At 41.9% G+C, this 89,321-nt stretch carries 73 protein-coding genes (1 of these 73 only partly in view); 32 read left to right on the top strand and 41 right to left on the bottom strand.

Annotated features, from left to right (window positions below; all coding sequences use genetic code 11):
- Both panB and H6G96_RS23010 read right to left on the bottom strand, forming a co-directional pair.
- On the bottom strand, nt 1-250 hold the start of the coding sequence (gene panB / locus H6G96_RS23005; RefSeq protein ID WP_190913735.1) for a 3-methyl-2-oxobutanoate hydroxymethyltransferase. It extends 521 nt beyond the left edge of the window; only the first 250 of its 771 coding nucleotides appear in the window; the start codon lies at nt 248-250; its stop codon lies off the left edge, out of view.
- A 107-nt stretch (nt 251-357) separates the two neighbouring features.
- The gene (locus H6G96_RS23010; RefSeq protein WP_190913737.1) at nt 358-1,434 is read right to left on the bottom strand and encodes a two-component regulator propeller domain-containing protein; all 1,077 of its coding nucleotides are present in this window, start codon (nt 1,432-1,434) and stop codon (nt 358-360) included.
- A gap of 858 nt (nt 1,435-2,292) precedes the next feature.
- On the opposite strand from H6G96_RS23010, the gene H6G96_RS23015 reads away from it, so the two are divergent.
- From H6G96_RS23015 to H6G96_RS23045, 7 genes are all read left to right on the top strand, one after another.
- Nucleotides 2,293-3,723, top strand: coding sequence for a form I ribulose bisphosphate carboxylase large subunit (locus H6G96_RS23015; protein WP_069072882.1), 1,431 nt, complete (start codon nt 2,293-2,295; stop codon nt 3,721-3,723).
- Nucleotides 3,724-3,823: 100 nt separating this feature from the next.
- Nucleotides 3,824-4,231, top strand: a complete 408-nt coding sequence (locus H6G96_RS23020; protein ID WP_190913739.1) for a chaperonin family protein RbcX — start codon at nt 3,824-3,826, stop codon at nt 4,229-4,231.
- A 45-nt stretch (nt 4,232-4,276) separates the two neighbouring features.
- Nucleotides 4,277-4,606 (top strand): ribulose bisphosphate carboxylase small subunit, encoded by a 330-nt coding sequence (locus H6G96_RS23025; protein WP_069072884.1) that lies wholly within the window; start codon nt 4,277-4,279, stop codon nt 4,604-4,606.
- Between the two features lie 213 nt (nt 4,607-4,819).
- Entirely contained in the window at nt 4,820-5,446 is a 627-nt protein-coding gene (locus H6G96_RS23030) for a GDSL-type esterase/lipase family protein (RefSeq protein ID WP_190913741.1), read from the top strand.
- Between the two features lie 60 nt (nt 5,447-5,506).
- A complete protein-coding gene (locus H6G96_RS23035; protein ID WP_190913743.1) occupies nt 5,507-5,731 on the top strand; it encodes a DUF2281 domain-containing protein in 225 nt (74 codons plus the stop codon).
- Between the two features lie 91 nt (nt 5,732-5,822).
- Nucleotides 5,823-6,038 carry a type II toxin-antitoxin system VapC family toxin gene (locus H6G96_RS23040; RefSeq protein WP_347242273.1) on the top strand — a complete coding sequence of 72 codons (216 nt, stop codon included), beginning with the start codon at nt 5,823-5,825 and terminating at the stop codon, nt 6,036-6,038.
- Between the two features lie 90 nt (nt 6,039-6,128).
- Nucleotides 6,129-7,403 carry a ribulose bisphosphate carboxylase small subunit gene (locus H6G96_RS23045; RefSeq protein WP_190913745.1) on the top strand — a complete coding sequence of 425 codons (1,275 nt, stop codon included), beginning with the start codon at nt 6,129-6,131 and terminating at the stop codon, nt 7,401-7,403.
- 117 nt (nt 7,404-7,520) lie between these two features.
- On the opposite strand, the gene H6G96_RS23050 is transcribed toward H6G96_RS23045, so the two are convergent.
- Together H6G96_RS23050 and H6G96_RS23055 are read right to left on the bottom strand one after the other, a co-directional pair.
- Nucleotides 7,521-8,273 carry a hypothetical protein gene (locus H6G96_RS23050; protein ID WP_190913747.1) on the bottom strand — a complete coding sequence of 251 codons (753 nt, stop codon included), beginning with the start codon at nt 8,271-8,273 and terminating at the stop codon, nt 7,521-7,523.
- Between the two features lie 391 nt (nt 8,274-8,664).
- Entirely contained in the window at nt 8,665-9,030 is a 366-nt protein-coding gene (locus H6G96_RS23055; RefSeq protein ID WP_190913749.1) for a hypothetical protein, read from the bottom strand.
- 1,393 nt (nt 9,031-10,423) lie between these two features.
- Between H6G96_RS23055 and H6G96_RS23060 the strand changes: the two genes are divergently transcribed.
- The 3 genes from H6G96_RS23060 (at nt 10,424) to H6G96_RS23070 (ending at nt 12,897) form a co-directional block, all read left to right on the top strand.
- Nucleotides 10,424-10,648 carry a hypothetical protein gene (locus H6G96_RS23060; protein WP_190913751.1) on the top strand — a complete coding sequence of 75 codons (225 nt, stop codon included), beginning with the start codon at nt 10,424-10,426 and terminating at the stop codon, nt 10,646-10,648.
- 741 nt (nt 10,649-11,389) lie between these two features.
- The gene (locus tag H6G96_RS23065; protein ID WP_190913753.1) at nt 11,390-11,593 is read left to right on the top strand and encodes a bacteriocin; all 204 of its coding nucleotides are present in this window, start codon (nt 11,390-11,392) and stop codon (nt 11,591-11,593) included.
- A gap of 716 nt (nt 11,594-12,309) precedes the next feature.
- Nucleotides 12,310-12,897: a DUF3105 domain-containing protein gene (locus H6G96_RS23070; protein ID WP_190913755.1), complete on the top strand. Its 588-nt coding sequence runs from the start codon at nt 12,310-12,312 to the stop codon at nt 12,895-12,897.
- Nucleotides 12,898-13,056: 159 nt separating this feature from the next.
- On the opposite strand, the gene H6G96_RS23075 is transcribed toward H6G96_RS23070, so the two are convergent.
- The 7 genes from H6G96_RS23075 to H6G96_RS23105 all read right to left on the bottom strand — a co-directional run bounded on the left by H6G96_RS23075 (nt 13,057) and on the right by H6G96_RS23105 (nt 20,607).
- Nucleotides 13,057-13,440 (bottom strand): DUF2358 domain-containing protein, encoded by a 384-nt coding sequence (locus H6G96_RS23075; RefSeq protein ID WP_190913758.1) that lies wholly within the window; start codon nt 13,438-13,440, stop codon nt 13,057-13,059.
- A 74-nt stretch (nt 13,441-13,514) separates the two neighbouring features.
- Complete coding sequence (locus H6G96_RS23080) at nt 13,515-14,099, bottom strand: hypothetical protein (RefSeq protein ID WP_190913762.1); 585 nt, start codon at nt 14,097-14,099, stop codon at nt 13,515-13,517.
- A gap of 287 nt (nt 14,100-14,386) precedes the next feature.
- The gene (locus tag H6G96_RS23085) at nt 14,387-15,061 is read right to left on the bottom strand and encodes a HupE/UreJ family protein (RefSeq protein ID WP_190913765.1); all 675 of its coding nucleotides are present in this window, start codon (nt 15,059-15,061) and stop codon (nt 14,387-14,389) included.
- Between the two features lie 232 nt (nt 15,062-15,293).
- Complete coding sequence (locus H6G96_RS23090; protein ID WP_190913767.1) at nt 15,294-16,094, bottom strand: SGNH/GDSL hydrolase family protein; 801 nt, start codon at nt 16,092-16,094, stop codon at nt 15,294-15,296.
- 186 nt (nt 16,095-16,280) lie between these two features.
- Nucleotides 16,281-17,591, bottom strand: a complete 1,311-nt coding sequence (locus tag H6G96_RS23095; RefSeq protein ID WP_190913770.1) for an ATP-binding protein — start codon at nt 17,589-17,591, stop codon at nt 16,281-16,283.
- Between the two features lie 180 nt (nt 17,592-17,771).
- Nucleotides 17,772-19,523 carry an ABC transporter ATP-binding protein gene (locus H6G96_RS23100; RefSeq protein ID WP_190913773.1) on the bottom strand — a complete coding sequence of 584 codons (1,752 nt, stop codon included), beginning with the start codon at nt 19,521-19,523 and terminating at the stop codon, nt 17,772-17,774.
- Nucleotides 19,524-19,953: 430 nt separating this feature from the next.
- Entirely contained in the window at nt 19,954-20,607 is a 654-nt protein-coding gene (locus tag H6G96_RS23105; RefSeq protein WP_190913776.1) for a hypothetical protein, read from the bottom strand.
- Nucleotides 20,608-21,020: 413 nt separating this feature from the next.
- Here H6G96_RS23105 and galE point away from each other — a divergent pair, with 413 nt between their 5' ends.
- Nucleotides 21,021-22,019: a UDP-glucose 4-epimerase GalE gene (gene galE / locus H6G96_RS23110; protein ID WP_190913778.1), complete on the top strand. Its 999-nt coding sequence runs from the start codon at nt 21,021-21,023 to the stop codon at nt 22,017-22,019.
- A 159-nt stretch (nt 22,020-22,178) separates the two neighbouring features.
- On the opposite strand, the gene H6G96_RS23115 is transcribed toward galE, so the two are convergent.
- Together H6G96_RS23115 and H6G96_RS23120 are read right to left on the bottom strand one after the other, a co-directional pair.
- The gene (locus H6G96_RS23115; protein WP_199339710.1) at nt 22,179-22,874 is read right to left on the bottom strand and encodes a hypothetical protein; all 696 of its coding nucleotides are present in this window, start codon (nt 22,872-22,874) and stop codon (nt 22,179-22,181) included.
- On the bottom strand, nt 22,849-24,120 hold the full coding sequence (locus H6G96_RS23120) for a sulfite exporter TauE/SafE family protein (protein WP_190913781.1): 1,272 nt from the start codon (nt 24,118-24,120) through the stop codon (nt 22,849-22,851). The genes H6G96_RS23115 and H6G96_RS23120 overlap by 26 nt, the downstream gene beginning before the upstream one ends.
- Nucleotides 24,121-24,368: 248 nt before the next feature.
- On the opposite strand from H6G96_RS23120, the gene H6G96_RS23125 reads away from it, so the two are divergent.
- The 3 genes from H6G96_RS23125 to H6G96_RS23135 all read left to right on the top strand — a co-directional run bounded on the left by H6G96_RS23125 (nt 24,369) and on the right by H6G96_RS23135 (nt 28,130).
- On the top strand, nt 24,369-25,589 hold the full coding sequence (locus H6G96_RS23125) for a hypothetical protein (protein WP_190913784.1): 1,221 nt from the start codon (nt 24,369-24,371) through the stop codon (nt 25,587-25,589).
- Nucleotides 25,590-25,676: 87 nt separating this feature from the next.
- Nucleotides 25,677-26,834: a hypothetical protein gene (locus tag H6G96_RS23130; protein ID WP_190913786.1), complete on the top strand. Its 1,158-nt coding sequence runs from the start codon at nt 25,677-25,679 to the stop codon at nt 26,832-26,834.
- A gap of 240 nt (nt 26,835-27,074) precedes the next feature.
- Nucleotides 27,075-28,130 (top strand): M28 family peptidase, encoded by a 1,056-nt coding sequence (locus H6G96_RS23135; RefSeq protein WP_190913789.1) that lies wholly within the window; start codon nt 27,075-27,077, stop codon nt 28,128-28,130.
- Between the two features lie 36 nt (nt 28,131-28,166).
- Here H6G96_RS23135 and H6G96_RS23140 read toward each other — a convergent pair whose 3' ends face one another.
- Nucleotides 28,167-28,622 (bottom strand): hypothetical protein, encoded by a 456-nt coding sequence (locus H6G96_RS23140; protein WP_190913891.1) that lies wholly within the window; start codon nt 28,620-28,622, stop codon nt 28,167-28,169.
- Nucleotides 28,623-29,156: 534 nt separating this feature from the next.
- Between H6G96_RS23140 and H6G96_RS23145 the strand changes: the two genes are divergently transcribed.
- From H6G96_RS23145 to H6G96_RS23155, 3 genes are all read left to right on the top strand, one after another.
- Nucleotides 29,157-30,818 (top strand): alpha/beta hydrolase, encoded by a 1,662-nt coding sequence (locus tag H6G96_RS23145; RefSeq protein WP_190913792.1) that lies wholly within the window; start codon nt 29,157-29,159, stop codon nt 30,816-30,818.
- 909 nt (nt 30,819-31,727) lie between these two features.
- A complete protein-coding gene (locus H6G96_RS23150) occupies nt 31,728-32,396 on the top strand; it encodes a DUF6875 domain-containing protein (RefSeq protein ID WP_190913794.1) in 669 nt (222 codons plus the stop codon).
- Between the two features lie 418 nt (nt 32,397-32,814).
- Complete coding sequence (locus H6G96_RS23155) at nt 32,815-33,279, top strand: CYTH domain-containing protein (protein WP_190913797.1); 465 nt, start codon at nt 32,815-32,817, stop codon at nt 33,277-33,279.
- A gap of 82 nt (nt 33,280-33,361) precedes the next feature.
- Here the strand turns inward: H6G96_RS23155 and H6G96_RS23160 are convergent, their stop codons facing one another.
- Complete coding sequence (locus H6G96_RS23160; RefSeq protein ID WP_190913799.1) at nt 33,362-33,853, bottom strand: helix-turn-helix domain-containing protein; 492 nt, start codon at nt 33,851-33,853, stop codon at nt 33,362-33,364.
- A 208-nt stretch (nt 33,854-34,061) separates the two neighbouring features.
- Between H6G96_RS23160 and H6G96_RS23165 the strand changes: the two genes are divergently transcribed.
- The 4 genes from H6G96_RS23165 (at nt 34,062) to H6G96_RS23180 (ending at nt 43,843) form a co-directional block, all read left to right on the top strand.
- On the top strand, nt 34,062-36,278 hold the full coding sequence (locus H6G96_RS23165; protein WP_190913802.1) for a peptidase domain-containing ABC transporter: 2,217 nt from the start codon (nt 34,062-34,064) through the stop codon (nt 36,276-36,278).
- 6 nt (nt 36,279-36,284) lie between these two features.
- On the top strand, nt 36,285-37,688 hold the full coding sequence (locus H6G96_RS23170) for an HlyD family efflux transporter periplasmic adaptor subunit (RefSeq protein ID WP_190913804.1): 1,404 nt from the start codon (nt 36,285-36,287) through the stop codon (nt 37,686-37,688).
- Nucleotides 37,689-37,795: 107 nt separating this feature from the next.
- A complete protein-coding gene (locus H6G96_RS23175) occupies nt 37,796-41,203 on the top strand; it encodes a filamentous hemagglutinin N-terminal domain-containing protein (protein ID WP_242063376.1) in 3,408 nt (1,135 codons plus the stop codon).
- A 54-nt stretch (nt 41,204-41,257) separates the two neighbouring features.
- Nucleotides 41,258-43,843, top strand: a complete 2,586-nt coding sequence (locus tag H6G96_RS23180) for a CHAT domain-containing protein (RefSeq protein WP_190913807.1) — start codon at nt 41,258-41,260, stop codon at nt 43,841-43,843.
- 49 nt (nt 43,844-43,892) lie between these two features.
- On the opposite strand, the gene H6G96_RS23185 is transcribed toward H6G96_RS23180, so the two are convergent.
- Nucleotides 43,893-44,075, bottom strand: a complete 183-nt coding sequence (locus H6G96_RS23185) for a hypothetical protein (protein ID WP_190913810.1) — start codon at nt 44,073-44,075, stop codon at nt 43,893-43,895.
- Nucleotides 44,076-44,231: 156 nt separating this feature from the next.
- Here H6G96_RS23185 and H6G96_RS23190 point away from each other — a divergent pair, with 156 nt between their 5' ends.
- The gene (locus H6G96_RS23190) at nt 44,232-48,248 is read left to right on the top strand and encodes a filamentous hemagglutinin N-terminal domain-containing protein (RefSeq protein ID WP_190913813.1); all 4,017 of its coding nucleotides are present in this window, start codon (nt 44,232-44,234) and stop codon (nt 48,246-48,248) included.
- Nucleotides 48,249-48,368: 120 nt separating this feature from the next.
- On the top strand, nt 48,369-48,986 hold the full coding sequence (locus H6G96_RS23195) for a Uma2 family endonuclease (protein WP_190913816.1): 618 nt from the start codon (nt 48,369-48,371) through the stop codon (nt 48,984-48,986).
- Nucleotides 48,987-49,060: 74 nt separating this feature from the next.
- On the opposite strand, the gene H6G96_RS23200 is transcribed toward H6G96_RS23195, so the two are convergent.
- Nucleotides 49,061-49,198, bottom strand: a complete 138-nt coding sequence (locus H6G96_RS23200) for a hypothetical protein (RefSeq protein ID WP_190913818.1) — start codon at nt 49,196-49,198, stop codon at nt 49,061-49,063.
- 200 nt (nt 49,199-49,398) lie between these two features.
- Between H6G96_RS23200 and H6G96_RS23205 the strand changes: the two genes are divergently transcribed.
- A complete protein-coding gene (locus H6G96_RS23205) occupies nt 49,399-49,773 on the top strand; it encodes a hypothetical protein (RefSeq protein ID WP_190913820.1) in 375 nt (124 codons plus the stop codon).
- A 149-nt stretch (nt 49,774-49,922) separates the two neighbouring features.
- Here the strand turns inward: H6G96_RS23205 and H6G96_RS23210 are convergent, their stop codons facing one another.
- Genes H6G96_RS23210 through H6G96_RS23225 form a run of 4 tightly spaced genes read right to left on the bottom strand, consistent with a single transcriptional unit; the run spans nt 49,923 to nt 54,737 of the window.
- Entirely contained in the window at nt 49,923-50,693 is a 771-nt protein-coding gene (locus H6G96_RS23210; protein WP_190913823.1) for a DUF928 domain-containing protein, read from the bottom strand.
- A 27-nt stretch (nt 50,694-50,720) separates the two neighbouring features.
- Nucleotides 50,721-53,057: a CHASE2 domain-containing protein gene (locus H6G96_RS23215; protein WP_190913825.1), complete on the bottom strand. Its 2,337-nt coding sequence runs from the start codon at nt 53,055-53,057 to the stop codon at nt 50,721-50,723.
- 26 nt (nt 53,058-53,083) lie between these two features.
- Nucleotides 53,084-54,058: a DUF1822 family protein gene (locus tag H6G96_RS23220; RefSeq protein WP_190913828.1), complete on the bottom strand. Its 975-nt coding sequence runs from the start codon at nt 54,056-54,058 to the stop codon at nt 53,084-53,086.
- Between the two features lie 34 nt (nt 54,059-54,092).
- Nucleotides 54,093-54,737, bottom strand: coding sequence for a sigma-70 family RNA polymerase sigma factor (locus H6G96_RS23225; protein WP_190913830.1), 645 nt, complete (start codon nt 54,735-54,737; stop codon nt 54,093-54,095).
- 391 nt (nt 54,738-55,128) lie between these two features.
- Here H6G96_RS23225 and H6G96_RS23230 point away from each other — a divergent pair, with 391 nt between their 5' ends.
- The 3 genes from H6G96_RS23230 to H6G96_RS23240 all read left to right on the top strand — a co-directional run bounded on the left by H6G96_RS23230 (nt 55,129) and on the right by H6G96_RS23240 (nt 59,947).
- Nucleotides 55,129-56,097: a DUF1822 family protein gene (locus H6G96_RS23230; protein ID WP_190913833.1), complete on the top strand. Its 969-nt coding sequence runs from the start codon at nt 55,129-55,131 to the stop codon at nt 56,095-56,097.
- A 182-nt stretch (nt 56,098-56,279) separates the two neighbouring features.
- Entirely contained in the window at nt 56,280-58,613 is a 2,334-nt protein-coding gene (locus tag H6G96_RS23235; protein WP_190913835.1) for a CHASE2 domain-containing protein, read from the top strand.
- Between the two features lie 494 nt (nt 58,614-59,107).
- Complete coding sequence (locus H6G96_RS23240) at nt 59,108-59,947, top strand: DUF928 domain-containing protein (RefSeq protein ID WP_190913838.1); 840 nt, start codon at nt 59,108-59,110, stop codon at nt 59,945-59,947.
- Between the two features lie 11 nt (nt 59,948-59,958).
- Here the strand turns inward: H6G96_RS23240 and H6G96_RS23245 are convergent, their stop codons facing one another.
- Together H6G96_RS23245 and H6G96_RS23250 are read right to left on the bottom strand one after the other, a co-directional pair.
- Complete coding sequence (locus H6G96_RS23245) at nt 59,959-61,110, bottom strand: AI-2E family transporter (RefSeq protein WP_190913840.1); 1,152 nt, start codon at nt 61,108-61,110, stop codon at nt 59,959-59,961.
- Nucleotides 61,111-61,201: 91 nt separating this feature from the next.
- Entirely contained in the window at nt 61,202-61,393 is a 192-nt protein-coding gene (locus tag H6G96_RS23250; protein ID WP_190913843.1) for a hypothetical protein, read from the bottom strand.
- 241 nt (nt 61,394-61,634) lie between these two features.
- On the opposite strand from H6G96_RS23250, the gene H6G96_RS23255 reads away from it, so the two are divergent.
- Together H6G96_RS23255 and ftsH are read left to right on the top strand one after the other, a co-directional pair.
- On the top strand, nt 61,635-62,303 hold the full coding sequence (locus H6G96_RS23255; RefSeq protein ID WP_190913845.1) for a DUF1614 domain-containing protein: 669 nt from the start codon (nt 61,635-61,637) through the stop codon (nt 62,301-62,303).
- Nucleotides 62,304-62,419: 116 nt separating this feature from the next.
- Entirely contained in the window at nt 62,420-64,354 is a 1,935-nt protein-coding gene (gene ftsH, locus H6G96_RS23260) for an ATP-dependent zinc metalloprotease FtsH (protein WP_190913847.1), read from the top strand.
- Nucleotides 64,355-64,408: 54 nt separating this feature from the next.
- Here the strand turns inward: ftsH and H6G96_RS23265 are convergent, their stop codons facing one another.
- The 3 genes from H6G96_RS23265 to H6G96_RS23275 form a co-directional block, all read right to left on the bottom strand.
- A complete protein-coding gene (locus H6G96_RS23265; protein WP_190913849.1) occupies nt 64,409-64,969 on the bottom strand; it encodes a Uma2 family endonuclease in 561 nt (186 codons plus the stop codon).
- A 102-nt stretch (nt 64,970-65,071) separates the two neighbouring features.
- A complete protein-coding gene (locus H6G96_RS23270) occupies nt 65,072-65,632 on the bottom strand; it encodes a Uma2 family endonuclease (protein ID WP_190913851.1) in 561 nt (186 codons plus the stop codon).
- 139 nt (nt 65,633-65,771) lie between these two features.
- The gene (locus H6G96_RS23275; protein WP_190913853.1) at nt 65,772-69,242 is read right to left on the bottom strand and encodes a pentapeptide repeat-containing protein; all 3,471 of its coding nucleotides are present in this window, start codon (nt 69,240-69,242) and stop codon (nt 65,772-65,774) included.
- Nucleotides 69,243-69,622: 380 nt separating this feature from the next.
- Between H6G96_RS23275 and H6G96_RS23280 the strand changes: the two genes are divergently transcribed.
- Nucleotides 69,623-69,916 carry a hypothetical protein gene (locus tag H6G96_RS23280; RefSeq protein ID WP_190913855.1) on the top strand — a complete coding sequence of 98 codons (294 nt, stop codon included), beginning with the start codon at nt 69,623-69,625 and terminating at the stop codon, nt 69,914-69,916.
- Here H6G96_RS23280 and H6G96_RS23285 read toward each other — a convergent pair.
- Together H6G96_RS23285 and H6G96_RS23290 are read right to left on the bottom strand one after the other, a co-directional pair.
- The gene (locus H6G96_RS23285; protein ID WP_190913857.1) at nt 69,894-71,660 is read right to left on the bottom strand and encodes a WD40 repeat domain-containing protein; all 1,767 of its coding nucleotides are present in this window, start codon (nt 71,658-71,660) and stop codon (nt 69,894-69,896) included. The two genes, H6G96_RS23280 and H6G96_RS23285, sit on opposite strands and share 23 nt — an antisense overlap.
- A 411-nt stretch (nt 71,661-72,071) precedes the next feature.
- Nucleotides 72,072-72,467, bottom strand: coding sequence for a hypothetical protein (locus H6G96_RS23290; RefSeq protein ID WP_190730696.1), 396 nt, complete (start codon nt 72,465-72,467; stop codon nt 72,072-72,074).
- Nucleotides 72,468-72,772: 305 nt separating this feature from the next.
- Between H6G96_RS23290 and H6G96_RS23295 the strand changes: the two genes are divergently transcribed.
- A complete protein-coding gene (locus H6G96_RS23295) occupies nt 72,773-73,753 on the top strand; it encodes a dienelactone hydrolase (protein ID WP_190913859.1) in 981 nt (326 codons plus the stop codon).
- Between the two features lie 11 nt (nt 73,754-73,764).
- Nucleotides 73,765-74,442 (top strand): SDR family oxidoreductase, encoded by a 678-nt coding sequence (locus tag H6G96_RS23300; RefSeq protein ID WP_190913861.1) that lies wholly within the window; start codon nt 73,765-73,767, stop codon nt 74,440-74,442.
- A gap of 1 nt (nt 74,443) precedes the next feature.
- Here H6G96_RS23300 and H6G96_RS23305 read toward each other — a convergent pair whose 3' ends face one another.
- The 13 genes from H6G96_RS23305 to H6G96_RS23365 all read right to left on the bottom strand — a co-directional run bounded on the left by H6G96_RS23305 (nt 74,444) and on the right by H6G96_RS23365 (nt 88,795).
- The gene (locus H6G96_RS23305) at nt 74,444-75,496 is read right to left on the bottom strand and encodes an aromatic ring-hydroxylating dioxygenase subunit alpha (RefSeq protein WP_190913863.1); all 1,053 of its coding nucleotides are present in this window, start codon (nt 75,494-75,496) and stop codon (nt 74,444-74,446) included.
- Between the two features lie 183 nt (nt 75,497-75,679).
- Nucleotides 75,680-76,117, bottom strand: coding sequence for a secondary thiamine-phosphate synthase enzyme YjbQ (locus H6G96_RS23310; RefSeq protein WP_190913865.1), 438 nt, complete (start codon nt 76,115-76,117; stop codon nt 75,680-75,682).
- A 113-nt stretch (nt 76,118-76,230) separates the two neighbouring features.
- Entirely contained in the window at nt 76,231-77,397 is a 1,167-nt protein-coding gene (locus H6G96_RS23315) for a pyridoxal phosphate-dependent aminotransferase (RefSeq protein WP_190913867.1), read from the bottom strand.
- Nucleotides 77,398-77,669: 272 nt separating this feature from the next.
- Nucleotides 77,670-77,888 (bottom strand): hypothetical protein, encoded by a 219-nt coding sequence (locus H6G96_RS23320; RefSeq protein WP_190913869.1) that lies wholly within the window; start codon nt 77,886-77,888, stop codon nt 77,670-77,672.
- A gap of 171 nt (nt 77,889-78,059) precedes the next feature.
- A complete protein-coding gene (locus H6G96_RS23325; RefSeq protein WP_190913871.1) occupies nt 78,060-79,082 on the bottom strand; it encodes a tetratricopeptide repeat protein in 1,023 nt (340 codons plus the stop codon).
- Between the two features lie 314 nt (nt 79,083-79,396).
- On the bottom strand, nt 79,397-79,984 hold the full coding sequence (locus H6G96_RS23330) for a GNAT family N-acetyltransferase (protein ID WP_242063377.1): 588 nt from the start codon (nt 79,982-79,984) through the stop codon (nt 79,397-79,399).
- A 9-nt stretch (nt 79,985-79,993) separates the two neighbouring features.
- Nucleotides 79,994-81,397: a M36 family metallopeptidase gene (locus H6G96_RS23335; RefSeq protein WP_190913873.1), complete on the bottom strand. Its 1,404-nt coding sequence runs from the start codon at nt 81,395-81,397 to the stop codon at nt 79,994-79,996.
- 9 nt (nt 81,398-81,406) lie between these two features.
- Nucleotides 81,407-82,930 (bottom strand): iron uptake porin, encoded by a 1,524-nt coding sequence (locus H6G96_RS23340; RefSeq protein ID WP_190913875.1) that lies wholly within the window; start codon nt 82,928-82,930, stop codon nt 81,407-81,409.
- Nucleotides 82,930-83,502, bottom strand: a complete 573-nt coding sequence (locus H6G96_RS23345; RefSeq protein ID WP_242063378.1) for a hypothetical protein — start codon at nt 83,500-83,502, stop codon at nt 82,930-82,932. The genes H6G96_RS23340 and H6G96_RS23345 overlap by 1 nt, the downstream gene beginning before the upstream one ends.
- Nucleotides 83,503-83,533: 31 nt before the next feature.
- Nucleotides 83,534-85,252, bottom strand: a complete 1,719-nt coding sequence (locus H6G96_RS23350; RefSeq protein WP_190913878.1) for an ABC transporter ATP-binding protein — start codon at nt 85,250-85,252, stop codon at nt 83,534-83,536.
- A gap of 13 nt (nt 85,253-85,265) precedes the next feature.
- Entirely contained in the window at nt 85,266-86,372 is a 1,107-nt protein-coding gene (locus tag H6G96_RS23355) for a molybdopterin-guanine dinucleotide biosynthesis protein MobB (RefSeq protein WP_190913880.1), read from the bottom strand.
- A 310-nt stretch (nt 86,373-86,682) separates the two neighbouring features.
- Nucleotides 86,683-87,351, bottom strand: a complete 669-nt coding sequence (locus H6G96_RS23360; protein ID WP_190913882.1) for a response regulator transcription factor — start codon at nt 87,349-87,351, stop codon at nt 86,683-86,685.
- Nucleotides 87,329-88,795 carry a HAMP domain-containing sensor histidine kinase gene (locus H6G96_RS23365; RefSeq protein WP_347242274.1) on the bottom strand — a complete coding sequence of 489 codons (1,467 nt, stop codon included), beginning with the start codon at nt 88,793-88,795 and terminating at the stop codon, nt 87,329-87,331. Before H6G96_RS23365 ends, H6G96_RS23360 begins: the two co-directional genes overlap by 23 nt.
- Nucleotides 88,796-89,321: the final 526 nt, after the last annotated feature.

Consider the following 89,321-nt stretch of genomic DNA (forward strand, 5'->3'; position numbering starts at 1 on the left):
GTAAATCTACCACAACTAATGCGCGTTTAACCCCACGGCGCACAGATTTGGCGTGGTAGATCATTTCATCTAAAGTTATGGGTAGTGTTGTTTCATACCCTAGAACTACTGCCATAGAGTCGCCTACAAGGATTAAGTCTACACCAGCTGCATCGATGAGTTGGGCGATCGCATAATCCCAGGCGGTCAACGCCACAATTGAACGTCCCTGTTGTTTCCATTGAATTAATTGCTGGGTAGTGATTGCCATTTTTCTAGGTGGGGAGTTAGGAGTTAGGAGTTAAGAGTGAGGAGTGAGGAGTTTTGAATTTAAAAAATTCTTTAATTTATAACTTCTAACTCCTAACTCCTAACTTTTCATTTAACGGCGCGACTGAAAGCAATATGGGGTTTTGCACTGTCGGTTTTGGGCATTAACCAAGCTAAACCTTCACTAGTGCCAATCCATAATTTATTGGCGATGTCAGGTGCAAGGGCAAGAACCCGACTAGAAGGAAGTCCAGCAACTTCTGCATCTAACACAGCTCCTGTATTTGGATTTAATCGTAACAAACCATTGTTAGTCCCGACCCAGACACTACCATCTTTAGCAAAACGTACTGCCGTTACGTCACGCCCACGCAGGCGAGTTACAGAACGCAACACTGCACCAGTTTTTGGATTAATAACTAGTAAATTATTTGGCATTCCTGCCCAAATTAATCCTTCTGGACTGATAGCTAAAGCTTGGACAGTCGTCCCTGGTAAATCGGCTATCCGCTTCATAATCGCAGCACTAGCAGTATTTACCCGCACCAATCCATCAAGAGTGCCAACCCACAGTTGACCTTCAGCATCTAAAGTCAGGGTGTTGGCGCTGACACCAGGCAGATTTTTTAATGTTGTCATAATTAGGCCTTGGTCGGGACTAATTAGGGCTAAACCGCTATCGGTTCCAGTCCACAAATAACCCCGTTTGTCAACTAACAATGACAACACCCGTTTAGAAGGCAAAAATAAATTCTGCGCGGTGATTTCGCTAGTACGGGGGTCTACTCGGAACAGTCCATCATAACTTCCTACCCACAAACGTCCTACTTTGTCTTGGGCTAAAGCACCAATAGCAACATTCGGTAAACTAACACGAGAAATAATCTTGCCGGTTTTAGGATCAATCCGCGATAGTCCCCGCCAAGAACCTACCCAAAGATTGCCGGTAACATCTCCCAGTAAGTTACCGACACGATAATCAGTTTTTGGCGAATTTTCTTGCACTCCTCGCTCGTCAGGCAAAGGTTCTACTCGCGGTGGCGGTGCAGAAGGTGGGTAAGCAGGAGTTAGATCAGATGAATTAATATCAGGGGTTTTTTGTGCCCATCCTATACTTGGCAAAGCTATCAACCCCAGCAAGATAGAAGTAGTCAATAAACTAGTACGCTTGCAAAACAATACCACGGTGACATTTCCTTAGGAGACAGTACCCATAGCCATTACCTAAACTGGCTTTGGGTTAGTTCCAGTGTTCCCCTAGTCAGGATTTTTTAAACGTCATCTGGAATTTTCCTAAAATTTTATAGGGATTGGGCATTGGGCATTAGGGAAATAATTCTTAATAACTCTTAATTCCTAACTCCTCACCCCCCACTCCCCACTCCCAAAAGCTTCTTTACAGTTATTGATGACACCTTGTAAAGTATCTGTAACAAAATGTTAAATATTTATGTAATAACAAAATTAAATATATAAGTTAAAAACTTTCAAAGAATAACTTATCGAATTATTGATATATTGTGGAATAAGTTACAAATTACGTGGTGTGCAATTTTTTATCTTTACGCTCACGACTCTGCTAAATCTCTGTCAAGTAAATTCTTTTCTGGTATCTTTTCCATCAACGGAGAAGATATAAGGAGTGTAGAGGCGGGAATGTGTGCCAGCCAGCCCAATCCCCTGAATACCCCGGTTTGTAGGGAAATTATCTAAAATCAAGCCGCAAAAGCGGAAGTTTTGGTGAAATTGAGAAGGTTTAGTTAGGTGCGAAGAAGAGGTAAAAAAGAATTTTGATTCGTAAGAAGAGGGAACAGTAGAAGCGCTAGGTCGTGTACCCCTAGAAGGGGATAACACTGGTGAGGAGGGCTACCACCGCTACCAAAGTGCAGCCGCAAAAAAACTGCTACCCTTTGCCAAAAACAACCCTTAACAAAAATTTTTACCGTTCTTTTCCCCGATGAAGGGGGAAAAAATCGGGTGAGGGGAAGTTGCACAAAACGTGATTTGATAATTAACAAGAGTGATTTCAGGGAAGGATAAAATATGTCTTACGCTCAAACGAAGACTCAGAGTAAGTCTGGGTATCAAGCCGGGGTTAAAGATTACAGACTAACTTATTACACACCCGATTACACACCAAAAGATACCGATCTTCTAGCTGCGTTCCGCATGACACCCCAGCCTGGTGTTCCTCCCGAAGAAGCAGGTGCGGCTGTAGCGGCTGAGTCTTCCACAGGTACTTGGACAACTGTGTGGACAGACTTGCTCACCGACCTTGATCGCTACAAAGGTCGTTGCTACGATATCGAACCAGTTCCCGGTGAAGACAACCAGTACATCTGCTACGTTGCCTATCCTTTGGACTTGTTTGAAGAAGGTTCTGTAACCAACGTATTGACCTCAATTGTAGGTAACGTATTTGGTTTCAAAGCTCTGCGGGCATTGCGTCTAGAAGATATTCGCTTTCCAGTAGCTTACATCAAGACCTTCCAAGGGCCTCCTCACGGTATCCAAGTTGAGCGCGACAAGTTAAACAAATACGGTCGTCCTTTGCTGGGTTGTACCATTAAGCCCAAATTGGGTCTTTCTGCTAAGAACTACGGACGCGCTGTATACGAGTGCTTACGCGGTGGTTTGGACTTCACCAAAGACGACGAAAACATCAACTCCGCACCATTCCAAAGATGGCGCGATCGCTTCTTGTTCGTAGCTGAAGCTATCAACAAAGCTCAAGCAGAAACCGGTGAAATTAAAGGTCACTACCTAAACGTTACCGCTCCTACCTGTGAAGAAATGCTGAAGCGGGCTGAGTACGCTAAAGAACTCAAAATGCCCATCATCATGCATGACTACCTAACCGCAGGTTTCACCGCCAACACCACATTGGCTCGTTGGTGCCGTGATAACGGTATCTTGCTGCACATTCACCGTGCTATGCACGCTGTAATCGACCGTCAAAAGAACCACGGTATCCACTTCCGTGTATTGGCTAAAGCTCTACGTTTGTCTGGTGGTGACCACATCCACACCGGCACCGTAGTTGGTAAGTTGGAAGGTGAGCGCGGCATCACAATGGGCTTCGTTGACCTGTTGCGTGAAAACTACATTGAGCAAGACAAGTCTCGTGGTATTTACTTTACCCAAGACTGGGCTTCTCTACCTGGTGTAATGGCAGTTGCTTCTGGTGGTATCCACGTATGGCACATGCCTGCGCTAGTAGAAATCTTTGGTGATGACTCCGTACTACAATTCGGTGGTGGTACTCTGGGACATCCTTGGGGTAACGCTCCTGGTGCAACCGCTAACCGTGTCGCCTTGGAAGCCGTTGTTCAAGCTCGTAACGAAGGCCGGAACTTGGCTCGCGAAGGTAACGATATCATCCGCGAAGCTGCCAAGTGGTCTCCTGAACTAGCTGTTGCTTGCGAACTGTGGAAAGAAATCAAGTTCGAGTTTGAAGCAATGGATACCGTCTGATCTGAGTTAACGGTTAAGAGTTAAGAGTTAAGAGTTGAGATTTGCATTAATTCATAACTCTTAACTTATAACTCATAACTCTTCAGGGCTGGGGTCAAGCATGAATCTTAAGCAAATTGCGAAGGACACAGCCAAAACTCTCCAAAGCTATCTGACTTATCAGGCTCTAAGGACAGTATTGGCACAGCTAGGCGAAACGAATCCTCCATTAGAACTTTGGCTGCATAACTTTTCTGCTGGCAAAATTCAGAATGGTGAATCATACATTGAGCAACTGTTGCGAGAGAAACCAGATTTGGCTTTGCGAATCATGACTGTCAGAGAACACATTGCGGAAGAAATCATTGAATTTTTACCGGAAATGGTTCGCACTGGCATTCAGCAATCCAACATGGAACAGCGTCGCCAGCATTTAGAACGCATTACACGAATAGACACATCTAGCCCCAGTCTGCAACCAGAACAGCAAACAACTTCAGATCCGAATTTGGATAACTTATCTAATTAGTTCGGTCAACCTAGTAGTCAAAATCGCAACCCATTATCAAAAGCTATGCAAACTTTACCAAAAGAGCGTCGTTACGAAACCCTTTCTTATCTGCCACCCCTGTCTGACGCTCAAATTGCCAAACAAGTGCAGTACATCTTGAATCAAGGTTACATTCCAGCGATCGAGTTCAACGAAACTTCTGAGCCAACAGAATTATATTGGACAATGTGGAAGCTACCTTTGTTCGGTGCTAAATCCACTCAAGAAGTATTGAGCGAAGTTCAAGGATGCCGTTCTCAATTTAACAACAGCTATATCCGTGTTGTGGGTTTTGACAACATCAAGCAGTGCCAAGTTCTCAGCTTTTTGGTTCACAAACCCAACAGATACTAAAGCTAGCAAGCTTTAAATAGTTAGTTAGTTTATCCCCATAGGAGAGGTAGAATTATCTGCCTCTCCTATTTACTAGATTTTTTTTTGAAACGCAGAGGGACGCATTCGCATTAGCGTTCGCGCAGCGTCTCGCAGAGAAGGAAAACGCAGAGCAACGCAGAGAATAACTTGGTGTTTCTTTGCGTAAACCTCTGCTTTTTTTAAATATAATAAATGGAATTACAGCATCTGGCGGAAATAAGAATTTGCTTTGTTGGTGACTCTTTTGTTAACGGCACTGGCGACTCAGAATGTCTTGGTTGGACAGGGAGAGTATGTGCAAATGCTAATAAAAAAGGTTATGACATTACTTACTATAATTTAGGGATTAGGCGTGACACGAGTACTGATATAGCAAAGCGTTGGTTACAGGAAGTATCGCTTCGTTTACCCAAAGAATATGATGGCAGAGTTGTGTTTTCTTTTGGATTGAATGACACAACAGTGGAAAATGGTAAAACTCGCATAGATTTGGTAGATTCTATCAGAAATGCGCGTGAAATTTTAATTAAAGCCAAATCGATGTATCCTGTTTTGATGATTGGACTAGCACCATATGAAGAACGAGAAGATCCAGGAAGAAAGCAGAGAATTACTAATTTATCTAAACAATATGCTTCAATTTGTGAAGAATTAAATGTACCTTATTTAAACGTTTTTCCGATATTAGAAAAATCAAACATCTGGATTAATGAAGCAAGAGCTAATGATGGTGTTCATCCAAGAGCAGGCGGTTATGCAGAATTTGCCCAAATCGTGGAAAATTGGGACGCTTGGTTAAATTGGTTTACTTTAACTTAATTGATAATTCAAAGTTAGGATAGTGGTAGCACCTAATTTTTATATTCAAAGGTGGTAACTATGCAGCAAATTACTCTAGCTGAAGCATCTCAACATTTACCTGACTTAATTGAAGCAGCACTCAGTAGTGAAGAAATTATTATTATCAAAGATAATCAACCTTTGGTGAAGTTAACTCCTATCTCGCCAGTTCAACACCGTCCTAAGTATGGTAGTGCCAAGGGACTTATAACAATATCTGATGACTTTGATGAACCACTAGAAGATTTTAAGGAATATATGTAATGAGGCAGCTACTGGACACTCATATTTTTATTTGGTTTGTGATGGGTGATCCAAGAATATCAAGCACAGCATTGGTAAACTCAACTTTGGTTTGACTTTTGAAGAGTTTATCGAACAGCAAATAATTAGTAATGGTATTGAATTACTGCCAATTACCGTAGATCATATTACTGTTGTTGCCACACTACCTTTACATCACCGTGACCCATTTGACCAAATTTTAATTGCACAAGCACTCGCAGAAAATATATCTATACTGAGTGCTGATAAAATTTTTGATGCATATTCAATAAGACGTTTATGGTAGGTAGCGTTGCTTTTCTACCAAAAGATAAATAAACAGTCATCACCAAAAAAACTTAACATTACTTTAAGCAGTGCTAGGCAAAATAATTTTATGGGTTACTACATCGCTCCCCGCTTTCTGGACAAACTGGCTGTTCACATCACCAAAAACTTTCTAAAGCTTCCTGGTGTGCGAGTCCCCGTGATTTTAGGTATTCACGGACGCAAAGGTGAAGGCAAAACATTTCAATGTCAATTAGTCTTCGAGAAAATGGGTATCGAAGTGACTAATATCTCTGGCGGCGAATTGGAAAGTCCAGACGCAGGAGATCCGGCGCGGTTGATTCGGCTGCGCTATCGAGAAACAGCAGAACTAATCAAAGTACGCGGCAAAATGTGTGTACTGATGATTAATGATTTAGATGCGGGCGCTGGACGCTTTGATGAAGGCACTCAATATACTGTAAATACGCAGTTGGTGAATGCCACACTGATGAATATTGCCGATAATCCCACAGATGTGCAGTTGCCTGGAAGCTATGATTCCACCCCTTTACATCGTGTACCGATTATTGTCACAGGTAATGATTTTTCCACTCTCTATGCACCGTTAATTCGGGATGGACGGATGGAGAAATTCTACTGGGAACCAAACCGAGACGATAAGGTGGGAATTGTCAAAGGGATTTTTGAACCAGATGGGCTGTCACAAAAGGAAGTTGAACAGCTAGTTGATACATTTGTCAACCAGTCCATTGACTTTTTTAGCGCTTTGCGATCGCGCATTTATGACGAACAAATCCGCAACTACATCCATCAAGTAGGTTTTGAGCGGGTATCCTTGAACATCGTTAACAGCACTGAAGGGCCACCAGAATTTAAAAAGCCAGATTTCAGGCTGTCTCACTTAATCGAGTCTGGTAACTTCCTTGTTGGTGAACAAAAACGGGTGGAAAATTCCCATTTGGTTGATGATTACAACCGACTCAATCGAGGTAGAAATTCTCAATCTGCACCACCTGTTGCTGTAACCCCAATTAATCAGCCGTTAAGCAATGGTGCAACTCAAGAAGCAAAAACTAATGGATTCCAGAAACAGGAAGTATCAAGTCCACATTTGACTCTAGAGACACAAGAACAGATTCGGCAATTATTATCTCAAGGTTACAAAATTAGTATTGAACACGTAGATGAGCGTCGTTTCCGCACCGGTTCTTGGCAAAGTTGTGTTCATAGCCACATTGATGCCGAGTCTGATGCAATCTCAAACTTAGAGGCAACTTTGGCAGAATATAGCGGTGAGTATATCCGCTTAGTAGGTATTGATCCAAAGGCTAAACGGCGAGTTTTGGAGACAATTATTCATCGTCCGCATGGGAAAAATTAGGGATAGATAAATGAGAAAGAGCGATCGCACTAAAATTACCAAGAGCGATCGCTTTTGTCAATTCTTAAACAACTGGAAAAATATCCTTCCTCAATTGGATAGCTCAATCCTTACCCTTTAATTACAGGTAGGAGCTGAAGCCGAGTTCACCTTTGTTAAATCGTCAGTAAATACTGCTGTGTATTGATAAGGTGATGAACCAGAGCAATTCATAGGATTTGTATTAGCCGCACGGGGAGTCCACCAGGACTGTGCTTGCACAGTCAAATTTGTGCCATTCCATGATAGGTTTTGGACAAGTAGAGAGTTAGTTTTTCCATCAGTCGGCTTTTTGGAAGTTAAAAATGTTGCATAATTAACCTCGCCATTGGATGGATTGATCCGGGCTATAACTGCAACTTTTGGCCCGCCTCCGTAACCATAGCTAGTCAACCAACGCCCAGTTGCAAAGCGGCGAAAATCATTACCAGTCTGACTACCAGTGGAAGAGTAAACGCCATATAAAACATTACCCCCATCCCAATACAATCCGTAACCTCTACCATCGTCATTTGTTGTTTCGTAATCAGTTCTACACCATGATTTGATGCCACTATTAAAACGGATTGTCACAGGATTTTGGTTAGTAGATGATACTTGCTGATAACCAATGTAAATGGCTGAACTTCCATTTAATACTCTAGGCCCATTTTTAGCTTTTATTGTCGCTTCACTATCATTGCAACTGAATGTTACAGCATTACCGATAGATGAATTTACCGTTTGGGCAAACGCTGGCGGAGCTTTTTGCGTAATTAATAAATCAGCTAATAATACTACAGACAAAGAGAAACGCGCCAAATACTTCTGCAATTGGTGAGAATAAATCATGATAAAAATCTGCCGATAAATTGCCAGGGAAAACACCGTAACACTATAAACTCTAATCAAAAATTAGACAAGGAAAATCGTTGAAATTCCCAAATCACAGTACTTTAAACATCATTAGAAATGAGGCTATCTTACAAAATGCATAATTTTATATGCATGGGATTGCATGATATTGGCTGTATATAACCCTTTCTTATCAAAGAGCATCAGGAACAGAAGAAATTGCGTAGGCAAAGCCCACCAAAGGTATTGCAGTAGCCAATAACTTATGGTTTTAATGAGCAAACGCTACTTATTCATTCTCCACATCCCTTGCTAGAAGCTCTCTTCACCTTTACTTTCTGCTTCTCGCCGTGATGTAGTATATGATTTGAATATTCTCTTCTGATACTTATGCCGCACCAGATTTCAGACGGCTTAATCTGCTTTTGCGAACACGTTCGCTATCACGAATACCACCCGCCATCTCATATTCAATGCTGTTTTTGCCATACTTAAAAGCAACGCCCCTCACCATCTTATCTGTAAGATTGCTCAAGCTTTTTTCCATCTCATCAATTTTAGTTTTGGAAGAGTCAATCATAGCTAGATTGATGTTATAAGCATCAAGCATAGTGCGTAACTGCTCAATTGATTTAATCAGATTTTGCAAATCGCAATTATCGCCAAAATCCATATTTGAATCAATTGCTTTCAGTCCAGTGGATCTCAGTTCAGCTTTTTCTAAAACACGAGATGTACGTTTTGGCCTGGGCATAAATATATTCGTTAGAGAAGGTTCTAGAGATAGTTTGGCTTAGTAAAGCTGTTTTCTGGTTCAGTAAAATTCATGAATAATTTTATTTGTGATAAAACTAATACTTAAATATAAGTAATTTCTCTTAATTCCGATATTGCACTTGGTTTTTTGAACAATTGTTTTAACATTAGTGATGAATGTCGTGATGTTGATAAGTAATATTGTGATGTTAATAATGAATATCGTGATGTTGATTATGAATGTCGTGATGTTGATAAGGAATATCGTGATGTTGATTATGAATGTCGTGATGTTGATAAGGAATATCGTGATATTGATGATGAATGTCGTGATGTTGATGATGAATGTCGTGATGTAGCGGCTTGTCATCAGCAGTTCATCTGCGAGGCGCACTTTCAGGATGGAAAAAAGAAATCTAGAGTTAGAGTAAGTATTTCTGCTTAAATAAACTACGCTTGGGTTAAGACTTGATTCTTCCTAACCCTCCTTTTTACAGCAATTTTCAGGTAATTAAACCATAGTGTAGGGACGCATAGATGTCATCGGTGTCAACTTAACTTAAAATCCTGACTAGACAAAGCTTTAATAGATTCCTTCGTTTCCAACCTGAGGCTGGGAATGCCTCTTGGGGGGCTGCTGCCTTCCTTGCTAGAGGCACTGCAATGAGGGGCATTGGCTAAAAACGAGGTTTTAAAGTAATATACTATAAATTACGTATGCATATGTTATAATTATTGCATAAATTTAGGTCTTTCAGCCATGTTTAGCATCGTGCCATTGCCGTGGTGGTGTTGAAGTGGCAAGCGATTGCTTCCAATCAAGGGAATTGGACTTCTGTACTGCCAAGGGTCTAGTAAGTAAAGAATAGTTACTAATGAATACAACAGTTGATTTGAACTTGATAAATTAGTAATCAAGGCTAAATAGGTTGCCTGGCAGATTGAAAAGCCTAAAGTTCCTCGATTCCTCAGATATAGTTTAGGGTCTGTTTTCAGATACCAAACTAATTTAAATGTAGTTTGGATTGACGTAAAAAACCCCAACATTTAGGTTGTTTATTTGGGTTGCGCTTTGCTTAAATTCAACCTACAACTCAAGTTTGAAAACTCGATTCTCTTTATCTCTCAGATCGTAGTCTAGGAGAGTGTTCAGACATCCTTTTAGCTCGAATTTATCCATTTTTTGTCAACACTCTAGCTGGAAGCTTTGTAAGACAGTATTTTTACTTTTTCGTTTTCATGAAAAATCACGGAGATGGAAAAAGTTTTTGCCAAAAAGTTAGGGTTTTGTCGATACAAGAGAACCAACTTCTTAATTTTGGATAGAGTCGAGCTTAAGAAAAGTTTGATTGTCATCTATTCCAAAAATATAAGAATTAAGGAGACTTAAAATGATTGTTTCCGAATTGGATTTTGTTGATCTAACAATTTCTGAAGAATCTAATATTACAGGTGGTCAATCTAAAGATGAATACTACGTCATCTATAAAGACAAATACGCCTGTTACAGTTATTACAATGCTAAATGGGGTGGAACTTACTATAAGTGCTACCAGGATAAGTACATACCAAAGATACCAAAAAAAGAACTACAGGGGGGTACAGTACTACCTTAAGACGACAGCTAACTAAGCTTCATTGAAGGAGACAGGAGGCAGACCTACTGCCCTCTGCGTTCATTGATATGGTCTGTGGACGCGAATATATGCCCTGGCTTTTAACCTGATAATTTCAAAAACTTTGATTCGGTCATTAGGTATTGCATATTACGTATTGAGCGATCGCTCTGTGGCGACGTGATGGCATTGAGCATTAGATGCGTGTAATAGCTAGGACTGGACTGACAACTATGTTGCTCTCACGAGGGTGCGGTGCGATCGCTGTAACCGCACCCTATATCTGTGAAATCCGCGCCTAGTGCTGACCGGATACTTCTTTCAAACCTCTGCTTACTTTCCTAAATCAAAAGTCCTGTAATTTTTTTTTTAAACTTTTGTAAAAGTTGGTACTAATCTAGCAAAAATTTATAAATATGGCTTTTTAAAGTGGTAGTGCTGTGATTAAGGTATCAATCTTGATATACAACTCACAGGCATATCTTTAGTTTCGAATAGCAATATTTTGGCTAGCAAGAGGATTTATTGCGCTTTTATTTGTACGCATGAACCCTCTTATCAAAAAAATAAAAGTTTAATTAAAACATAATTCTATGATTTATGTTTTTTAAATAAGCGTTTACCTCTTTAAATCCTTGTTTTAATTCCATAGTATTGAAGTGGGATTAGATGATTTATAGCTAATCCAATTTTTTATAAAACTTTCGTAAAAACGACTAATTTAATGTTGGAGATTCCATCATGGCTAACATTAGCATTTTTGATCTAGATTCTACACTTGTTGCAAGTGATTTGACTGATAAAGAGTTGGAAAAGATTAGCGGCGGCTCTTGTACTTATGCAGGATTAAAATATGGTGCAGGAGCTAGAATTTATCAGGCTGACGGTCTTTATGAATGTAAAGATATTCGTTTTCGCCCTGATAAATGGAAAAAGGTTCAGTAAACCACAAACTTTTGAAAATCAACGTAAAAGCAAGGGTTTCAGCCATCGTAAATCAATAGTATTGACCATTGGTTTTAGAGGGATCTTAGAGCGATGTCTACGGCGGGTTACGGCTACGCTTGAAGGTAACTAGGAGTATCGTCTCAAATGCTTATTAATACGTTGTTTTTTGATAACACTCAATTCCGCTGATTATTTTGCCGTTCTGGACATACCTCATAAAAACTAACTAGGTTATGCCTTTAACAAAGTTTAACACATAACCTAGTTAAATATGATCGGTTTATACTGTCCGAATTTTATATATTGTTTTTTTAATAATAAATAGAGTAATTGGCTTGAGCAAATCTATGGTTAGCGATGCCTACGGTGGCAAGCTAAGTTTCCACTGTCGGACTTTTCATTACTTCTATTTCTTGCCCTAGCTATATTAATGAATTTCTAATAAGCTAATATCTATGATTGGTTAACTCGGTAGTTCTTTCGCTTACACCCCTACCCCTTTATATCCTTACACGCAAACTAACATAAATGTTTCACCTTATGAGCGTGGCATTTGGGTAAAACTTTAATACTTCGTAGCTGTAACGTTGAAAAAAGTCGTTAATTTATCTGAGAGTAAAGAAGAGGGTTATATGAATATCAAACTTGCTAAATCAAGTCTCTTGGTACTCTGCCTGATATGCGCTACCACCATAACTCTGCTATTTGGAAGTATGCCTGCGAACTCTCATGAATCTCCCTCACAACCTAGTAGCGCGTCAACTTCTAATTTAATAAGGAATTCTATACAAGAGTGGAAAGGTTTAATCGAACCCTTTTTAGTCCTGACACCTGAATCACCGTTGCCAGGGCTGTACCCTGGCACAATACTACCAGGAATACGTTTCCCAGATTTGGGGCAAGAACATGTGGAAGTAGGTACTTCAATCAGTTATAACTCAAATCCACCAACCTCCGGGACGCACTACCCGTACCCAGCAGCATGGGGCATATACAAAGATCCACCCGCCGATGGGTTTTTAGTACATAATTTGGAGCATGGTGGGGTGATTATTAGCTACAATCCGAAGCGAATTAAAGATCAAGAATTGTCCCAACTACGGCAGCAGGTGCGATCTTTGAGCAACTTTAACGGACGTATTATCCTAACACCACGGTTGAATCTCGACACAGCAATTGCACTCACTGCCTGGAATTACTTGCAGGAGCTTGACCGTTACAACTCTACAGCAATAAAGGTCTTTTATGATACGCATATTGCTCGCGGCCCTGAATGCCAACAAGGGCTATGTCCTACCTAATGCTTTATTGCATGAATAAGGAAATAGACAGTACGCAGCTATGCCGCAGGCTCTGCGGCATAGCTATGCTTCGGGCAAAGCCTCTCATAGAAAAAGCTTTACACTGCGCTATCAGCTTTTTCGGTCAGAATTCAGAATTCATTCTGACGACTGACGCCTCTATATCTGCTTTGATAAATGTTGCTTTACCACATCTAAGCGTGAACAATTCCAATAATCGACATGAGAGACAATCAAGCCATCAGAGTTAAGACCTAATTCACTCCAACCAGGAATAGAAATCCGTGGCTTCCAAGGAAGAGGAGTATTCCAACTGAGTGTCCACTCAGTTTTTATTGTGTCTCCTAAACGTTGAATATTATGTAAGTCCATCTTGGGATCTAAAAACCAAGTTTGGATGAAATTAATCATTTTTTTGTAACGTTTAACGCCATGAAATTTATTTAGTGGGTCTTGAAAATAAACGTCTGGGGCGTAAATGCTGTAAGTTTGATTTTCTGGGAATCTTTGATAGTCTTCTTTGAGGATTTCAATGATATCCATGTGAATAAATATATGTGTAAATTACTTTAATATGTAAACTGGGTGCGGATCACAATTCCTATTAAAAATTGAAATCAACCTTCATTCCATAATTTTTCTAACTGACGCCGCCAAGCAGCTAAAACTTCTTCTCGCGCTTCTGAGGTCTGGTTTATTTCACCCAATAATCCTTCGGCGTAAAAGCGTTCCAAGCTTTGCATAGTAGCTTGCAGAGATTGTCCTTGCTGCTTTGCTGCTTGAATAATTTGCCGGATACGACTTTCGATTAGTCGATTAAAGACATTATCTAATCCAGCCTCATGGAGAGATACAAGTCGATTAATTGCATTGGACAAATCTGCACTCACTAAACTGTCAGTGTTATGTTGAAATACTCCCCAAATTACCCCTTCATACAAAGCGTAACGTACTTCTTGAGTTTCATCAAAGTTGGCTTCTAGGAACTGTCCTAAAAATGGTTGGGCTTCTTGGATAGGCACAATAGGCAGTAAAACTCTCAGCCAAGTATTATCTTCAGAAAGCAGCACCAACAGCCGAAAAGTAGAAGTATCTATTTGCCAAGATCCAGGAGCGATCTCTACGATGGGCTGCGCCAAAGCATCAACAGCCGATGTGCCAAATAATTCTGTTAGCGTACTTGCAATTTCTTCAGGTGTCATAAGTTTTTGTTAGCTATAGCCTCTAGATTAGCGCAGAGATGCATCACCTTATACCAATTCGTAATTCTTAGTTCGTAATTCGTAATCAAGAAAGTCCTACTTAGCCTGGGTTTCAAGGTTTATATCTGTTTCATTATTTTCGTGAAATGGTATTATTCATTAAAACGCTGTGCTGCTTGCTGGACAACTTCCATCGGTAAAGATTTCAATTATTCTAAAGACGTAGTGGGGGCGCACAGCTAGGTGTACGCCCCCACAAATGAATGTATTCCACTGAATTGAAATATCTAAATTATCGAATTGCTCAAAAACACAATACCGATCGCACAGAAAGCAAAGCCAGTAATACTAATTTTCCAGGGTAAAATTCGGTTTATTTCTCCCATACCCATTGCACTACCAATTTCTCTGGCACTCATGGCAACTGTAAACAGAGTTAAGGTAATGCCTAGTATATAGGCAATTAATGGCATCGTTCCTGCCCCAATAATAGATTGAGCATCGGCGTAACCCTGAAATAAACCAGCACTAACGCCTACTAAAGCCAGTACTATAAAGTTTGGTTGATTTGGCAGCATCAGCATAGTACCAAAAACAATGGTAGAAATGGCGATGGCTATTTCTGTGCCTGGTAAATTTAGCTGAAATGAATGAATTACAATCCCCAAGATTGCTGCTAAGACAAAACATCCAGCGATCGCAGCACCACGAACAAACACAGATGAGAGTAAGCCAATAGCAATAATACCAACTAAACAATCTAACCCAATTACTGGATCTGCTAGCCCCCAAATAAAGCCTTCCCAGCAGTTAGAGATGGTATGATCAACCGATGTTCCACTCAATGAACTCAGTAAGCTAATTAAAATTAGAACTGCGATCGCTCCAATATGGCGATGCATTAACTTCAAGGTATAAAATTCCCCCCAAGCACGGGATTGTGATAATTTAGTTTTGAACATTACCATCTGCCAAATTAGTTTTTTCGGTAATTTATACTACCCATAGACACAAAAAAACTAACGTAATTACCACGTTAGATTACACTAGCTTCATCAAGTTATGTAAAGCTACAGTTATTGCAAACCTTTTCTCTGATAATAAGCTGCGTAGTCTCTCTATAAGTTGCCCGTCGCAGACATCGCCGCCAAAATACTTTATCCAACTTCTTTGAAACTATGCAAAAGGCTGTCCTTATATCTTTCTGAAGATGTCTTCAACCAAATTTTGAATTATTTCAGCATCTGTTTCACTTAAACTTTCCAATTCAACTGTGTTGCCTTCTTCTGGGGTATTAAATTGACTACTGTATATACGACGACTCAACCCTATCAAACTTCCTTTATAAAATGTTTTATAAAATACACATGCTGCTAAATATGAGCCAATAGGGCTAGGGTGGCTTTGATCTGGATTATAAAGGTTGAATTTCGGATTTGCTTCCTGAACTTTTTGCCAAACTATTCCAACAAGCGCAACTTTGGCTTTCAGTTTTTTAGCAATTGCCATGTATGAATCGGTCAATATCTGTTGCGTTTCTGGTTGATTTTGCTTTGCCCAAGTCAAGTAGAAAACTGTTTGGGAATTCACTCGTTTGATTTCGGTATCAAACAGACTAGCGTACTTGTACATTTCCTTGGGATTGGTAATCGGTAAGGTACTTTGCTCTTGGAGTACTACGTAGTCCCATTGTTTCGCTCTCAATAGCCTGAGTGCTTTACCACGTTTCCAATGGCTTTTGAGGGTAGCTCCACCGACCACAACCATTTCAGTTTCGAGCGTTCTAGTTTCTTTTGCCGACTCAGCCAACTGTTGTGTTAACCAAGGAAGATTATTGACATAGATATAGCTGTTGCCAATAAATAAAACTCTGATTGTTTGCTGTTCATTTCCTTGAAAGGAATTTGCCTCAATCGGCTTCTTTTTTAGCCAAAACAAAGCAATCATCAAAAAGAGGAATAAAGATATGTATAGTATTTCTGTGTTTATCATCATCCCTGGAATTTTGGCAGTATAACTTATTATTAGTGGACAGGCTTTTTTAAAAAATAATTCTGAGTTTTATAAATTTGTATAGGTTAAATAAAGCAAAAATTTTACCTAAATACTTCTCTGTAATTACCAAAATGGTAGTGTTTTAGATTGCTTGTTTTAAGTCTTGATGAATAAACCAAATTATCATCAAACAGATTTTATCCGAATCGGAATCTGGATGATGAACTCTGTGCCTTGAAGCGGTGTAGAAACACACTTGAGTTGACCACCATGCTTGTTGATAATTTGGTAGCTAATCGACATCCCTAGACCTGTACCTGAACCAACAGGTTTAGTTGTAAAAAATGGGTCAAAAACTTTTTGCTTTACTGCTTCTGTCATACCACAACCATTATCAGCAATCCGAATCATCACTTGATTGCTGTCTAAAACCTCAGTACGAATTCGAATCTGGGGATTATTAGCTTTAGTGATAAGTTGTTGGTTGCCAGTTATTTTGGCATTATCCACTAACAACTGACAACCAATTACTGATTCTATCAAAGTATCAATAGAATTATTCAAAATATTCATAAATACTTGATTGAGTTGCCCAGGATAGCACTCGACTTTAGGTAACTTGCCGTATTCTTTTATAATTTGAATATCTGGATAATTGATTTTGGCTTCTAAGCGATTTTGCAAAATCAAGAGAGTGCTATCAAGACCATCGTGGATATCAACTTCTTTTTTGTCTGCTTCATCTAGCCGCGAGAAGTTACGCAAGGATAACACTAGCTTGGAAATGCGCCCGGCTCCCATTTTCATGGAAGATAAGATTTTCGGTACGTCTTCTTTAATAAAATCAAGGTCAATTTCTTCAATAAAAGCTTGAATTTCTGATATTAAATGACGATCGTATTTTTGAAAAAGCGTAATTAAATTGAGTAAATTTTTAGTATATTCATCGATAATAACAATATTAGCGTCAATAAAATTCACAGGATTATTAATTTCATGGGCAATACCTCCAACTAATTGCCCTAATGAAGACATTTTTTCAGTTTGAATCAGTTGAGCTTGCGTACTTTCAAGTTCCTTTAAGGTTAGTTTCAGTTGGCAGTTAGCTGCTTCTAATTGTGCCGGACTTGGCAAAGCCAGAGCCTGGGGAATGATGGGTAACAGTGCGATCGCTGTATATAGTGAGATAATAGCCGTAATAAATTTGATGAAAGTGGACAGCCAGTAAGTTGGATGCCAAAGCGTCCATACATCCATCACATGGGTTGTGCCACAAGAGATGATAAAAGCTCCAAATAATAAAAGTATCCATTTAAAAGGGAAATCCTTTCGCTTGTGGACAAAGTAAACAAGGGCGATAGGAATAGAATAATACACCAAAGCAATTACAGAATCTGAGATGATGTTTAGCCACACTAAACTTGGTTTCCAGAGGTAACAATGTCCATGTGGAATAAATGAGCTATCAGTCAAAAAATTTTGCAAAAATTCCAGCATATATTATCAAAGGGGATGATTTGTCAAGTGTCAAATGACAAATTATACACGCTGGAGAAAAAATTGTCCTTAATATTAAATGTGGTACTAGTACAGCACGGCGTAAATAAGTAGACCATTGAAAAGTCTTAAACAGCTTATTCCATAATACTTTTGACTTTTGACTTCCGCCTTGCGATACTAGTGCAATAATTCTTCAACCTGATGCTGGCTCCACAAAGTTCTGTATAGACCCTGTTGTTGCACCAGTTCTAAGTGATTGCCTATCTGAACAATTTTTCCTTTTTCCATCACAAAAATTCGGTTAGCAGCTGCGGCCGCTGATAATTGGTGAGTAATGAAAATTACTGTTTTGCGTACACTACCACCAGAGAGATTTCTGAGGATTTGCGTGGCTGTTTGATTATCTACACTAGAGAGGGCATCATCCAAAATTAATACTGGAGCATTGACCAGCATTGCCCTAGCTAAGGCAGTACGTTGTCGTTGACCGCCAGAAAGCGTAATACCGCGTTCACCAACAAGAGTCTCATATTGCTGGGGAAAATTATTAATTTCTGATTCAATTTGGGCAAGTTTAGCAACAGATTCTATCTGCTCTTGTTCGCTAATTGGGTCACCGTAACGGATGTTATTTTTGATTGTAGTACTAAATAAAAAGCTATCTTGAGGAACGTAGGCGATCGCACCTCGCAAATCTCCCAAAGCTATCTTAGTAATATCCACCCCATCTAAAAACAATTGTTCTGATTCAATATCCAATAAGCGCGGCAAAGCATTTGCCAAAGTGGATTTTCCCGAACCAATTGCCCCAACAATGGCCACGGTTTCTCCCGGAGCAATGGTAAAGTTAACATTTTCTAGAGATGGAGCCGTGGAACCAGGGTAAGTATAGGTGAGATTTTTAGCTGTCACTTCTCCTTTAAGTTCAGCCACTGGTAGATGTATGGCATCGGCTTTATCTTGGATTTTCGGTGTAACAGAGAGAATAGATTCAAGCCGATCAATACTAACTTCACCCCGTTGGTAAGCCGTAATTGTGAATCCTAAAATGGCTGTGGGGAAAACTAGACGCTCTACATAAATTAACAATGCTAAAAAGTCGCCAACCTGAAGTGTCCCAGAGGACATCCGCGCCGCTCCTAGCCAGATGATTACCAGCGAGCTGATATTGGCTAGCCCGCCAATTAGCGGAAATAGTGTATTTCGGATTTTTGCTAGTTCCAGGTTAGCAGTCAATAGCTGCTGATTTTTCTTGGCGAAAGCTCGACGCTCATTTGCTTCTTGGGCATAGATTTTAATTAAGGCAATGCCACTGATATCCTCTTGGATGAGTTCGCTGATATCAGAGAGCTGCTCTTGGACTGCTGCTTGTTGTTTGCGTAAGCGATCGCTAAACAGACTCACTAACAAGAGCATAAAAGGATACACTGCCAGAGAGGCTAGTGTCAGATCCACACTAATCGCCAGCATTACTGGCAACGTCAAAGTGTAGGCAAACACCGTATTTGCCAAACTCAAGACTGCAAAACCTAACAATCGCTTGATATTGTCCACATCACTGGTAGCCCGATTAATCAAATCGCCAGCAGTATTACTAGCAAAATAAGCTGGCTCCAGCTTGAGTAAATGTTCAAAAATCCGTTGTTTCAGGTCAAATTCCACCTGACGCCCCACCCCAAACAGCCAAATGCGGGATGCCATCCGCATTAGCCACATTGCCGAACTGAGCAAAACAATAATTACTACGTAATGTAGTATTTCATCCCAGTTGAAGGTTGTCGACAGTTTATCAACACCACCACGAATCAACCAAGGGATATAAACGCCCAATGCATTGACAGAAAACAAAGCGAGAATCCCTAAGGATGCCTCTCGCCAATGGGGTCGTAGGTAAGCACTGAGTTTAGCGATTCGTCGAGATTTTGCCATTAAAGCAATTTTGCTACTTTATCATCCTAGATTAACTGCTAGTCGAAGCAGACAGCTATGTAGAGGGAATATCACTTGTAAATTAGCAAGAAACAATTCAGAAGTCAGGAGCCAGAATTCAGTATTTAATTCTATGGGACTGCCGTTAGCAGAGCGCTAGCTACGAACGAGCGTCACTTGTTCGCTCTTAGCTTTCTTGCAGGGTAGATGAATAAACGGGTTTAAGTCCCTCACTAAATTTTCCCACTAAATTTAAAATTTGGTGGTCTTCCCTACGGGATGCTATGCCAACAATCAGTGGCGGGTTAAATATCTCCCACTGATAGCGCAGCGTTAACTAGTCAGACGCTTCTACATCGCTAACGCAACGCTCACGAGCGTCTTGCATTCTGTATTCAGAATTCTGAATTCTGACTTCTCTTTTAGTTTTTTACCGCTGAACACGCATGAACCTATAAACTTCAGCGAGATAACTTTCCCAAGTTCTTGTTGTCAATAGTAACGTTTCCGCATTCGGTACAAAGTCTTCAAGTCTTAAACCGCGTGTGCGAATATCTTGAGGATTTCCTTGTAATAGGTAGGGAGGCACTTTCAAATTATAAGAAAGAATGCCACCCCCCGTAACATCTGAGATGTTCGCTGCGGTGGTTTGTTGCCCTAATGCCACTAGTGTCCCAGATGTTGGTGTAGCAGTTGCTACATAAGTTTCACCTGTCATTGCTAGAGGTGCCCTATAAAGGAAATAGGCGACTGCTGGTGTACTTGCTAACAGCAAAATCGTCAGTGCCCAACCTATCAAGTATCCTCCTGGTTTGTCTATTCCGCCTCCTTTGATTCTCTGAGCTGCAAAAATCATCATTAAAACAGAGGCTCCTAGAGGTCTGAGTGGAAAAGACAGCATCCTCCATAACGATGCCACAGCTGGTTCATTGGGGTTAAGAAATGATAGGGCTACGATTACCAAGATAACGACTAGGATTAATCGCCCTACAAAACTTCCAGAGGGATAAAATCGCTGGAACAGAGAATATACGATAGTGCCAATCAGCAGCCACAGCAGTACTCGGCTTAATAATAGAAACATAGATTAACTCTCAAATTTTCTGGTGCAGTGAGCCAATGTGGTGGTAAGACAGTTCTCCTTGCTTAGGATTTCCGCGCCACTTCTCTTGTTTAGAGAAAAAGTGGCTCCCCAAGAGGAACTGTCGTGCATGGTTTCCCTGCATAAAACAACTAGCGACTTCTTAGCTTTAGCGACGCTAGGAGCGTCACCCGTAAGAGTCAACCTAGAGGTTTCGGGAAATGAATTTATTTTATTGTCAAATTGTAATCGCACTGTTTGACTTAAAATACCTCAAACCTCACACCCAAAGACTACCGTCGTAGTGATTTTAGTGCAATTTTTTGCCCCTGCGTCTATTATTTATATTTTTCCAGCAGAGTAATGTAGCACCAGTAAACTAAATTAATTGAGTAATCCACTCAAAAGGAAAAACTATGTCGTCTGCAAAGCCTACCATTTTGGTAACGGGGGGAGCTGGATATATTGGTTCTCATACGGTACTTGCTTTGAAACAAGCGGGTTATAACGTTGTCATACTTGATAATCTGGTCTATGGGCATCGTGACCTAGTAGAAAAGGTTTTACAGGTAGAACTGATAGTAGGGGATACAGGCGATCGCGCGTTGCTAGATCACCTATTTAAAACCCGCGATATTGCTGCTGTAATGCACTTTTCTGCCTATGCCTACGTAGGAGAATCAGTGACTGACCCAGCTAAATACTACCGAAATAATGTTGTTGGTACTTTAACCCTGTTAGAAGCGATGCTGACGGCATCTGTAAAGAAATTTGTCTTTTCTTCTACCTGTGCTACCTACGGGGTACCAGAATTTGTACCTATTCCAGAAAACCACCCCCAAAATCCGATTAATCCCTATGGCGCTACAAAACTAATGGTAGAGCGGATTCTTTCTGATTTTGATGTTGCTTACGGTTTTAAATCAGTGCGTTTCCGCTATTTTAATGCTGCTGGTGCTAATCCCAGTGGGTTACTCGGCGAGGATCACAACCCAGAAACCCATTTGATTCCCTTGGTGTTGATGGCAGCTTTAGGCAAACGAGAATCCATCTCAATTTTCGGCACTGATTACCCTACGCCCGATGGTACTTGTATCCGTGATTATATTCACGTTAACGACTTAGCAGATGCCCATATTTTAGGATTGGAATATTTATTGAAAGGTGACGATAGCGAAGTTTTCAATTTGGGTAATGGTAGCGGCTTCTCCGTCAGAGAAGTAATTGCAGCTGCCGAACAGGTTACAGGAACTTCGATAGCAGTAGAAGAACGCGATCGCCGTCCTGGTGATCCCCCAATTCTCATTGGCAGCGGCGAGAAAGCTAGAACAATTTTAGGCTGGCAACCTCAGTATCCATCCATCAAAGATATTGTTGCTCATGCGTGGCAGTGGCATCAAAAGCGACATAAGTAAAAGTTAGGAGTTAGGAGTTAGGAGTTTGAAGTTTGAAGTTAGGAGTTAGGAGGTGTAGAAGTTAGTAAATTTTAGATTTTTCCTTCAATCCAAAATCCAAAATTGTTAAGTCTTGAATTCATAACTCTCAACTCCTCACTCCTAACTCCTAACTCCTAACTACTCCCCACTCCCTTTCATGCTTCGCAGTACGACAACTAAGATGCCGATAAATCCGAGGATTGGAAGTGCGATCGCCCAAAATGGTAATTGTTGAGATCCACCCTCTACTAAATCGCCATTGACATCTCGTAGGTTTCGTGAATTTTGTGTAGATCCGCCTGCTACAGTAACTTCAAATTTGAACTGAAATGGTTTGAATTTTGCCCCAGAGATTGGTTTACCATTTAGTTGCAACTCATAAATCCCTGGCTTGGGAAAGGTAATATCCGCACCTGGGATGCCTTGATAACGTTCAGCTGCCACAGGTTCTAACTCTGGTTCTAAAAGAGGTGGCTCTCCGGCTGCATAAGGTTGGGCATAAACAGCCAACTGACAATTACACTGTGACAGGGGAATCACCCTTCCACCTCTGCGGGTAAGCGCAAACCAAGCTTGGGCGGGTTCTCCAGCACGGGGGTTATCATTTGGTTCAATGTGGAGAGTGCCGCCAACATCTCCAGATATCTCCACTTTATGAGCTAAAGCAGGGTCAAGATTAGCTATTGGTATAACTAAAAAACTTAGGAATAATAAATACTTTATTGTTCCTTGATTCCAGAAAATGCCTTTGAGCAGGTAAGACCTTTGTTTTTGGCTTGTTGGGATGGAGCCAGAAAATAAGGATGATTTACCGCGATTTGGTTGGGGGGACATAAAACTTTTCTAAGGCTAACTTTGACCAAAAAAAGCGCGATCGCACCATCAATACAGTGAGGGTAATAATTACCATCAGTACTGCCGCTAATTTATTTCCCCAAGTTGATTGCAAGGAACCCAGGTAATGGGAACCAATTAACACAGCATGAATGGCACTCAAGAGCAAGGCTGGCACACCCAATAGATGAATCTGTCGCCAACGCTTGCCCAAAGATTTTTGCAACGATTCCCAACTCGTAAAAGCGGCGGGGGACATTAATATCAATGCTACAGCACCCGCAGCCATACCCCACTGAAATTCTGGCGGCAGGAAAGAAAAGGCGGCAAAATTCCATTGCAATGAGTGTTCTATCATGTGGACGGTGTGAACCACAGAAAGCACAAAAGATCCCACCCCCAAGGCGCGACGGTAACGCAGTGGTGAAGCCCACAAACCACTAATGGGACGCGCAATTAGCGCCAAAATTAAGCAAATTAACGCGGCGTGTCCGGTGTAATCTACCATTGTGTCACCAGTCCGCAACAAGGTGATAATGCCAATGGTGAGTGTCACCCAACCGCCTAATCGAAACAATTGATTGCGCCTGTCTTTACTTACCAATGATGTGGAAACGCCTACACCTAGCATAGTGGGCAGGGTTCCCAGTCCAAAAGCCAGCATAGTTGCCCCACCCATCCATAAATTGCCAGTTTCAGCAGCTTTAATTTGGGCAGCATACAGGAAACCACAAGGCATTAAACCCCAAGTCATCCCCAAAAGCATTGGTGTCCACCATTTGGTTTTTAAGGAAAGCTTAACCATTCCTGTGCTGAGGCGATCGTGTAAGCTACCTTGCAATAGGGGATGTAATACAGGAATGCGCGGCAGTAAATCGGGTTTTACTTGTCCTAAACCAAACCAAATCAGCATTACGCCAGTTAAAATTGCCATCCAACGCCGGAAGTCGCTACCAACACCCGCTAGCTGTCCACCTTGCAGCAATACCGAACCCAGCGCCCCAATGCCAGCGCCGACTAGAGCATAGCTCAACATCCGCCCCAGGTTTAGCAGGATATGAAATTTTAATTGCTGTTGCCAAGTGTCGGGCTTTTCTAAGGTTAATGTGCGCCCTAATGAAGCTGTATGTGGAACTTTCGGCTGATGAGATAGGGAAAACGCCACTGTTAGCGGGCCACACATCCCAAAGCAATGCCCAAAACTCCCCAGGAACCCCAGTATTGTGATCAGCAACAAATCTACCATAAAAAAAGCCCTGAGTTCTGAGTCATGAGTTCTAAGTGTCAGAATAAAGATTTTGAAGAAGTAATAATATAATTCTTTTCTTCTTTACTCAGTACTCAGCACTCCTCTAGTGGGGCACTGTAAGTGAAGTTGCGATCGCTGTCAAAAGACAAGTTGTCAAACTTGATATTCACTCTAGGAAAGAAAGCTTGCGTGTAAGTAGCTTTTTTGCTTTGTTGGATAAATGTAATGTAATCACACTAGCAAAAATGACATTTAGAGAATTAAATGACAGAAACTATTTTGAAGTAAATGCCATTCATGTGGAAATTCTGCTGCCCGACATAGTAGCACTAGCCATTCCAGAAAATAAACCTGGAGCTATTTATCATATAAAGCTAGTTGTTCAGATTACTAACAACACATTGGAGCCATTTACTATGAGTTTCGATGACACTTTCATTCCAGAAATTGTGAACTCTGACGGTCAAACATTACAGAGAATTCTCGTTATCTATGAGCAGGAACCCACAAATCAATCAAATATATCTCAGCAGCAAAACTGGAGGCTTAAATTGAGATGCTTATTTTCAAGATTAGTTAACTTTAACAGGCGAAAATATCCTATAAATGTCAATTCCTGGTTAGTCCAGCCTGGGAGTAAGAGCGCTTCTCATTTAAATGGAAGGCTGTTTTGGCAAAGTGACTTACTGATTTTAGAATTATCTACTAAAGACTTTTCTTTAGACTTTGAATACTTTAGACCTAGAACTTATTACTATTTTAATAATCTACAACCTGGAAATTATCAGCTTCGGTTCATTTATTTAAACAAATTTAGTAGTAGCTACAATGAATCAGATGCTATAGATGTCACAAATTTACCACAAATTGTATCAAGTCATCCAACAGCAGCCTTCGTTAATTTTCGCCTGATTCGACCTGTGGAACCTAACAGTAGTGCTGTAGAAGTGGCTGGTATACATTTTGAAACCTTAATGCCAGAAAGAGTATTGAGATTGCCAGAAAAAAAACGCGATATTAAGACTCGTATGCAGTTAGGGATTCGCATTACTAATAATACGCCTATGTCAGTCCGCTTTAGCTTTTTTGCTACTATAATTCCCCAACTTGTGGGAGCAGATGGTCAACTACATTTCCAAGGATATTATCAGTGTGGTACTAAAAGACGATTAGAATCAGATTTTCCATTAGTTCTACCAGGAGAAAATATTACCTTTTTTCCATACTCCTTATTATATTGGCAAAAGCGCGATCAGTTTATTCTTCGCATCGAAGCTGGAGATGGAGGTTATTGTATTTTTAAAGCTCTTCAAGCAAACGTCTATCAAATTCAGTTTACTTATAATAACAAAGATGCAATGGCAGAAATATATGACCGAGAAACTAGGAATACAAAATTAATAGAAGGTATTTGGATGGGGATAGTATCTACACCCCAAGGAGAGTTTCGTTTAGTCGAACCTTGAACTTAAACAATGTCAAAATTGCTATTCCCAGAAAGAGAAATATCATTTAAAGGTATTTAATATTTACAAGTTGAGAAAATAGTAAAAATGACAGTTTATGAATCGAATGGTACAAGCATAGAAATCGTTAATCCTAACACAATACTTTTTCCTACTAGAATATATCCCATTCCCAAAAAACAAATCGGGATTAATATTCCAATTAAATTCAGCGTGAGTATAAACCACACTAATTCAAATTATTTTTATTTGAACCACTTACAAGCTTTGATTCCAGAGCTTTTGACATCAAATGGACAGAGAATGCAGGGACATTTAGTTACAGACGATCTGGTTACTAATCAACAAATTAAACAACCAGATAGTAGTCCAAGTATACAATCGGATTGGTCGAGAATTAGACCCAAATGCCGTACAACTTTCTCTGTAACTGCAAAGCTTTTTTGGCAAGATAATTCTTTACAACTAAAAATTCCTACTATTCCCGACTATGTTCTTGATTGTTTTAAGTCTAATTACTTTTGGTACTTTGATGCACTTGAAACGAAAACTTATCAGCTTCGATTTATTTTAAATACTGATGTTAGAGATATATGTGTTTCAAATTCTAACATTAACCAAGAAGCAATTGAACGAGAAACTAGTTCAGACATATTGGCAACCCCGTGGGTAAATATTTGTCTTGTTCAACTCTTATCAACTGATAGTAATGCAATAGAAGTAGATGGAGTCCTGTTCAAAATAGATATGCCAGAGTCCGTACTGACCATCCATTCTAAATTATTTAAAGCCAAAACTGATGTAAAACTAGGTGTTTATATTACAAACAATACATCAACCACTCTTTGCTTTTACCAATTAAGCTCTATTGACGCGATTTTAATAAGCGATGATGGTAAACCAATAAATTGGTCTGGCGACCCAACTAAACTTGCTTGGAAAAACAATGAACAAAATTATCACTTGCTTCAACCAGGAGAAAAAATGTTTTTGGATTTACATGGAAAACTTTTTTGGTATTCTTCTCAACTTCAATTCGCAATTTATAGCAAAACTCGTAGCTTGAATGGAGAAAGTGGCTCTTATTATTTTCATAACCTGCAAGCTGGTGCATTATATCACCTCCAAGTCATATATCAAGTTTCTGAATTGAGAGCAAGGCGTTTAGAAGAAAAAGTATTAGAAAAAGTTTGGAGTGGGAGAATAGCTATGCCTCTTGTAGAGTTTCGTCTTATCAAGGCATGAATAAAAGTTAAACAAAATTATGTTCCTAGAGGGAATTAACGCAACAGCAACGCAGAAAATTCACTCACTCAACATATCCCGATGACCAAATTCTGACTGCGGTGGGTACTGGGAAAACAATAGCCGGATTCGCTCTATAAAAATTTAGAGAACCAAAATATTAAACCCTTCCTAGGAATCCTGAAAAGTTATGCCTGGGGATTTGCGCTACCCTAAGTCTGGAAGCCAAGGATAAATCACATGAGAAAATGGATTTGGCTGATGCTGTTGGTGCTGATGGCAGTTGCCGTGGTGGGTAGTAGGGGTAACACGTTTTTTGAACAGCGTCCGTCGCCAGCAATTGTTGAGCGCACTCCAGTGGAAACACCCCAACCACAGCCAGAATCAAAGGAAGTTGACAGTGCGCCGCAAGTGTCTACTAATAAGCTGTTAACCCATATCCAAAAGTTAAATTTTCAGCGCTACACAATAAAAGAGCGATCGCTTACTCGCACTTATATCACAACTGAACTCACAAAATTAGGCTGGAAGCCCAAATTGGAAAAGTTCTCTGAAGGTGTGAATATTTTTGCCGAACGTATAGGAACTAACAAAGCCGCTAAAGCAATTCTCGTGGGAGCGCATTACGACACTGTTGCTTTATCCCCTGGTGCTGATGATAATGCCAGTGGTGTAGCCGTAATGCTGGAAATCGCTCGGTTGCTTGGTTCCCGTCCTACACCACGAACGTTACAGCTAGCTTTTTTTGACCAAGAAGAAGCAGGACTTTTGGGTAGTCAGGCTTTCGTTAGCAAGACAGCACGCTTACAAAATTTAGGCGGAGCGATCATCATGGATATGGTAGGTTATGCATGTTACACTACCGGATGCCAAAAATACCCTGCGGGGTTGCCTGTTACCCCAATTAGCGACAAGGGCGACTTTTTGGTAGTAGTCGGTGATACAGAACATTTGCCTTTGCTGAGTGCGTTTCAAAAACCACAGATGCTCCCCTCAACCTCTCTGAATAAACAGGAATCAAATTTGCCATCCGTTTTAACACTACCAATTCCTTTTAAAGGTTTATTAACACCAGACACCTTACGCAGCGACCATGCACCATTTTGGTATCAGGGTGTGGGTGCTGTGCTGGTGACAGATACTGCAAATTTGCGTACTCCGCACTATCATCAACCTAGCGATGTTCCAGCGAATATCGAGCGATCGTTTTTCACAGGAGCAGCACAGATTGTAGTCAATGCTACTATTGACTTGTTAGAGAAAAACGAGGTTTTAGAAACTCAACCACCAAGCTGACCGAAAATTGGTCATTCGTAATTAAAGAATACCTGACTAATTCCGCGTAGCGGTGCTAGTTTTTGGTTCAGGAAAAGTCAACGTCCAATTTTTTTTATCATTGATCTGAAAGTACAAACCTTGGAGAATCAGCCGCAGAGCTGTTCGAGTTCTAATAGGCTTTTTTACCAGATAATTTCCTGGTTCAGCAAAAATACCATTAAAGTTTTGTTTATAACCAAATTGTTTTAAACAGTAACTGCCAGCACCTTTTACTGTTAATACAAAAAATGGAGCTTTTTTGTATTCGTCAGGAATCGTAAAGATTCCATATACGTTGTGACGACCACGCCACGGCTGAACAATAACTTTAGTAGCATTTACTTGAAATTTTGTAGTTTTTGATGCTAAAACAGTCTTGAAATTGCAATCAGAATCATTCACAGGCCACCACAGTGTAATAATACTCAGGGAAAGCAGCAAAATCAAGATATAGCGGAGTTTGCAATGCATAAAGCCAAGAGAAATTGTTGATGCTGCTGGTAGAATTTGATGGTTAATGATAGTGCGGCTACAGCAGTAATAACTATTCACCTGCAACACGTTATGAAGGGCAAATACAGAACATTAAGCGGTCGGTTAAACTTACTGCCAAAAAAAATTACAGTCAAGGTATTAGCCCACAAAAAGTTCAGATGGTAGATGCGTAGTTTACCGCCGCAGGCATCGCTTGCCCTAGTTTAGTAGCTCCTTTACAGTATTAAACCTAGCTGAGAAACAATCAGGCTTTTGTGACTGTTAACACTGATTTATGCTCAAATTTTTAACTGTGATGAATTCTACAATTTGTTGCTTTTGTTATGTTTTTGATGAACTTTGATCGCATCAGCAGATGCTTTGAATAGATCAGCGCGTAGACGTAGCCTGTTGTAGACATCGCGATCAAGTTCAGGAAAAAATCTACTTTTATTTATAGGCAATTAATAGGGTAGTCAAATACACAAATATTGGTTATATTCCCGTAAGTAAGGATTGGTATAAATGTTTATGGAAAGAAATTGGGGAAGTCTTAAGGCAGTCGCGGGTTTCTTTGGTGCGATTGTGCTTACACAGTTTGGGGCAAATACTTCGGCTATTGCGGCTGACACCGTTGTTGTGCGTTTGGGTTTATTTACAGAAACCATCACCCTTGCTGAGTTGCAAAAGGCTGCAAAAACTGGGGAATTGCCTGGGAGTTTGCAGCCTTACGCTAAAGGATTATCTGAACAACAACGCCGCTTCTTCTTGGGAGCGCTGGGCATGAATATACCGATGAATGTTGTTACCATTAATAGATTAGTTAATACCCAGATTGGCACAACTATTCTCAATGACTTTGCTACAGCCTTAGCCCGAGAAGACAATGCTGGGGTGCAAGCACTCAGAGCAGGGTTGGTATTAGGTTCTACTGCACCGCAGGGACTTTCTATACTGAGCTTTATCGCTGCTTATCCAAGTAAACGCCTAGAAATTAATTTGCCACAGGCTTTTATAGTTGCAGGGAGTTTTAATACAGCTTTTTGGCGTACCCAGCAATTTATGCTAGCGATCGCTCCCCAACTCGATACCATAACACCGCAGCCCGGAACACCACAGATTGCTTTCCCTTTTGATCCCAGCCAACCAGGAAACGCTGAAGTAAAAATACTCAAGTTAAGCCTGAATGACCAAAAGCGCGACCGGAAAATTCCAGTTGATGTTTACTGGTCAACTGCTGCAAATGCCAATAAACCCGTTATTGTTTTTTCTCACGGCTTCGGGTCAGTCCGCACAGACTTGCGTTACTTAGCAGAACATTTAGCATCCCACGGTTATGTAGTAGCAGCTTTAGAACATCCTGGTAGTAATGAGGCGAATACTAACTTAGCATTACAAGGTAAAACCAGAGTTGTAAAGCCTCAAGAGTTTTTGCATCGTCCTCAAGATATTAGTTTCGTTCTCGACGAATTAGAAAAGCTCAACCAAACAGCGAATAACCCGCTTGCTGGGAAACTTACAACCACAAACGCGATGGTTGTTGGCTATTCTTTTGGTGGTGGTACAGCTTTAACACTTGCTGGAGCCGAATTACAACTGGAACGACTCAAACAACGCTGCAAAAATAATTTGGCTATCTTAAGTCTGGGAGAAGGTATGCAGTGTATTGCTCAAGAACTACCAGAAAATAGCTATCAGCTGCGGGATACTAGAATCAAACAGGCGATCGCTCTCAATCCTACAACTTCTCAGATTTTTGGCGAAACTGGGTTAACTAAGGTGGAAATTCCTACCCTAGTGTTAGCAGGTTCCGCAGATAAAACCACCCCAGCTTTAACTGAACAGATTGTGGGATTTGACAAAATCCCATCCCCCAAATGGCTAGTTGGTATAGTTGGGGGTACTCATCTGAGTGTAAAAGACCCCAGCACCACTTTGGATCAGATAGGACAACCAAATACACCGATTAGCGGCGGTGAAGTTGTGGGTGAACAAGCAGCAGATGTTCGCAAGTACGTTAAAGCTATAGCTTTAGCCTTTGCTTTCCAGATGACTCCAGAAGCTAAAAACTACGCTATTTTTCTAACATCAGATTATGCCCAGTTTGCTTCGACTGCGGCATTTCCATTTCGCCTAATTACGCAGATTCCTCCTGATGCTATGAGGATAGTGAAAGAATTTGTTGAGAAGTAAACGACTTCCAATTAAAAAAATATCCAATTTTGTGACTACCTTGCTTAAGAGTAGCGGTATCTACGATGTACACACAAGTCGAAAAAACTCGATTTCTATTGTTCTCTTCTCGTTCGTATGCATAGCATAAAAATGTCTATTAGGGGCTACTACATCTCATAGATAATTAACTACAAAAGTTAGTACTGACACCGCCCCGTTTTTTCTTAAAGTTCGGATTTTTGGCGCAACCAGCCCGTTGCAGATGTCTAGTCCCTTATTAAACTGATACTAGCTGCTTTTTCAATACACTGTGCTTTATATATTTAAGTTATATCATGTCCGGTTGATTGCTTATTAAACCCGAAGAACCCCACCCCCAACCCCTCCCGAAGAGCGGGGAGGGGTGCAATGGCTATGGGAATCGTAACTAATTATGCGGACATGATATTAGATGAAGCTTAGAAAATTGGGCTGAATTTGTAATACCTTAGATAGATTAAATTATAAGAACTTGATATTAAATGTTTAGTTGATGTTAGCTCTATACTAAATTTTTACAGTAAAAATAACTATTTACACATAAACTTTATAATATTTTTATTAAAAATAATAGAAGCTTAATAGTGTAAAAAAAATAGAAGCATTTATGTATAGTACATATGCATTATATCCAAAATGTAAAAAACAGATAAGCAGCAACTTGCTTGGTGCAAAATGTTTTTGTGTATTTTATTGATGTAAAATTCTTTAAATTCGCAAAAATGTTAGAGCAATTTTCTCTGCTAAAGCTACAGATGAACCCAAAATAATAAAATTCAAAACTTGTTTTCTTTCCCTAGATAATAAAATATGTAGTTTTAGACAGATCATATAGTAAAAAAAATTTTGGATTCAGAATTAGACAATTACTCTATTTCACTCAAGCTCATGGAACTTTATACAACTCATGAAATCGAAAAACTCCAGCAAAATGAAGACCTTCCTTACTTGATTGAAATTATGGAGTGGGTAAAAAACTTTTTAGGAAGACCTCACCCTAACTTAGGAAGGCCCGGCGTAGTTTGCCCTTTTGTACCTCACTCTCTCAGGTCAAATAGTATTCGTCTGGCAGTTATTCGCACAAAAGATTTGTATCCAGAGCAATTAGAGGAAGTTGTTGGACGCTACCGAGATATCTTTCTTGAGATGGATGTTGAAGAGCAGGAATTAGCAATAAACAGAGCTTTTTTACTTATCTTCCCTGATATCCATATAGAAGATGCTTCTAAACTAGTAGATAGTGTCCAACAAAAACTTAAACCTTTATTTGTTGAATCAGGGCTGATGATAGGAGAATTTCATAAACGTAATGAAACTCCTGGTCTGCACAACCCAGACTTTCGTCCACTTCGTAGCCCTATCCCCTTGTTGGCTATTCGGTTTATGGTTGAAGCTGACCTCCCCTTTCTTCAGAGTCCGGCTGATCCATACTTACGTATTCGATATCTAGAAGCTTATCTAAAGTGTTTTGGTCATAAATTTACAGATGAAACAAAGTTTAAAAATGCTCATCAAGCATTAGCTTTAGCGAAAGAACAAACAGCTATTTTCACTTAACGCAATGTTGTAGTGGCACAGCAATGCTTGTATATCTTAACTTCAGCTAAAACTCATTTAATACTAAAGCCTAATGGTAATATAAGCGCTCATTTGAATGAGGACACAGCAATAATGCCCTGTCCTTACGAGTGAGTATGTGTATTCATCTGTTCCTTACCCATGTAGGAACCGGTATATCAGCGATCGCAATTTCAAATCCCTACTTTTATGCAATTGGTAAGCGGGTGCGTTACAATCAGGCATTGAAAGTAAAGCATTGATACTCTGTACAAGTATCCGCAGACATAGCTGTTGCCATAAAACTAGAAATTAATCAGAGTCGGTAAATATTGATAAAACTGGTAATGTGATTGAGTATGGGGTTGCTCGACTCTGGAGCGATCGCATAGAGTTGGTTTTTGAATAGGTAAGTAAAATGGCGAAAGAAATAGAGCGAAAATATTTAGTGAAAGGAGATAGCTGGAGAGGATTAGCCGAAGGTAGTGTATATCGCCAAGGATACATTGCTACACAAGATAAAGCGGCTGTACGTATACGTATAGTAGGAGAAAAAAGTTATTTGACCATTAAAGGCCCTAATATCAAATATTCCAGATTAGAGTTTGAGTATCCTATTCCTGTTAAAGATGCTCAAGAAATACTTGAGGCATTATGTGAACGTCCCTTTATAGAAAAAATCAGATATAAAATAGAGTCGGGTGGTTTGATTTGGGAGATAGATGAGTTTGATGGTGTTAATAAAGGATTAATATTAGCAGAAGTTGAACTCAGTGATGAAAATCAACAGATTGAATTACCAAGCTGGATTGGACAAGAAGTTTCTGATGACTCCAGATATTTCAACAACAATTTAGTAAAACATCCTTTTTCAGAATGGTAATCTCCGAAATATTGGTAACAACTCAATTTTATAAAAATGCCTAACGAATAGTTGCGATCGCACCATCAACGAAAATCGGCGATTAGGCGATACTAAAATCTCTTTGGTGTAAGGTTTCTTGCTTAGTTGTGTTGCCTTTTGGTCGCGTGGAAAGCCCCATCTCCTTGAGCAAACGGTTAATGTGACAACTGCTAACCTGAATTCCCAATTCTTTTGCCAAATGCTTGCTTAACCATTGTGCTGTCCAGTGTTCAAATGAATAGCCAACAAGGCGCGGACTATGGCTTACCAATTCTTTCAAGCGAGCGAGGTATTGCTCATTCACAGTTTTAGGTCGTCCCATTAAGCGATCGCTCCATTTGTGAGTTTGTCCTGTTTGTGCGATCGTAATCCAGTAGCGTGCAGTCTCTTGAGAACATCCCAAAGCTTCACAGATTTGAGCCTGAGATTCACCTGCATCGAAAAGCAGCATAATTTCAATGCGACGGCGGTATTCTGCACGTAAGTCGGTTTCTAAGCTTTTCAATAGGTATCTGCGCTGAAAGGGTGTTAAGCAAAGACCTGGATTTTCCATAACGATTCCCCCTGGTAGAACTTGCACTCTATAGCTTCAGTATCAAGGTGGGTGACTTGGAGCGTCAAAACACTTTAACTTACAAGACAAAAATACCTTTAACTTGAAAATTAAAAAACTGAGAGATGCAAGAAGCATACCTTTCCAAAAATCAACAACAGATATAGAACCAAATATGCATCCAAACCTAAATGTTTGAGCTTTAACGATGAAATATCAAAGTATCCTGCAACACAGCGAAGAAGACTGTGGTGCTGCTTGCATTGCCACTGTTGCCAAACACTACGGACGCACCTTTGCCATCAGTCGGGTGCGGGAAGCCGTCGGTACAGGGTCACGAGGAACCTCTCTGCTGGGGTTGAGCCGGGGCGCTGAAACTTTAGGATTCAATGCTCGCCAAGTCAAAGCCTCACAGCAACTGCTTGACTCTTTGCACAAAATTTCTCTACCCGCCATCATTCACTGGAAAGGCTACCACTGGGTCGTTTTATACGGGCAAAAGGGGAAAAAATATGTAATTGCTGACCCTGGTGTAGGCATCCGCTATCTTACCCGCGAGGAGTTACTAGAAGGGTGGGGTAATGGCATCATGCTGCTGCTAACGCCAGACGACAGCCGCTTTTATCAGCAATCAGATGATAAAATTGGCGGCTTTGGACGTTATCTGATGCGGGTTTTACCCTATCGCGCTATTCTCATCCAAGCGATCGCAATTAACATCGTCATCGGTCTGCTTTCCCTTGTTTCTCCTTTAATGATGCAATTGCTCACTGATGACGTACTCGTGCGGGGAGATACCCAGCTACTAACCGTCGTGGCGATTGGAGCGATCGCTATGAGTTTATTTAGCAGTGCGATCGGTTTGGTACAATCTCACTTAATTGGTCACTTTGGTCAACGCCTACAATTAGGATTGATTCTAGAATACGGACGACAACTGTTGCGTTTGCCCCTCTCGTACTTTGAAGGACGACGCAGTGGGGAAGTAGTCAGCCGGATTGCCGATGTGAATCACATCAACGAGCTAGTTTCTCAAATTGTCCTCGGTTTACCCAGCCAATTTTTTATCGCCTTGGTTTCCTTGGGCTTCATGCTCTTTTACAGTTGGGGATTGACTTTGGCTTCCCTGGCTGCCTTTATGATTGTCACCCTTGTTAACCTGCTTTTTCTCCCGGCTTTGCGCCAGAAAACCCGTCAGGCGATTGTGTTGGGTACAGAAAACCAAGGCTTTCTCGTTGAAACTTTTCGCGGTGTCCAGGTGCTAAAAACTACTCAAGCCACTCCCCAAGCTTGGCAAGAGTATCAGGCAAATTATGGTCGGCTTGCTAACTTGGGCTGGAGTACGATGAAGTTGGGGCTTTACAGTGGCACAATTACTAATATTATTTCTACTTTTACTAGTATTGCCTTACTGTGGTTAGGCTCATACTTGGTAATTAATCGCACTTTGAGCATCGGTCAGTTGCTAGCATTTACTGGTATGAGTGGCAACTTTCTCGGCTTTTTGGGTTCAGTTATCGGCTTAATTGATGAGTTTATCACAGCCCAGATTGTCATCCAACGCCTGACGGAGGTGATTGATGCTACCCCAGAAGACGACAAAGACGAGAAAAAGCCTTGGGCAGAACTTAAGGGCAATATAGATATTACTTGCACCAACCTTAATTTCCACCACGCAGGTAGAGTTGACTTGCTGCAAGATTTTTCGCTGATTATCCCTGGCGGTCAAGTCATTGGTCTAATTGGTAAATCCGGTTGTGGTAAAAGCACCTTCGCCAAACTGCTTGCTGGTTTATACGTCCTTCAATCTGGCAATATTCGCTATGGCATCTATAATCAGCAAGACCTCTCAATGGAATGTCTGCGTCAACAGGTGGTGCTAGTACCTCAAGAACCCCACTTCTGGAGTCGCTCAATTCTTGAAAATTTCCGTTTCAGCTATCCTCAAATTACCTTTGAACAAATTGTGCAAGCTTGCGAGATTGCTGGTGCAGATGAGTTTATTAGTAAACTGCCCGATAAGTATCAAACTGTTTTAGGCGAATTTGGCGCGAATCTTTCTGGTGGACAACGACAGAGATTAGCGATCGCTAGAGCTATAGTTACTGACCCGCCGATATTAATTTTAGATGAATCCACTGGCGCTCTCGACCCAGTCAGTGAAGCCCAACTGCTAGATAAACTGCTGTCCCATCGGCTGGGCAAAACCACAATTATGATTAGCCACCGCCCTAAAGTTATTGGGCGGGCTGATTGGATTGTACTGCTGGAAGAAGGGCGTTTGAAAATCCAAGGCACTCCAGAGGCTCTGCGCCATCAAGCTGGTGAGCACTTAGACTTTTTAGACGGCGTTGACCAATTTACAAATGGTTTAGTACCTAAATCTTCTAACTCTAACGGTAAATTCAGCACAATCATTAATTAAAATAGCATGATTAGCCATTCCAACTCAGATTACTTGCCCCCAATTCAAGACAACGAGTTTCTCCCGCCACTTGGTCGTTGGACTACTTGGGGCGGAGTAGTTCTTGTCTGTGCTGTGGGGTTAGGCGTTCCACTCGCCTCTGTTACCAAATATAAAGTGACAGTTAAAGGACAAGCTGTTGTCCGCCCTGCTGGTGAATTGCGGATTGTTCAAGCTGCTACCGAAGGTCAGGTGACACGGGTTTTTGTTGCAGAGAATCAAGTTGTCAAAAAAGGGGATGTCATTGCCACTATTGACAACTCAAAGCTACAAACTAAAAAGAGCCAACTCGAAAGTAACATTGGGCAAAGTCGTTTACAACTCTTTCAAATTAATGCCCAGATTAACGCCATTAATAGCCAGGTTTTAGCTGAAACTGAGCGCCTAAACCGGGTTATTGCTGCTACTGAAGCTGAATTAAGCGATCGCAGTCGGAACTATCAAGATAAACTTATTACTACCACTACTGATGTCGAAGAAGCGGATGCGAATGTCAAAGCCACGGATGCTATTCTGAAAGCAGCCCAGTCAAAGCGCAATCGCTATGAGAGTGTAGCCAAAGCCGGAGCTTTGTCTCAAGATCAATTTGAGGAGGCACAACTAGCTGTTCGCCAGCAAGAACAAGCACTCTTAGCAGCTAAAGCCAAATTGCAAAATGTCCAAACTGCCCTCAATCCTAGTAATGCACAAGTAGCGATCGCTTTTAATCGCATTGCCCAAGAAAAAGCTACCGGGAAAGCCAGCATTGCAACTTTAGATAAAGAACGCCTTGCCCTAATCCAGCAACGAATTGAAATCCAAAAACAATTAGAGCGCGACACCCGCGAACTCCAACAAATAAATATCGACCTCAGCCAGACTATAATTACTGCCACAGCAGACGGAATCGTTTCTAAATTAAACCTGCGAAACTCTGGTCAAACTGTGCCTGCTGGAGAGCAGATTGCCCAAATTGTCCCCAGTGATGCTCCCTTGGAGATTAAGGCAGCAGTAGCACTTCAGGATAAAAATAAGTTGAAACAAGGTCAAACAGTACAAATGCGAGTTTCTGCCTGTCCTTATCCAGACTACGGGACTCTCAAAGGCAAGGTTAAGACGATTTCCCCAGATGCGATGCCTGCGGCGGGCTACGCCAACGCACCTGTTGGGAATGCTGCTAATGCCAGCGCCGCAACATCTGAGAGCCAAAAAATGGCAGGCGTTGGTGGGTTCTATGGGGTAACAATTGAGCCAGAAAATCTTTCTTTGGGTAGGGAAAAACACCAATGTGCTATCCAATTGGGAATGGAGGGTACAGTCGATATTATTTCTAGAGAAGAGACTGTGATGCAATTCTTTTTGAGGAAGGCAAGGTTGATTGCAGACATTTAGCGCGATTGCAGCGTAACTATTCGTAACTATTTCTCGCATCCTACCGTGGGTTTTCTATCTATCCTTATAGGGGTTGTAGTTAACTTGCTGGCTATTGAAGGGGTGCAATGTCTAGAATGAAGCGAAGTAGGCAGCATTGGTGCTGGAAATTCGCACTGGGAAGTTGGTTGGTGATGGGTAGTGCGATCGGCGAAAGCGTATTGCAGACATTCGTTTTTCCTTTTAATTCCGCTTTTGCCCAAATTACCCCCGATAGCACTCTACCCAATAATTCGAGTGTTACAACACAAAACAACATCAGTACCATTGAAGGGGGAACCCAAGCTGGAAGCAATTTGTTCCATAGTTTTCAAGAGTTTTCCGTTCCAAGGGGCGGCACTGCTTTTTTTAATAATGCTGCGAATATTCAAAATATCATCAGTAGGGTAACGGGTGGGTCAGTTTCTGAGATTGATGGGATAATTCGCGCTAATGCTACGGCTAACCTATTTCTAATTAATCCCAACGGAATTGTATTTGGTGCAAATGCCAGCTTAAATGTTGGTGGTTCCTTTGTGGCGAGTACAGCGAACGCATTGCAATTTGGAAATATCGGATTTTTTAGCGCTACTGATCCAAATATCCCTTCACCGTTGTTGACTATTAATCCTTCAGCATTGCTGTTTAATCAGATTAATCAAAACGCAGCGATTCAAAATAACTCAGTTGCATTTGCAGGAAAAGATCCAGCAGGCTTTGATGCATTTGGTTTACGAGTACCAGATGGTAAAAATCTACTGCTGGTGGGTGGTAATGTCAGCATTGATAGGGGACGATTAAATGCTAATGGTGGACGAGTTGAGTTAGGAGGATTGGGCGAACCTGGTACTATCTTGCTGGGTGTAGATGGCGATAATCTCAGTTTGAAATTTCCTGATAATGTTGCGCGAACAGATATATCCCTCACCAATCAAGCAGGTATATATGTAACTGGGGATAGTGGGGGTAATATTGCAGTCAATGCCAGAAATCTAGAGATTTTAGGAGAAACTCTACTAACTGCTGGTATTGGGCAAGGTTTGGGTACACCTGAAACTGTTGCAGGAGATATTACGCTGAATGCTACCGGGAAAATCAAAGTTGCTGGCACTGGGAGTAGTGTTAGCAATCTGGTGGGCTTGGGGTCACTTGGCAATGGGGGTAATATTACTATTGATTCTGATTCCTTCTCGTTACAAGATGGCGCTCAAATTGCTGCCTCAACATTAGGACAAGGAAATGCAGGGAATGTCAATGTTAATGTTACTGGCGCTGTTGATATTACTGGGGAGAAAAATGGTTTAGCCAGTGGGATTAACAGCTTCGTGCAAAGGGGGGCAGTTGGCAATGGGGGTAACATTACTATCGATTCTGGATCATTATCGTTACGCGATCGCGCTCAAATTGCTGCTTCAACATTAGGACAAGGAAATGCCGGGAATGTGATAGTGCAGGCACTCGATGCTGTAACTCTAGCAGATGCTTACATCTTGGGCACAGTGGGATCAGGAGGTGTAGGTAAGGGAGGCAATATCGACATCAATGCTAGCTCCTTATCGCTAAAAGATGGCGCTCAACTGGCAACTGCTACTCTTAGAGCATCTGATACCCTGCCAGCAGGACGGGGGAATGCGGGGAATGTCAATGTGAAAGTCTTTGGAAAAGTTGACATTGCTGGGAGGAAAAACCTTTTTTTTAGTGGGATTCACACCTTGGTGCAAACGGGGACGGTTGGCAATGGAGGTAACATTACTATCGATTCTGGTTCTTTCTCGTTACGAGATGGCGCTCTACTTAATGCCTCAACACAAGGACAAGGAAATGCGGGGAATGTGACAGTGAGTGCAATCGATGCTGTTTCCCTTGCAAATGCTAATATCTTCAGCCTGGTAGATGCTGGGGGTATAGGTAAAGGTGGCAATATCGACATCAATGCTGCAAAACTATCAATTAGTGATAGCGCTAACCTGCAAACCGCTACTCTTCGTGCATCTGCTACGCAGCCGGCAGGACGGGGAGATGCAGGGAATGTCAATGTTAATGTTACAGGCATTGTTGATATTGCTGGGAAGAAAAATGGTTTTTTTAGTGGGATTGTAAGCCGCGTAGAAAGAGGCACAGTTGGCAATGGAGGTAATATTACTATCGATGCTGGTTCTTTCTCATTACAAGATGGCGCTTTTCTTTCTGCCGAAACCCTTGGACAAGGGGATGCAGGGAATGTGACAGTGCGGGCTAAAAATGCTGTTTCCCTTGCTGATACTGCTGCCATCTTCAGCACGGTGGGATCAGGAGGCGTAGGTAAGGGTGGCAATATTGACATTAATGCTGCATCTTTCTCACTAACTGATGGCGCTCAACTGCTAACTAGCACTAGTTGGGCATCTGGGAACCAGCCAGCAGGACGAGGGGATGCGGGGAATGTCAACGTGAAAGTTACTGGCGCTGTTAACATTGTTGGGGAGAAAAATGGTTTTGTTAGTGGGATTTCCAGTCGGGTGGAAGAAGGGACAGTTGGCAATGGGGGTAACATTACTATTGATTCCGGTTCTTTCTCATTACAAGATGGCGCTCTATTTAATGCCTCAACCCTTGGACAAGGCAATGCAGGTGCAATCAAAGTTAATGCTGCTGATTTTCTTACCATTTCTGGCAATAGTGCCAACTTTACCAGTGGCTTGTTCGTTAACTCCCAAAGTAAGACGGGTATTGCTGGAGATATTATCGTCACCTCACCTAGAGTTACCTTAGACAAGGGTGGTAAACTCAACGCCCAATCTGAATCAGGTAACGGTGGCGACATCAACTTACAGACTGATTTACTCCTTCTCCGTCGTGGCGCTCAAATTTCTACCACCGCAGGCACAGCCCTAACTGGTGGTAATGGTGGCAACATTAATATTGATGCCCCGTCGGGCTTCATTGTTGCTGTCCCAAGCGAAAATAGCGATATTACTGCTAATGCTTACACAGGTACAGGTGGAAGAGTAGATATTCAAGCTATTGGTATTTATGGCATTCAACGCCGCCAGCTCCCAACTTCTCTGAGTGATATCACTGCCAGTTCTGAGTTTGGCGTAGACGGCACTGTAGAACTTAACACGCCGGATATTGACCCCAACAGTAGCTTAGTCAACTTACCAACTGTACCAGTTGATACCCAAGTAGCACAGGGGTGTACCGCAGGTAGCGCTGTAGCTAAGAGCAGTTTTACAATCACTGGACGCGGCGGCTTACCACCTAATCCGGGTGAAGCCCTCAACGCTGACGCAGTGCAGGTAGATTTGGTGTCTCTCAACCCAGAAGTAGATAATACTCCAGCAGTTTCCACAAATCCCATGAACTCAACACCAACTCGCATAGTAGAAGCTGCTGGTTGGGTAATTGCTGCTAATGGCGATGTTATTCTCACTAGCTCTGCACCCACACTCACTCCTCATTCTTCCTGGCAGAGGACAGCCGATTGCCGTGTGGTTAATCAACACCAGGGAGGTTGAGCAACTTACACTGTCTATTTTTAGTAAAAACGCGGTGCGAATGGGGGCAAAAACATGGCAAGAAAAAAATCTAGATTACGGAAAATCAAACGCTTTTTAAGTGTACTGCTGCTTTTGGCTATGTTCTTAGGCGCGGGGTTATTGCCCCCTACTTTTGCACATGTAACTGCGGAAAACTCTAGTCTTCAAAAGTTGTCTTATGCCGAGAGTTTGCTGGAACAGGGCAGTAAATTTTATGAAGCTGAACGGTTTGCTGAAGCTGCTACTTCTTGGCAACAGGGTATCTCTGCATTCAAAGCTAATGAAGATGAATTGAGGCAAGCGATCGCACTGGGTAATCTCTCATTAGCTTATCAGCAATTGGGACAGTGGTCAGAGGCAGAAGGTGCGATCGCTCAAAGTCTCAACTTATTACAATCTGCTAAAAATATAGACAGCAAAGACTCCTCGCAAATTCTAGCCCAAGTCTTAGATATCAAAGGTCGCCTGCAATTGGCTCAAAGCAAAGCTGAAGATGCCTTGGATACTTGGCGAGTCTCACTTGATATTTATACCAAAAGCGGCAATGAAAGGGCGGTTCTTCAAAATCGGATTAACCAAGCGCAAGCTTTGCAAACTTTAGGATTTTATCGGCAAGCCGAGAAGACCTTAAGAGAAAGTACCCAGATTCTCCAAAGTCAACCCAACTCACCTGTTAAAGTCGCAGCTTTGCATAGTCTCGGCAATGTCGTGCAAGTTACAGGTGATTTAGAAACATCTCGGCAGATATTGCAGCAAAGTTTAGAAATAGCTTCATCGTTGCAAGATAAAGAAGCGATCGCTGATATTCTCCTCAGTCTGGGTAATACAGCCCGTGTTCAGCAAGACACGCAAACAGCGATAAAACTTTATCAGCAAACTATTAAAACTGCAAGCTCACCCACTACACGCATCCAAGCTCAAGCCAATCAACTCAGACTACTACTGGAAACTGACCAATTGTCAGCTTTCCAAACATTGTCCTCCCAAATTAAAACTCAGCTTAACGACTTACCCGTTAGTCGAACAGCAATTTCTGCCCGCATTAACTTTGCCCAAAGTCTAATGCAATTCCGAAAAAAAACCGCCGCAAACACTCCCTCATCGTTGGACATTGCCCAATTACTAGCAACTGCTATTGAGCAAGCAAAAAGTTTGCAAGATAAACGCACACAATCCTATGCTCTTGGTGTTTTAGGTCAAGTGTACGAACAAACTCAACAGTTGTCTGATGCCCAAAACCTCACCCAACAAGCCTTGCTCATCGCTCAAGCTATCGATGCTAAAGACATTGGCTATCAATGGCAATGGCAACTGGGACGTTTGCTTAAAACTAAGGGAGATATAAAAGGAGCAGTAGCAGCTTACACAGAAGCAGTTAATAACCTCCAAGCTCTCCGCAGTGATTTAGTTGCTGTCAATTCTGCCGTTAAATTTTCCTTTCGAGAGGAAGTTGAACCAGTTTATCGACAGTTGGTTGATTTACTTTTGCAATCTCAGGGTAATCAAGTTAGCTCAGAAAATCTCGCAAAAGCCAGCAATACAATCGAATTACTCCAAATAGCAGAACTAGAAAACTTCTTTCGCAACAACTGTTTGAATGCTCAAATCGTTAATCCAAAAAAAGATCCAAAAGCAGCAATTATTTATCCATTTATTTTGCCAGACCGATTAGAAGTCATCCTCCAGTTGCCTCAACAGCGTTGGTTGCACTACAGTACCCCTGTAGTTGAAAAAGAAGTGGAGACTACTTTAGCGCAACTACAGGAAAATCTACCCAAACCACACACCCTGCGACAGGTTCAATCTTTATCCCAGAAGGTTTACAAATGGCTGATTCAACCTGCTGAAGCTGCCTTAGCTGAAAATAAGACTCCTACTTTGGTGTTTGTGCTGGATGGTTGGTTGCGAAATATTCCGATGGCAGCTCTCTACGATGGCAAACAGTATCTAGTTGAGAAGTTTAACATTGCACTTACACCCAGCCTGCAACTGATTGAACCCAAAACATCAGAGAAGGAATTCAAGGCAATAGCAGCAGGATTGAGTGAAGCAAGTTCGGGATTTTCTGCACTACCCAACGTCAAACTTGAATTAGAACAAATCCGCTCTCAAGTCCCTAGCAGCATCCTTCTGAATCAAGAATTTACCAGCGAAGCTTTGCAAAACCGGATTAATTCTCTACCTTTCCCTATCGTTCATCTTGCAACTCATGGTCAGTTTAGCTCCAAGGCTGAGGAGACATTTATTGTTGCTTGGGATGAGCGTATTTATGTGGAAAAGTTAAATGACTTAGTGCGAACACTAGAGCAAAATAGACCCGAAGCAATTGAATTGCTAATTCTTAGTGCCTGTCAAACAGCTGCCGGCGACAAACAAGCTGCACTAGGAATTGCTGGTGTTGCTTTTCAGGCAGGAGCACGCAGTACGATCGCTTCTTTGTGGAACTTGGATGATGAGTCTACTGCTGTGTTGATGAGTCAATTTTACCAAGAGTTAGGCAACAAAAACCTGACTAAAGCTGAAGTACTCCGTCACGCCCAGCTAGCTCTTTTGCAAAATCCCAAATACAAACGTCCCAGGTTTTGGGCCCCCTATGTTCTTTTGGGTAATTGGCTTTGAGCCATCACCACTTCAAGTTGTGATTGGAGTTAACTTTTTGTTTATTTACTTAGGCAGATGCGATCGCATCGACTAACAATTCGATTGTTGCGGTTGACAATGCCATTGTATTGACTGACAATTCGATTGTTTCGACTAACAATGCCATTGTATTGACTAACAATTCGATTGTTTCGATTAACAATGCCATTGTATTGGCTGACAATTCGATTGTTTCGACTAACAATGCCATTGTATAAATTTATGTAAAGAAATGAGCAAGTTTTGCGTAAAACTAATGCGATCGCAACCGAGAATTATCCAGAGGTGACTGCAACCACAGTAAACCTACATTAGTGGTGTGACATAACCAAAAGTTTAGCAACTGCTGTTCGCTTAAAGGGGTGCAATGTCCAAGATAAATATTCGTTGGGACTGGTTTATCGGAATTGCAATATGTGGTTCAAGCATTTGGAGTACAAATTGCGCTTTTGCCCAAATTATCCCGGATGGCACTTTGCCTAATAACTCTACTGTCAAATTAGAAGGCAACAACAGCATCATTGAAGGAGGAACCCCAGCAGGTGGTAACTTATTCCACAGCTTTCGGGAATTTTCTGTCCCTATTAACGGCGCTGCTTTGTTTAATAATGCTGCGGATATTCAGAATATTATCAGTCGCGTAACGGGTGGGTCAGTCTCTAATATTGATGGGTTAATTTACGCTAATGGCACAGCTAATTTATTTTTAATAAATCCCAATGGAATTGTATTTGGTCAGAATGCTCAATTAAATGTTGGTGGTTCGTTTGTTGCGAGTACAGCCAATGCATTGCAATTTGGAAGTCGAGGATTTTTTAGCGCTACTGAGAAAAATATCCCCTCATCGTTGTTGACTATTAATCCTTCAGCATTGCTGTTTAATCAGATTAATCAAAATGCAGCAATTCAAAATAACTCAATTGCATTCGCAGGAACAGATCCAGCAGGCTTTAATGCATTTGGTTTACGAGTACCAAATGGTAAGAGTTTGCTGCTGGTAGGTGGTAATGTCAGCATAGATGGAGGACGATTAAATGCTAATGGTGGACGAGTTGAGTTAGGAGGATTGGCCCAAGCTGGTAGTGTAGCGCTGGGTGTAGATGGCGATAATCTCAGCTTGATATTTCCTGAGAATGTAGCGCGAGCTTCGGTATCCCTCACCAATCAAGCAGGTGTATTTGTAACTGGGGCTAGTGGCGGTAATATTGCAGTCAATGCCAGAAATCTAGAGATTTTAGGAGGAACTGTTCTAACTGCTGGTATTGGGCAAGGTTTGGGGACACCTGAAAGTCTTGCAGGAGATATTACGCTGAATGCTACCGGGCAAATTAAAGTTGCTGGTGGGAGCATAGTTCGTAATCTTGTGCGCTTAGGGTCACTTGGCAATGGGGGTAACATTACTATTGATTCTGATTCTTTCTCGTTAGGCGATCGCGCTCAACTTAGTGCCTCAACATTTGGACAAGGGAATGCAGGGAATGTGACAGTGCGGGTAAAAGATGCTGTTTCGCTTGCAGATAATGCTTACATCTTCAGCACGGTGGAAGCTGGGGGTGTTGGTAAAGGTGGCAATATCGACATTGATGCTGCAACATTATCACTTACTGATGGCGCTCAACTGGTAACTGGTAGTGTATCAGCTACCCAACCAGCAGGACGGGGGGATGCGGGGAATGTCAATGTAAAAGTCACCGGGTTGGTTGACATTGCTGGGGAGAAAAACGGTTTTACCAGTGGGATTAGCAGCGATGTGGGTACGGGGGCAGTTGGCAATGGGGGGAATATTACTATCGATTCTGGTTCTTTCTCGTTACGCGATCGCGCTCAACTTAAAGCCTCAACATTTGGACAAGGGAATGCGGGGAATGTGACAGTACGGACACGAGATGCTGTTTCTATTGCAGATAATGCTTCCATCCTCAGCACGGTGCAAGCAGGGGGTGTAGGTAAAGGTGGCAATATCGACATCAATGCTGCAACACTATCACTAATTAATGGCGCTCAACTGCAAACTGTTACTAGTGGTGCATCTGCTAACCAGCCAGCAGGACGGGGGGATGCGGGGAATGTCAATGTGAATGTTACAGGTATTGTTGATATTGTTGGGGAGAAAAATGGTTTTTTTAGTGCGATTTTCAGTACGGTGAATACGGGGGCAGTTGGTAATGGGGGTAACATTACTATCGATTCTGGTTCTTTCTCATTACGCGATCGCGCTCAACTTTCAGCCTCAACCCTTGGACAAGGCAATGCAGGGAATGTGACAGTACGGACACGAGATGCTGTAACTCTAGCAGATGCTTCCATCTTCAGCACGGTGGAAGCAGGGGGTGTAGGTAAAGGTGGCAATATCGACATCAATGCTGCAACACTATCACTAATTGATGGTGCTCAATTGCTAACTATTACTCGTGAAGCATCTGATACCCAGCCAGCAGGACGGGGGGATGCGGGGAATGTCAATGTTAATGTTACAGACGCTGTTGATATTGGTGGGAGGAAAAACGGTTCTGTTAGTGCGATTTTCAGTCGGGTGGAAATGGGGACAATTGGCAATGGTGGTAACATTACTATCAATTCTGGTTCTTTCTCATTACGCGATCGCGCTCAACTTTCAGCCTTAACCCTGGGACAAGGCAATGGTGGTAACATTACTATCGATTCTGGTTCTTTCTCGTTACGCGATCGCGCTCAACTTTCAGCCTCAACCCTTGGACAAGGCAATGCAGGGAATGTGACAGTGCGGGCACGAGATGCTGTTTCGCTTGTAGATGCTTCCATCTTCAGCACGGTGGAAGCAGGGGGTGTAGGTAAAGGTGGCAATATCGACATCAATGCTGCAACACTATCACTAATTGATGGCGCTCAACTGCTAACTATTACTCGTGAAGCATCTGCTAACCAGCCAGCAGGACGAGGGGATGCGGGGAATGTCAATGTTAATGTTACAGACGCTGTTGATATTGCTGGGGAGAAAAACGGTCTTTTTAGTGGGATTTTCAGTCGGGTGGATACGGGGACAGTTGGCAATGGGGGTAACATTACTATCGATTCTGGTTCTTTCTCATTACGCGATCGCACTCAACTTAGTGTCTCAACTGCTGGACAAGGTAATGCAGGGAATGTGACAGTGCGGGCACGAGATGCTGTTTCGCTTGCAGATAATGCTTACATCTTTAGCACGGTGAATGCTGGGGGTATAGGTAAGGGTGGCAATATCAACATCAATGCTGCAACACTATCACTAATTGATGGTGCTCAACTAATAACCGCTACTCGTGAAGCATCTGATACCCAGCCAGCAGGACAGGGGGATGCGGGGAATGTCAATGTGAATGTTACTGGCATTGTTAATATTGTTGGGGAGAAAAACGGTTTTTTTAGTGGGATTGGCAGCTTGGTGGAAACGGGGACAGTTGGCAATAGTGGTAACATTACTATCGATTCTGGTTCATTCTCGTTACAAGATGGCGCTAAACTTACTGCCGAAACCCTTGGACAAGGGAATGCAGGCGCAATCAAAGTTAATGCTGCTGATTTTTTCACCATTTCTGGCAAGAGTTCTAATAACACTGGCTTGTTCGTTAACTCCCAAAGTCCGACGGGTACTGCTGGAGATATTATCGTCACCTCACCTAGAGTTACTTTAGACAACGGTGGCACACTCAACGCCCAATCTGCATCGGGTGATGGTGGCGGCATCAACTTACAAACTGATTTACTGCTTATGCGTCGTGGCGCTCAAATTTCCACCACCGCAGGCACAGAAAAAGCTGGTGGTAATGGTGGCAATATTAATATTGATGCCCCGTCGGGCTTCATCGTTGCTGTCCCAAGCGAAAATAGCGACATCACTGCTAATGCTTACACAGGCAGTGGTGGGAGAGTAGATATTCGAGCCATTGGTATCTATGGCATTCAACGCCGCTCTAACCCAACTTTCTTTAGTGATATCACCGCTAGTTCTGAGTTTGGGGTAAACGGCACTGTAGAACTTAATACGCCGGATATTGACCCTAACAGTGGCTTAGTTAACTTGCCAACTGTACCAGTTGATACCCAAGTAGCACAGACTTGTCAAGCTGGTGGAAGTTTAGCTAAGAGCAGTTTTACAATCACTGGACGCGGTGGCTTGCCCCCTAATCCAGGCGAAGCTCTTAACGCTGATGCAGTGCAGGTAGATTTGGTGAGTCTCAATTCAAACGCTGATAACCGCAGTAGCTCATCTGTTACCAGCAAAACAAATACCCCCGCAGCAGAACCCATCATAGAAGCTACTGGTTTGACGCTAAACCAAAAAGGAGAAGTCGTCCTGACAGCAAATCTTCCCACCACTACGCCTCATACTCCTTGGTTGAAACCTGCATCTTGCAGAGCAAGTTAATATTAGAGAAATGAAGGCTGACAAGAGAAACTTAAACGCAGGGTTAGAAGAACTTCTGCGGTTATTCCGTAATCAAAAAAGTTTGTGAAGCATAGTTCCAGGCATTAAGGAAACAATATCATGTTTCAACCTTTAGTTGAGCCGATAACCTTTGAAGAGTTTATAGAGTGGAAACCAGAAAATGGCAGATATGAATTACATAAAGGAGTCATAGTTGAAATGCAACCAACAGGCGACCATGAGTTGGTCAGGGCATTTTTGATTAGAGAACTTAACTTTGAAATTCGCAGATTCAATCTAGCTTATTCAATCCCTAGCCAAGCGTTAGTTAAAGCAGTAGATAAAAAATCCGGTTATATTCCTGATGTCTTAGTATTGAACCTGACTAATTTAGCGAATGAACCATTTTGGAAAAATTCATCTACTGTTTCTCAGGCAGAATCAATTCCATTAATAGTGGAAGTGGTCAGTACCAACTGGCGTGATGACTATTTTCTCAAATTTGGTGAGTACGAAGAAATGGGGCTTTCTGAATATTGGATTGTTGACTATGCTGCTCTAGGTGGAAAGCGGTTTATTGGGAATCCTAAACAGCCGGCGGTATCAGTTTACACTCTAGTGGAAGGAGAGTATCAAATTACTCAGTTCCGAGGAAATGACCGGATTGAATCACTTACTTTTCCAGAGTTAAATTTAACTGCTGAACAAGTTTTTCAAGCCGCTTTGGGAGAAGCTTAACCAAAAACATATACTTTCAAAGGAAACTCTGCAATTTTTAGATTAACTTTTTATATAAAGCATATTGCATCAACTTACAATGCGATTGTATTGGGTGACAATGCCATTGCATCGCCTGACAATTCGATTGTTTTGACTGACAATGTGATTGTATTGGGTGACAATGCCATTGTATTGACTAACAACGTTATTGCATCGCCTAACAATGCCATTGCATCGGCTTACATAATTTACAGCAGTTTTCTATGTTTTTAGACCACACTCTTAATTCCTCTGTGCGTCTGGAGTGGCTTTACGTGAGATAAAAAAGATGTGGTACAACATTTACCCGAAAAATAGCTGTAAAAGCCTCCTGTTAGCTTTAGAGTTGTAATGGGTATATTAAATGTATACTTTATTACGGGATATATATATGGCTACCCAAGATACAACACGCCGTTTGCCTCCTCAATCAATTAGTCAAGATATTACTTCATTGCACGGTTTTCAAACCATCAGCACATACAATACAAGCCGTGCTGATGCCTCTGCTGCAAACCTACACCAAGCTTATCAAACTATGTTGAGTTTTCAACAAGCCGAAATCGAGAAACTAACTTTATACCGTGCTGCGGCTGATGCTGCGCGATTAGCAGAATGGGAATTTCACAATGCTGTATTAGCTATGAAAGAAGTTGTGCGCGGGCAATATGGGTCAGACAGCGATCAAGCTCAAGCAGTTGGACTAAAGAAAAAATCAGAGCGCAAGCGTTCTAACCGTAAAAAGTCAGTTGCGGTTGCAAGTTAACGGGACTTAACCATTGAGTAAGTGTAGAGCATCGCTAACTTTTCTCCAAAAGCGATCGCTCTTCACTGTTAATTCTGGCGTTGCATAGTTGCAAGACAACTGCCGTGCAAAGGAAACTCTATAAAATCATCCCACATTTATGCAACGCCCTAATTCTCAAGATTGCAGCACTCTACTTTTGGTTCAATTGCAAAGTCATTCAAACCCACAGCTTTCAACAGCGCCGTCCAAGAAGTATCTTGCGAATTGGTGCGACGCAATTCACTAGCAGCACTCAGCGCTTCATACCAAATACCATTAGCCGCATAAAGATTTACTTGCTGGCTTGGTGTTGCTTTTTCCAATTGAGTTTTCAAAGCAGGTTTTAGTTGCTCCCGTTTTACATAGCCTTCAACATTAGCAATAATTTGGTTATCCTTCTGACAGTAAATGTTAAGATACCATCGGTATTGCTTGCCAATCTCTAAAGGTGCTGCTTTTGATGGCAAGCGAAGGTTTACTATTCCTGGTGTCCCCGATAAAGAAGTTTTGTAAATAGTCTGATCTCCTGCTTCATCTTCTAGCACAAACTCTCCAGATGCAAAGTCGGATGAATAAGGAATATAAAATAAGAAACTAGGATGCTCTCTGATCGTTGTTCCAAACACCAATTCTGAGTTTGAATAAACAGGTACTAAAGCTGTGAGCCGTTTTTGAGAAGAAGTCAGAGGCTTATTTATATCCTGACCACAGCCACGACTACCTGCCTCTCCTCGCTTACCTGGTTCCCCGATGTCTTTTGGTGGAGGCGGTGCAGCAAAAATTAATGATGGGTTTAATTCTCCATTAGGATTTGCAGTCTGTGCTTGCACATCTATAGAGCTAAGGAATGTTAAACTAACGGCGAGGAAAATTTGAATCTTTTGCATAGGGAGTTTCATCTTTTTTTATACCTCAAGCTGTAGAAATTACTTGTCGCTGCTTTGTTGTGACAATAGGTAAATTGCCACTGTGCCGCCACTAGTTACTAAAACTAAAGCTGACGGAACTAGCGGAACCCAAATCCCTTGGTAAAAAAGAATTAAGCAAAAAACGTATAAAACTCCAAGTACACCTCCTCCTGCTAGTACTAAATATAGTCTTGAGCGATCGCTTAGTGCGATCGCCACTGATCCGGCTACGGCAAACGCACCTCCAACCACTGACCAACTCCAAACCCACAAAACTTCGCCCCAAACGGGCAAAACAGATATCAAAGATCGCCCATCCATAACCGCACTCACCAGTTGACTGACCATTTGTGCTTGCAAAACCACCCCTGGTATTTCTTCGGAAAAACCTTGCCTAGTCATATAGGGGGTAGGGCTATAATCACGAAAGCTTTGGGCAGTAGTACCAATGAGAACAATTCTGTCTTTAACTTGTTCAGGGTTGACTTTACCCCTAAGAACATCTGTGAGTGTGACTTTAGGAGCAATTTCTCCAGGAGAACCTTGGAAAGATCGGTAATTGAGCAATATTTGGTAACCGCCTGTATCCGCTTGTTGATAGCCACCCATCTGAGGCTGCAACCGCTTAAAAACAACCTTGCCTAACTGTAAATCCCCAGAATCAGTGTATTTGGCAGAAATCCCTTCTGCCTGCAAGTAGTGGAATGCCAGTTGGGCATTAAGGGCGTAGCGTGCAGTACAAGGGGAGGTTACGTCTGCTGGTTGCATTGCCAATAAATGACGACGTAGAACGCGGTCTGGATCTGGAACAATATCACTAAATCCTTGGCGTTCTAGCGGAACCCCCAAAGGAGGGGAAATTCCCGGACGGTCTTTTGTAACTTCTTGAACTTTGCAAATTGCAAAAAGCTTGTCATCTGTTTTTAACCTACTTGCCAAAGAAGCTTGGTTGCCTTGTGATGACTGATCGTGATAAATATCCAAACCAATGGCTTTGGGTTGGAACTGTGCAAGTTTTTCTAAAAGCCTAGCTAGTGCTAGCTCCGATAGCGATCCTCTTCTTTCCTTTTGTTCTGGTAACTGAAAATCTTCTTCGGTAACAGTGACTATTAACAGGCGCGGATCTTGCTTTTCTTGAGGACGCGATCGCATTAATTGATCGTAAGCTTGTAACTCCCATGTTTGCAATCTTCCCATTTGCCGGACTCCTAACACGCTGATGGTAAGCATCACGCTCATTAGCAATCCCCTGATCAGTAGGCGGCTGTTAGATTTAATTCGGGGCTTTGGCCAAGTTATCGGCGTAGCAGCAGGATTTTCACAAATCATCGGCAGCCAACTTGCCCCTGGAAATTTGTCCTCTAATCCTTGTAGTTTTTCTCTGGCAGTGCGAACTGCAACATATAAAGATGCGCCTGAAGAAAAAGCTGCCAGAAAATGCCTTAAAAATGCTTGCGCCACCAGATCAGGCACAGGTTCCCGCATGACAATGATTTGGGGAATATGTAAATCTTGTAGTTCTCGCGCTAATCCCAATCCATCACAAGAGTTGAAAATCGCCAACTGTAACCCATTGGTGACAGCATTTGCCAGGGCATATTTCAAGTCTGCAATTGTTAAACTATCTTTGTCATTGATATAGATGCGACCGGTTTCACCCTCGCTTTTACTATGACCAGCAAAAAATAAAATGTTCCAAGGTTGGTTCCACAGCTCATCGTTGATCTGATTACGTTGAGGCTGTGTCAAAAAGGTTGTGGCAGCATTGGGCAATTTTTTTAATAATTCGCAGTCTTTGTCTACATCAATACCAGATGTATTGCCCAAAATCGCCAATATTTTTATTTTATGTCTGTAGGTCGATGTCTGCGATACAGTTACTTGTTCTGACTCTGGAATACTCAAAGCTATTTCGGCTTTGAGGTAATCGTCCTCAACCAAATCCCATATATGCCAAGGAAGTTTCTGTAGCTGCATAGAGTAAGTGCGAATCAGCACTCGCACCTCATCATCGGGCTTTACGTGTATAGACAATTTTTCCCGAATCCGACAAAATGACTCTGACTTTAGCCAGTGATTTAAGTGCGATCGCAATTCACAAGCTTTATTTTGACAGTCATCACGCCGCTGGGTAATAGAACCATCGTAAATAATTGTTTTGGCTTTGATGCGGCCATTTCCTAAACTACAATAAGTTGACCGCCACTCGTCAATTGCTTTAGCTATTTCTAGATTGGGAGGTAAATAACCAAAGGTTTCTATGTTGGGGCGTTTGCCATCTTCTCCAATTTCCAGTGTCACCCGCACCCCTAACTCCAAATCGCCATCTAGCTTCAGAACAACTAACTTTCCCATTTGCAGCACCCCTATTGTTTTTCGCTTCAGATGAGAAAACTTTCTATAACGCTAATATCCCCTAATACCAATTTAATACTGAAACGTTCTCCCACATCGCCACTAAACTGCAATTGAATATTCTTGTTAGAGCTTCTAGTTTGCGCTTCCATAATAGATTTTTCCTCTGCTTCTTCAAAATCAAGCACCATCAGTTGGAGATTTGGTGGCAGATAACTTTCTTGGGATGTAGGATGCACCTCTACGATAATGTTTATTTCCTGCTCCTTCTCTTGAATGAAAGCAACTACTAGAATTACGCCTAGAATGGTTTCTGTTTTTCCTAAATCAATCAGCTTACCCCTGCTAATAAAAGAATTATTAGCTCCTCTTAGACTCCAATCTAGATTAGCTTTTTGATTATCAAAAAGAGTTTCAATTTCGTGCCAACCATCCTCAAAAATATTCTCTAACCATTGCTTTAATTGAACTAAAGTTTTATTAGAAGTGAGCGGTTGAGAAGTTAACTCAGCTTCTCTCACTTGAGTAAGTTCTTCTAAATACTCCAGTAGATTGTCTAAAGGCTGCAATTGATTAATTGGGAACAAATCAGTTTGCACCTGCCTGACAAATCCCAGCAGCGTCGCTTCTCGAAATGATTTTCTTATCTGCACAGCTACATAGCCAATTCGATTTGACTGTACTTCAGGTGGTACGTAAACCAATTGTGCATCTTCCAACACTGGGCGGCATTCTAACGATCCCAAGTTTTTTAGCGACAAATCAGCTACATCCATAAGTGTCTGCTGTACAGGGTTCCAACTCTCGCTCTTGTCTAAGTCTGTCTCAAATCCCATGTATTGTAGATAAGAGTTTACGAAAGACACAGACAAAGTATTGAGATGAACTTGTTCAGCTTTTTTTTGCGTGACTTGTTGCCTACATAACTTTTCTGCTCGATGTCTTCCATCTGGCGGTATAGGCCCTGTAAATGTTGTTAAAGTATCTGCAATTCTGTCCATATTTTTTGACCAGATGCTTAAATTTTAGGAAGTATTAAATACATAAATATTCTTGAAGTTTATCAGTAAACTTTTTCAGACATCGTTGGTAAAAACTATGTAAAGATGTGATTCCAATGCCCCATTCTGCCGAAATATCTTTCCAAGAAATTCCCAAACATCTTCTTTTAGCTATAGCTTGAAAATTTGCTTCTGGATGACCTTTTATGTGTTCTTTGCAAAAAATCAAATCCGGGTCAGATTCTATACATTCTATTATTTGTTCAGATAAAGACATAGATTTAGATTCAGGTGATGGTATATTTTCCAGATGAGAGTCTTCGAGATTTATTTCATTTGCTTTACCGATAACTTTGGGGATAGCTTCTGGAAAAAAGCGTTTACTTAATAGCATATTTACCCAGGTTATAACTTCACCGCGTTCTGGATCATACTTATTAATATTGTCATCTTGACAAAGATATAAAAATAGATTTTGTACTGCTTCATCATAAATATCTTCATAAATTAGTTGAAATTGGCCCCTATAAGGATGAACAAGCCTACCCGACTGCCAAATTGCATTCATCAGCCGTGTTAAAGCTACCCGCCGTTCTTTGGCCGCGTTTGGGTGTTGCTGGGCTTTGAGCGCTAATTCTTTAAGTTGTACATCTAGTTGTTTTCTCCAGTCGTTAGTCATAAAAGACCTCGAATTCAAACGCACCAACTTGCGAATCTGTATATATCTCATGTATGGATTGCGATTTTTACACAAACTAGCCATAATCTTTACAAAACTTTTCGCTCAGAAATTAAACAAATTGTGTGAGAAAATGTCTAAATTTTTTATACACCGAACCCTTAGAGATCCCCCCACCCTCCCCTTAAAAAGCAGGCAAAAACTCTCAAAGTCCCCTTTCTTCAGGTAAATTTAGGAGGATCTCAAAACTTAGGAGGCTAAACGAGTAGTTTGAAAATACGCCCTAACCCCTTCTGTTTCTCGAATAATCATTCTCTATTTTGTGGCATAAATTTAGTAAATGCGGGTGATATGTATATAGCAGCATTGATCGATCACTAGAAATTAACTTATGAATAACTCCACCTATCAGCTAGACGATTTCGCTTTAACATTGCCAATTTCCCAATCAGCTCGCATAACTGCCCAGCAATTTGCTAACCAGCAGCCAAATTCTGAAAAAGCAGAGCAAGTTCGGCTGAATACTCTGGCTGTATGGGTGGTAAATGACTACTTAGAAATGATGGATATTCCTACTGACCTGCAAGCTAGTGACAGCTGGAATCCCATCATGCGCCTTTGTGGGAATGTAGCTGACTTAGAGGTTCCCTCAATTGGTCGTCTGGAGTGTCGTCCTGTCCATCTGCATCAGCAGGTATGTTCCATTCCTCCAGAAACCTGGGAAGAACGAGTTGGTTATTTAGTAATTAAATTTGATGAATCACTCCAAGAAGCGAGGCTGCTTGGTTTTATCCCTAGTGTGGCAACTGAAACGCTGCCTTTAGCACAACTACAACCATTGGAAGCCTTTATCGACCACCTAGATCAACTGCGCCAATCACCAGCTAGTTCACTGGTGAATTTAAGTCAGTGGTTTGCTGGTATATTTGAAACAGGTTGGCAGACGATTGAATCCCTGTGGAATGTGCCAGAACTCAGACCAAATTATGCTTTTCGCAGTCCTGAAACTTTGCAACTAAATGCCCTTAACCAACCAGAATCAATTACTAAACGTGCAAAACTGATTGATTTGGGTATCCAAATTCTCAACCAACCCGTCATGTTGATTGTGGAAATCAGCCCAGAAAAAGATCAGCAAACCAGTATTCATCTCCAATTACATGCCACTGGGAATCAAATCTACTTACCACTAGGAGTTCATCTCACTGTTTTAGATAGTTCGGGAACAGTATTTCTAGATGCTCAATCTAGAAAACTAGACAACTACATTCAGTTGCAGTTTCGCGGCGAACCAACAGAGCAATTTAGCGTTAGGGTAGCCATAAATGATACTAGCATTACCGAGCATTTTCGGATTTAAAGCATCTAGCTATTTTCCCTTTGTGTCGGTAATTTATTAAGTGGTAATTAGTTAATTAAAAATTAAAAATTAAAGATTCAAGCCGGCTTTTGGAGATTTTGAAAAAAGTCTGTAAACGCTTGGGGAGCTTGTTATGAGACATTAGAACAGGGCATGGTTTTGCACAAGGGGATAGCACAGTCATGGGTAAGTTAGTAATTCTAAAATTCGGAGAGGGTAGTTTTGAGCAAGGGTTTGCTGTCACCCTCCAAATTGGTGAAGAACACGAGCGGGCTGCAACAGAAATTACGGGGAAGCTACCTCCATTTCCTGAAATGCCACTCTACTATAGTCATTGGCAGTCTAGTTATCGGCAGATAGGCAATCGTTATCGTCTTTATGCTGACAAAATGCAGGTGACGAATGTATCAATGGTTCAAGACTGCGAAAACGCTTCCTATATTTTGCGGGCCCGCTTTAATACCTGGCTGCGAGCAGAAGAATTTCGCCCTTTGAGGGAAAAATGGTTAGAAAGATTGTCGTCCACAGAAGAAGTGCGGGTAATTTTGCAAACAGAAAATAGCCAATTGCAGCTATTACCTTGGCATCTGTGGGATTTATTAGAACGCTACCCCAAGGCTGAAATCGCCCTTTCTTCACCATCCTACGATCGCATTCAAAAACCACGCATTTTAAATAAATTAGTCAACATTTTGGCAATTGTGGGCAATAGTCAGGGGATTGACACCCAGGCTGATCAAGCTTTACTCCAACAATGTAGTAATGCAGAGGTCACCTTTCTAGTAGAACCACAACGGAAAGAATTGACTGACCAACTTTGGGGAAAAAACTGGGATATTCTCTTTTTTGCTGGGCACAGTTCCAGTAACAAAAATGGCGAAAGCGGACGAATTTACCTGAATAAAACTGATAGCCTGACCATTGGCGAGTTAAAGTATGCTCTCAGGAGAGCCATTGAAAATGGTTTGCAACTAGCTATATTTAACTCCTGTGATGGATTGGGATTGGCGCGAGAACTGGCTGATTTGCAAATCCCTCAGATGATCATCATGCGTGAACCTGTCCCAGACCAGGTTGCCAAGGAATTCTTAAAGTATTTTCTTGAAGGTTTTGCCAGTGGTGAGTCTTTATACCAAGCGGTACGCCAAGCACGGGAACGGTTGCAAGGGCTTGAGGATCAATTTCCTTGTGCAACTTGGCTACCAATGATTTGCCAAAATCCAGCGCAGCTCCCACCCAGTTGGGATGAATTAAGGTCTACAAAAACTGAAGATATACCAAATTTAGCTGTGTCTACCAAACGCAGATTGGCAATAACTTTGTTATCCAGTTTGGCGATTACAGGCTTCGTTTGTGGGATGAGATTACTGGGATTGCTGGAAAATCCAGAAATTCAAGCATTTGACCAGATGATGCGATCGCGCCCTGCGGAGAAACTTGATCCCCGACTGTTCATAATCACAATTGACGATGAGGATCTGGCAATTCAACGAAAAAATGACGAGTCCTTGATTGGAGCTTCCATTTCTGAAAAATCTCTCAACAAACTCCTGGCAAAACTCAATCAGTATCAACCCCGGGCGATCGGTTTGGATATCTACCGGGATTTTAAGGCTAAAGAACCAGACTTAATTAATCGTCTTGAAAAAACTCAGAACTTGATTGGTGTATGTAAGGGGAGCGATGGCACAGTAAATATCCCAGGCAATCAGCCGCCGCCAGAAATCCCTAAAACAAATCTGGGATTCAGTGACTTTATTCACGATCGTGATGGAGTTATCCGTCGGCATCTCCTGTTCATGAACCAAGAGGCGACATCGTTGTGTCCTGCTTCCTTTGCATTCAGTCTACAATTGGCCTCACTCTATCTGCGCCCTTCAGGAATTGAACCAAAGTTCACCCCTCAAGGGAATTTGCAGCTGGGTAAAACTATTTTTCCCAACCTGAAATCTCGTACTGGCGGCTATCAAGGTATCGATGCGAATGGCGGTCAAATCTTGCTCAACTACCGTTCCTCAAACCAAATAGCCGAACAGGTGAAGCTAAATCAATTTTTATCTAGTCCGATTAACCCTAGTGCTATCAAAGACAAAATTGTTTTGATTGGTGTGACAGCAAAGGGTGATTCCCCAGACACGTGGCCTACACCCTATGGCGTTCCTTTAGATGAGCAAATGCCAGGAGTGTTAGTACAAGCGCATATGGTCAGCCAGATCCTTGGTGCAGTCCAAAATGGGCGGCCGTTGCTGCGGGTTTGGTCACTGTGGGCTGAGATGTCCTGGATTTGGGGATGGTCTTTGGTAGGAGGAGTCCTGGCTTGGCGAAAGCTTTCGTTGCCTTGGTTAGCATTAGCAGTCAGTATTATCTCTAGTGTTCTATATATAGTTTGCTTTAGTCTGTTAATTTCCGGTGCTTGGGTGCCTTTTGTACCTTCGGCTTTGTCGTTGGTTCTTATGGTTGGCTTGATGTCAATTTATAATTCAAAAACAAAAGTTCGGGTGGCGAGTGGGGAATAGGGCAATATGCTTGGCTTAAAAAAATTTGTCTGTTAAAGCAGGCAGGAGGAGAAGTATCTGATAGTTGTAAGCTGTTAAGCATATAAGAAAGCACATTCAGATCGCAGGGGAGCAGGGAGAGAGTTTGCAGCTTTTATTACCATAAAAATGGTTCAATTTAAATGACGATTAGCTTATTGGACAGAAGAATTTGGATGAGGGAACTCCAAAAAATAAATTATTCAATTTTTGGAATCAAAACGATTTTTTCTCCCCCTGCTCCCGGTCACTGAGCCTAGTCGTACCACTTCCCTGCGGGACGCTACGCAAACGTGGAAGCAAGCTACGCGCAGCGTCTCGCAGAGAAGTGCTGCCTCAAGAGCTTTCCCCAATTCATCCCACTGTTCTGCAACTCCAAAAATTGGAGTTCACTAAAGAATAGGAAAAGACTTTTTTATTAAATTTTTAGATAACCAGCAGATAATCCTAACAGGTTTGTATACTTAAAGGTTTTTATGAAGTCAAATTTACAACCGATAAAACTGTTTTTAGTAGCAGCTTTTAGCTGCACCAGTTTACTAGCTAGCCTGACTCCAGTACTGGCAAAACCAGCTCTTGGTTCTTCTCCTAGCGATGCCTACGGCGGGCTACGCTTACGCTCTGATGCTAAAACGACCCTTGCTCAAGCCAAAACCTTTAATCAACCTCCAATTCCAGCTGGTCGCCCTCCTGGAGGTCGGGTTCGTGGTGGAGCGAAGCGCGGGCAGGTGGCTGGATGTCCGTCTACTAAACCTGATCTGACTGCTTTAGCGCACTTTACCGAAGAAGCTAACTCAGTAATCAATGTCTGGGGACAGACAACGGTAGAACGTCCAAGTTGGTTTTTCTATGTGCCGTATACCAAAAATTCACCCTATGAAGTTGAATTTGTACTGCAAGATCAGGACGATAACGAGATTTACCGAAAAGCGATCGCTCTACCAGATAAACCAGGAGTCATCAACGTTTCTTTACCTACCACTGCTCCTGCTTTGGCACTAAACAAACAATATCGCTGGTTTTTCACCATTAACTGTGACCAGGAAAAGAATTCTCCCCCTACTTTCGTCGAAGGGGTAATACAACGAGTCGAATTGAATCCAGCCGTTCTCAAACAGCTACAAACGCCAGAACCTCTAAAACGCTATGTTATCTATGCCCAAAACGGGATATGGTACGAGGCACTGACCATACTGGCCCAACTGCGCGATAAAAATCCCAAAGATGCAGCACTGCAAGCAGAGTGGCAGAATTTGTTAGGCAGCATCCGCTTAGATGATATTGCAGGAGAACCGATTTTCTTAGAGAAACCTTAGCCTAAAAAATACTAATCTTCTTTTTGCAAGATATCATCATCAACTCGTCGCTCCCGATTAATATCGGGACTTTCTGCTGTCCAATTCTCATCTACTCCAGAGGATTTAGAAACCATTACCAACTCAGTCTCTTTTCTATGGTGATTCCCCCATTCATCCAAAACATCTTTGATCAGTACTTCTTGCAACCAAATCTTAGCGACAACAGTCAGGGGTAGCGCCAGAAATAATCCTAAAAAGCCAAAGAAAGTAACGAAAAATAGTTGGGCAATTAAGGTTACAGCTGGCAGCAACGAAACTTGCTGTGCCATTACAATTGGCGTGATGAAATTACTCTCAACCTGTTGAATAACAAAGTAGAGAATTAAGACAGCGATAACTTTCCAGGGATCATCCAATAAAGCGATCGCCATTGCTGGAATTACACTAATTGTTGGCCCCAAGTTGGGAATTAAGTTCAAAAATCCTGCCAAAATTGCTAAAGCTAGTGCTGCTTTTATACGCAAAATTGATAAGCCAATCAGACTCATCAGTGCCACAACAAACATGGCAATGAAAGCGCCTGTAATCCATCCCCCCAAAGAGACTTCGCACTTATCTAAAATCCCATCTACCCGCCGCCGATAAAATGAAGGGAAAAGCCGCACAAAGACTTTGCGGTAAGCCACGGGGTCGGCTAATATCATTCCTGTTAAAACCAAGACTAGCAAAATCTTGAGGACGGCTTCCAAAGAGCCAGATACAAAGGCGAAGGAGTTTCCTAGTAACCGATTGACGAAAGGCTGTGCTTGTTGGATAAGGCTGTTGACATCTGGGATGTAGGGAACCAGCTGGTTAGGGATACGAGTTCTCAAGGCATCAAGCCAGGTATTAAAGCGCTCAAACCCTCTAGGAACCTGATAGGTTAGTTCTTGAAACTGCTGTGCAAAAGGTGGCACAATTAGCCAGAAAAAACCCACGACACCTGCCAAAAAGATACCTATTGCCAGAAGCAGGGCGAATCCACGCTTCATGCCAAAGCTTTGGAAGCGTTTCGCTAGCCGATTTAAGGTGGTGGCTAAGACAACTGCGGCAAACATGAGCAAAAGCACTTCCCGAATTTGCCACAGGATGTATAAAGAAAGAACGATGGCGATTAAGCCGATCCATTGACCGAGGTTCACAGGCTGACTCCCAACCGTTGGCGAGATGCAATTTTCTTCTAATTCAGCTAGGTTAGCTGATTTTAGTCACTTGTGCGTAAATGCTCTGGAGTTAATTTTGTTTCTGTGCTTGGAATCGCCACAGTAGCGCGATCGCCATTATCACAATCGGCAGTAAAATTATAATCAGGGCGTTGGTTGCTGTCGCCGGAATTGATAGACTTGGCCCTGCATATTTAATCAATACCGATAACAAAGCCGAGAGTAAAAGCAGTTTCAGAACAAATCCTAGTTGATTTACCATAATAGTACGGTAATACGCATTTTCCTGTAGGGTGTCCACGAATTTAAGCTGTACTATCTAGTTTCTAGAATTGAAACTAGATAGTAAATAGATAAAAGTCCTTCTTAGTCACATTTTTGATTTCTAACTACCAGAGTTCTTAGCAACATAATCACTACTTAAGCATTTGTTGCATTAACTGATATAGGATCTCCCAATGTGTTGTTGTGCGATATGACACAATCATAAATTTACTAATCTCATGATTTACTTACCAGTTTCATTACTGCTATTTCTAGTGTTATTACTACTACTACCATTCATTTGGTTTGCTGTGGCAGTAGATGTGGTGGAAATTGCAGTAGCCAAGCTGGGATTTTCTCCAAATATCGCTTTTTTCTTGCTTGTGCTAGTAATTTTCACAAGCACTATCAATATACCCCTATACCGTCTAGTAACTAACGTTCAACTGACAGGTGACTTCGCAACGCTGTGGTTAAGGGAATTTTGGGGTATTCCTTTAAAGAGAGTCCAGCATTCTACGGTGGTAGCGGTGAATGTGGGTGGTGGCTTGATTCCGGTGGTGTTGGCACTGTACCAATTTACTCACACAAATGCTTTAGCAATCTTGCTAGTAACTGCCATTGTCAGCGTTGTTAGCTATTATGCAGCGCGGGTGATACCAGGAATAGGTATCCAAATGAATCCTTTACTGGCTCCTTTAACCGCTGCTTTATCTGCAATGTTAATCGCTGCACCTCATGCTGCTCCTGTAGCCTTTGCTGGTGGTGTACTCGGAACCTTAATTGGTGCTGATTTGTTACATCTAAAAGATATTCAATCTATGAGTGCAGGAGTACTCAGCATCGGTGGTGCTGGTGTGTTTGATGGCATTGCTTTGTGTGGTCTATTTGCTCTGTTATTGAGCTGAAAAAGAGTCATTTGTCGTTGGTTATTAGTCATTTGCAAAGAACATGGCGCAGCCATCATAACTTCTCATAAGGGAGATACTGCGCGAACAAAGACAAATTTGGAGGGTATATCAAAATGCCTGTTGAAACTAATAATAATAAACCGATAAAACCGCCCAAAGTTAGGCAGTTTGGTGGTAGGTTCTTCATTTTATTAACCCTGTTGTTACTACTGAACCTTATTCTTCCAACTTTCTTTGAGGTGCGATCGCTGCAAGTTCCCTATAGCACTTTTATAACTCAAGTAGAAGCGGGGAAAGTAGATCAAGCGATTGTGAGTAGCGATCGCATTGAATACACTATCAAAACCGAAGCTCCAGATGGCAAACCCACTGAACAAGTGTTCACAACTACACCAGTAGCCATTGATTTAGATTTGCCGAAAATTCTTCGTGAGCATAATGTCGAGTTTTCTGCACCACCACCAAACCCAAATGCCTGGTTTGCCACTTTACTTAGCTGGATTTTACCACCGTTAATTTTCTTTGGGATTTGGGGCTTGTTAATGAATCGTCAAAGTGGCCCCGCTGCGCTAACAGTAGGTAAAAGCAAAGCTAGGATCTACTCTGAAGGTAGCACTGGTGTCAAATTTAGCGATGTGGCTGGCGTAGATGAAGCGAAGGCGGAGTTAGCAGAGATTGTCGATTTTCTCAAAAACGCCACTAAATACACCACACTGGGGGCAAAGATTCCTAAAGGTGTGATGCTGGTAGGGCCTCCGGGTACTGGTAAAACATTATTAGCAAAAGCGATCGCAGGTGAAGCTGCTGTTCCTTTCTTCAGTATTTCTGGTTCGGAATTTATCGAACTATTTGTGGGTGTGGGTGCTGCACGAGTCCGTGATTTGTTTGAACAAGCCAAACAACAAGCTCCCTGTATTGTCTTTATCGACGAATTAGACGCACTGGGTAAATCTCGTGGTGGTGCTGGGCCAATTATCGGCGGTAACGATGAGCGCGAACAAACCCTCAACCAGTTACTCAGCGAGATGGATGGCTTTGATACCAACACAGGTGTAATTATCATCGCCGCTACCAACCGTCCAGAAATTCTCGACCCGGCTTTACGCCGTCCTGGTCGATTTGACCGTCAAGTTGTTGTCGATCGCCCTGATAAAATTGGTCGAGAAGCAATTCTCAAAGTCCACGCCAGAAACGTTAAATTGGCTGATGATGTTAACTTAAGCACCATTGCTATTAGGACTCCTGGTTTTGCTGGGGCAGATTTAGCTAACCTTGTGAATGAAGCCGCACTGTTAGCCGCACGGCGAAATCAGCAAGCCGTGACAATGGCAGATTTCAACGAAGCTATTGAGCGTCTGATTGCTGGCTTAGAAAAACGCTCCCGCGTGCTGAATGAAACGGAGAAAAAAACCGTAGCTTATCACGAAGTTGGTCATGCGATCATCGCTGCATTGATGCCGGGTGCTGGTAAAGTCGAAAAAATCTCGGTTGTTCCTCGTGGTGTCGGCGCTTTGGGTTACACAATTCAGATGCCGGAAGAAGACCGCTTTTTGATGTTGGAAGATGAAATTCGTGGCCGCATAGCTACCCTTTTGGGTGGACGTTCTGCCGAAGAAATCGTTTTTGGCAAAGTTTCCACGGGTGCTGCTGATGATATCCAAAAAGCTACTGAGTTGTCAGAACGCGCCATTACTGTTTACGGAATGAGCGAACGACTTGGGCCAGTGGCGTTTGAAAAGAGCCAACAGCAGTTTCTCGAAGGTTATGGCAACCCGCGTCGTGCTATCAGTCCGAAAGTAGCGGAAGAAATTGACCGCGAAGTTAAGCAGACATTAGATAATGCTCACCACATCGCCTTAAGTATTCTGCAACATAACCGTGACTTACTAGAGCAGACCGCAGAGGAACTTTTGCAACGAGAAATTCTCGAAGGCGCAGATTTGCGCGATCGCCTCGCCCAAGTTAAAGTACCGGGTGAAATGGCAGAATGGTTGCAGACGGGTAAGATATCGGAAGATAAACCACTGCTGCAAACATTGTTGGTTTAATAATTGCAGATTGAATTGAAAAGCGATCGCTCTAGAAGTAAAGCGATCGCTTTTTTACGTCAAACTCAACCAGCCAAAAACTTGTTCTACAGTTAGTTCTAATTCGATACCCTCAAGAATAGGTAATTTATCAGCACCTTCGTATAATTCCAATCGCTGTCCAGGAAAAATCCCTAGTACACTTTCGTCTTCAGGGTTGATTAACCAGCCTAATTCAGTACCATTGCGCGAATAATGCAATAATTTACTCAACACTTTTTTTAACCTTTGGTCTGGAGAAAGAATCTCAATTGCCCAGTCGGGATGAATTTCAAAGCGGTTAGCAATTCTGCCAGATGGAGTTTTAGGAATTCTATCCCAGCGAAACACAGACACATCAGGGACGATAGAAGCACCACCGAAGGTACAGCGTAGTTCTGGGAAAGCCAAAGCAATTTTTTGACTTCTAGCTATGCTGTTAATTGTTTCGCAAAGAGCAGTTTGCAGCAAGCTATGTTCACCTTGGGGCATTGGTTTTTGAATGATTTCCCCGTTGATAAAGTCTGATGCTGGTTCAGTTTCTGGTAGTTTGAGAAAGTCGTCTAAAGTTAGTTGGGGTTGAGTTGCGATCGCCATAAGTAAATAGTATGAAGGGGATAGTTTTATTATGGGCGTGCGATCACTTACTCTTAAAGCTTGCTACGCCTCGCATCCTTCGTTTGTGACAGCCGCTAGAAATTATATTTTTGAGAAGCCTACCAGGTGATTAACTTGGACTGATACATCACCAAAGGCTAGGGGGACAATAGTACCTGTGGTTAATGTCAGTTCAGTTGTGTATTGTCCATTTTGTAAGTCTCGAAATACTTGCAACTGAGAATTTTTGAGATTGACAACCCAATATTCAGCAATGCCTGCTTCTGCATAGATGTCTTTTTTATCACCTAAGTCTTTGCTCAAGGTGGACTTAGAAAATTCGATAATCCAGAATATATCTTCAGGGTAAGGGTGATGTCCTAAGTAGACCTCGCCTAAAGGTTTGACAATCGCAACATCGGGGGCGGGTTCTGAGTTGTTGGGTAGGGTGATGGGTTTGGCATCGCGGATTTTTGCGCGTTCACCTAGCAGTGTGCGGAGATAATCAGCTGCTTCGGTATTGTAGTAGGCATGGGGTTCGCGTTCTGGGGGCATAACTATGAGGTCGCCGCGCAATAGTTCAATGGGTTGGTCATCAAAAATCCCTGCTTCTATTGCTCGGTGATAGCGTTCAATTGTCCATTTATAGGTAGTTACCGTCATAGCCTTTTCTACCGTTTCGACAATAGCTTTAGTTTGATTTTAGTGCGATCGCTAAGTTACAAAGATTTTGGCAGAGAGTGCGATCGCTAACTGACAAATATTTTTCCCTTGCCACCCTAATTACGAATTACGAATTACTTTAGCCCTCAACCTCTCGCAACTCCTCCAACTCCTCTGGCGTGAGGGGATTATTTCCTAACTTGAGTGCTTCTACCCAGCGTAACCGTCGCCGCTTTACATCATTTGAGTAATCAAGTGCACCACTGTCTACAACAGCCTGAAAGTCTTCTAATGCCCCTACCAAGTCGCCTGTAAGTACTCTAGCAAGCCCCCGACTGTCTTGATAGCTTTTATTGTCAGGGTCTAAAGTAACAGCTTTTTCACCAAAGCGGAGAACAGCTTTAGCATAACCGTGTAAACAGCCAACCCAGCAGATGCTATTCCAAAATTCAGCAGAGTTACTCAAACTAGGGTCAATTATTTGGGCTTGCTTGAAAGCTTCTTGTGCTTCTTGAATTTTGCTTTCTCTCACCCAACTGATGCCCTGACTCAAAGCAACCGCAGCCGCAAAAGCTGGTTTGTTCGCCAAGCCTGGATATACACTTACTGCTTCATGCAGCCCTTTGGCATTGAGCCATTTTGTGCCACTGTTCCATAAAATTATTTTGAGGTTGGCACGGCTGAGGTTAGCAAGGGTGAGATTAGCAAGGGTGAGATTAGCACGGCTGAGGTCGGCATCACTGAGGTTAGCACCGCTGAGGTTGGCACCTTTGAGGTTGGCACCTTTGAGGTTGGCACCTTTGAGGTTGGCACCTTTGAGGTTGGCATCGCTGAGGTTGGCACCGCTGAGGTTGGCACCGCTGAGGTTGGCACCTTTGAGGATAGCCTCATTGAGGTCAGCACCGTTAAGGATGGCATGGCTAAGGATGGCATGGCTAAGGATCGCACGGCTGAGATCAGCACCTCTGAGGTAGGCAAGAGTGAGGTTAGTAAGGGTGAGATTGCTACGGCTGAGGTAGGCAAGGGTGAGGTATGCATTGCTGAAATCGGCACCCCTAAGGTCGGCGCTGTTGAAATCGGCATAGCTGAGGTCGGCACCCTTGAAGTTGGCACCCCTGATAAATAGTTCTAAGTTGTCCCTAAAGGCAGAGACACCAAGGCAATGGCTATAGCCGATAATACGGAGCAAGCGTTGTGAGTCAAATTGATCACTATCTAATTGACCGCAGGGGTGAAACGTGATTTTGTCTTTTAATTCATCTTTTGTTTGGGCATAGCGATGTAACTCTAAAAGCAAAATCATTACATTCAGCCCTGTATACACATCCACCTGTCGTAATCCCAAGTGATTTTCTCGCTCTGGCAATTGCTCCCTCAATTGTTTTTTTTTCATCTGAGGCAGATTTACATCTTCTGCATCAATAAATTCTCCATCGCACCAACGGAAGTAGAAATACTCCAGCCTTTGAAACAGTTGATACAAGAGTTCCACATCTTGAAATTCTGAACTCTCAGCCAATAACCCCATCAAATATTCCACAATCTCAAAGCTTAAATTCCCATAGCCCAATAAATCGTAAATCTGCTTATCCATCGCGGCTGTGCTAACTAAGTCTTCTTCGCGCTGACGCTTGCTAACTTTCGTTGTCCAATCTACAAAGCTTTCTAGTAACCGTTCCGCGAATAAAAACTCGCTAAAACTCTTGTGGACAAACTCTACAGAGCCGCCTTTATCGCCTGAAGCTGGTTTGATATAAAATGCTGTCAACAGATTATTGAGTAGCTTATCTTGTTGATTTTTTTGAGAGGCATTTTCCTGTCTGGCATCCTGAATTAACTTTGCAGCTGGGTTATGGCTGTCTTTGAGCCGTGCTTCTAACATCGTCACTCTCGCAGATTCATTCCCAGACTGCACTACACACAAAGCGGCTTCCGTGAGAAATTGCCGCAAATCTTCGCTCTCCAATCCAGTCAAGCGAGAGTTATCATTCTGATTTTCACTGTCACGCTGTTTTTCTAGTACCCACTTCACCGATTCATCATAAATGCGGATTTTTGCTTGAATAGCGTCTGCGCCTGCAAACATTTGGACGTTGAGATGTTTATCTCGGTGCATCCGTGCCAGTAAATAGAGTAGTAAGGGTTCTCGCGCCAGGTTATCTTTGACTTCATCAGGGCAAGCCTGCAAAAATTCTTCAAACTCACTCTTGTTAACGTGAGCTGCAACTGACCATTTTTTCAGCCATGTTTGCCGAAGCGAGTCATCCATTGGCTGAAGTTCGACGCGCTTCAAGCTTTTGGTTTGTGAAAGAAAGCGCTCAATTCCTTGCAAGGCTAGGGGACGACCGGTAACTAAAAACTGATGATGACAAAGACGGTCTTTCTGAAACTGCTCGACTTGTTCTAGAAATTCCTTCAAGCCGCCGCTGGCGCGTCCTTGTAGCAACAGTTCGTCAAAGCCATCCAGTAAAAACAAAAAGCGAGTATTCTTATCTGTCAGCCAGCCTGAATCACTGGTGACAAAATCAAGGTGTTGTAAATAGTTTTCTAGAGTATCAGTTAAGTTATCTTTTAGTACTCGCAAATTCCCCAACTGAATGAGAATTGGGGTAAAGCTGGGATGCAATTCGCGCTGTACCCAATCGGCAAACATCCGGCAAAAGACACTTTTCCCCCGTCCAGCTTCGCCCTGAATAAACAAAACTTGTTTGTGTTTTGTATCTGAGTCATTCAGTATTGCCTTAACCCACGCTTCCAGTTCCAGATTTGCATCGTCCTCGGTATCGACTTCTTTGACTTGCAAAGGTACATACAAATCCCGAAAGGTAATATGGGTTTCATCAAAAATGTTTTCTTCTGGCTTTGGTTTAATTACCTGTTCCAAATAATCTTCAATATTCAGATTTTTCTCTAGCTTTTCTTTTCCTCCGGCGCTATACCATTTCCAAAGTTTGTCCGCTTTCTCTCCGACTTCTACCAATGCGTCTTGCATATATTCATCGGTATGACGCGCTACCCGTTCAGTTAAGGTTTTTGCTTCTGTCTCGGATAATCCCGCTTCTTGCAAGCGTTGCTGTAAAATCTGATTAAATGATTCTGCTAGTTGAGATTCGTGGAAATAGAGGATGGCTTTTTTCACTTCCCGCGCATCAAATTCTTGCTCACCTAATTTCTGAATCTGCAAAGCTAAAGCATGAGAAGCTGGAAGGTTTTGATCAATTTTATTGAGTAATTCCGAATCTTGTTTGAGAATATCCTGAAAGCTATCAATGTAGGCAGCCTGACTAACTAGTAGCACACAGTTTTCTAAACTTGGCTCTTTGTTGGTTGCATCAATAATGAACTTTAGTATAGTAATGGCGATTGGTGCAAAAGGAATTACTTCTTTGGTAATTTGACCCACGGGAGAATTAAATACATCTAATAATGACGAAATCTGTTCTAGATATGGTTTGAAGTTTTGAACATTGGGTTTTTGCTCTTTAATTGCTTTTGCCAAATCAAGCACGGCTTTAGCAGCTTCGGCTCCAGTCTTTGTTACCTCTACGCCTTGTCCCCAGTTTAAATCCTGAATGTTTCGCAAAAACTTCCAGAGTTTCGTCATCGCCATAGACTATTCTCCAACAGCATTAATTTGGTAAAAATGCACCTGTTTAGCGTTTCTCGTTTGTATGCAATAGATTTTGACCTCTCTCCAAACCTCTCTCCTAAAAGGAGAGAGGCTTTGAGTCTTACTCCCCTTCCCTACAAGGGAAGGGGTTGGGGGTTAGGTCTATATTGCACTCAACTGAGAACCGCCAAATTACTTAACTCAAAGTCAATCAGCTAAAAAGTTGTTTAACTGTCAGTTTTAACTCAGTATTATTGAGTATGGGCGACTGATAAGCTATTGTATATAATTTCACTGACTACTTGGGAAACGCTATTAGCCCAGTTTTAAGTTTCAGGCAGAGGCAAAGAGGCGCACAGATTTTTTCAAGTTTGTTGTCTATGAGTATCAAAGACTCTCCAGCGAGTATCAAAGACTCTCCAGCGAGTATCAAAGACTCTCCAGTGAGTATCAAAGACTCTCCAGCGAGTATCAAAGACTCTCCAGCGAGTATCAAAGACTCTCCAGCGAGTATTAAAGACTCTCCAGCGAGTATTAAAGACTCTCTAGCGAGTATTAAAGACTCTCCAGCGAGTATCAAAGACTCTTGCGCGAATATCAAAGACTCTCCAGCGAGTATACAAAGACTCTACAATTACAAATTACGAATTATTAACTTCGTTGCCAAATTTTAATTGTCTTATCCAAACTGCCGCTAACCAACATCTCGCCGGAAGCTGTGAAAGCTAATGCTGTGACTATATTGCCATGACCTGTAAACGTACCCAACAATTCCCCAGTTTCTAAATGCCACAATTTAATGGTTTTATCAGCACTACCGCTAGCGATAATTTGTCCATCGGGACTTAAAGCGATCGCATATACTCTATCTCTATGTCCTTTAAGAGTATGCAGTAACTCTCCAGTCTCCAATTGCCAAATTTTAATCGTTTGATCCCAGCTACCACTCACAAGCATTTTACCATCTGCACTGATCGCTAAGGAACGGACGATGTGAGAATGGCCCATGAGGGTATGCAGTGGTTCTGCATCCTTTAAACTTTTGACTCCCGTCTCGGGTAAGGTGCGCCAAACTTTGATTTTGCGATAGCTACCTGTAACTAAAGTTTCGCCGTCTCGACTTAAAACTAGAGAATGAGCAGCTGTATCATCTAAAGAGAGTGCGATCGCAACCTGACGTTGCATCAAATCCCAAAACAGAATTTTCCGATCATCTCCGCCTGTCGCTAACATTCTCCCATCTGGGGTGAAAGCAGCACACCGCACTACCCCATTATGTTTGTGCAAAATATCTATTAAATCTAAAGCGCCTACATGCCAAAGCTTAATTGTGGAATCTGCACCGCAACTGACTAAAGTTTGTCCATCTGAACTAAAAGCTAGGGAATTCACTTCATCCACCAGCCCAGATATCACCCAAGGATACTCTGATAATGTATCTATTAATTCACCCTTGCTTAAATCCCAGAGTTTCGTTTCTCCCCGACTACCACTTGCCAATATCGGTAAAGCTTTGCCATTATTACACCCAGAACTGAAAGCTAGGCAATTAATGCCTCTGGTGTGTCCTTGCAAGGTTTGCCAGCATTCCCAATCACCAACTACCCCCTTAAGGCAATGCTCTGATGGTAGAGTCTGTATTGTATCTGCGATCGCTTTCTCACTAATTAATGGCGAAGTGTCTTTTTTACCAATAAGTGATTCTAAATACCAACTCAACCCCCCCGCATACAACAAGTTACTCGGATTAATGTAGAGTTTTGGTTCAGTAAGTTCAATTTGATTGGTAGGTAGAAAGCCTGTAATTATGCTCTGTTTTTCGTCGTATCCTAGCTTATCTGTAGATGGATAAAACAAACATAAAAAAATTAATACTTGGTGCTTTCTTAAATCTTCTTGAGTAACCGACCACCTAATTTTGTTTTTCTTAATACCATTAAAACTTTCTCCATCAGCAACATAAACTTGAACACTTAGCTGAGGATTATCTTTTAGTACATAAGAAAATTTGCTTTCGCCACCCAAATTTCCTTCATCATCTAAAACCATGTTTTCCACGGTATCTTGTGATACCTTTTTTACCAATTTCCCCAAGCGTTCAGTTATCACTCGGTCAACAATATGCTCTCGCAAAAGATAATCTTGGGCTTGTTGTTGGAAGTATTTGGGAAAAGGTATCGTCCAATCAGGAGGCTCAGGATATTCAGGCGGTGTCGGCGGCGGATTTTTGGCGAGAACTTCTGCTTGTTGGCGAGAAAGTTCTTGGAGTCTAGCCAATGGCTCACCCCAAAAAGCCATAATTTCCGTGTGACAACCTTTGACTTGACTTTCCAGCAAAGATAAGTCATAAGTTTTAGGTTTTTTCACACGTTGAAGGAAGTCAGCTTGTTGAGCTTTAAGTAAGCTAATCCAATCCATCTACATTCCTGCGGCAAACTATTGCATACCTACGGTAAGCTATACCAATGCAATTACTCAAGTTTATAACCTTAGTTAATTAAAAATACAGTAATCTTAGTAGTCTAATAAAACACAGCCATAAGCAGATGTTTCAGGTAAAGATAGAGATTATTGTACTTAGACATTTCATGAACTGATGCAGTTGAAGTATATAGAATTAAATGATGTCAGTCAATTCTAACGGAGATGGAGAAGCAGATACTGTTTCTAGGGAAACACTTCTAGCTGCAAAGGAAAGTTTAATCTGAGAGGGATTTCAAAGGTTGCCGTAACATTAAGTCAACAAATACTTACACAAAAACAACTCAGTAATGATGATTTTAAGGGAGATTATCTGAAATTGGTATAAACGGTGAACATTGCTTAATTTTAACCTTTGCGTTTTGGTTGCCTAGGTGTAGTACTTACATCAGAGGAGTTGCCAAAAGTATCTCTTGCCTCAATCTGTTTAATTTTCATTTGCAAGTTCAAGTCATCACTGCTAACAATTGTTTCTAAATTTGCTAATCTTTGCTCTAACAGTTCTATTTGTTGCTGTTGCAAATAGTTAGCTTTTGATTTTTGCTCATCAGAACGCCAAACAGCAACTGTACCAACGGCTGCGCCACCAATAGCAACTAAAGGAAGAATAGCACCGCTTCTAGTAACGGCTGACAGTGGGACGCAAACTCCAAGAATAGCGACTGTAATTACCCAGATTCTGGTGGTGGCAGATAATCTGACATCTTGGTATTGTTCTAGATTTGTTTGAGATTTTTTAGCCATAAGTCAATCCAAAAAAAAGCTATTTGCTAGATTGGCACAATTGTTTACTAAACTACTTCCTGCAAATGGGTTAAGTATAATTCCTATCCTAATATAGGACTATGATTTGATTATTGAACCACTCATAAAAAGAGGGAACAGGGAAAAAGGAATAAAGGTGTACTGCATTTTTGAACAAAATTCAGTAAGAGTCCTATATTTTTGTAATTATAGTTACTCAGTTATTTGCGATCGCTAGATTGGGATTGCTAGGATCACTTCTACCTGAGTAATAAAAAATTTTCAATGATATCAGGAAAAACCAGATGACAGTTCGTGCTTTTTTCCAAGCTGCTAAAGTCGAGGGTTTTCAGTCTCCTTACGATACCATTCACCTGAAAATTCTCTATCCAGCACAGATGTTGAGGCGTAAGGTACAAACAAATAGGGATTTGGCAGTTGATTTAGAAAAAGCACCTTTTCCAGTAGTGATTTTCTTCAACGGCATTAACTGTGATGCTCAACAATATCAATGGTTGGCGGTTAAACTCGCTGAACGTGGATTAGTGGTGATTCTCTTTAACTGGATTGCGGAAACTATACCAGGAATAATTAGTCTGACTCCAGGGGTTGATTTTGAAAAGGGAAAACCAACAATTTATCGTACTGTTCCCACTGCATCGGCTTTGCCAGCACTGCTAGCGAAAGTGGAACAGTTACAGTCTGAGGGTATTTTGGCTGGAATGCTTGATCTACAAAGAATAATTTTAGGTGGACACTCCGCAGGTGGTAGAGTAGCAATCGAAAATGCTGATCCTGATTTTTTCCCTCAAGTTGCAGCATCTTTTGGTTATGGTTCACATACAATGGGAACCTTATTATTGGGGTATGAAGCAGGTACTATCTTACCCTTACCAGACTCCCTACCACTTCTACTGATAGGAGGAACCTGTGATGGAGTAATTGCGAACAATAGCGATCGCTATGGTATAACTCCTGGAAATGCTACCACCCCAGTCATCCGTACATTCCAAGAAGCAATTACTGGCGGACGAAATGATAGCTATCTGGTACTTCTGGATGGGGCAAATCACTTTTCGATAGTTGAGCAGCTAGATTCCACCCTAGATACACCCTTGTTAGACTTTCCCGCCACGCAACCCCAAGAAAGCTTCCGTTTGCTGATGGGTGAAATCATTAGTTTGTTTATTGACACTTATGTTCGCCACCAACCAGAAGCATCTCAGTCGCTTGAGCAATTATTGAATACTGCCAATCCTCTGATAAAATCCTTTGAACGTAAATAGTTAAATTTATTATGACAAGTGCATCTTATATTTTTCTGGCTGGAGCAAGTCGCGGTGTTGGTCGAGAAATTGCTCAATATCTCACAGCGCAACAGTTAAAGGTAAAAGCACTTCTGAGAACAGCAGCAGTTGCTACTGAACTAGAAAAAATCGGTATTGAGGTAGTCTTGGGAGATGCCTTGAATGTAGAGGATGTAGAACGTGCAATGTTGACAGATGAACCTATTCACACGGTTATCAGTACAATTGGCGGTTTACCATCAGAAGGAGAAAGGGCAGATTACCCTGGTAATAGAAATCTGATCGATGCAGCAGTTAAAGCTGGAGTACAAAAATTTATTCTTGTGTCTTCCATTGGTGCTGGCAATAGTGTTGTTGCTCTGTCACCCCAAGTTTTAGTAGCACTAGGAACAGTTTTAGCTGAGAAAGACAAAGCTGAACAACACTTAATTGCCAGTGGACTCACTTATACAATCATCCGCCCAGGTGGACTAAAGTCAGAACCAGCAACGGGTAATGGCGTTTTGACTGAAGATCCGCACATTAGTGGTAGCATCAATCGTGCAGATGTGGCGCAGTTAGTTGCTCGCTGTTTAAATAGCGAGCGTGCCAATAATAAAATTTTTTCAGCCATAGATCGAAATATGCAGTTTGGACAAAGAGAATTTGCAGAATTTACTTTGGAGTAATTTAAGCACGCCAGCGGAGTATCTGATCCTTGACAGGGTTAACAAATTCTCGTTTTTCAGCGACAGATCGAGCATACTCCCGCTTCAACTGGTAATACCACTGCGCCTGCATATCTGAGTCTTTAATCAGCCTTAACACAGGATTATATTTCAGACCGATCTGCTGCTTTTCCACAACCGTTCGATCTTGTCCCAGGAAGGTTTGTGCCAACACGTGTAGCAGTGGCTTGAAAAATCCCACCCAAGGAAGTGTCGAGTAAAGAACAAAATTTACCTCAGTTTCTGTGTCGGAAATGGGTGTAACTGCCGTTAAATTAACGACTCGATGCTTGCCAATTGTGGTTTCTTCGATTCTGACTCCAGGTAAACGAAAAGAAATCTCCGTTTCCGGCACACCACCACCAATCAGCAAGTATAATCGACCTCCATTGGCTGGCAATCGGTGCCGTCGCATCGTAAAGCCGTAGGGCGAAGCGTCAAATTGCTTAACTTCCTCGTGCAGTTGCTCACTTCGCCACCACCAAGCGCGATGAACATAAGGTGAATGAGCAGGGTCCATCAGACCTACCACTGCATGATCCACAAAACAAGGAAATCTCATCACCTCTATGAACTGGGGCAATCGCTCATCAAACCCTGGAATTACTGGGATCTCCATCTCAGAAGCAGGTTGAGGGTTATCGGGATCAGGCATATATATCCAGATATTCCCTTGGGCTTCCCGGATTGCATAAGACTTTACGTCGAAGCGACTCAAATCCATCTTCTGCTCCTCTACAAGAGATGGAATTGCAGTACAGCGTCCAGCCGGGTTAAAGCGCCAACCGTGGTAGCAGCATTCCACTTCCTGCCCATCGAATCTGCCACAACTCAAGGGCACACCGCGATGCGGGCAAATGTCCGTCATTGCAGAGACTTTACCATCCTGTCCGCGGACTAACAGCACAGGCTCTCCCAAAAAAATGCGGCTGACCATCATACCTGGCTTGATCTGATTACTAGGCAGAGCATAATACCAAGTATTACGTAATACAAAGTTATCGTTATTTTTCATAGTTAATTGCGTCTACCTTTGACACAACAAAAGTCCTGGTTTGTGGAAAGGAAGGTTATGCTTAAAAACATTCTTTCAGATTTTTAATTGCTGTAAGTAAATTCAACTGATGCACTTGTTGATCGTTTTCGTAATTCTCTCAGATTTGGGTTGTTTTGGAAGGATTGCAAGTGCGAAGTTGCATTATTCGCCAGAAATTTGGACAGATACCGTTCTTTTGCGCGGCCCATCCAACTCAAAAAACAACACAGATTGCCAGGTTCCCAAAGCTAATTTACCATCCACAACTGGAATTATCTCACTAGTGGTCAGCATCATTGCCATTAAGTGAGAGTGAGCATTAATCGGCTCATCTTCTGGAACATCTCTTAAATGCAAGTCATTATGTAAGTAACAGTCTGATTCAGGTGCTAATTTTTGCAAGAATAGTTTTATATCTTCTAACAATCTGACTTCATTTTCGTTGATAGCTAAAGCTGTTGTAGTATGTCGAGAAAATACTAAAACTTGTCCGTTTTTAATTGATGTTGAAGCCAGAAAATCTTTTATTTGTGGGGTTATATTATAAATATTGATTTTGGGTTCAGTTTCAATTTCAATTAACTTATTAATAATTGGCATCTCTTCAATTTTATATCTGGGATTACCGACGAGGTACGCCAACACAGTCTAACGTTCTCATAAATTAAACATCAACTCCAAACTCCAAACTCCTAACTCCTAACTCCTAACTCCTAACTTCTAACTATAGTTTCCAAACCTTGCACCAATCTTTCTATACCTTCTTTTGCTGTCTCTTTTTGCAGCGCACCGTAGGCAACGCGTAGGTAGCATCCGTCATCCATGCCAAAGGTTGTACCTGGAATGACTGCTACTTTATATTCCTGGATTAGTCTTTTAACTAACTCAAAAGCGTCCATCTGAGTATTAACTTTGAGGAAAAAATAAAAAGCGCCATTGGCGGGTGTAATACTACATAAACCTTGTAAGCGGTTAAGGGAATCGAGTACTAATTGCCGCACTTGAGCCAACGCACCTATATTACTCTGGAAATACTCCGATTTTGCTTGTAATGCTCCTAAAGCCGCATATTGCGAAATTACTGGCGGACAAATCAAAATCGTATCCTGGATTTTTTTAACGGCGACAAATAAGTGTTTGGGAATCACCATGTAGCCAATGCGCCAACTGGCAAAACCGTATGCTTTGGAAAGGCTAAAGAGAGAAATGGTGGACTTGGAACTCCCAAATGCGCCAGGAGAAAAGTGTTTTACCCCGTTATAGGTAAAGTATTCATAGGCCTCATCGCTGATGTGGTAAATGCTACGAGCCTCACAAATTTGATTTACTTGGCGCAATGCCGCTTCAGAATAGACAACTCCAGTCGGGTTATTTGGTGAAATTGTGACTACAGCCCGTGTTTTGGGAGTAATTGCTTGAGCGATCGCATCTGGGCGTAATTGGTAATTTTCATCCGTCGCCACTAACACTGCACGACAACCAGCCATTGCGATCGCCATTTCGTGGTTGAAATAGTAGGGCGTATTCAAAATAATTTCATCGCCTGGGTTAGTGATCGCAAGAATGGCATTCATAAATCCCATATTGCTCCCGGCTGTCACGACGATGCAGTTTTCCTCATTGATTTCAATGCCGTTGAAGGCTTGCAATTTTCCTGCAAGTGCTGTCAGCAACGGGGGAATTCCTTCAACCGATTTGTATAAATTATTAGTGGATTCAGCTAAGAATTTGGGTAAAAATTCTATCACTTCCGGTGGTGGGTTGTAAGAAACAACACCCTGTCCTAGAGAAATTGTTCCAGGAGAATTTTTAATCAGTTCCCCAACCACAGGAATAATTGGCGACTGTACCGCCTGCATACGAGAGGTTAGGGATTCCATATTTCCTTACCTATTTACTTACCTGGCTTTAGTATCCCTTAATGTGGAAGAGATGGAAAGTTCCTTTGTAATAGATTCGCACACTATCAATACGGTTCTGTTAACATGTTTATCTCTCGGAGATTCCCCCAACCCCCCGATAAATTGGGGGGCTTTTTCTGATATTTACCCCCTTTTTAAGGGGGTCGCCGCAGGCGGGGGGATCTGATCTGAACTGCAACAATGTGGGAGTATTCGACTAAAATGATTAGCCTGATTTGCTACCGAAAAATTTAATCAATCGAAATCTGTTGAGGCCCACTTGTTTTGCCATTATGTGTTCCTGTTGTGGTGCTGGTGTAATTATTGGAGCCGATCTGTTGATCAAGCCAACTTTTTACAGGATCATCTGCAAGATTGAGCCGAAGCACACCAGAGAATAACCCACCGACAAATGAGACTGGATGCTGGATAAATTCTTTGAATATAGGTGACAATTCGCTAATGAACATTTAGAGACTCCTGGCGATGCCATAAAAAATTATTACTTCTTGATGATCCTAACCTGTTGAGCAGTATATGGTTGGCGGTAGCCAAGTTGGTAATTTTTTGAGCTTCAACTCGAACAACAAAATTCCCGACTTCTTTAAAAGAAATCGGGAATCTAAGCTTGCTGCATCAAACTACAGAGAATCTATAAACTCCTGTACTTTTTCCAAGAGTGGCTGGTGTTCGATTTGCTCTGCTAAGTCTTGGGCGTTTTGGTAGCACGATCGCGCCATTTTTTTGCGTTTCGTTGTAGCGTAAAGGCTTCCCATATTCAGCAAAGTTGAAATTTCCCCAAGGCCATCGCCTAGTTGTTGATAAATCGCAATGCCTTGCTTATAGAACTTCATTGCTTGCCGATGCTCTGCCAGAGTGGTATAGGTATAACCAATGTTGTGAAGTGTTGTTGCCTCACCAGAGCGATCGCTGATTGCTCGACGTGTCAAAAGAACTTGATAGTAGAGCAATAGAGCTTGTTTCGGTTTTCCTAAATCACTATAGATTGAGGCAATATTATTCAAAGTGGTTGCTTCACCAGCCAAATTCTTAACAGCTCGTTGAATTGGAAGTGCTGCTTGAAAAAATTCTAGAGCTTCCTCAAACTTACCTAAGACATTGTAAGCAAACCCAATACCATTGAGGGTTGTTGCCTCACCAGAAAAGTCACCTACCAATCGCCGCATCCTTAAAATTTGGTGTTGTAGCAACAGCGCCCGTTTAGGTTCTCCTAAGCGCGTATAAATTAGTGCTACATCATTAAGAGTAGAAATTTCACTTTGAGTATCTTGCGATCGTCTAAAAATTGGTAGTGCTTGGTCAAAATATTCCAAGGCTTGCGAGAAGCGTCCAAGACGGCTGTAGGTAGAACCTAGATTGCTAAGTGCAGTTGCTTGTGCTGGCGCGTTGCCAATTTCAACAGCAACCGAAAGCGCTTGATTAAAGCGCTCTAATGCTTTTTGAGGTTGCCAGCAACTGAGGTGAGCTAAACCAAGGTCGTTTAATGTATAACCTTCTCTGGCTCTGTCTGGAATTGATCTAGCCAAGTGTAAATTCTCCGTTGCTAGCTCCAGAGACTCTTGGAATCTCCCGCGCTGGTAGTAGCGGCTTGCTTCATCACGACGTTGTTCCCACTCTTTGACTCGATTTAAAGGTTGCGTCATCTGGCCTCAGTTGCATTCTGCGATAAATGGCAGGATATGTTTTAGGAATGAATCTCTCTTAGCTTTCCCAAATTTTAACCTTAATCATCTACCTTTAGATATAAGACTTAAACATAAAAATATGGTATTGTTTCATACTTAACGGATATGTATGAAATAATTAATACAAGAAACCTAGTAGAACGCACAGCTATGCGTCCCTATCAAAGACCTAAAGCATATATTCTCTATAGCTTTATTGAGTTTGCAGCAGTGGCTTTTATATGTAGCAGTTGGTTCGCCCATGATTCTGTAGGCTGCGGGATCTGATAATTTTAAGATTGCGAAATGTAAAGAGAATCATCCGATCGCCATTCGGAACGAGCCAGAGCATAATACACTACATCTAAGTTATAAAACTGAGCATTTTTTTCGTATTTCAACCCGCATTTCTCCATCACACGACGCGAAGCTATATGTTCTGGTGCAGTGATGGCGACGATACGATCTAGCTTGACTTGCTCAAAGCCATACCTCAAACTTGCCTTTGCGGCTTCGCTGGCAATTCCTTGATTCCAGTAAGCTTTATCTAACCGATAAAGAACTTCGACTTCAGGGCTATTGGGTAAAAAATTCAGTCCACAATGACCAATTAACTCGGCGGTGGCTTTTTCCACTACAGCCCACACACCGAAACCGTGCTGTTGCCAGTGTTTAATAAAAAATTGTAATGTTTTCTGCGTTACTTCTTTGATTTGATCTTTAGGTATAGGCCCTCTGGGTGAATACCTCATAACTTCTGGGTTGCTCAAAATAGCAGCAAGTTCATCTAAATCTTGAGGGGTATAGGTTCTTAGTAAAAGTCTTGCGGTTTCTATCTGAGGCATGGTATTCAGGGTAGCAGGACAAACGCGCCATGCCAAAATAATACTTTAATTTCTAAAGGCGCTATCAGGCGTTTTGACGTTAATACCACGTTTGCTAAAAGTATTAATAATTAAAATGTGATTGACTTTGTTATAAAGTAATTCGTCTGCTTGAAGTATCTTTGCTAAACCATCACGGAATTCATCTTTTTGATCAATTTTTTCATTTCGGCGAATTTTGCGTTTTGCTTTTGGGTTATCTGCTTCAATCTCACCAAACAACAATAATGTTTTCATTACCAGCAAATCGGTTTTGCGACCATCGCCGATCGCTTGTCGTAAATCCCATAGTGTGGAACTCCAAATATTACCGTTCTCATGAGGGTCACCGTCTTGGACAAAATTGGCAGTTGTACGAGGACCGCTGAGATTGCGATTGCTTTTATCTGTTAGCTTTTCGTCAGCTCTTTGCCATTCGTAAATGTCAGGAGAGTTTAGCATTACTGCTGTCCAATAATCACAAGTTCCTTCATCCAGATGGATTTTACGGTTGCTATATTGATTATTTTGGCGGTTCTGGTTTTCACGAAAGTCTGCGGTGTGGCTGACAATATGATGTGCTGTTTCATGAATAATAATTGCGGCGTTGTGGGAAGGATTTTCGTTATAAGGATAGCCATTGACAACCACGCGATCGCCATCAGCATCTTTAATAAAGTCATTACCAGGGCCTAAATGCGCTTCTCCGGCAGAATTAATTTCTTCCACTTGATGCTCAAAGCCTTCATCATCGAAGCGATCGCTTGGTCGGCGATAATGGCCCCCACCAAAAGAACGTGCCTCACCACTACGCTCGTCACAATCATTTTGTCGGTAGCCTGATAATTGTGAACAAGAATGGTCATTTACTACTACGCGCAAGTAGGGAAGTGGTTTTTCGCCGAGTTCTGCTAGTAAACTATTAGCGTAAGTTAATGTCCGGTCAGCGTGATAATAGGCATTAGCCTCACCGAAGCGTGCCGCACTTAAAACGCGATCGTTTTCTCTTCCTTTAGCCTCCTCATTTTGCTTTGGAGTAGAACCACCACTAGCCGGATCGTACAAAAACGAATCTCCTTCAGCATTCCCCATTGGAACACCTCGCAATTCGCCTGTTTTTTTATCTTTCTCAACTAGCACCCCGTAGTTAACAACTTCTACTTGTTTACCCTTCAAATGCCAAGGTTCATTTGTTTTTTTTAACAAATTCGGTAATTTCACAATCTCAGGCTTAATTTTATTGGCTGTTTTAGCATTAACCTGACTTTGGGGTAAACCGAGATAGACACGAGCTTGAGGAGCATTAGTAATTTCAGATGCAATGGCGTTTTTGGTGCTGTTAGTTTGAAAATTATTATCTTTCATGACCACAACTACTCCCAAGCTTAATAAAGCAATCAGAATGAAGTTAAAAAGACGAGAGGTTTTCATAGTCCGTATTTAGAAAGAAAAAGTAGTTCTAACAGTTCCCATATAAATTGTGTCGCTATTGTATTTGTGTTCTGGATTAGTAATTACTAATAAACTAGGGGTAATAGCGATATTGTCGGTAGCTGGAAAACGGTAAAACAGTTCTAAATGCCAAGAATTAGCTTCGTCTGTAAACTCTCTGCCGTATTCGTTGCTAATAACTTTCGGCGGTTGACCAATGACAATGCCAGCTAAATCACCATCTTTCCCGGCATCAGGAAAGGCAAGGGTTATTGCATAGTTAAAAATATCTGCTGTTGGTTTGCTTGATAAATCTTCGGCTGTAGCTTGTGTAAAACCGAGCCAACCCCCAAGATTAAAATGACGATTCAATCGCCAACTTCCTTGGACTCCATAAGAATTGGCAGTGATGCGATCGCTATCATTATCAAATGGGTCGTTAGCAAGTTCGCTTCCAGTCCCCGTGCTGATATTATTGTATGAGCGCACATAAGTTAAACCAATCTCTGCATTTTTTATCGGTTCCAGGGTCAACTGGGCAATTGCACTGTAAGGACTTTCACTAATTCCAACTTCAGGATCGTTAGCACGATCAGCAATATAACCTACACTCAAACTTACAGCATCGCTAAATTCATAATCAATTCCTACTCCTGTACCAAAGCCTTGACGATAGATTGGGTTACGTCGTCCAAAACGAGAAATTGCACCACGGCTACTGCTGCTAAAAAAGGGATTAACAACACCAGTAAAATCATTGAGTTCTCCCGCCGTCGCTTCAATAAAACCTCTGGCTTGTTTGCTAATTGGGAAGCGATACTCTAAACGGCTTATTTCTAATTCATTATTACTATCTCCATCAAACCCCAAACGAGCCATTGCAGTACCTGTAACTCTATCGAGTGAAGGGGTATTTCTGGCTTGCAAACGAATTCTGAGACGGTCTTCACCTGTGAAGCTTGTATCAAAGTTCAAACGTACCCGACTACCAAGAAAGATATTATCGTTGATGGGTTTATCTGGGTCATCAGCTTTATTTGTACCAGTGAACCCTGCGATCGCAATTATCACTTCTCCACTCAATTTGGTGGTGGTGGAAAACTGCTGCGCTGACAATTGAGTTGTTTGCACTTCTAAATTGTCAACTCGTGCTTCTAAACTATTTAACTCTAAAGCAAATTCCTCCTGTAAACGCCGCAAGGTAGATAAATCATCTTGCACCAAGAGATTATGATCTGCGGCTAAAAGTTGATTTATACTGAGCAAACAAGCATTTAAACTTATTGCAAATTCGTATCGGGTAAGAACTCGTTCGCCTGCATAGTTACTAAAATCAGTAATGCAACCATAGCGTTTTACTAAAGATTTTAAGGCTTGAAATGCCCAGTCAGTGGGTTTGATATCTGCTAGCTGAGAAAAGCTGTTCATCTGGGCTAAGGAAGAGTTTTGCTGATCTGTAACTGCAAAAGCCTTTCCTGTTAGCACCAGAGTGACAGCTAAAATTACTGAACCTAGCTTGAAAACTTGCAACATTACAAATTCTCGCACTGCCCCTCTTTCTGCTTGGCGGTATTATTACCACCTGTGGGAGAAGGATCGTTGTCTTGACACTGTAAATTGTTGCCTATCTGATTGGAAGAAATTATGATACCACCACCATCTTTATTGCTTTTAGCTTGCAAGTTTCCAATAATGGTGTTACTTGCGACCCTAATTTCGCCAGTGTTGCTTTCGAGTTGTAGATCGCCTGTAATAGTGGCTCCATCAATAGTAACTTCTACCCCCCTACGCAGTAAAACATTGTTACCAGTACGCGTATCGGAGTTGATATCAATTTTGTTAGCGCCTTCGCTTTGAATACTGCCAGAAATATTGGCTCCATTAACAATCAAAGTGGCGCGAGACTTGACTGTAACATCACCTCTAATGGTTGTACCGTCAAGGGAACAGGAGGCACCATCCGGTACAATTAAGTTTCCATCAATTAGTACATTACCAAGTGTTCTCCGGCATTGTGTATCTTCGGCCAAAGCCACAGGTGTACCAATCACCATCGATGATAAAGATAGAACTGCGGCAAATTGTGAAATTACAATTTTTTTCATGATTTTCTCCTTAGTTAAGATGGTTTATTTTTTAAGCAGACAAAACTTTTTCTTCGCTGTCTTGAAACAACCGTGCGGTGAGGCTATCACGGTTGAGCAGCACTTCTGGAGAGCCTTTTTCTATTAACCGTCCATTCTCTAAATACCAAATCACATCGACGGCGGCGAGACGTTCTTTGCGGTGGGTGATAATTAATACTGTGCCTTTGTGTTCCGCCAGTACGCGGTCTACAATGGCTGTAGCTTGGGCATCTAAATTAGCATCTACTTCATCAAGCAGTAATAATGGTGGATTGCCTAGAATTGCCCGTGCTAGTGCGATACGTTGGCGTTGTCCGGCTGATAAAGTCTTGCCACCCTCAGAAACTTTGGTTTCCTCACCTTGAGATAGTTCTGCCAGCACTTCATCGATGCCGCAAAGTTGCCAAACTCTGGTAATTTCTTCAATGGGAGCATTGCGCCAGCGATAGCGGAGATTTTTAGCAACAGTTCCCCGCAGTAGGGGTAAATCTGGGCCAGCCATGCCAATTGCTTGTCGAACTGATTGTAGGCTGTGTTGCGCTAAATCCTGCCCATCCAAGCGAATCACACCTTCATCGGGGTCAATCAGACGTGCGGCTAGAGAAATTAAGGTAGACTTGCCAGCACCATTCGGCCCTACTAAGGCAACTATTTGGCCTGGTTGGGCGATCGCACTTACTTTGTGCAATGACCCCTCTAAGCTGACACCATCAAATTCTAAACGTCCGTTCCCTAATTTGAGTTCAGGAGCATTTGCTTTTTGGGTGACTAAAGAAGGAGTTTTGAGGAATTGTTCCACCTTTTGCAGTGCTACCCGTGAGTTGTGCCAGTATTCCTGTACTCGGCCCAAATCTCGCAGTGGGGGAACTAAAAGCCCGACAATCGTCATTGCCGCTACGACTACACCAACAGAAGTTCGACCAGCGGACACTTCCAGCGCCCCTACGATCAAAGCTGCACCAGAAGCGATCGCGGCGGTTCCTTCTGTAATTCCCCGCAACTGACCAGCTACCATTGCCCGATCTACCATTGCCTTCTCTAACCGTCGACTTTGGCGAGCAATGCGTTTTTTCTCTCGTTGCGACTGCCCAAAAACTTGCACTACAGCAATAGAGGCAACTTTTTCATTAATATTTGCCGCTAGGTTACTCAACCGCCGTCTTGACTCTTGAGCAACTGACTGCATTCGTTTACCCAACTTGAGGGAACTTAAGCCACCGATTGCCAAGACTAAGCCAACAGTCAAAGCTAAAGGAGTACTGACAATCGATAAAGCTGCTAAAGATACGACAGTTGTAGTCAGAGCTACAGTTAACCGCGCTAAACCTAAGCTTACCCACTGACGGAGGGCGGTCAAATCACCCACGAAGCGCAGCATGACTCCTCCCTGACTGCGATTTTGGAGAGCGCGAGGCGCAAGGCTCATCAAACGCTCGTATAAAATCATCCGAATTTCGTAAGCGTAATCTTGACCGATCCGTTCAGCATCGGCTCGTTCTAGTACCCGAAGTAAGGCTGTGACAATTGCTGCTGCTGCCAAACCCAACCCAATCTGCCACAGCAGTTTGTTGTTTAAACCAGGATTGACAGTTGTAATCAACTCGTCAAATGCCATCTCTACTAGCAAAGCATTTGCAACAGTAGCAGCAGCCTGACAAAAACCGTTAATTACCAAGCGGGTAAGGAACCAGCGACGGTTGCCACTAATTGCACGAGGAATCTGCATCATATCTCTGTGGCAATTAGTTGGTACTCACCTGCTGAGTTAGCATTAAATCGGAAAGAGGGCGAGGAGATGGAACAACTAATTGTGTTGCTTTTATACTTTCCAATAAATCTGTCGCTTGTTCGCGCAGCATTTGGATATCGAAAATCGGTAAATTTATGGCTTTTTCAGTTTCACGTGTAGCTAACGGAGATGCAGTTACCAAACCACTAACTGCTAAGACGGGCAGATTAAAGCTTTGCAACCATTCTATGCCTGCGGCTGCTCCTAGAGCGCTACCAGTGGCAAACAAAACACCATCAATAGCCTCGCGGAAGGCAACAGAAGAAACTAATGCTGATGTTTCTTGTTGATACAATCCATCTGCTACCTCTAGCACGATCGCATCTACACCCTCTGCTCCTAGATAATTAGTCAGAGTATCTAGAATTCCTTCGATTTGTTGAGGGGTAACTCGATAAGTGGAGGGAAACCCAGCATGGGTGAAATCTAAAACTAAGCTAGCTCCGGCATCGCGCATCAGCCAAATGTCTCCACCTGCCCCAGTCCCAGTAATTTTGGCGGCTCCTACTTTCATACCTGCATTGACTAAGCCCTTAATCAGGTTAGCTGCTGTAGTAGTTTTACCTGAATTCATCGATGTACCGACAACAGCTATTGTGCAAGGACGCTGGCCGATATAGCTAGTTGGCGGTAAAGCCCAATCTGCAATGTTGATCCGTTTTCCTTGTTGATCGCCCAGCAAGCCAATAGGAGTGATGGCTGTGGGTGGTTTCATTTTAACGTGCCCTGATAAGACTTTTGCTGCTATGCCACCTGCTGCTGCAAGATTACATGGTGACAAATCTTCAGGAATCTCCGCTTCAAATTGATCCGGAGCGTAACGATTACCGTAGCAAATTACTATTTCGTCGCCGGGAAACATGATGGCTTTACGACTATCGCAGAGTTCGAGACGTTCGTGCTGTCCTGTTTCATCTACTCTCGCCAGTACTAAATCACCACATTCAGGTTTTATTTCTCCGGTAAGCAGTGTAGCGATCGCATTTAAATCTACATGACGTGTAGTGTATGCTATTTTTGCTTTAGCAAGTCTATTTAGTTCTATTTCCGAAATATTCATTGAATTTGCTCCTGAAATGCTTGAAAATTTTTCTTGAGTCAGAATTTTCATCGACTCTAAATCACAAAAACTATGAGCTATAAAGAATAAAAGTTAGTGGTATTTTTTCCATCTTTATAGATTCATTTCTAGTTTTAAATTTTCAGCCTTTTCTTTGATCCCCCTATTATTTTTTAACTCTTCCTAAAGAAATACTCCTTTAAGAATAGATAATTAAACTTTTTATCAGCAAACAAACTTTCCTTTGATTGCTATTAGTAAGTTTTACATATCAAGATTAATTGAAGTTAAAAAAAAGATGAGAAAATTCTTATAATCCCAACCCATAACCCATGCCTCTAACTGTTTCTATAAATTTGTTGCCTAACTTCTTGCGGAGATAGCCAACATAGACATCAACAATATTGTTGCCAGGGTCGTGGTCATAACCCCAGACATGGCTGAGGAGTTGTTCTCGGCTGAGGACTTGTCCAGGATGACGTAAAAAAGTTTCAGCTAAGGTAAATTCGCGGGCAGATAATTCGATGAGGCGATCGCCTACTTTTACTTTCCGGGTACGCAGGTCAAGGACAACATCATTTATGCTGAGTATCATCTCATCTTGGTGATCGGGTGAGTAGCGATCGCGCAACCGCGCCCGCACCCTAGCTAAAAGTTCTTCAAATCGAAATGGTTTAGTAACATAGTCATCAGCTCCTCTTTCAAAACCGTTGACTTTATCCTTCACATTGTCATGAACAGTAAGAATGATGATAGGCAACTGCTGCCCCTGTCCGCGCAACTCTTCTAAAACTGTCCAGCCATCTTTGCCGGGAAGACCAATATCAAGAATCAGCAAGTCAAAATTATCGCTGTTAACCATGAGAACAGCTTTTTCACCGTCTTCGACTACATAGGTAGTAAAGCCATTAGCTTTAAAACCTTTCTGTAAAAAGCTAGCAATGCGAGATTCATCTTCAGCAATCAGAATTCTTTTCATGTAAAAATACCTCCTGTGGTGGTTCTAAGGGAAGGATTAAAGTAAAAGTAGCTCCACCCATCTGCCGACTAAAGACTTTGATCGTTCCGCCGTGAGCAAGAGCGATCGCCTTTACAATTGCTAATCCCAAGCCAGCACCATCAGAACGGCGACCGTTAGCTCCACGCGCAAAGCGCTGAAAAATCCGTTTGTGGTCGTTAGGGTTGATGCCGTTACCAGTGTCACGTACCCATAAACGCACCCGGCCTTTTTTCAGGGATGAACCCAGTGCAATTACATCTCCCTCCTGAGTATGCTGAGTGGCATTTACAGTTAAATTCATAATTGCCTGCGTCAGCCGTTGTCGATCAGCTACAATACGACCTGAAGCTTTTGCCTCCAACCGCCAATCTCGAACGCCTAAAGCTTTAACTTTGGCGTATAGTTCTTCAGTTAACGAACCAATTTCTACAGTTTCCAAATTTAAAAAATCTGGTTGCTCTGCCTTAGCTAGTAACAATAGATCATCGACAAAACGATTCATCCGATCTAGTTCGTCGGTGACTAATTCTAGTGTTTCTCGTCGCTCTTCGGGGTCATCACCTACACTCAATAGTTCTAGATGACCCCGGATAATCGTAATTGGGGTTCGTAGTTCATGGCTGGCATCGTTGATAAAGTCTCTTTGACTAGAAAAAGCGGCTTCAAGCCGTTGCACCATGTCGTTAAAGGTAACAGTGAGTTCGGCAATTTCGTCTGAGCCTTGTACAGGAATGCGCCGACTAAAGTCAGACTCAGTAATCGAGCGAGCTGTTTCAGTTAGTAGACGTAGGGGGGAAAGTACTCTTCCAGCTACTATCCAAGCTAACAACGAAGCTGCAAACAGTACGGCTATGGTTACCTGAGTAACGATGATAATTGCCTCATTCACTTCTTGATTCTCAAGGGCAGTAGAATGGACTACTACCATCACCCCACGGTTTTTTTTCTTGATTACTGGTTCAGCTACATAATAGATGAGAGTACCAGATGAAATGATGTGTTTGCCTTGCTTGGGCTGGGTCAGCTGTGCCCAATAGTTTAATAATTCTGAATCTAAATATATAGATTTTGGGATAACTTTAGGGTCTGACTTATAAAATTTACCATTTAAGAGTGCAATGAAATACTCATTTTCGTCAGGAAAGTTCCGAGACACGTATTTATCAAAAATAGAAATTACATCATCTCCAAATGGTTTACCTGTAGCGGGGTTTGTTCCCTGAACAACTTTTTTAAATTCTTTTAATTCTTGGATTATAGAGTCTTCTATACGTTTTTCTTGACGGATAAAAAAAGCATGACGAATTACCAAAATTGATACTATGGCAGACAAAGCCATCAGCAGCACATACCAGTTTAAGATACGTGTGCGAACGCCAAAGAACTTTTGATACCATTTACAAGTTGAATTTGTCTGTTTCACTAATTAGTTTCATTCTCTAGACAATATATAAGATTATGTGCCCTTCTCAACTTCTGAATACAATCTTAAGTAAGAAAAAGCAGTAAAAATGCATATTAGGTGAATAAAATCATCACTCTTAAGGCTAAGTTTTTAGAAAGATTTTATCGATTGGAAAGTAGGAAACAAGATGGATAGGCAAGCATCAGCGCCATCTGACCATTTTTGGAAAAATATATCCAAGTTATTTTAATATTTACTTAACTTTAAAATTAAATTATTTCAAATCTAGTTTAAGATTAATCATTTACTATTTCCTTACTACTAATACCAATTTAATGTGAAGCTACATATAATAAGGAGAAACAAACTCGGTAAGTGAGCATACCCATGAGTCGCCCATTTAAGATTGAGATCGCCGAGAGCGAAGAGGAACTAAAAAAACGCCTACAAACAACGTCTTTGGGAAACCAGAAAGAAAAGTTACAGATGTTGTGGTGGCTGGCGAGTGGGCAAGTCAAGGAACAACAAGAAATAGGGCAACGTT

Source organism: Nostoc sp. FACHB-892 (assembly GCF_014698795.1).
In the GTDB taxonomy this organism is placed as follows: domain Bacteria; phylum Cyanobacteriota; class Cyanobacteriia; order Cyanobacteriales; family Nostocaceae; genus Nostoc.

What these genes read in the sequence shown, in the direction of transcription:
- H6G96_RS23310 (WP_190913865.1), bottom strand. Translation starts at nt 76,117, where the DNA reads ATGCCAATTATTAATAAGTTAATTGAAATTGAAACTGAACCCAAAATC.
- H6G96_RS23335 (WP_190913873.1), bottom strand. Translation starts at nt 81,397, where the DNA reads ATGAAAACCTCTCGTCTTTTTAACTTCATTCTGATTGCTTTATTAAGC.
- H6G96_RS23070 (WP_190913755.1), top strand. Translation starts at nt 12,310, where the DNA reads ATGCCTGCGAACTCTCATGAATCTCCCTCACAACCTAGTAGCGCGTCA.
- H6G96_RS23340 (WP_190913875.1), bottom strand. Translation starts at nt 82,930, where the DNA reads ATGTTGCAAGTTTTCAAGCTAGGTTCAGTAATTTTAGCTGTCACTCTG.
- H6G96_RS23190 (WP_190913813.1), top strand. Translation starts at nt 44,232, where the DNA reads ATGTCCAAGATAAATATTCGTTGGGACTGGTTTATCGGAATTGCAATA.
- H6G96_RS23115 (WP_199339710.1), bottom strand. Translation starts at nt 22,874, where the DNA reads ATGTCCCCCCAACCAAATCGCGGTAAATCATCCTTATTTTCTGGCTCC.
- H6G96_RS23050 (WP_190913747.1), bottom strand. Translation starts at nt 8,273, where the DNA reads ATGATTTATTCTCACCAATTGCAGAAGTATTTGGCGCGTTTCTCTTTG.
- H6G96_RS23270 (WP_190913851.1), bottom strand. Translation starts at nt 65,632, where the DNA reads ATGACGGTAACTACCTATAAATGGACAATTGAACGCTATCACCGAGCA.
- H6G96_RS23035 (WP_190913743.1), top strand. Translation starts at nt 5,507, where the DNA reads ATGCAGCAAATTACTCTAGCTGAAGCATCTCAACATTTACCTGACTTA.
- H6G96_RS23165 (WP_190913802.1), top strand. Translation starts at nt 34,062, where the DNA reads ATGAAATATCAAAGTATCCTGCAACACAGCGAAGAAGACTGTGGTGCT.
- H6G96_RS23030 (WP_190913741.1), top strand. Translation starts at nt 4,820, where the DNA reads ATGGAATTACAGCATCTGGCGGAAATAAGAATTTGCTTTGTTGGTGAC.
- H6G96_RS23355 (WP_190913880.1), bottom strand. Translation starts at nt 86,372, where the DNA reads ATGAATATTTCGGAAATAGAACTAAATAGACTTGCTAAAGCAAAAATA.
- H6G96_RS23265 (WP_190913849.1), bottom strand. Translation starts at nt 64,969, where the DNA reads ATGGCGATCGCAACTCAACCCCAACTAACTTTAGACGACTTTCTCAAA.
- H6G96_RS23060 (WP_190913751.1), top strand. Translation starts at nt 10,424, where the DNA reads ATGATTGTTTCCGAATTGGATTTTGTTGATCTAACAATTTCTGAAGAA.
- H6G96_RS23240 (WP_190913838.1), top strand. Translation starts at nt 59,108, where the DNA reads ATGAAGTCAAATTTACAACCGATAAAACTGTTTTTAGTAGCAGCTTTT.
- H6G96_RS23015 (WP_069072882.1), top strand. Translation starts at nt 2,293, where the DNA reads ATGTCTTACGCTCAAACGAAGACTCAGAGTAAGTCTGGGTATCAAGCC.
- H6G96_RS23220 (WP_190913828.1), bottom strand. Translation starts at nt 54,058, where the DNA reads ATGGACAGAATTGCAGATACTTTAACAACATTTACAGGGCCTATACCG.
- H6G96_RS23100 (WP_190913773.1), bottom strand. Translation starts at nt 19,523, where the DNA reads ATGGCAAAATCTCGACGAATCGCTAAACTCAGTGCTTACCTACGACCC.
- H6G96_RS23105 (WP_190913776.1), bottom strand. Translation starts at nt 20,607, where the DNA reads ATGTTTCTATTATTAAGCCGAGTACTGCTGTGGCTGCTGATTGGCACT.
- H6G96_RS23135 (WP_190913789.1), top strand. Translation starts at nt 27,075, where the DNA reads ATGAGAAAATGGATTTGGCTGATGCTGTTGGTGCTGATGGCAGTTGCC.
- H6G96_RS23025 (WP_069072884.1), top strand. Translation starts at nt 4,277, where the DNA reads ATGCAAACTTTACCAAAAGAGCGTCGTTACGAAACCCTTTCTTATCTG.
- H6G96_RS23130 (WP_190913786.1), top strand. Translation starts at nt 25,677, where the DNA reads ATGACAGTTTATGAATCGAATGGTACAAGCATAGAAATCGTTAATCCT.
- H6G96_RS23200 (WP_190913818.1), bottom strand. Translation starts at nt 49,198, where the DNA reads ATGGCATTGTTAGGCGATGCAATAACGTTGTTAGTCAATACAATGGCA.
- H6G96_RS23085 (WP_190913765.1), bottom strand. Translation starts at nt 15,061, where the DNA reads ATGTTCAAAACTAAATTATCACAATCCCGTGCTTGGGGGGAATTTTAT.
- ftsH (WP_190913847.1), top strand. Translation starts at nt 62,420, where the DNA reads ATGCCTGTTGAAACTAATAATAATAAACCGATAAAACCGCCCAAAGTT.
- H6G96_RS23255 (WP_190913845.1), top strand. Translation starts at nt 61,635, where the DNA reads ATGATTTACTTACCAGTTTCATTACTGCTATTTCTAGTGTTATTACTA.
- H6G96_RS23235 (WP_190913835.1), top strand. Translation starts at nt 56,280, where the DNA reads ATGGGTAAGTTAGTAATTCTAAAATTCGGAGAGGGTAGTTTTGAGCAA.
- H6G96_RS23320 (WP_190913869.1), bottom strand. Translation starts at nt 77,888, where the DNA reads ATGTTCATTAGCGAATTGTCACCTATATTCAAAGAATTTATCCAGCAT.
- galE (WP_190913778.1), top strand. Translation starts at nt 21,021, where the DNA reads ATGTCGTCTGCAAAGCCTACCATTTTGGTAACGGGGGGAGCTGGATAT.
- H6G96_RS23225 (WP_190913830.1), bottom strand. Translation starts at nt 54,737, where the DNA reads ATGACTAACGACTGGAGAAAACAACTAGATGTACAACTTAAAGAATTA.
- H6G96_RS23075 (WP_190913758.1), bottom strand. Translation starts at nt 13,440, where the DNA reads ATGGATATCATTGAAATCCTCAAAGAAGACTATCAAAGATTCCCAGAA.
- H6G96_RS23300 (WP_190913861.1), top strand. Translation starts at nt 73,765, where the DNA reads ATGACAAGTGCATCTTATATTTTTCTGGCTGGAGCAAGTCGCGGTGTT.
- H6G96_RS23120 (WP_190913781.1), bottom strand. Translation starts at nt 24,120, where the DNA reads ATGGTAGATTTGTTGCTGATCACAATACTGGGGTTCCTGGGGAGTTTT.
- H6G96_RS23215 (WP_190913825.1), bottom strand. Translation starts at nt 53,057, where the DNA reads ATGGGAAAGTTAGTTGTTCTGAAGCTAGATGGCGATTTGGAGTTAGGG.
- H6G96_RS23045 (WP_190913745.1), top strand. Translation starts at nt 6,129, where the DNA reads ATGGGTTACTACATCGCTCCCCGCTTTCTGGACAAACTGGCTGTTCAC.
- H6G96_RS23170 (WP_190913804.1), top strand. Translation starts at nt 36,285, where the DNA reads ATGATTAGCCATTCCAACTCAGATTACTTGCCCCCAATTCAAGACAAC.
- H6G96_RS23360 (WP_190913882.1), bottom strand. Translation starts at nt 87,351, where the DNA reads ATGAAAAGAATTCTGATTGCTGAAGATGAATCTCGCATTGCTAGCTTT.
- H6G96_RS23055 (WP_190913749.1), bottom strand. Translation starts at nt 9,030, where the DNA reads ATGCCCAGGCCAAAACGTACATCTCGTGTTTTAGAAAAAGCTGAACTG.
- H6G96_RS23315 (WP_190913867.1), bottom strand. Translation starts at nt 77,397, where the DNA reads ATGGAATCCCTAACCTCTCGTATGCAGGCGGTACAGTCGCCAATTATT.
- H6G96_RS23145 (WP_190913792.1), top strand. Translation starts at nt 29,157, where the DNA reads ATGGAAAGAAATTGGGGAAGTCTTAAGGCAGTCGCGGGTTTCTTTGGT.
- H6G96_RS23345 (WP_242063378.1), bottom strand. Translation starts at nt 83,502, where the DNA reads ATGAAAAAAATTGTAATTTCACAATTTGCCGCAGTTCTATCTTTATCA.
- H6G96_RS23160 (WP_190913799.1), bottom strand. Translation starts at nt 33,853, where the DNA reads ATGGAAAATCCAGGTCTTTGCTTAACACCCTTTCAGCGCAGATACCTA.
- H6G96_RS23295 (WP_190913859.1), top strand. Translation starts at nt 72,773, where the DNA reads ATGACAGTTCGTGCTTTTTTCCAAGCTGCTAAAGTCGAGGGTTTTCAG.
- H6G96_RS23290 (WP_190730696.1), bottom strand. Translation starts at nt 72,467, where the DNA reads ATGGCTAAAAAATCTCAAACAAATCTAGAACAATACCAAGATGTCAGA.
- H6G96_RS23325 (WP_190913871.1), bottom strand. Translation starts at nt 79,082, where the DNA reads ATGACGCAACCTTTAAATCGAGTCAAAGAGTGGGAACAACGTCGTGAT.
- H6G96_RS23150 (WP_190913794.1), top strand. Translation starts at nt 31,728, where the DNA reads ATGGAACTTTATACAACTCATGAAATCGAAAAACTCCAGCAAAATGAA.
- H6G96_RS23125 (WP_190913784.1), top strand. Translation starts at nt 24,369, where the DNA reads ATGACATTTAGAGAATTAAATGACAGAAACTATTTTGAAGTAAATGCC.
- H6G96_RS23155 (WP_190913797.1), top strand. Translation starts at nt 32,815, where the DNA reads ATGGCGAAAGAAATAGAGCGAAAATATTTAGTGAAAGGAGATAGCTGG.
- H6G96_RS23140 (WP_190913891.1), bottom strand. Translation starts at nt 28,622, where the DNA reads ATGCATTGCAAACTCCGCTATATCTTGATTTTGCTGCTTTCCCTGAGT.
- H6G96_RS23250 (WP_190913843.1), bottom strand. Translation starts at nt 61,393, where the DNA reads ATGGTAAATCAACTAGGATTTGTTCTGAAACTGCTTTTACTCTCGGCT.
- H6G96_RS23185 (WP_190913810.1), bottom strand. Translation starts at nt 44,075, where the DNA reads ATGGCATTGTTAGTCGAAACAATCGAATTGTCAGCCAATACAATGGCA.
- H6G96_RS23195 (WP_190913816.1), top strand. Translation starts at nt 48,369, where the DNA reads ATGTTTCAACCTTTAGTTGAGCCGATAACCTTTGAAGAGTTTATAGAG.
- H6G96_RS23180 (WP_190913807.1), top strand. Translation starts at nt 41,258, where the DNA reads ATGGCAAGAAAAAAATCTAGATTACGGAAAATCAAACGCTTTTTAAGT.
- H6G96_RS23230 (WP_190913833.1), top strand. Translation starts at nt 55,129, where the DNA reads ATGAATAACTCCACCTATCAGCTAGACGATTTCGCTTTAACATTGCCA.
- H6G96_RS23065 (WP_190913753.1), top strand. Translation starts at nt 11,390, where the DNA reads ATGGCTAACATTAGCATTTTTGATCTAGATTCTACACTTGTTGCAAGT.
- H6G96_RS23280 (WP_190913855.1), top strand. Translation starts at nt 69,623, where the DNA reads ATGAGTATCAAAGACTCTCCAGCGAGTATCAAAGACTCTCCAGCGAGT.
- H6G96_RS23285 (WP_190913857.1), bottom strand. Translation starts at nt 71,660, where the DNA reads ATGGATTGGATTAGCTTACTTAAAGCTCAACAAGCTGACTTCCTTCAA.
- H6G96_RS23275 (WP_190913853.1), bottom strand. Translation starts at nt 69,242, where the DNA reads ATGGCGATGACGAAACTCTGGAAGTTTTTGCGAAACATTCAGGATTTA.
- H6G96_RS23095 (WP_190913770.1), bottom strand. Translation starts at nt 17,591, where the DNA reads ATGCTGGAATTTTTGCAAAATTTTTTGACTGATAGCTCATTTATTCCA.
- H6G96_RS23080 (WP_190913762.1), bottom strand. Translation starts at nt 14,099, where the DNA reads ATGACACCTGAAGAAATTGCAAGTACGCTAACAGAATTATTTGGCACA.
- H6G96_RS23020 (WP_190913739.1), top strand. Translation starts at nt 3,824, where the DNA reads ATGAATCTTAAGCAAATTGCGAAGGACACAGCCAAAACTCTCCAAAGC.
- H6G96_RS23305 (WP_190913863.1), bottom strand. Translation starts at nt 75,496, where the DNA reads ATGAAAAATAACGATAACTTTGTATTACGTAATACTTGGTATTATGCT.
- H6G96_RS23175 (WP_242063376.1), top strand. Translation starts at nt 37,796, where the DNA reads ATGTCTAGAATGAAGCGAAGTAGGCAGCATTGGTGCTGGAAATTCGCA.
- H6G96_RS23210 (WP_190913823.1), bottom strand. Translation starts at nt 50,693, where the DNA reads ATGAAACTCCCTATGCAAAAGATTCAAATTTTCCTCGCCGTTAGTTTA.
- H6G96_RS23350 (WP_190913878.1), bottom strand. Translation starts at nt 85,252, where the DNA reads ATGATGCAGATTCCTCGTGCAATTAGTGGCAACCGTCGCTGGTTCCTT.
- H6G96_RS23205 (WP_190913820.1), top strand. Translation starts at nt 49,399, where the DNA reads ATGGCTACCCAAGATACAACACGCCGTTTGCCTCCTCAATCAATTAGT.
- H6G96_RS23090 (WP_190913767.1), bottom strand. Translation starts at nt 16,094, where the DNA reads ATGATGATAAACACAGAAATACTATACATATCTTTATTCCTCTTTTTG.